Genomic DNA, 115,343 nt, shown 5'->3' on the forward strand with positions numbered 1-115,343 from the left:
GAGGATCCACCTGTTCCCATCTCGAACACAGTAGTTAAGCTCATAAACGCCGAAAGTACTTGGCTGGAGACGGCCTGGGAGGATAGGAAGCTGCTGATTGACTAAAAGAAAAAGGTCTACCTAAAGGTAGGCCTTTTTCTTTTAGCTAGTCTTCGACTAGCTTATCATGCTAGAGCCGTCTCCAGCCAAGGTTGGACAAGTATTATCTATGGATAGTAATCTGTAGGACGGCGTGGGAAGGGTAGGGTGTGAGGCCACAGAGGAGTAAAACGACGCATGGGGCCCACACATCACCTTCGACGAAGCCCTATAGTTTATTCTGTACATTTGCATAATGTATTATATACTGCCATGGGCGAGTGTGATAGGAAGCTGCGTCTAATGATAGGAGGCAAACTAAATCTACACGGTAACGCGACACAACGTGCCAATGTTACCGAACCGTAAACTAGTTGAGTAACTTTAAATTGTAGAGGTACTATATATCTAGGTGTCCGTGTCAGACGGAGTTGGGAAAAGTAGGGCAGTAGAAGATGGAGGAGTGAAACGACGACAGATTCACTGCATCACTTTCTTCCGAACGTAAGATTTACCGAGCTGCGAAGCAGAGAAGGGAAATCCACAGTGAGGAGTGATAGGAAGCCGCATCTAATGGTAGGAGGTCAACTACCTCTAAACCGATACCGCGGTGCGTAGCATCTATGGTATCGAATCGTACAGCAGCTGAGAAATTTAGGTTTATGTAATTTATTTAATTCTGCTCCCTATAACTATCATAATTATGACGTCTTATATTTATTCTTATTAATTATTTATATTGTCTTTTCTTGATAATACAGTCACAAATATGGTATTCTCATTGTGTATGTGAGTAGATTGGAGTGATTAGTTTATATGTATAAATATGGCAAGAGCTGTATTAAAAAAATATTATGTTTTCTCGCAATATGTATTGCAATTTTAGCTATCTCATTTGGCGTTATGTGGGGGCTGTCTACTGATTATAAGATTTATGGTGTCCCTGTACTAAACTATCATCAAGTGAATGATGAAAAGCATTCTGCATTGACTCTTCATGTAGATCAGTTTAGAGAACAGATGGCATATCTACATAATCAGGGGTATAATACGATTACTTTAGATCAATTGTATGATTACCTACAAAATGGTACTGAATTACCTAATAAGCCAATTGTTATAACCTTTGATGATGGCTACGTCGATAATTACAACAATGTATTGCCTATACTAAAGGAATATAATATGAAAGCTACTTTGTTTATGATTAGTGATGCAGCTAATACGCCTGGTTTTGTCACTACAGAACAAATGCACCAAATGGAAGCGAGCGGATTTGATATTCAAGGCCATACAAATCATCATAAAATCTTAACAAAAATTGACCCGACCGAATTACCGGATGCTCTTCTTGGTGGGAAGACTTCTTTGGAGGGGATTTTGGGTGAGCCTATTGATTATCTAGCATATCCTGGTGGGTTTAACGATATGCTCGTTCAATATGTAACTAAACAATCTGGTTATAAAATGGCTTTTACCGTTCAACCAGGTACAGTTAAGCCTGGTGATAATCTCTATGCCTTAGATCGATTAGCTATATTCCAAGGTGATACACCGTATCTATCTTTCTGGTTGCGCCTACATTGCGCACCATTTATCAAGTATTCTTGGGCATTGCGTGATATATTACGCGATAATGGATGGACAACATTGGCATCTATTATGCCTTTATTCTAGGAGGAATTATGTCTTACGAAGTATTAGCAAGACCATTACGTGTTGCGGTGTTAACTGTTTCTGATACGCGTACTTTTGAAACTGATAAAGGGGGCAACAAGGTTCAAGAGTTTTTAGAGCAAGCTGAACATATCGTAGCTGATCGTAAAATTGTCATTGATGATTACGATGAAATTAGAAATGCTATGATTCCTTGGTGTAATGATGAATCTATTGATGTTATCATCTCTACAGGGGGAACGGGAATTGCTAAGCGCGATGTAACAATTGAAGCGGCAAATAGTCTCTATGAGAAACATATCCCTGGTTTTGGGGAAATCTTTAGATATTTGTCCTATATGGAAGATATTGGGACTAAGGCGATGGCTTCTCGTGCAGAAGCTGGGGTGAACAATAACACGTTAATATTCTCTGTTCCTGGCTCTGTAGGGGCTGTTACTTTGGCAATGAGTAAACTCATCATTCCTGAAATGGCACATCTCGTTCGAGAAATTACAAAATAATATATTAAGACTGTCCATTTGTGGGCAGTCTTTTTTGATAATAGAATTCAAAAACTGTTTTTACAAGCATGAAAGTATTCAGGTTGTATCTAATTTGTGAGATTAAAAACTATATATGTTAATTCTCAATATATAAAACAATACCATTGCAGTATTGTTTTATTTCGATTATACTAGATTTAGTAATACGTTTGTCCGAGTGCACGAGAAAGGAGACCTTATGAAGTTAAATCAGGCCACGGATTATGCATTTCGCATGGTCTTACATATGGCGTTGTTACCTTCGGGAACGAAGCTAACGGGTGCTGTATTGGCTGAGCAAGAATTGATTCCAGAACGATTTTTGCTCAAGATTATGCGTAGTCTCATTGCAGCCGGGATTATGAAATCCTTTCGTGGTGTAGATGGTGGGTTTGCCCTCAATCGAGACCCTCAAGAGATTTCATTGCTCGATGTAATTAGAGCGGTAGAAGGGGATGCGTATTTACAACGGTGTTTATATGATGTAGGTTCTTGCTCTAAATCTTGTATGGGGCATTGTGCTATCAATGAAGCTATGGGGACGATTCAGGACCAATTAATCAATCAGTTGGAGAAGGTTAACTTTAAAACCCTTGCCCAACGTGAACAGTTGATTGAGTCTGAAGCATTGCCGTATTTACAAGCTCAATGATACAAGATTTTGGTAAAAGCCCATCAAGTGATGTAGGTATTTATTCTAAGGAGGAAAACACATGTTTGAAGCTGTAGATTTAGCTCGAATACAATTTGCGCTAACATCTATCTATCACTGGTTGTTTGTGCCGTTCACACTAGGCATGACAGTGACTGTAGCTATCTTGGAGTGGACATATGTGTCTACTGGTAAAGAAGTATACAAAAAAATGGCAAAATTCTGGGGCAAATTGTTCCTAATTAACTTTGCTATGGGTGTGGTAACTGGTATTGTTCAGGAATTCCATTTCGGTATGAACTGGGCAGAATATTCTCGTTTTATGGGTGACATTTTCGGCGCTCCATTGGCCCTTGAAGCATTAATGGCATTTTTCTTGGAATCTACATTTATGGGTGTATGGATCTTCGGTTGGGACCGCTTGAATAAAACTGTTCACGCTCTTGTAGCTACGTTGGTGGCATTAGGTACAAACCTATCTGCATTCTGGATTCTCGTAGCAAACTCCTTCATGCAACATCCTGTAGGTTATGTAATCCGTAATGGCCGTGCAGAAATGGACAATTTCTTAACAATTGTTCAAAATGGTTATGTACCAGGCCAATTCTTCCATATCGTGTTAAATGGTTTATTAACAGCAGGCGTAATTATCATGGCCATCAGTGCTTGGCACTTATTGCGCAACAATGCGACAGATTTCTATCGTCGCTCCGCTAAATGGGGCATGGTTATTGCTCTTGTATTCGGTACTTTAGGCGCTTTGGCAGGCCATCATCAAGGTCAATACATTACAAAAGTACAACCTATGAAAATGGCTGCTATGGAAGCATTGTGGGAAACACAAGATCCTGCTCCATTCTCTTTGGTAGCTAACATTGATACTAAAGCTCAAAAGAATACGGGTGCAATTGAAATCCCTGGTGGTTTGTCCTTCTTAACTCAAAATTCCTTTACTTCTGGTAAAGTAGAAGGTATCAAAGATCTTCAAGCTAAATCCGAGGCTCAATATGGTCCTGGTAACTATATTCCAGATGTTCCAGCAATCTTCTGGACATTCCGTGTCATGGTTGCAGCTGGTTCCATTATGTTGCTTGTTGCATTCGTAGGTCTTATCCTTAATGCAAAAGACAAATTGGTTGGTAATCGCACATTCTTAAAAATTATGTTCTGGACATTGCCATTGCCATTCATTGCTCATTCCACAGGTTGGTTTGTAGCAGAAGCAGGTCGTCAACCATGGCTTGTAAATGGCTTGCAATTAACTGCAGACGGTGCTTCTAAAGCCGTTACAGCTCCAGAAATTATGACTACTATCATCGGCTTTACAGTTGTGTATATCGTAGCAGCTATTGCGGCTCTCTACCTTGCTGTAGAACACATCAAAAAAGGTCCAGATGGCAATCCATCTCACGATGTAGTTGAAAAAGAGGAGGCGAGATTATGGAATTAATTTTTAATAACCTTGAAGTGGTATGGTTTATTTTAATTACTATACTATTCGCTGGCTTCTTCTTATTAGAAGGTTTTGACTATGGTACCGGTATTTTATTACCATTCATCGGTAAAACTGACGTTGAACGTCGTCAAATGATCAATGCCTTGGGTCCTGTTTGGGATGGTAACGAGGTATGGATGATCACTGCTGGTGGTGCATTATTTGCATCCTTCCCTCATGTATATGCTACATTGTTTAGTGGTTTCTATTTAGCGTTATTCTTAATGCTTGCGGCTCTTATTATCCGTGGCGTATCTTTTGAATTCCGCTCCAAGAGCCCTAACTTGTTATGGCGTAAAACTTTCGACTACTGCATCTTCTTTGGTTCCTTGATTCCTGCATTATTGTGGGGTGTTACGGTTGGTAACTTGATCCAAGGTACACCAATCGATGCAAGCATGACGTATGTAGGCACATTCTTTGATTTGTTAAGCCCATACACAGTGCTTTGTGGCATCGCGTTTATCTTGGTGTTCACATACCATGGTGGCTTGTTCACTTCTATCAAAACAGCTGGTGCTGTTTCTGAACGCGCTCGTGCAGCTTCTTTGGTAGTTGGTGTTCCTACAGCTATCGGTGCTTTAGCATTGGTAGGTGCAACTTATGTATTTACAGATTTGTTCAACTCTGTATTAGCAATCGTTTGCTTTGCGTTGGCAATCGTGTTCTTCCTCATTTCTTGGGGCGCAGCACGTACTCGTAATACAAAATGGGGCTTTGTATTTAGCTCCTTATCCGTTATCTCTGTAACGGCTGCTTACTTTGCTGGTTTGTTCCCTCGCATCATGGTTTCTTCTTTGAATCCTGAGTGGAGCTTAACTATTGCAAATGCAAGTAACTCTACTTACACATTGACATTGATGACTTGTGTAGCCTTTGTATTTGTGCCAATTATCTTGGCTTACCAAATCTGGGTATACTGGACATTCCGTCATCGTGTATCTGAAAAAGACTTACACTATTAATAGAATAGAATTATAATTCTAGTGAATTGTAAAATTTAGGTCTCAATGTGAGGCGTGTCGTAGCGGCACGCCTCTTTTTTGTGGTAAGATGGATATAATATTGATAAATTTAGATTCACTTGGGCTAACTTAGATTATATTTAAACAAAATTTAATTTAGACTTAGTTAGGGGTAGTCTAATCGATTTAATTTTATATTTTTAATACTTTTACCGTAGAGGATACTATGATACAGCGTACCGCTTTTAAAGCGCTGCTAGAACATAAAGGTCAGCTATTACTACTAGGATTAACCTGTTTAGTAGAGAGTTTGGCTATTGTTGGGCAAGCTTGGTTCTTTGGAACCTTAATTAATAATTTTATATTTTCAGAGAATACCTTACATGATGAAAGGTATACTATTATCTATTTAGGAATTGCTATTATTGTAAGATTGCTTGCACATTATATACAAGAATCCGTAGCAAATCGATTAGGTAGTGCGGTAAAAGCAACCTTTAGAAAACGGGCCTTAGAGCATATGTTTAAACTTGGTGTGCAACATAAGGAACGCCATGGCGATGTGATACATATGCTTACTGATGGATTAGAGCAAGTAGATGCTTATGTAGCTCGTTATATTCCTCAAATTCTATATGCTATTATGATTCCTCTTATTATGGGGATTGCTATTGTAGATACATTACCTATTATTGGTATCATTCTAATTATCACAGTACCATTAATTCCATTCTTTATGATCTTAATTGGTAAGCAAGCGGATCGTCTTAATAAAGAACAGTGGGAGCGTATGAGCTTCTTATCTGGTCATTTTCTTGATGTATTGCAAGGTATTACAACATTAAAACTTTTTGGTCGTGCAAAGGATCAAATTAAGGTTATTGGTCGTTTATCTGAGGAGTTTAAAGACTCTACATTACGAGTATTGCGTGTGGCGTTTTTATCTGCTCTAGTTCTTGAGCTCGTAAGTACTATTAGTACAGCATTGATTGCGGTATACCTGGGCTTAACATTATTGGATGGTGAAATCTCATTCTTTTCAGCTTTCTTTATTTTGCTATTAGCGCCAGAGTTCTATACGCCATTTAGACAATTGGGGGCTGCCTTCCATACGGGTATGGCAGGTAAGACATCGATATTAAAATACGAAGAGTTTATGAATCGCCAGCCATCGTTGCCTATAGGTGGTCAATCTCAACTTAAAGGTAAGGTACAAGCAATTGAAATTAAGGACTTAACTTTTACCTATGCAGATAGTGAAAATGGTGTACAACATATTTCATTAGAGGCTAAACGTAATTCTCCGATCATGCTTGTTGGTGAAAGTGGAGCAGGGAAATCTACAATTGCCCATATTATTGGGGGATTTTTAACTGCTCCTAAAGGCAGTGTTACTATAGATGGTCTTGATCTATGTGACATCGATATTGAGTGGTGGCGCCAACAAATTACCTATGTATCTCAACACCCTCATATTATGAAAGGGACCTTGCGTGACGTATTATCCTTTGGAATGAATGTAAGTGATGAAGAAATCATAGAGGCTTGTAAAGAAGTACAGCTACTAGATGTAATTAGTAGACAACAAGAGGGCCTTGATGCGGTTATCGGAGAGGGTGGCTTAGGTCTGAGTGGTGGCGAACGTCAACGGGTTGCCTTAGTACGTGCATTTTTACGAAAGGGCCAAGTGTTAATTCTCGATGAGGTGACGGCACATCTTGATGTAAAAACAGAAGCTATTATAAGTAGTGCTATCAAACGTTTGATGGATAATAAAATCGTCATTATCATTGGTCATCGTCTACAAACGATGCATTGGGCATCTACACTATACGTTTTGAAACATGGACGTATTATTCAACAAGGTTCTTATGCGAAGCTTCTCGCAGTAGATGGTTATTTTAAGGACCTTGTTACCTCTGGTTTAGGTGAATTTTCTTCAACTATTGAAGAACAATTAAAAACAGAAAAGTCATTTAGCTTAGAACATAGAGAAGAAATTGATAATTTAATTCGGGTAGATAATCAAGATGCTTACGTATTGGGGAAAGATACAATACAGACTCCTGAGGTTTCAACTTCTAAGCTGGGCATACAAGGATGGAAATTATTATTTACTGTGCTGAGCCCTGCAAAGTGGTCGTTAGTATTAGCTTTGATTTTTACATTCTTAACGGTATTCATGAATGTAGGGCTTTTGACTGTATCTGCGTGGCTATTGGCCTCAGCAGCATTGCAACCAGGTCTTACCTATTTGAGCTTAGCCATCGTTGGAGTTAGATTCTTTGGTGTAAGTCGTGCTGTATGTCGTTATTTTGAGCGCTATACCTCTCATCGGATGGCATTCCAAGGACTATATGGTTTGCGTGTATGGTTCTATGCTCATCTGGAACCATTGGCACCGGCTATTCTTAAACGCTTTGGTGCAGGTGATATGTTAGGCCGTATAATGGGGGATATAGAGGTATTACAATTCTTCTACTTACGTACACTAATTCCTCCTGTAGCAGCCATTGCTCTAACTGTTTTAGTTGCTTATGGTGTATCTACGATTGATAGTAGTATAGTTACACCTATAGTTTTGTCAGCCTTAATATTAGGTTTGATATTGCCTTTTGTTATATATGCGCATAATAAACAATCACTGACGGCGATTGGACCTCAACAAGGGGCGTATAAATCACTATTAAGTGATACCATGGATAGCCTAGAAGATGTCATTAGCTATGGCAATGAAAATCTAGTATATCATCGTATTCAACATATGATGCATACTGTGGATGCTAATAAGAGGATTATTGAGCGTGGTATGAACTTAGGAAATACCCTATTCTTAGGTGGTGTACAAATTACAGTTGTTATCGTTGCCATATTGGCGGCTAATGCTTTGACAGGCGCTTGGGCTAGCGTTATGGTAGCTGTTGCTGCCATTGGTACACAAGCATGGTTTGAGGCACTACAACCTATGATTGCGGCTGTTCATCATGGTGCTGAAAGTAAGGTGGCTACAAGTCGTCTCATGGCACTCGCCAATGAGACGATGCCTGTGGTAGAACCAACATTACCAAAACCATTCAATGCTAATCGAGAAATCACATTTACCGATGTATCCTTTGGTTATACTAAAGAGCGTCGTATTTATGAACACCTAAGATTAGAAATTAAAAAAGGTCAATCGGTTGCCATTGTTGGCGCTAGTGGCTCTGGTAAGACTACATTATTTAATATGCTTGAGCGTTTATATGATTATGGTGGTTCTATCCATGTAGGTGACGTAGAATTAAAGGATATTTCTATCGATACATGGCGTAATACATTAGGCACTATTACGCAAGATACGTATATCTTCCATGCATCCTTTGAGGATAATATTCGACTAGCAAGACCGGATGCTTCCGCAGCTGATCTAGAGCGTGCTATCGATCGAGCTTCATTGCGCTCTGTAGTGGATAGATTGCCAGCTGGTCTTAATACGATAGTTGGTAGTGGTGGTCATGGTTTAAGTGGTGGTGAACGTCAAAGGGTTGCGTTAGCTCGATTATTCTTGCGGAATCCACAAATTGTTTTATTGGATGAACCATTAGAAGGTTTAGACCAAGTAACAAGAAAAGCTCTACATCGTGATTTGATGGAATATGTAAAGGATAAAACATGCTTATACATTACACATCAGTTGGAAGGATTAGAGCAAATGGACCGTATCTTATTTATGGATAAAGGTCAAATTATAGAAGATGGAACTTATGAAGAGCTAATTGCACTTCGTGGTCATTTCTACGAATATTGTTACCTATCTATGGCAAGTATTCAATAAAAACAAATATGAGCTAAATTATCTATTATAACTATTAACTTTTATAATAGATTAAATACTAAACTACAGTAATAAAGCCCCTTTTGCTATGTAAAAAGGGGCTTTATGTATACCTATATTTAATAGTATAGGTAGTATCTTTTATCGATAAATCATGCAATATATGGTATAATTTGTATATCAAAAGCTTTTTTTGTTGCCCTTGGAGGGGTTATGACTAAGATCTTCACCAAATTACGAGCTTTGGTGGATGAAGCATTATCTGATCGTGATACGGCGGTGGATAAGGTGCCTACTATAGAAAAAGCACCTGTAGAACAAGATTTGTTTGACCATCGTTTACTATATATAGAAGAGGATACAGTCAATCGTATGTTGCGGGCTGCTCTTCGTAATCATTGGTTCTTTTACGCTGTAACCTTTGAATTTGAACCAAACAACCAAATATTCCTATCCATTATTACTAAATGGGGGAATGTGATCAATGTGGAATTCACCTTAGAGGATTTATGGTTTGATGATTATTCATCATCCTTTGCGATTCGTCTCGATACAAATAATATAGATACAGGTGGGTTTATTTTAAACTCTATCCTACACTTACTAGGTAACTGGTGCCTCAGTCTCTTTGGTATATTCTTCAATCCTATTGCGCTAGGTGAGAAGGGGTCTACTATGCGTTTTGAGAAAAAGGGGATTATCCAGTTTGATTTATTACCAAATACGCAAGTAAAGAAATTCATACCTTTACCAGAGCGACATATCGGCAGTAATGGCCCTGTGTTGTTGGGGAACCCTCGTACTAGTCAATCCGTTTTACAGTTAGATTACTATGCGTTTCACGATCCAGTAGACACATTTACTGTACCAGATGTACCAACCCGTACTAGCTGGCTTCGCTCTATTGATATTGCGGCAGTTCTCTTGTTGCCAATTGGTGTATGGATAACCTTTATTATCTTGCATCACTATTTGCCTACAGAAACGTTAGAGTTCTCATTTTCTACATATTTCTTGATTTCTTTAGGGATTTTTATCATTTCCTTCTTGGTTATGAATATTCCTAGATATCTGTATATGTACTTTGATTCTCGGAAACAGTGGCAAAGTGCATTTGTACATAATAATATTAAGATTCAAATGCGCAAATTGCACCGTCGTATTTTCATGCAGCAAGCTACACTCACATCTGATTGTGACGAATGTACTGCTAATGAAAGCCAAGAACGTATTAAACATTTATTATTACAAATTCGGGATAAACGGTTCCTTGCAAATCGACTTAAAATTGCTGACGATGATAGGATGCGAAAACAAAAGGTTAAGTTCATTATTGCCTATATCGGTTGTACATTGATTGAGTTAATGTTGCTCATGAACTACTAGGCCTTGATTATTAAATAACTGCATAGTTTATAGTAAAAAAAACGTATCTCTTTCTAGAGATACGTTTTTGGTTTATGAAGTAGGATATGTTATGAGTTAACGCTTTTTACGACGTTTTCGAACGGTTTTTCTAATTTCACGTTCGGTTTCTGATCTAGGATGCTGCATGGACTCATAGGTTGGTCTCTTGATAGGCATAAATGGAGGGTTTCCGTATTGGTTTGGTTCCGGTTGTCCCGGTAAAACCCAAAAGAGGAAGCCGATGAGCCATACAAAAAGTTCAAGCAAGTAATTAAATGGTGATACAGCAGAGTAGGTATTGATAAAAATGATGATTACTGACCAGAGAATCCCCGCCCAAGCATTGAAACCAATATCGTGAATACGACGGCCAAATAAGATGCAGGATAATGGGAATAAGGCTGCCAATAAGATCCATATAACAACTCGTGTAAACCAATATGCCGGTAAAGATACAACAAAGTCTAAGAATAGATCATCAATGTAGTGGACGATGTGAAACAAAATCATTAAAACAATAAAGCATATGATAAATTGTAGTCGATTTAATCGCCCCGTTAGATTAAAAATCGATAGGCCCATTCGGCGACCTTGGAATGCGATAAGCAAACCGACAGTACAAATGAGCAGTGTTCGTAATACAACATAGAGTAAATCCATAAGTTCCCCTTTTTTATAGCTTATAGTTGAGTTAATTCTGGCAAGACTAGCTCAAACGCTACCCCTTGTTTCATAGATTTTACAGTATCTACTGTAGCTTGAATGGCTTTAGTGGTAAAATTCATTGCCAACTCTGCCGCATCATAAGGTGAGTATCCCCTCATTACTGCACCGGATAATACAGCAGTAAAGATATCCCCTGTTCCTGTAGCTTTCACAGGGATAAGAGGAATATCATAAGTTTTTAAATAATCAGTTGGTCCATCATAGACAGCGATAACCGCATGTGTTTCAGATGGTACGCTGGTCATGATAACCATGTCAGGGCCCATTTGATGCAATCTTTTGCAACGATCACGCAATTCATCATCGCTAATAGGATCTGTAGAGAATGGAATATCTAATAAGAAACAAGCTTCCGTGTAATTAGGCTTTACGATGTGAGCTTTGGAAACAAGTTGGCGCATAGCTACTACCATATCAGGTGTATAAATCGAGTAGAGGCGGCCATCATCGGCCATAGCAGGATCGACGATAATCATTTGCCCTTTGTTACCGAAGCGATCGATAGCTTCTTCCACGAGATGAATTTGTTCTGGAGATGCTAAAAAACCACTTACAATGGCGTGAAAGTCGATTTCGTTTTTATCCCAACAGTCCATAAAATCTCTCATATGTGCCGATAAATCTACAAACTCGTAGTGTGGATATTCTAAATGATTACTCAATACAGCTGTTGCCAATGGAACCGCTTGGCAACGCATAGCGCTGATGATTGGAATCATAACGGTTAGGGCACAACGGCCGATGGAGCTCATGTCTTGAATTGTTAAGACTCTAGGTACTTCTGTCATAGACACCTCCAAAATACTATATATTTTATTGTACGTTATGTAGGGCGTTCTGTAAATGTAATGATGCTATTCATGAAATTAACTTCATAATGTAGTATAATAAAACAGATAGACTTTTTATGGAGGATAGTGACAATGACAAGGTATGTATTTCGACGCCTAGGTGGCGCAATCATAATCTTATGGGTCATCATTACCGTAACATTTGCATTAATGCATGCAATTCCGGGGGGACCTTTTACAACTGAGAAGAAATTACCACCTCAGGTGAAAGCAAGTATTGAAGCAAAGTATCATCTTGATGATCCAGTGTGGAAGCAGTATGGTGATTATTTAGGTGGTGTTATTACTGGTGATTTGGGACCATCATATAAGTATGAAGGCCGCAGTGTAAATGATATTATCAGCGATGCATTCCCAATTTCTGCACAACTCGGTTTATTATCATTAATGGTGGCTGTAGTAGGTGGTATTGCAGCCGGTGCTATTAGTGCTATGCGTCCTAATGGTATCGTTGATTACGCGGTAACCGTATTATCTACTATTGGTATATCCGTGCCTACCTTTATTATTGGTGCCGTTCTTGTATATGTAGTGGGCTTTGAACTGGGCTGGTTCCCAGTGGCCTTATGGCGTGGCCCATCTTATATGGTACTACCAGTATTAACGTTAGCTGCACAACCGATGGCATTCATTGCACGTTTAACGCGCAGTGGCTTGCTTGATGTGTACCAACAAGAATATATCCGTACAGCTCGCGCCAAAGGCTTGGGCTCTTGGACTATTTTGACACGTCATGCTCTAGGCAATGCTATTTTGCCAGTTATTACGTATTTGGGACCATTGGCTGCCAGCCTTTTGACAGGTAGCTTTATCGTAGAAACGATTTTTGCTATTCCGGGCCTTGGACAGTATTTCGTAACGTCCATTTATAACCGCGACTATACGGTTATCCTTGGCATTACGATTTTCTATAGTGCTCTTGTAGTATTTCTTAATATTTTGGTGGATATGATTTATCCGTTAATTGATCCACGTGTTACGACAGAGGAGGGGACCGATGAATAAGGAAGATTTTTTACCTATTGAACGAACTCCTCAAGAAGAAATTACAAGCTTTATAAAACGTCCTAGTAAATGGGCGAGATTTAAGGTAAATCGCTTGGCCGTAGTAGGGGCAACCATCATTTTGGTTATGATTGTATTAGCTATTTTAGGCCCCCTAATTTCGCCGTATACCTATGCAGACCAATCTTTGATTGATGCGAACCAAAGCCCAAGCTTTAGTCACTGGTTTGGTACCGATACATTAGGTCGCGATATTTATACGCGCGTTATGTACGGTGCTCGTATTTCCTTAACCATCGGTTTTGTAGCGGCGTTTATCAATCTTGTTATCGGCGTTACTTATGGCGGTATTGCAGGTTACCTTGGTGGTAAGGTTGACCGCATCATGATGGGCCTTGTAGATGTTTTGTACGGTATTCCACTTTTACTATATGTAATTTTGCTGATGGTTGTACTAGGCCCTGGCTTAACATCTATTTTCGTAGCATTGGGCATTGCGTACTGGCTGAATATGGCCCGTATCGTACGTAGCCAAATCTTGAAAGTTAAAAACGAAGAATACATCATTGCTGCTGAAGCGATGGGCATTCCGAAATATCGCATTTTATTGCGTCATATTTTGCCAAACTGTGTGGGACCAATCATTATTACATTGACATTGGCCATCCCAGAGGCTATTTTTACAGAAGCATTCCTTAGCTTTATCGGTTTAGGTGTAAATGCACCTATGGCGAGCTGGGGTGTACTTGCTTCTGAAGGGATTAGTAGCATGCGCTCTTATCCATTCCAATTGATTTTCCCTGCTGTTGCTATTAGCGTTACCATGCTTGGTTTCGCATTCCTTGGTGATGGCTTACGTAATGTGTTAGACCCTAAGGAAGGAGATAGATAATGAATAACGCAATTGTTGATGTGCGCAATGTGTCCATTACCATCGATACCTTCCAAGGCCCTTTACGGGTTATTCGCAATCAAGATATTTCCTTACAACCAGGTGAGATTTTAGGTATTGTTGGTGAATCCGGATGTGGTAAATCTGTGCTAGTTAATTCCTTAATGGGATTACTACCATATGGTAAAACAAAAATCAAAGCAGATACATTTATGATTGATGGCAATGATTGCCTTGAATTTACTGAAGATGACTGGAATGAACTCCGCGGTACTACTGTTGCGATGGTATTCCAAGATCCTATGACATCTTTGAATCCAATCCTGACGATTGGTGAGCAAATGTATGAGGTTATCCGTCGTACCAATGCATATGGTGAGGATTATGACGAACGAGCTATCGCCATCGACTTGTTAAAGAAGATGGGTCTTTCAACACCGGAAAGACGATTATCTCAATATCCTCATGAATTGAGTGGCGGTATGCGCCAACGCGTTTGTATCGCCATGGCTGTCGCAGGTCGTCCAAAGATTTTGATTTGTGATGAACCGACAACGGCTCTAGATATTACAACAGAGGCTCAAATCTTGCGCCTTATGCAAACATTAGCTGTAGAAGCTGGCATTGGCATTATCTTTATTTCTCATAACTTACGTGTTATTGCTCAAATTTGCGACCGCGTTATGGTTATGTACGCTGGTAAATGTGTTGAATCTGCTACGGTGGAAGGTATCTTTAATGAACCTCGTCATCCGTATACATTGGGCTTGTTACTTGCTTTACCACAAGGTAAATGGCATGGTGAATTAAAAGCCGTTGAAGGTCAACCCCCAGATCTGTTTGATTTACCACGAGGGTGTGCATTTAATCCACGGTGTAAGTGGGCTATGCGTATCTGTGGTAATCGTATTCCTATGGTTACAAATGTTGGTGAAAATCATCAATTTACATGTTGGTTAGCTAAGTTGGAGGGACTTTAATGAGTTACGTATGGGAAACTGACAACCTCGTTAAAGAGTTCACTCTGTCAGGTGGCTTATTTAAGCCAAAACACACGGTACACGCTGTACAAGGCGTGAGCCTATATCAATCACCAGGGGAAACCCTCGGTATCGTAGGGGAGTCTGGATGTGGTAAATCTACATTTGGCTACACTTTGATGGGTTTACATCAAGCTACATCAGGTTCTATTTATATGAATGGTCGTCAGATTGATCCCTATGTAGATCGCAAAGCCGTTCATCCTGTGATGCAAATGGTATTCCAAAATCCCTATGCATCACTTAATCCACGTCTTACGGTTAATGCGATTTTAGAGGAACCTTTGGAACTCGATCCAAAGTATACACCCCGTGATCGCGTTATTCGGGTAAAAGAAGTGCTTGATCAAGTTGGTTTGAACATGTCCTTTGGTGAGCGTTATGCGCATGAATTATCTGGTGGTCAACGTCAACGTATCGGTATTGCACGGGCTCTTATTATGCAGCCGCAGTGCATCATCTGTGATGAACCGATTTCAGCACTAGATGTATCCATTCAAGTACAAATTATGACATTGCTTGAACGTTTACAAGAACAACATGGTATTTCGTACCTCTTTATTTCTCATGATTTAAACATGGTGCGCTACATTAGTCATCGCATGGTGGTTATGTATTTAGGTGCTGTTATGGAAGAAGGTCCAGCGTTGGATTTATACGAATTCCCACAACATCCTTACACTCGTGCTTTGACCGCCTTAAATGGTCCTGTTATACCACATGCTCCAATTGGAGCACCGCTTAAAGGGGACCCACCAAATCCACTAAATCCACCAAAAGGTTGTTTGTTTAGTGGTCGATGCCCAGAGGCAGAAGGTCGTTGCTTTACTGAACGTCCGCCTCTTCGTGATTGGGCAGATCGCCGCATCGCATGCTGGCACATATAATGGGAGAATAGTATGGAAAAGTTACTTGTTGGCAAGTCCTTAGAACATCAACTCGATACAGTGATAAAAGAATTAGCACCAAAGGGGAATATATCCTATGTAGTACTTCAATTTGACGATGAAGAGGAGCCGACTATTATTGCTTCTAAAGGGGAAGATACGGTACACTCTAGTGCAAGTTTGATTAAGGTACTCGTTATGGAGTATGTATTCCATTTAGCTCGTACAGAGCAGTTGGATCTTAATGATACAGTTCCTCTATCTAGAACACCACGTGTTGAAGGCGGTGGTGCATTACAAGAACTGGTAGCAAAGCATAGCTTTACGTATCTTGAGTTATGTCGTCTTATGATGGTTCTTAGCGATAATATGGCGACAAATTTACTCATTACTGTTCTAGGCATGGAGAATATCAATGCTCGTGCAGAACAGCTTGGTGTAGATGAAATAGAACTCAATCGTATGATGATGGACTTTGACGCTCTAGCAGAAGGCCGTGATAACCATTTGACTGCATTGTCATTGGCTCGTCTGTATAAACACATTTTTGAATGTCGTGATAGAGATGCTTATGGCCGAGAAATGTGGAATATTTTAGGTCGCCAACAATTCCGTGATATCTTGCCATTTTATTGGGGCGAAGATACACGCTTTCACCATAAAACAGGATCCCTTGATCGCGTAGAGCACGATGGAGGCGTATTAGAAACATTTAGAGGTCATTTCTGCTTTATCCTCTTGATGAGCGATATCGATAATGACCGAGGTAAAGAGTTAGGCGCTCAAGTAGGGCGTATCATGAAAGAATTTGTAGAGGAAGCATTGCCATGATGGATAAACGAAATTTGTTAAAACTCATGGTCCTTGCTCTTGGGGTGAGTGTGCTCTTATTTGTATTTGGTTATCCTCGCGGGGAACAACCAATTGATGAGCATACCATTCGATATGTTATTGAGCAGGAACCATCCACATTGGATCCAGCGAAGTCTACTACCTCTCCGGAGGCTACAGTTCAACTTCAATTATTTGACGGTTTAGTTCGTTTAAATGATGAAAGTGAACCAGAGGCAGCACTTGCTAAAAGCTGGGATATTTCTGATGATGGTCGCGAGTATACCTTCCATTTACGACCTGATTTGAAATGGTCTAATGGAGAGCCTTTGACGGCTCATGACTTTGAATACGCGTGGAAACGCGTATTAGACCCTGAAGTCCATGCGGACAATGCATATATGTTATATGTATTAAAAAATGGCGAAGCCTTTAATAATGGTGACGCTACAGCTGATGATGTGGGCGTTAAGGCCACTGATGATAATACATTAGTAGTTACTTTAGAGAATCCAACAGCGTATTTCTTAAAATTACTAGCTTCTCATAGCTATTATCCAGTGAGCCAAAAAGCTGTAGAGGCTCATGAAAACTGGGCTGCTAATGCAGATACATTTGTATCTAATGGTCCATACCGCTTACTATCCTGGAAGCATAATGGAGAAATGGATTTCATTAAGAATCCTGACTATTGGGATGCAGATTCTGTGAAAACAGAGAAAATGAATTGGCCTATTAGTGAATCCCAAAGTACACGCCTTACATTGGTTGAAGGTGGCGAAGCAGATATGACGGTTGAGCCTCCTGTAGCGGACCAAAAACGCTTAGAAGAGGCAGGTCTATTACATATTGGACCTATGCTTGGTAACTATTATTACGTATTCAATGTAAAAGCAGAACCGTTCACAGATCCTGAGGTACGTAAAGCTTTCTCCATGGTTATCAACCGTGCTAACATCGTCAACAATATTGTTCGCGGTGGTAAAGAGGCGGCCTATGCCTTTGTTCCTTACGGCATGCTTGAAAGTAATGGACGTGAAGATTTCCGTGAAGCGGGTAGCTATCTTGTTTATGAAGATGTAGAACAAGCTAAAGAAATCTTGAAAAACGCTGGCTATGATAAAAATCATCCATTGCCTCCAATTACGATTTTGTATAATACAAGTGAATTACATAAAGCGATTGCTGAAGCTGTACAAGATGCTTGGGTCAATGCATTTGGTGCAGATGTGCGCTTACAAAATCAAGAGACAAAGGTATTCTTAGCCGACCGCGAAGCTGGTAAATATCAAGTTGCTCGTGCCTCTTGGGTTGCGGATTACAGTGATCCACAAAACTTCTTAGAAGTATTTTCTGCTGAAGACAATGATAGTCAGTACCATAGTGATGATTATAACGAGTTAATCGCTCGTATTCGTACGACACCAAATGGGGCTGAACGGGATGCGTTGATGCATAAAGCAGAACAGATGATTTTTGATGAAGCTCTAGTAATGCCATTGTATTTCACAACGCAACCATATGTAACAAATGGAAGTATTCAAAATTATTTCTGGACTACATTAGGCCTTGTTGACTTTAAAAAAGCATACAAATAAGATACACTTAAGACGTACACTATGTGTACGTCTTTTGTTGTATTTTATGAGGATATATGAACTGGATTGAACCAAAGCGCTTAGCACCGGGCCTGACTATAGGTATTATGGCACCTGCCAGTGCAAGCGATGAAGATTTACATAGAATAGAAGAAATTTGTAACCTCAGGGGCTATAAAGTACTCTTTGGTGAAAGTGCACATCGCAAAGGCTTGTATGGCGGTACACCAGAGGAGCAAGCCCGAGAGTTTCAATATATGATGACCACCGCACCTTGTGAGGCGGTACTGGCTTTGCGCGGTGGTTACGGAACAATGCGTTATCTAGATTTATTAGATTATACAGCAATCCGTAAGCATGGAAAGGCTTTTATTGGGTATAGTGATTGTACAGCACTTCACATGGCGATCAATCGATATAGCCGACTCATTACCTATCATGGGCCGATGGGCGTAGATTTTAAGCCTGAACGCAAAGCAGATATTGATGTTTTATTTAATACTTTAGAAGGTAAATTACAAGTCATAGAACCCTTACCTGAACCACCTCGTGGTGCTATTGGTACTGAGCTAGGAGAAGGTATTTTACGGGGCGGCAATATGACGATGTTATCAATGTTGTCGGGAACACCGTATTTTTTAGAGGATGCATCTTGGGAGGATACATTACTATTCATTGAAGATGTAGGAGAGGCACCTTATAAGCTAGATCGTATGTTGCAACAATTTCGTCTCAGTGGTTTATTGAGTCGTATTAAAGGTTTAGTGATTGGTACTTTTACAGATTGTGAAGGCGACGATGATGAGCGTGATTACGATTTAGGCTATGAAGCGTTACGCTATATGGAGGAAAATAGAGACCCTGAATTGTTGGAACCTTTTGTATGTTATGTCCCAACAGGTCATGGAACACCGCATCAAACATTACCACTAGGAGCGATGATTAACTTTAGGTATATTTCAAATACCATAATTGTTCATCCCTATACGAAATAGACACATTCTTCTTAGATAGAATAAATAATAAACAGTATAAATGAGAAATTAAAAAGGGAAGTTATGACATTACAAGAACGAGAGGCTCGTGCCTGTGCCATCATAGATAGTATGACAGAGGAATTGCGCGATATCTCCTTATATTTACACGATAACCCAGAATTGGGCTTAAACGAGCATAAAGCAGTTAAGGTAATTAACCAATTCTTAGAAACACATAATTTTACATCTCAAGTGGGGCTAACTGATCTTCCAGAGTTACAAACGGCGTTACGGGGTGACTATAACGGTACTGCACAGCATAAAATAGCCTTTTTAGGTGAATATGATGCACTACCAGAACTCGGTCATGGTTGCGGACATAATCTCATTGCTATGATGAGTTTAGGGGCGGCTATTGCCTTCAGCCAAAGTGCACCTGAAACGTGGGGAACGACCTTCTTTGGCTGTCCTGCGGAGGAAACTATTGGTGGTAAAGTATACATGGCTGAGGCTGGTTTATTTAAGGGCTATGAGGCGGCACTAATCATTCATCCAGGCGGTGAAAATGAGGTAGGGGGCACATCATTAGCGACACATCCACTAGAGATTACCTTCCATGGACGGTCTTGTCATATAGCATCATTAACTGACTCTGGTATTAATGCCTTAGACTGTGCTGTAGATTTATATCAAAAAATAAAAGAGTTAAAGAAAACATTCCCTAAAGGGGCTATTGTAGGGACCATTTTTACCGAAGCTGGTACAGCACCAAATGTAGTAACTCCTAAGGCGACGATTCGCATGACTGTTCGCGGTAGTACGGTGGACGATTTAGAAGGTATTATTTTGCCGGCTATCAAAGAGGCTGCTCAAGAAATTGCAGCATCTTATGGCGCCCGTGTTGAGATGCATCATTATGAGCCTCTCTTTAAGGATATGCGTCAAGATAAACAGCTATTAGATCTCTTTAACGATGTGATGACTGAATTTGGTGAAACGCCCCGTATATTGCCTGATGATGAGGCTGATGGTAGTACAGATGTAGGAAATGTATCTTATGAAGTACCAACAGCACAGCCTACTTTGCAGATTGGGTTAGGTTTAGAGGCTCATACACCAGAGTTCACTTGTGCAGCAGGTTCCGACTATGGATTGGAGCAAGCGATTAAGGGCGCTAAGATTATGGCTGTGGTAGCCTTGCGCTATGCAGAGGGTAAGTGATGTTCAATTTTGACATATAGAGGTCAAAAAGGTACAATAGATATAATATTTAAGTAAGTATGAAATAAGCCGTCTTCAACAAGACGGCTTTTATTCCGGTGGAGATAGATATGAGTGTTTTAACCGTTTCAAATGTAACCCATGGTTTTGGAGCGCGACAAATTTTAGATGATGCATCATTCCGCTTGTTGAAAGGTGAACATGTAGGGTTAATTGGTGCCAATGGTGAAGGCAAGTCTACATTCCTAAATATCATTACAGGTAAAATACCTCCTGATGAAGGTAAAATTGAATGGTCCAACCAAGTAACTGTAGGTTATTTGGATCAACATGCGGTCCTCGAAAAGGGCATGACCATTCGCGACGTATTGCAACGAGCTTTTGATGATTTGTTTGTAATGGAGCAAAACATTAATGATGCGTACAATCGCATGGGGGATGTGTCCGAAGATGAAATGAATAAGCTTCTCGAGCAAGTTGGGGAGTGGCAAGAAATTCTAGAGCAGCGTGGCTTCTATGAAATTGATGCGGTTATTGAGCGTACAGCTGCAGGTTTGGGCCTTATGGATATTGGACTTGACAGAGATGTTACGGAGCTCAGCGGTGGCCAGCGTACAAAGGTTTTACTTACAAAACTTTTACTAGAAAAACCAACGATTTTGCTCTTGGACGAACCGACAAATTATCTTGATGTAGAGCATATCCAATGGTTGCAAAACTATTTACAAAACTACGAAAATGCGTTCATCTTGATTTCTCATGATATGGAGTTTTTAAATTCCGTAGTCAATGTTATTTATCATATTGAGCAAGCAGTTTTAACACGTTATACTGGCGACTATCATCAGTTCCAAGCGGCTTATGAAGTGAAAAAAGCGCAAGCGGCTAAGGCTTATGAGCGTCAACAACAAGAAATTGAGCGCATGGAAGACTTTATCCAACGCAATAAGGCTCGTGTAGCAACGCGTGGTATGGCAAATTCTCGAGCTAAACGGTTAGAGAAAATGGAAATTTTGGAAAAGCCAAAAGAGTACATTAAACCAAGTTTTGGTTTTAAAGAGGGCCGTACGCCAAGTCGTTTTATTGTAGAGGCCTTTGGTTTGGAATTAGGCTATGATGAACCGTTGACTCGACCAGTAGATTTTCAAATTGAAAGAAATAAAAAAATCGCTATTCGTGGCGTTAACGGTCTAGGTAAAACAACATTGTTGAAAACAATTTTAGGTTTATTAAAGCCTGTAAGTGGTGAGTTGGTAAAAGGTGAATTCCTACAAATAGGCTATTTCGCTCAAGAGGATACACCATCCAATTCTGAAACTGCACTAGACTATATTTGGAACGAATATCCGGCAATGACTAATGCAGAGGTGCGTGCAGCGCTTGCTCGTTGTGGCCTTACTAACGAGCATATTACATCGCAAATGCGCGTGTTATCTGGTGGTGAGAATGCAAAGGTTCGTTTATGTAAACTGATGCAAAATAAGTACAATGTACTCGTATTAGACGAACCAACGAATCACTTGGACATTTATGCAAAAGAAGAATTAAGTCGTGCTTTGCGTGAGTTCAAAGGAACTATCGTTTTAGTAAGTCATGAACCTGAATTTTATAAAGATTGGGTTACGGATATTTGGAATATTGAGGATTGGACGACGAAGATCGTTTAGGAGGACCGATGAATCAACGTGCAAAGGACGGGATAAAGCAATTTTTAGCGGCTTTATCTGTTGATACAGAGGCGCCAGAGCTAGAGAAAACACCAAGTCGTGTAACAGAATTATATAGTGAATTATTCAGTGGCGTAGGATTAGATACAAAGTCAGCCTGGGGTGAAACATTTAGTACTGATTATAAGGGTCTTGTAGCAGTTACAGGAATTCCTTTTTATTCTATGTGTGAGCACCACTTGTTGCCATTCTTTGGAACCGTAGATATTGTGTACCAGCCTAAGGATGGCTATGTAGCAGGGCTTAGCAAGTTCCAAGATGTTGTTAATATCCTTAGCCGGAGGCCGCAACTACAAGAGCGGTTAGCATCAGAATTAGCAGATGCAATTATGAATGATTTATCTGCTCATGGTGTATTCGTACGCATTACATCGACTCAGTTGTGTATGCTTATCAAAGGGACCATGCAGCAAGATTCAAAGGTTATTACATTAGAAAGTCGTGGTGTGCTAGCAGAGACTGGCACATTACGAGACGAAGCGTTGGCAATGTTAGGTGGAGGACAGGCAAATGTTTAAACGTAGAAATTATACATGGAATGATGGCAAAAGTTTATCTTTGTGCGATCGTACCCTTATTATGGGGATACTAAATGGTACGCCTGACTCTTTCTCTGATGGTGGTAAATTCAATACTCCAGAAGCAGCAGCAGCCCATGTAACGCAAATGATTAATGATGGTGCTGATATTATCGATTTAGGCGTAGAATCTACGGGTCCAGGCTGTACACCATTAACAGCAGATGAAGAAATTGAACGTTTATCTCTATTGATAGAACCTGTATTAAATGCATCTACAGTGCCTGTATCTATCGATACCTATCATGCTAAAACTGCTGATTATGCACTTTCAAAGGGCGCTCATATTTTAAATGATATTTGGGGCTTACATTATGATCCTGATATGGCCGCAATAGCCGCAAAATACAAGGTGCCTGTAATCATTATGCATAATAGCAATGATACAAACTACGGTGATATCATTGAAGATATGAAAGCATACTTCTTCTATGCCGTGGATAAAGCATTGAAGGTGGGGATTACACCTCAACAAATTTGGCTTGATCCAGGTATTGGATTTTTTGGTAAAACAGAAGAGCAAAGTATTGAAGTTATGCAACGTTTAGGCGAATTAACGGCTTATGAATACCCTATTTTACTTGCCCCTAGCCGTAAGGGTTTTATCGGTTCTATGTTGGGCGGTTTGCCTCCAGAAGAACGCGATGAAGGCACGGTAGCGGCTTGTATTACGGGTGTATTCCAAGGTGTTGATATGGTGCGTGTTCATAATGTGAAAATGCACAAACGCGCCTTGGCCGTAGCAGATGGCCTATTACGAGGTGAATAATGGATAAAATCGTTTTAAAAAATATGGCATTTTATGGATACCATGGCAATTTGACATCTGAACAAGAGCAAGGACAGCGCTTTTTTGTAGATGTTGAAATTACTACGGATCTTACAAAGGCCGGTCAAAGTGACCAGTTAGAGGATTCTATCAATTATGTAGAAGTATATGAGCTTGTAGAATCTGTTATGACTGGAGAAAAACATAATTTATTAGAGCGTTTAGGTGCACTTATTGCCGACTCTTTATACCAACATTATCAAGGTATCGTTGGCTTATCTGTAACGGTGCGCAAACCATCTGTACCTATTGCTGGTATCCTAGATTATGTTGAGGTTGTCACTACAAGAGGTCAAATTTGATGTATACCTATTACATCAGTGTAGGTTCAAATATAGGTGATAAAAGAGGCTATATTAATTCCGCTTTTCACCTATTGCAAGGGCATGAGACCGTTTCAGAGGTTATTAGTTCTTCTTTGATAGAAACGGAACCTTGGGGATATACAGATCAGGCGTCATTTATTAATGGCATGTGGTCTTGTAAAAGTGCTTTGAATCCTCATGAAATGTTAAGTGTACTTCAGTCCTTAGAACAAGAGGCTGGTCGTGAACGACTCATTCACTGGGGACCACGTACATTAGATTTAGATATTATTTTGGCTTTTGATGAGGCCGGTTCTATGATTTCCATTTGTGATGAAACTCTAACTATACCGCATCCTTATTTTTGGGATAGAACCTTTGTCTTAGAACCTTTACATGAGTTGTTACCAACTTTTACCTATAAGGGTATGTCAATTAGCGAGCGATTAGCTACATTAAGTTTGGCATAGAAATCTACAAAGATATTAAAAATAAAATTTACAGTTATACCTAGAATTGGGATTATATTAATAGGGACTTACTGTAATGGCAATATATTATTACGTTTTATGCTTGGGGATTCATAGGGAGTATAAATGAATATAAAACGTATCGGTTTATGCATACTAGCATTAATTGTAGTGGGGCTGTCCTATTGGCTTGCAGTAGGTGGCAATTACGACAGTAAAACAGTACGCATAGACCCAGAAGAGCATACATTAGTAAATTCTAGTGATGCCATCATTTCAAAACGAATATTAGCGATGAAGTCTATTGACTCACAAGTGTACTTTCTAGGTTATGAAGGGTATGGTATTTATAATTTAGCTGATAATACACTTCGGTTGATGCCTATTACCTTTCGTGGCCAACATATTGAGCCACCGAAGACCGAGAATTACCAACGTGGTTTACGAGAGATTACTATGGTAAAAACTTTCTCTGATTTTAGTGGGCCAGAACAATCCGTACTCAAGGATTTGTTGGAATCTACAGATAGAGGAGCTCATTATTATGGGGACTTTTACCATTCAGGTTATGAGTCATCCCTCATTGACATGAAGGATCAATATTTTATAACGAATACGGTACGAGCTTTAAAGCGTATAAATCATACATTGTATGTATATGATGCGTCAGGGTTTATTATCATTGATTTAGATAGTCGTCGTATTCAAGGGTTCTTTAATAATCGTCTAGGTGGAGAAGGACCCAAAGGAGTACCTGATAGCTTGCGTGGCCATTATGGTTCAGATTTCACGATGATATATGCATTGTCCAAGTTAGATCCAAAGGATTTAGAGATTTTATGGTCAATGCGAAAACAATATTTAGAAAAGTCACCACAAGTGATGGAGAATAAGGATTTATTCCCGCTTAATCTTGATGAGATGACTTTATAGGAGGTATATTATGCTTTGGTCAATTATTGTAGGCGGATTCATTGGTTTTGTAGCTGGTCGTATTACTAAAAAGGCGCAAAGCATGGGGATTATTCTTCGTGTTATTGCTGGTTTGGTAGGGGCTTCTGTAGGTCAAGCTTTGCTTGGTACTTGGGGCCCAAGTCTTGCAGGCATGGCATTAATTCCGTCCATCGTTGGTGCAGTTATAGTGATTGCTGTAGTAAGCTTCTTTACTGGACGAGACTAACTATATAATAGAAGGACTATTATAGGATTTCCTATAATAGTCTTTTTTTATCACTATAAATCTATTTTCTTATATACCTATGAGAAAATAGGTATATAATAGTTTATGTATTTTACAAGCAATATGCTTTAATATAACTTAAAATTGTCGATTCATATACTGGTAATCGCTGGTTTAAGTGGAATTGAATTAGAAGATGTATATCTTTTAGTACGAATCGTAGGAGGCCCTTATGAAGTTACGTAAAGTAGGTATTATTGGCACTGGACATGTAGGTTCTCATGTAGCATTTTCTCTTGCTCTACAAGGTGAAGTAGATGAACTATATATGATGGATATTGACGAGAAAAAAGCTAAAGCACAGGCAATGGATATAAATGATGCTGTTAGCTATATTCCTCATAAAGTAACAGCTACTGCAGGTCCTATTGAAGATTGTGGGGATTGTGATATTCTCGTATTTAGCGCTGGTCCTTTACCAAATTTATATCAAGATCGTTTAGAAAGTCTTGGTGATACAGTAGAGGTTTTAAAGGATGTTATTCCGCGAATTAAAAAGTCCGGCTTTGATGGTTTTATTATCTCTATTTCTAATCCTGCTGATGTTGTTGCTACTTATTTATGTAAACATTTAAATTGGAACCCAAAACGTATTATTTCCAGTGGGACAGCTTTAGATTCAGCGCGATTACAAAAAGAATTGGCGCGCATTTTTAATATTAGTAACCGTACAATTACAGCGTATTGTTTAGGTGAACATGGCGGTAGTGCTATGGTGCCATGGTCTCATGTTTATGTACAAGGAAAACCGTTAGTACAATTACAACAAGAATTGCCTCATAGATTCCCTACACTTGATCATACTCAAGTGCTAGATGATGTAAAAATTGGTGGTTACCATGTATTGGCTGGTAAAGGCTCCACAGAGTTTGGCATTGCTAGTGCAACAACAGAATTAATTCGTGCTGTATTTCATGACGAAAAGAAAGTGTTGCCATGTTCTTGTTATCTAGATGGCCAATATGGTGAAGAAGGAATCTTTGCATCGACTCCAGCAGTTATTGGCAAAGATGGTATCGAAGATGTATTTGAATTGAAGCTTGCTGAAGATGAATTAGCTTTATTTAAAAAGTCTTGTGCAGTAATTCGTGAATATGCTCATAAAGCAGAGTCTTTATAAGGCCATAGTGGCTGTTACTAATAAATCTATCTCTGATAAGACCTTTTTAACTATATGATAGATATAAGATAAACTATAGATAAATTTATTTAGTCCCTAACGAGGTTCTGTGATATAATTAAAAAATGACAGTATACAGATGATGAATATTTTTGGGGGATATTATGACTCAAGACACTATGGAAGTACAACGTCCAAAAAAGCCGCGCAAACGGGTTAGACCTAATCGCAAAGCGCAGGATCAACGTATTATCCTCATGTGGATCAAGCGAATTGGTATAGGGATTATGGTGCTGCTATTATTAGGGCAAGCCTATCGCTTGGTGGCTGTATATCAAGAAAAACAACATATTGAGCAACAATTGCAAGAATTAAAACAGCGAAATGAAGAATTAGAACAGGAAAAGGCTAAGTTGCAAGATCCAAAGACCATTGAGGGGGTGGCTCGTGAGGAGCTCGGCCTTGTAAAACCTGGTGAAGTGCCTTATGTAAAATAGGTTTGACTGTAGTAATTTAGATTCGCATTAGTTTGTAGTTTGAGGTTTCCGCATTAATTAGGAGGTTGCATGGCAATCGAAGTTGGTAACATTATTGATGGTACCGTATCTGGTATTACAAAATTCGGCGTATTTGTTGATTTAGGAGAGAAGCAAACAGGTCTAGTTCATATTTCTGAAGTAGCTCATGGGTATGTCGAAGATATTAATACCGTATTAAAGGTTGAAGATCCAGTAAAGGTTAAGGTTTTATCTATTGAAGGTAATAAAATCGGCCTTTCTATTCGTCAAACACAACCTAAAGAGACATCAAGTGAAGAGCGACGTCCTCGTCGTGTTCAATCTAAACAAAGCACAGAGGCTTTTGAAGCAAAGATGAAATCATTTTTGCGCGATAGCAATGAACGCTTACACGATTTAAAACGCAATACAGAAGGTAAACGCGGAGGCCGAGGCGGTCGTCGAGATTAATAGTGAGAGATGGCATTGAGCCATCTCTTTACTTATGTATAGGCCTTAACAGTATAATAGTGTTAGAGGCATACTAATTATGTAAGGAGCAATTATGAAGTTAGCTATTATTGATATTGGATCAAATTCAGTACGCTTATTATTGGCTACTTATGAAAATAATATATGGCACTATGAGCCGAAACAGTTGTGGACTACTCGTTTAGGCCAACGTAATTCAGATGGTACATTGCGCACTGAATCGATGGAAGCGTCCTATCAAGCTTTTACAGAAATAAAAAAACTAGCAGACCAATATGGGGTGGAATGCTGCTTTGGTTTTGCAACGAGCGCTGTTCGTGAAGCATCTAATGGCCTTGAATTTATGGACCGCATTAGCGAACATTGTCCGATGGAATGGCGTATTCTCACGGGCGATGAAGAGGCTATTTATGGCTTTAATGGTGCCTTAGGAGATCAGTTGAATGATGGTCGTCACTATACAACTATCGATATCGGTGGTGGTAGTACAGAATTAGCATTAGGCAATAAGGACGGCGTTTACTGGAGCCGATCTTATCCTGTAGGGGCTGTACGCCTTCAATCTATGTCTGATGAAGGTCCTCAACGAGTATGGGAAGAAACTCGATTCCTTTGGGATCCCATGATGATTCAAGGTGAATTTGGTGAATTCATTGGTATCGGTGGTACGCTAACGACGCTAGCGGCCATTGATTTAGGCCTTGAAAACTATGATGGTACGAAGGTACAAGGTCATAAATTAAGTCGTGAAACAGTAGAGGGCATTATTCTAAACTTACGTTACATGAGTCGCGATGAGCGATTACAAGTAAAAGGTTTACCTGCAGGACGTGCCGATATCATCGTAGCTGGTGCAGAAATTTTAACGTCCTTTATGGATGCTTATGAGGTTCCTCATGTATTTGTGAGCGACCAAGATGGTATGGAGGCGATGGCTCGTGAATGTGAAAGAACTTATTCGAACCATTAATCACACCTTAAAATCACATAATCTATTTCCTGAAAATAGTCGAATTCTAGTAGCTTGCTCTGGTGGCCCTGATTCAATGGCTCTATTGTATTTATTACAAGATATTGCTACGCATCGTCATACAACGTACAAAATAGGTGTAGCCATTGTAGATCACTGTATTCGTCCTGAAAGTAAGGATGAGGTCTTGTGGCTCCAACATCAAGTGGAAGAGTTAGGTCTGCCATTTTATTCCGCTACCTTTGATGTACCGCGCCTAAGTAAGGAACATAAAAAGTCTGAAGAAACTATAGGCCGCCACGTACGTTATCAATGGTTAAATGAAATTGCCCAGTCTGAAGGGTATGATTATATTTCAGTAGCTCACCACAAAGACGATCAAGCTGAGTCGATTTTAGCGCATCTCATTAGAGGTACAGGATTAAACGGGCTAACAGGTATGGCTGTAGTCAGCAATGACTATGATATCCCTGTGATTAGACCTTTATTAGATGTTACAAAAGAGGAATTATTAGCTTATTTAGCCGATAGAAAGCTCACGTATTGTATTGATTCTACAAATGATGATATCCGATATCAGCGAAATAGAATTCGTCATCGCATTATACCTGAATTGGAAGCTGTTAACCCTGCTGTGGTAGATGCCATAGTTCGACTAGGAAGTTCTGTAAATGAAGATGTAATGGTTATCTCTGATTTAACATCCAGAACCTTTGATAAATTAGTGTCGATTGGTAAGGATGAGGTGAGAATCTCTCGCCGTGCCTTGAGACAGGAGCCACTGGCAATACAGCGGAGATTATGGCAGCGTTTAGTAAGTACCATTGACTCTGATCTAACGCTTACATCAGCTCATCAAGAGCAATTACTGGACATTGTTAACACAGGGGAAAAGAAAACTTTCACTATAAAAAGTATAAAAGTAATTGCTCAATGTGATACAATAAAGGTATATTGCAAACATTAATATGAATCGTGGAGGTCATATAGATGCATCAAGACGCAAAAGAGATTTTATATACAGCGGAACAATTACAGGCTCGTGTAGCCGAGTTAGGTAAAGTAATTAGCGAAGACTATAAAAATGAATCTGTAGTGCTTGTAGGGGTGTTAAAGGGAGCCATCGTTTTCTTTACAGACTTAGCTCGCGCTATTGATGATAGTGTAGATGTAAGTTTTGATTTTATTTCATGCTCTAGCTATGGTAGTGGTACAACTAGTACAGGTGTAGTACGAATTCTAAAAGATTTGGATCGCTCTGTAGAGGGTAAACATGTACTCGTTGTAGAGGATATCGTTGATACTGGTACGACATTGCATTACTTGCTAGAAAATTTACATGCTCGTGGCGCTAAAAGCGTACGTCTTGCAGCGTTATTAAATAAACCTGAGCGCCGTAAAATGGACGTAGAAGTTGACTATGTAGGTTTTATCATTCCTGATTACTTCGTTATCGGTTATGGTTTAGACTACGCGGAAAAATATCGTCACTTACCATATATCGGTATTTTAAAGGAAGAAATGTATCAAAATTAAAAATATGATATAATATATGAGTGCATCTCTTAATGAGATGTACTCAATTCGTTTATACAAGTAAATTATTATTGAAAGGGGTAATCTTTTGGGTCGATTTACAAAAAATATCGTCCTTTACTTACTTATCATTGCCGCTTTCGTTATCGCCATTGACGCTTTCTCTGGTCAAAGTGCGAATAAATCTGAACTAAGTTACACAGGATTTATTCAACAAGTACAACAGAAAAAGGTTGAGTCCGTAACGATTACCAATGATCATGGTATTAAAGGTAAACTAAAAAATGGAACAGAGTTCAATTCTTATGCGCCAAGTGATGAAACATTAATTAAAACATTACAAGATAATGGCGTAGAAATTACAGCAGCTCCACCTGAGCAACCAGCTTGGTGGATGAGCCTGTTAGGTTCTGCTATTCCTATCATCATCTTGGTGGTGTTGTTCTTCTTTATTATGCAACAAACTCAAGGTGGCGGTGGCCGAGTGATGAACTTTGGTAAAAGCCGTGCTAAATTGATGGGTGAAGGTAACGTAAAGGTTAGCTTTAAAGATGTAGCAGGTGCTGAAGAAGCAAAACAAGAATTAGAAGAAGTAGTAGAATTCTTGAAGGATCCAGGTAAATTTACAACAATCGGTGCTAAAATTCCGAAAGGTGTATTGCTCGCAGGACCTCCAGGTACAGGTAAAACTTTGCTTGCTAAAGCCGTTGCTGGTGAAGCAGGGGTACCATTCTTTACGATTTCTGGTTCTGACTTCGTAGAAATGTTCGTAGGTGTTGGTGCTTCTCGTGTGCGTGATCTTTTCACACAAGCGAAAAAGAATGCGCCATGTATCATCTTTATCGATGAAATTGATGCGGTTGGTCGCCAACGTGGCGCAGGTCTTGGTGGTGGTCACGATGAACGTGAACAAACATTGAACCAATTGCTCGTTGAAATGGATGGTTTCGGTGCCAACGAAGGTATTATTACCATCGCCGCTACAAACCGACCAGATATTCTTGACCCGGCGCTTTTGCGTCCAGGTCGTTTTGACCGTCAAGTTATCGTAGGTCGTCCAGACTTACGTGGTCGTGAAGCAATCTTAAAAGTACATGCTCGTAACAAGCCATTAGCTGACGATGTAGACTTGAAAACAATTGCTAAGAAAACTCCAGGCTTTACTGGTGCTGACTTGAACAACTTGTTAAATGAAGCGGCTTTATTGGCGGCTCGCCTTAACAAAAAAGTTATCACTATGGCTGAAGTTGAAGAAGCTAGTGAAAAGGTTAGCATGGGTCCTGAACGTCGCAGTCATATTGTGAGCGAGAAAGACCGTAAGTTAACAGCGTACCATGAATCTGGTCATGCCATCGTGGCACATTTGTTGCCTCATGCAGATCCTGTTCATAAGGTAACAATCATTCCTCGTGGCGCAGCAGGTGGTTACACTATGATGCTTCCTACAGAGGAACAAAACTACAAAACAAAATCTCAATTATTAGCGGATATTCGCGTAGCCCTTGGTGGTCGAATTGCAGAGGCTTTGATATTAGATGAAATCAGTACAGGTGCTTCTGGTGACCTTCAAAGCGTAACGAATACAGCACGCGCCATGGTAACGCGTTGGGGCATGAGCGATGAGCTTGGTCCTATCGTATTTGGTGAACAACAAGAACAAGTATTCTTGGGTAAAAACCTTGGCCATGAACGCAACTATAGTGAAGAAATTGCTGCAAAAATCGATGCTGAAATTCATCGTATTGTTGAAGAAGCTTATAAAGATGTAACAAAACTTCTTAGCGATAACGAGAAATTCTTACATGATATGGCAAATGCTCTATTAGAGGAAGAAACCATCGATGCAAAAGCGGTAGATAATCTTTACAAATATGGTACAACGAAAGCCCCTGAAGTTGAGGAGTCTAAAGAAGCTCTAGAAGCGGCAGGTATTGTAGTACCAGAGGTGGTTGAAGCTAAAGAAAACACTGCTACAGTGGATGCTCCTAGTGAAACACCTTCTAATGAAATCAAATAATGAGATATCTAAATAAAAGAGCTGGCCTCGTTGAGGGCCAGCTCTTTTTATATATGCTCTTTTGATTATAATTACCTATTACTAGCTATAGTACTTAGTATTCTATCTATATTGTGAAGCTCGTAATGTAGTTGGTGAGGATTAGCTATTGGCCATCGTTAATATGACGTGTTGCCAAGTACTGTTGAATTCTACGCTCTTTTCGGGCTTTCAAATATTTTTGAGCCAGTACATTTGGAATTGCTACACCAACCGCAATACTTACAATAGTGAGGATGCCTGTTACACCGTTCTGGACCATATGAAGTAAACCAGACTCTGATAGTGCGTTGATATGAAGCATATCAAAGAGGAATCTGTAATATAAAATACCAGGCATTAAGGCTATGGCAGATGGGACGATGATAATTGTGCTAGATGTTCTCAGCCAAGTAGAAACTTTTACATAGATAACGCTCATTACAGCAGCGCCTACAAAGGTAGCACCTGGAATGGAGAAGCCAAATTCAACAGCTAATAAATTGCGGATAAATACGCATAATACACCGCCAATGCCAATGGATACTAGTAATCGGACAGGAGCGTTAAATAGTACTGCAAAGGATGCGGCTGCTGTAAAAGACCCTATAATTTGCTCAATCGATAATACATGAGGCTTAATATCTACAAAGCTAAAGGCCGGCATAGGGCTAAAGTATAATGCCATGGCCATGCCTAAGGTCATGCTACCAACGATAAGGATCGTTCTAATAGCTCTTGTAATTCCCGATAAAATATGGTTGTTGATGGTATCGATAACGGAGTTTATAAGCGGTACACCAGGTATCATAAATAAGGTACAACAAACAAGAACGTAAACTAACGAATCTTGTTCAATATGTGAATAGAAACCATAGGCAGAAACCATGGCGGCAAAGCCGCCAATTGCAATGCCTACATATTCATTGCAACCAAAGCGTACCGATAAGGTACGACCAAAATAACCGATTAGAGAACAAATAACAGTTACAATAAAAGCTATCATATCGCCACTATACAAAAAGGCAAGGCCTGCTGAACCGAGGGCACAAGCAATACCCTTTATCCAATCAGGATATACTGGAATAGTGCAATCTAATTTTGAAATTAACTGTTCATAAGTTGTAAGTGAATAATGTCGTTCAAAGGCGCGCCATGTGAGTTTAGATACGGCATTGATCATGGCCATATTGGGAACATGGACAGGTGTTTTTCTAAAAACTGTTATGGAACGCTCTTTATGCAATAGATTCACCATGATAGTGGTATATGAAATATGAATATTTAAGTAATTATGAGGTATCCCCATAAATGTGGCTGATTTTAACATCTCTTCAATAATTCGATTTGTATCTGCACCACATTCCATGAGTAGTTTGCCTATGTTTAATAGGACATCAAGTTTTCTATGAATATGGATAAAGGGATTCTCTAGAACCTCATTTTTTTCTTCTAATGTAAATTGTTTCATATATCTCCCTAGATAATGATAGACCATACTATTGTTATCTTTTGCATAAGGTATAACTTAATACTACATGTATTATACCATTAATTCTTTTAAATAACCCTTGCATTTTACAGGGTACACTTGTACAATCGAATTGTAAACCTAGGTTGACAAAGAAAGGGGCTCTAAACTATGCGTGATGAAGTATTAGAATTCTTGAGACAAAACCAAGGTGGTTTCGTATCGGGACAGGATATGTCGGAAGCGTGTCATGTTTCGCGTACAGCTATTTGGAAGCATATCAAGGCATTACGTCAAAAAGGCTACAAAATAGAATCTTATACCAAGAGGGGGTATCGATTATTGGAGGAACCTGATTTGTTGAGTCCATTAGCAATGAAGCAAATCTTAAAAACAGATGTATTTGGAAAACGGTATGTCTATATGGACACTACCGAATCTACTAACCTAGAAGCTCGTCGCTTAGCACAACAAGGTGCAGAAGAAGGTACTGTTGTTGTAACAGAGGAACAGGCTGCTGGCCGAGGTCGTTTATCGCGGGGCTGGTATTCTCCATTTGGGAAAGGTCTATGGTTTAGTCTCATTTTGCGCCCTGACTTTGCACCTGTAGAAGCACCAAAATGTACATTGATGGCAGCCGTAGCCTTAACAAAAGCGTTCCATAAAATGGGACTCACCGATGCAGGCATTAAATGGCCCAATGATATTCTTGTGAATGGTCGTAAACTAGTTGGCATCTTGACCGAAATGTCTGGCTCTATGGAGGAAATTTCCTATATTGTTATGGGCATAGGTGTCAATGTAAAGACTAAACAAGAAGAGCTCCCGGAAGAATTGAAGTTGATCGCTACATCCTTAACTATGGAAGGCATTGATATTGAACGGACGGAAGCTTTTAAAATTATATTAGAATCTTTAGAACATCAATATTATGAAGTCCTCGATAGTGGTTTTGAGGAAACTCTCAATGAATGGCGTCAATTATCGGTAACACTTGGTGAGGAAATTGAAGTAAGAGCACCAGGAAATACCTATGAAGGGGTAGCTACAGATATTGATGAAGATGGTAACTTATTAGTAAGAATCCCTGATGGGACAGTTAAACGTATTGTGGCAGGGGACGTATCAATTCGTCCGCGCAAATAGGAGGCATTCATGTTATTAGTAATTGATGTGGGGAACACCAATATTGTTCTCGGTGTATACGACAAGACGGAGCTTGTAGGTCACTGGCGTATTTCCACGGATCGTGTGCGGACCACCGATGAATATGGCATGTTGATGATGAACCTATTCTTCCATGACCGTAAGGTTGATGTGAAGGATATTAAAGATATCATCATTTCCTCAGTTGTGCCACCATTGATGCCTACATTAGAGCGCGTATGTTTACGTTATTTCAATGTAAATCCTCTTATTGTTGGGCCTGGCACTAAGACTGGTATCGCCATTAAGTATGATAATCCTCGTGAAGTAGGTGCTGACCGTATCGTAAATGCTGTAGCAGCACATGAGCGTTATAAAGGTGATTTAATCATTATTGACTTTGGTACAGCTACTACCTATTGTGCGGTTAAAGGCAATGGCGATTATATGGGCGGTGTTATCTCACCAGGTGTTACCATTTCTGCAGAGGCTCTATTCCAACGGGCTGCTAAATTACCACGTATTGATGTAAGAGACCCAGGTCAAGTCATTTGCCGGAATACCGTATCCTCTATGCAGGCGGGTATGTTCTATGGTTATGTAGGTCAAGTGGAAGGCCTTGTATCTCGTATGAAAGCTGAAATGGGTGATCATGTAACTGTCGTAGCTACAGGCGGTTTAGCACAACTCATTAGCAGTGCTACGGACTGCATTGATCATGTAGAACCTATGCTTACATTAGAAGGTTTACGCCTTATTTACGAAAGAAATAAATAATGCTACTATAATATAGTTACGAATATGTAACAAAGTAGTGTACATTCGGGTACAGCTTATGCTGTACCCTTTTTATTAGGGGATATATATGAATAATAAACAATGGCAAATTGGAGCTGTCAAAATTGACGGACAAGCCATATTAGCGCCAATGGCAGGGGTCAGCGATATTGCTTATCGCTTACTTGCTAAAGAGCATGGGGCCGCCTTGGTTTGTACCGAAATGGTCAGCGCCATGGGCATTAAATATAAAAATGAACGCACCCATGAATTGTTGCGTATTGAAGCGGTAGAACGACCTGTTTCTATGCAAATTTTCGGGTCTAATCCAGAGGCTATTGCCATCGGTGCAAAGGTTGTAGCTGATGCGGGGGCCGATATTGTAGATATCAATATGGGCTGTCCTGTTAAAAAAGTCGTTTCCTCCGGTGATGGTTCTGCGCTTATGAAAAATCCCGATTTAGCAGCTCGTGTAGCAGAGGCTGCGGTTAAGGCCGTTGATGTGCCTGTAACCGTAAAAATGCGAATCGGTTGGGATAGTGATTCCATCAATGTTGTGGACTTTGCTAAGCGCATCGAATCTACAGGTGTGGCGGCTATTGCAGTACATGGCCGTACTAAGGAGCAAATGTACAGTGGACATGCTGATTGGTCTTATATTAAGGCTGTAAAAGAGGCCGTGTCTATACCAGTTATGGGTAATGGAGATATAGTGGAACCAGAGGATGCAAAGTGCATGCTCGATGAAACAGGATGTGATGCGGTGATGGTAGGCCGTGGTGCACAGGGAAATCCATGGATCTTTAATCGTATTCATCACTATTTAGCGACTGGTGAAGTATTGGCGGCGCCGAGCGATATTGAACGTCTCGACATGTTGTTAAAGCATTTTGATCTCTTATGTCAATATAAGGGTGAAAGTATGGCCGTTAAGGAAATACGAACTCATGCAGGCTGGTATATGAAGGGCCTTCCTGAATCTGCATATTGGCGCAATCGTGTGAATACAATTCATACTGTAACAAGCTTTCACAATGAGCTAGAATCATACCGTAAAATATTGTCTGAAATGTAGTCAGATTGACAAATGAATAGTATTTTTATATAATGGTTGAGATAATTTAGAAATAAAAGATAAGGTGTCATCTTACTATGGCACTTTTTTCTTATTTAATTTATATGTAGAAAGAGTGGGGTACCCATGGCAGACGTAAAAGAAACATTACTTACCGCCGAAGGTTTAAAGAAATTAGAAGAAGAATTAATGTATTATAAATCTGTACGTCGTATTGAAGTGTCTGAACGTATTAAGACTGCTATTGAATATGGCGATATCAGTGAAAACTCTGAATATGATGATGCAAAAAATGAACAAGCTTTCATCGAAGGTCATATTGTAGAGCTTGAAAATAAAATTAACACTGCGAAAATCATCGACGAATCCGTAAAAGGTGATGTTGTATCCGTAGGTAGCAAAGTAACGGTACTAGATACAATGTACAATGATGAATTAGAATATGTTATCGTTGGTTCCTCTGAAGCGGATCCATTCAACAATCGTATCTCTAACGAATCTCCTGTAGGTAAAGCTATTTTGGGCAAACGTAAAGGTGATGAAGTAGAAGTTTCCACACCAGATGGTCCTGTTACATTCAAAGTGTTAGCAATCCAATAATTTACATTTACTGACGAAGAGGCGATAACATGAGTGAAGAAATTAAAAATGTACAAGAAGAGCTGAATGAGCAAATGCAAATTCGCCGCGACAAATTGGCTGAATACGAAGCGGATGGCATCTATCCATTTGGTCAACGTTTTATTGTAAAAGATAATGCAAAAGAAATTAAAGATGACTTCTTCTTGAAATATGATGGTCAACCTGTAGTTATTGCAGGGCGCTTGATGACAATCCGTTCCCATGGTAAAACAGCATTTGCCAATGTTCGTGATAAATCTGGGGATATTCAAGTATATTTCCGTAAAGATGTATTGGGCGAAGAGGCTTATAAATACGTAAAAATGCTTGATATCGGTGATATCATCGGTGTAGAAGGTCATGTATTTAAAACTCATACAGGTGAAGTTACAATTAAAGTTAACAAATTAACTTTGTTATCTAAATCTTTACGTCCGTTGCCAGAAAAATGGCATGGTTTAAAGGATACAGAACTTCGTTACCGTCAACGTTATGTTGATTTGATTGTAAATCCTGAAGTGCGTGATACATTTGTAAAACGTTCCCAAATCGTTGCTAAAATTCGCGAATACATGATGCGTGATGGTTTCATGGAAGTAGAAACACCAATGATGCATGCTATCCCTGGTGGTGCTGCAGCTCGTCCATTCATCACTCACCACAATGCGCTTGATATCGATATTTACATGCGTATTGCACCAGAATTATACCTTAAACGCTTGATCGTTGGTGGTATGGACCGCGTATTCGAAATGAACCGTTGCTTCCGTAACGAAGGTATCGACAACCGTCATAATCCAGAATTCACTACTATCGAATCTTACCAAGCTTATGGCGATGTTGAGGATGCTATTCGCTTAACAGAAAATCTTGTGTCCTACTGTGCACAAGAGGTTCTAGGTACACAAGAAATCACATACCAAGGTACAGAAATCAATTTGACTCCACCTTGGAATCGTATCACAATGGCTGAAGGTGTAAAAAAATACACTGGTGAAGACTTTGATGCAGTTACTACTGTAGAAGAAGCTCGTGCTATTGCAGATCGTTTAAATGTAGAATATACAGAAAATGATGGTATTGGTAAAATCTTAAATCTTTGCTTCGAAGATTATGTAGAAGAAAACTTGATTCAACCAACTATCGTATATGGTCATCCAAAAGAAATTTCTCCACTTGCGAAAGCAAGTCGTGAAAATCCATTGGCTACAGAACGTTTTGAAGCGTTCATTTATGGTCGTGAATTGGCAAATGGCTTCTCCGAGTTAAATGACCCAATCGACCAAAAACAACGTTTCTTGGATCAATTGAAAGAACGCGAAGCTGGCGATGATGAAGCTCACCGTATGGATGAAGACTTCGTTACAGCTCTTGAATACGGTTTACCTCCAACAGCAGGTTTAGGTGTTGGTATTGACCGTCTCGTTATGTTCTTAACAGACTCTGCATCCATCCGCGATGTATTGTTGTTCCCATTGATGAAACCAGAAGCTCCTAAGCATATTGAAGCTGAAGAAGAAGCAGCTGAATAATCTAAAACCAAAAGGCTCTCTATTCTTTGAGTAGAGAGCCTTTTTATTCGTTATATGATACGAATATTATGTTTTATGATTATTGTATTCTATGAATATTATATTTATTCTATATGTGGTGTTGTAGTATATGTTGACTATGATATTTAGTTACGAAAGGAGAAGACTGTGAAACATTTAAAGGTTGCTTTATCTGATTCCGTGCAATCCAAAATTAAATCCATAGCAGGACGCACATGTGTTGACATTTTTGAAACAGATTTTACAGATGTAGGTGCTGTTGTTATCGACGATGGTGAGCTAGATCTTGTGAATAATAATCAAATTAGCTCCTTTGGTATACCTATTATTGTCTTAAGACTTGATGCATCTAGAGATATATCTCTTTATGAAAATCGTATTACGTCCATTATAGAGCTCTTATCTATGAGTATCGACGACTGTACATCAGAGATAGAGAAAGTTGTAGCAAACTATGAAGCATCTATTTTACCACCATTTTTCAGGGCTTTGTCTGATTATGTAGGGGATGAAAATTCACAGTTTGATTGTCCAGGTCATCAAGGGGGACAATTTTTCTATAAACATCCTACGGGGCGTGCCTTTTACAATTTCTTTGGGGAAAATATATTTAGAGCAGACCTTTGTAATGCAGATGTAAAATTAGGGGATCTTTTAATTCACGAAGGCTATGCTTATGATGCGCAAGCGCATGCAGCTAAAGTCTATAATGCTGATAAAACTTATTTTGTGTTAAATGGTACATCTTCAGCGAATAAGGTAGTTCTTAATGCCCTTTTAACACCAGGGGATATTATTTTATATGATCGTAATAATCATAAATCTATCTGCCATGGTGGCCTCGTTATGTCTGGTGCTACGCCTATATATCTTGAGACAGCACGTAATCCCTTTGGCTCCATTGGCGGTATTTTAGATCATTGTTTTGATGAAAGTTATATACGTCAATTAGTGGCAGAAAAATCACCTGAAAAAGCAAATGCAAAACGTCCTATTCGATTAGCAGTTATTCAACTAGGAACCTATGATGGTACAATTTATAATGCGCGCCAAGTAGTAGATAAAATAGGCCATCTTTGCGACTATATTTTCTTTGATTCTGCTTGGGTTGGGTATGAACAGTTTATTCCTATGATGAAAGACTGTAGTCCATTGTTGTTAGAATTGGGCCCAAATGATCCTGGCATTTTAGTTACTCAATCAGTACATAAGCAACAAGCTGGCTTTTCACAAACATCCCAAATTCATAAAAAAGACAGTCATATAAAGGGACAAGAACGCTATGTGGATCATAAACGTTTTAATAACTCTTTTATGATGCATGCATCTACATCTCCATTTTATCCATTATTTGCATCGCTTGATGTTAATGCGAAAATTCATGAAGGCGAGTTAGGACAAACATTATGGCGTGAATGTGTTGAGGTAGCTATTGATGCGCGTAAAGCCGTATTGAAACAATGTAAATATTTACGCCCCTTAGTACCTCCAATTGTTCATGGTAAACCATGGAAAGAGGGAAATACCCATGAGATGGCTTGTGATGTAAAATATTTTGCTTTTGAGCCAGAAGCCAAGTGGCACTCGTTTAAAGGCTATGGTAAGGGGCAATATTTTATCGATCCTTGTAAATTTCAACTGATTACACCAGGAATCGATGTGGAAACTGGAGAATATGAAGAGTTTGGCACCCCTGCGAATATTCTTGCTAATTATTTACGAGAAAATCGAATTATTCCTGAAAAATGTGATTTAAATACGATCTTATTCCTCATGACACCAGCAGAATCTAAGCATAAGATGGATGCGCTAGTGGCGGAACTCGTTCGGTTTGAAGAACTCATAGATCGCGATGTCCCGATGGAAGAGGTATTGCCATCGATTTACTATAGTCATATAGATAAATATAAAGGCTATCACATTCGTCAGTTATGCCAAGAAATGCATGACTTTTATAAGTCTAGAAATGTAAGCCTTCTGCAACAGCGATTATTCTCACGTGAATACTTCCCTGACTATGTAATGAATCCACAAGAAGCTAACTTTGAGTTCCAACGAAATAAAGGCGAATTAGTACCGCTAAGCGAAGCAGAAGGACGTATTGCCCTTGAAGGGGCTCTTCCGTATCCGCCAGGTGTAATATGTGTGCAGCCAGGGGAGCGTTGGTCCAAAACTGCGTGTGACTATTTCTTAGCCTTAGAAGAAGGTATTAATCAACTGCCTGGTTTTGCGCCGGAAATACAAGGTGTATACATTACTGAACAATCAAATGGATATAAACAAGCCTATGGCTATGTATTGAAGAGAGAATATTAAAGAAAATCTAGCGTGTTATTCGAGCATAGTGCTTTAGGGCTCTCATCACGCGAGGAGGTTATATGAATTCGACACTTATTTTAAAAGGAAATATCTTATATACACCGCGGCCTTCAGAATTTATATCTATTCCACATGGCTATATCATTGCCGTAGATGGTGTGGTCGTATATTGTGGGGAAAGTATTCCACCAGCTTATGCATCGTGCGAGGTTACTGATTATAGTGATAATCTCATCATTCCAGGCTTTGTAGATACGCATGCTCACGCTCCGCAGTATTGTAATCGTGGCCTTGGTATGGACAAAGAATTACTGCCTTGGTTAGAAACCTATACATTTCCTGAAGAGGCAAAGTTTAGTGATCCAGATTATGCACGGTTAGTATATGGCGCCTTTGTACAGGATTTATGGCACAATGGGACTACTAGAAGTATACTATTTGGTACCATCCATAAAGAAAGTACATTAGTATTGATGGAGCTTTTACAAAAAGCAGGACTATCAGCCTATGTAGGTAAGGTAAATATGGACCGTAATAGTCCAGAATTCTTGATTGAGGAAACACAACAGTCCTTGATTGATACAAAAGAATGGCTGGATGCATCATTGCAGTTTGGTCCATTGGTTAAACCCATTATTACACCTAGATTTGTACCATCTTGTACAAGTGAATTAATGAGTGGACTAGGGAAATTAGCAGAAGAATATAATGTACCAATTCAATCTCACTTGTCCGAAAATCACGGTGAAATTGATTGGGTTGCATCATTACATCCAGAGTCACCAAATTATACAGATGTGTACTATGAACACCGCTTAATGGGACAGGTACCTACAGTGATGGCTCACTGCATTCATTTAAGCGATGTAGAAATAGATCGTATGGCAGAAACTCAAACTATGGTATCTCACTGTCCATATTCTAATGTAAACCTATCAAGTGGTATTGCACCGATTCGTAAGCTAATGAAACGGAATATACCGATTGGTTTGGGCTCCGATATCTCTGGTGGTCATATTGTATCGATGGCGAAGGTTCTTACGGAAGCTATTGGATTGTCAAAAATGAAATGGGTAGAAGTTGATCAAACATATGCGCCTCTCACATTAAGTGAAGCTTTCTATATGGCTACAAAGGGCGGCGGCAAGTTCTTTGGTAAGGTTGGTAGCTTTGAAAAAGGTTGTGACTTAGATGCCCTTATCATTGACGATACATCAATATTTGACCCTAATGAACGCACCTTAGAGGAACGGCTTGAACGTTGGTTATATGTTGGTGATGATCGACATATTGTTGAGCGCTATGTAGCTGGCCATATAGTACCTAATCCTCAAGGTTAATATGTGATATGTAATAGCATGGGAATATAAAATAAAATTAAATACTATTTATAACAGGTAGTTTGTATATAAGGCAAACTACCTGTTTTGATTTGGCCTCATATTGCGCATCAATACCCTTGGTGTATAATAAAAAGACATACAAATTAAGAAAGTGGGGGACTTAATGGATATATTAGGGGCAAGACGCTCTATAGAACAGAAGTTACTTATGCAATCCGTTGGCCTGATGGCTCTAGTAGCGGTAAGCGGTACTATAATGGGGATTGTCACGGGTTCTAGTGCGGTCTTATTAGATGGTGTATTTTCCTTTGTCGATGTTGTTATTAAAATCATGATGTTAATGACCGCCAAATTAATAGCGCGTGAAACGAGTAAGCGCTTTCAGTTTGGATATTGGCAGTTTGAACCTTTGGTATTGGCCGTAGAAGGATTTTTTATATTACTAATTGTAATCTATGCCTTATCTAGTGGTATTACAGATCTTATATCGGGTGGTCGTCATGTAGATTTTGGACCTGCTATTTATTATGCTATTTTCTTTACAGTGGCGGACACAATATATTACTTATATGTGCGTCGCATTAATAAGAGTCTGCAGTCCAACTTAATTAAATTTGATAATGTAAGTTGGTATGTTGATGCTTTGTTAGAAGCAGCTATCTTAATCAGTTTCGTCGTAGCTATCATGTTAGAAGGAACTGAATATGCTGATTGGGCAGCTTATATTGACCCCATTGTTCTCGTTGTATTAGCGGTGCAAATGATACCGTCTGCGTTCCGCATTATCATCCCATCTGTAAAACAAGTGTTGGGGTGGGCACCAACTTCATTACATAATGAAGTGCAGGAAATTATGGATCGCTTTATGGAAAAGTACAATTTCAAGGATTATGTTTCTAGCGTACAAGTATATGGCAACACTCGAATTATTGAAATTGATATTTTAGTTCGCAAGAATTTTCCGTATCAAACGATTGCTGAAATCGATGCAATTCGCAATGAAATTGACCAAGAAATCGGAGGGAATCCAACGGAAAAATGGGTTACCATTTCTTTCACAGGCACTCGAAAATGGATGGCAAAAGATTATTTACTAGAAGAAGATGATGATGAATAGCATAAAAATTAAAGACAAAACTAGTAGATATCTTATAATTTAATGATAAATACACCAATATATGGTATACTTAAACGTATTGAATATATTGTTCGTAGCATAGTTGGAAGATGAGGTTTATAGTATGTTAGACTTGAAATTTGTCCGTGAAAATATTGATTTAGTACAACAAAACTTAGATAATCGTCACACGAAAGGCGATTTAGAAACCTTTGTATCCGCTTATGATGAACGTCGTCAGTTGATTGGTAAAGTAGAGGAGTTAAAAGCTCTTCGTAACTCCGTAACTGAAGAAATTAGTCAATTAAAACGCAATAAAGAAAATGCGGATGATAAAATCGCAGAAATGAAAAAAGTAGGCGATGATATTGCTGAGCTTGATAATCGTATTCGCGATGTAGAAGCAAAATTACGTGATGCGGCATTGATGTTGCCAAACATGTGTGATGCATCTGTTCCTGTTGGTGCTGATGAAGATGAAAATGTAGAACAACGCAAATGGGGCGAACCACGTCAATTCGACTTTGATATACAAGCTCATTGGGATTTAGGTGAAAATCTTGACATCCTTGATTTCAATCGCGCTGGTAAAATGAGCGGTGCTCGTTTCACTGTATATAAAGGCTTGGGTGCTCGTTTAGAACGTGCTCTCATTAACTTCATGGTTGATCTTCATGTAGATAAACAAGGCTACACTGAAATGATGACTCCATACATGGTAACGCGTGAAACTTTGACAGGTACTGGTCAATTACCTAAATTTGCTGAAGATATGTACCATGTAGAAGATACTGAATATTTCTTGATTCCTACCGCAGAGGTTACATTGACTAACTATCACAGTGGCGAAATCTTGAGCGAAGAGGAATTGCCAAAATATTATACTGCATTTACTGCATGCTTCCGTGCTGAAGCAGGGTCTGCAGGTCGTGATACTCGTGGTCTTATCCGTCAACATCAATTCAACAAAGTTGAAATGGTTAAATTAGCTAAACCTGAAGATTCTTACAAAGAATTAGAAACATTGACTGATAATGCAGAAGAAGTATTGCGCTTATTGGAGTTGCCATTCCGTGTAATTACACTTTGTACAGGGGATATTGGCTTTGGTTCTGCTAAAACATATGATGTAGAGGTATGGATGCCAGCTCAAGGCAAGTATAGAGAGATTTCTTCTTGTTCTAATATGACTGATTTCCAAGCTCGTCGTGCAAACATTAAATTCCGTCGTGGTCCTAAAGGTAAACCAGAATTCGTTCATACATTAAATGGCTCTGGTCTTGCTGTAGGTCGTACAGTAGCAGCTATCTTGGAAAACTATCAACAAGCTGATGGCTCTGTTGTGATTCCTAAAGTACTTGTACCTTACATGGGCGGCGTAGAAGTAATTAAGGCTGGAAAATAAGAGGGGGCATTCTATGAAGTTCTTTATTGATACAGCAGAATTTGATGAGATTAAAGAGGTGTATGCTTTTGGTTTTATCGATGGTGTTACTACTAATCCATCCCTTATCGTGAAAGCTAAACGCGATTTAAAACAAGTTATTTCTGAAATCGCTAATTTGGTAGAGGGTCCTGTGAGTGCAGAGGTTATTGCTTCTGATGCAGAAGGTATGATCGGGGAAGCTCATGAGCTTGTAAAATTAGGCTCTAATGTAGTTATTAAAGTGCCTATGACTCCAGAAGGTCTTAAAGCTGTTGCAGTTCTAAGCAAAGAAGGCATTAAAACTAATGTAACCTTAATCTTCTCTGCCAACCAAGCCTTATTAGCAGCTCGTGCAGGTGCTACCTATGTGAGCCCATTTGTTGGCCGTATTGATGATATCAGTATGGATGGTCTTACATTGATTCAAGATATTGCAGATATATTTGCTATTCATGGCATTGAAACTGAAATTATTGCGGCTAGTGTGAGAACACCATTGCATATCATTCAATGTGCAAAAGCTGGTGCTCATATTGCAACTGTGCCATTTAAAGTGCTTATGCAAGCTATGAAACATCCACTAACAGATGCAGGGCTTGAAAAATTTATGGCAGATTGGAAACAAGCTAATCAATAAGTTAAGTATTCGGCTCGATGTAAGGGTCATATTACAATACACACAGGACTTATAAGGAGGCCTATTATGGATCGTACATTATCTTTGGAATTTGCTCGTGTCGTTGAAGCGGCTGCTTTGCGCAGTGGTCGTTTACTTGGTCGCGGTCAAAAGGATGCAGCGGATGGTCTTGCTGTAGACGCAATGCGTCAAGCATTTGACTCTGTTCGTATTTCTGGTACAGTTGTTATTGGCGAAGGCGAAATCGATGAAGCACCTATGCTTTACATTGGTGAACATGTAGGTGCGGGTGGCCCAGAAGTAGACATCGCAGTTGACCCTATTGAAGGCACAAACTTGATTGCAAAAGGCCAAAATGGTGCGATTGCAGTTATGGCTATTGCTGAAAAAGGTGGCTTGTTACATGCGCCAGATATGTACATGGAAAAACTTTGTGTTGGTCCTCGTGGTGCAGGTGCTATCGATATTACAAAATCTTTAACTGAAAATATTAAAAATGTAGCTGCAAAAATGAATCGCAATGTTGATGAAATTACACTTGTAATGCTTGATCGTGAGCGTCATCATGGTTTGATGAAAGAAGCGCGTGATCTTGGCGCACGTATTATGTTAATTTCTGATGGCGATGTTAACCCAGCTATGGAATGTTGTATCGAAGGTTCTGGTGTGCACATGGTTGTTGGTACTGGTGGTGCACCAGAAGGCGTATTGGCTGCAGCAGCTTTAAAATGCGTAGGTGGCGATATGCAAGCGCGCTTGAAACCAGAAACAGAAGAAGAAATTCGTCGTTGTCATGAAATGGGTATTACCGATGTAAATCAAGTACTTACATTGGATGATTTAGTTCGTACAGATGATGTTATCTTTGCGGCTACTGCTATTACTCGCGGTAACTTATTGAATGCTATTCAATACTTCCCAGGTGGTGCGCGTACACATACTATCGTAATGCGTTCTAAAACAGGTACTGTTCGTTTCTTAGATACAGTGCATATGGATGAGAAACTAAAATCCTTAAAAGCAAAATAATAATTAGGCCCCTCAAAATGAGGGGCTTTTTTTCTCAGTATTTTCTCACAGTCTCTTGATGAGATATATCGAAAAATAGTATAATAACATTTAGTATATGACGTTATAAATACAACGTCTTGTAGTTCATACAAGATGATCGATATAAAGTGTAGGAGGAATTCTGTTGGAAAAGCTAATCATTCAAGGTGGCAACCGGTTGGAAGGCCGTGTACGTGTTAGTAGTGCTAAAAATGCGGTACTCCCTATTATTGCCGGTACTTTGCTAGCATCAACACCTAGTAAATTACTTGAAATTCCAAATTTGGAAGATGTAGGTACAATTTGCCAAGTTATCGAGTCTTTGGGGGTTAAAATTACTCGTAATAAAGCAGATGATGAAATTATCTTCGATGCGTCTACATTGACTGCTACGGAAGCTCCTTATGAGCTTGTACGCAAAATGCGTGCATCTTTCCTCGTAATGGGGCCACTTTTAGCGCGCAAAGGGGAGGCTAAAATCTCCATGCCAGGTGGTTGTGCGATTGGTGCACGTCCTATCGATCTTCACCTAAAAGCATTCGAAGCACTAGGTGCTAAAATTGAAATTACTGAAGATTATGTATATGCTCATGCTCCAGAAGGCCTTAAAGGCACTCAAATTTACTTGGATTTCCCAAGTGTAGGGGCTACAGAAAATGTAATTATGGCAGCTTCCATGGCGGAAGGTAAAACTGTTATCGAAAATGCTGCGGAAGAACCTGAGATCGTTGATTTAGCAACATTCTTGAATGCAATGGGCGCTAATATTCGCGGTGCTGGTACAAATGTAATCCGCATTGAAGGTGTGCCTCAATTACATGGTGCAATTCATACGGTTATTCCTGACCGTATCGAAGCTGGTACATATTTGATTGCCGCTGCTATGGCTGGTGGTGACGTATTTGTAGAAAATGCATTGCCAGAACATTTGAAACCAGTAGTAGCTAAGTTAAAAGAAGCTGGCGTTACTGTAGAGGAAGAAATTGATGGTATTCGCGTTATCAGTACTGGCAAAGGCATTAAAGCTGTTGATATTAAAACATTACCATACCCAGGCTTCCCAACAGATATGCAAGCTCAATTTATGGCGCTTACTACAATCGCTGAAGGTACAAGTACTGTAACAGAAACTGTATTTGAAAATCGCTTCATGCACGTTGCGGAGCTTCGCAAAATGGGTGCCCATATCGATATCGACAATCGTCAGGCGATTGTCGAAGGTATGCCACGCTTACATGGTGCTGTAGTTAATGCTACAGACTTGCGTGCCGGTGCGGCTCTTGTTTGTGCTGCGTTGACTGCAGAAGGTAGAACTGAAGTAGGTCGTCTACATCATATCGATCGTGGTTATGATGATTTCGTAGGTAAATTGCAAAGGTTAGGTGCTGATATTGTTCGGGTTGACGAATAAAAGTACAGAGCCAAAACAGAATAAAAAGAAACGAAGCCGGCGCTCAAAAAGGCCGGCTTTATACAACGAGCAACAAAACTTAGGTGCTGCTAAGGTTGAAAATGCTAAAACTAGCACTAATCGAAAGCCATTGCGTAGGACGAAACGCAAGTCCACAAAACTTTCTGAGGGCGTAGCAAAGCAAGCTAGCCATTTAGCTTCCAATATGCGTGAAGCCATGGTTAGAGTCACGAAGATGCGCCGTGTGGAACGTCGTAATCGTGAGACTGTAGCTATTGCAAAAACTACACCAGCTATGACCTTGAAGCGCCTAGTTCGTCCTGAGCAGGTGGGCGATTTAATGGGACGATTAAATCGTTCATTAAACTTTGACTTGGGCATCGACTTAGGAACTGCGAATATTCTTATTTTCGCTAAAGGTAAGGGCTTAGTCTTAGATGAGCCAGCTTATATTGCGAAAGATGATAAAACAGGGGATATTCTTGCCTTAGGCGAAGCTGCACGTACTATGATAGGACGTACACCTAAAGGCATATCTGTTATTCGTCCTGTTCAAGCGGGCGTTATCGCAGATTACGATATGACCGAATTTATGTTAAAATACTTTATTCGTTCTGTTGTGCCTGCTTCTAGATTGATGAAAACGCGTATTATCGTATGTGTGCCATCTGGAATTACGCCTGTTGAAAAACGTGCTATTTTAGAGGCTTTACTTAGAACAGGCGCTAAAAAGACTGTTCTTATAGAGGAACCATTAGCAGCAGCTATGGGGACAGGTCTCAATGATGCAGACCAAGTTGGGGCCATGGTTGTCGATGTTGGTGGCGGTACTACGGATATTGCAGTTCTTTGTGATACGGGTGTTGTTGTAAGTGAATCCCTTCGCATTGGGGGAGATTCCTTCAATGAATCTATTATTCGTTACATCCGTCGTAAGAAGCGACTTGTTATTGGACCTTTAACAGCAGAAAAGATTAAGATTTCTGTCGGTACTGTAGATCGTCGTGCTAAGGAGCGAACTATAGAGGTTAGAGGGCGTGATGCAAGCTCTGGACTACCTAAGATGGTTGCTGTTAATTCCTTAGAAATTCAACGTGCCTTAGAGGCGCAAGTGATGAATATTCTAGAAGGAATTAAATCTATTTTAGAAAAAACGCCACCAGAACTTGTAGCGGCTATTAATGATCACGGCATCATTCTTACCGGTGGCGGTGCTCTCATCGATGGGTTAGATCGTGTTATTACACGTTCTGTAGGTATTGCATCGTATTTGGTAGAGTCTCCACGATATGCTGTTATCAAAGGGGTTGCAAAAGCTCTTGATGAAATGTCACAATTGCGTGATACATTGGATGAATTACAATAAAATATTTCATTGAAATAATGTAAAATTTGAGGAAGTTACTATTTATAGATAGACCATTGAAAAATGGAACGACGGTAGATAGTAACTTCTTTTTTGTGCATCCTTTTTGTAATTTTCATCTATATGATGTATACTATAGTAAAAGTATATTGTATAAAATTGATGTATGAATATAAATCTATTAATATGGGTTGTCGCTATAGAGGAATTGTAAATGAAACGATATTTATATATGACTTTTGCTGTGTTAGGCTTTCTAGGCAGTACAATACCTTATGCGGAAGCTGGAAATTTAACCGGCGTACGTGTATCTAATCACGAAGGTACAAGTCGAATTGTATTAGATGTGTCTGAAATGCCTGTATCTTGGACTAAATCTTATAATGAGTCCACACATGCTCTTACCCTTAACCTAGGTGGTACGACAAATGGATTGACTGGACCTGTAGCTCAAAATAACACGAAAACAGGTGTTTTAAAAGGTATTGGCTTGCAACCTGTTAATGGATCTTTGCAAGTAACATTGACGGCTAATAAGGATGTACAACACCATGAGTTTACATTGGAAAAACCATCGCGTATTGTAGTGGATTTATTTTCTGGCTATGCTCAACAAACAACAAAAGATGTAAATAAATCCGTTACGTATAGCAAGATTAATAACACTGTAGCAGAAGGTAAGATTCAATCCTTTGCATTATCTGTGGACAATGATTCACCTATGGTGGTCGCTCATGTTTCGGAAGGTAAACTCTTATCATCTGTAGTTCAATCGCATACTGCCATAATTGGCGCAAAGGTAAAAGGTAGTAGTTTTGATCGTCCTTATTCAGTAGCTAGTGATGGAACGATTGATTTAGAGCGTATTTCTAATCGTGGCACCTTGCGATATACACCAAATCGGGGATATTTTATTGAGGAAAAGAGACCCTTATTACTAGCTAAAACACAAAAAGATACCTTCTTAATTACATCTGTTAATACAGGACGTAAAGAAAATGCCTTGACCCTATATACATCAGCGTATGGGGCATCTACAAAGACTAATGACTTTGGATACGAAGTGACTGTAGCTAATGGCAAGGTGGTTAGTGGTCAAAAAGGGAATTCTAAAATTGGAGAAAACCAATACGTATTATCTGGTCATGGAGAATCTAGGGATGCGTTACGTAAATTAAAGGTGGGCACACCGATTACGATTCAAAATAGACCGGAGTTGGCACAAGTGAATACCACTGGTGGAGCAGCTTTACAAGCAGGTACTATGGTTTTGAAAAATGGTAACTATGTTGGTGCTGATGGGACCAATAATAAAGCTCGTAGTTTTATAGGAACTACTAAAGATCATAATTTGGTGGTGCTCACTGTTGATAAAGCTGGGCTTCAATCTGTAGGGGTTACACAACAAGAAGGGGCTCAACTATTATCCAAACTAGGCGTCGTGGATGGTGCTGAATTATCGAATCAAGGTAGTGTTGATTTAGTAGTCAATGATACATACGTTCATAAAGCGACTTCAAATCCTACGACCTATGAGGATATTGTAATTATAAAATGAATTCGTTGCATACAATTTTGTTTGAAATATTAGTAATAATTTAGTATACTATAAATACATAACTAATTTTGTAAAAGGAGGGATCGTTATGAAAAGAGTAGTGTTGGCCTTAGCTGCTTTAGGCATTTTAAGTGTTAGCTCTGTAATGGCGGCCCCTGTATCATACCAAAGTGTATTAACAGGTAAAGTTGCTTCTACAGTTTCTGTTGGCTCTGCTGTAACAGAAGGGCAAACATTGGTAACTGTAGAGACATTGGCTGGCCCTATGGCTGCTGCTAAATCTACTGTAACTGGTACTGTAACGGCGGTTAATGTTACAGTGGGTTCAGACGTTTCTCGTGATCAAATCGTTGTCACAGTAGAAAGTAAATAAAGGAGAGCAGGAATGAAGTTTTCTCATTCTTGGCGTCGGTATAGAAAAGCGATACTGGCGCTTTTCTTCTGTACTTCACTTACAGCTGCACAGGCTGTTGATTTCATGCCTGTCAATGATGTAACTACAGGTATGGAAGGTATTGCAAAAACTGTAATTGTAGGAGATACCATTTCAACCTTTGATGTAAAGGTACTGGGTGTCATGAAGGATAAGGGGCCATCTGGTCATCTTATTTTGGCAAAGTTCTCTGGCCCTGTTATGGAAAAAACTGGAGGCATTGCTCATGGCATGAGTGGTAGTCCTGTATATATAAATGGCAAGCTCGTTGGTGCTGTTGCCTATGGTTGGGGTTTCGCAGATGGTACGATTGGTATGATTACCCCTATTGAAGATATGGTGAAATTATGGAATATTCCATATGAGAAGAACCTATCTAGACCATGGGATGATAAACAATTGATTCCTCTTGGCACACCACTTATGGCATATGGCTTTGATGCAGCGTCCATGGATTACTTCAAATCCAAGCTGCCACAATATAAATATGAAACATATGATACAGCTAGTGCTAGTGGTGATGAAATTACAAAACCTTTGGAGGCTGGTGGCTCTGTAGCCGCATTATTAGTTGATGGCGACTTAAAACTTGGTGCTATTGGTACTGTTACCTATGTAGATGGTGAAAAGATTGTTGCCTTTGGTCACCCATTCTTGAAACATGGCTCTTCAAACTACTTTATGCACAATGCAAGTATCTTTACGGTAGTTAAAAGTTATGATGCTGCTTTCAAATTAGGCTCTATGGGCAAGGAAGTAGGCTCAGTAACTGAAGATAGAGGTGCTGGTATTGCTGGCGTATCTGGAGTGATCTCTCCAGGTATTCCTATGCGCTTCCATTTGAAAGACCTTGATATGGGGCGTGATAAAACTAGCTCTGTTAAGGTCATTGAAGATAGTGAAATAACACCGACTTTAGCGGCTACATCTCTATATAATATGTTGAATAAAACATTAGATCGTAGTGGCGCTGGTACAGCTACAATTTCTTATACTATTACTCCAAGAGGTAAAGAACATAAACCGTTGACACGAACTAATATGTTCTATAGTTCTGACTCTATCTCAGAGAAGGCTGTTGATGAGTTCTACAATGTTATCGATGTTCTTATGAATAACCGATTCATTAATTATGAAATCTCTGATATCTCTGTAGAAACTGAAGTAACACAAGATAAGAAAACAGCAAAGCTTATTGATGCGTCTGCATCTTCTACCATTGTTTCTCCTGGTGATACAATTGTTGTAGATGTAACGTTGGAGCCGTTCCGCGGTGAGAAGGTCGTTAAACAAATCTTCTTTAAGGTTCCTGAGGATCAAGCTGTTGGTAAGTATACCTTAGAGGTGCGTGGGGGCGGTGAAATCCCATTACCTTATGTATTAGAAAAACAAAAATACAATTTAACTGACGAAATCTTACGTCGATTAAAAGTTCATAAAGATTTTGATGAGCTTTATGATGAAATTCAAAAGACCGATACGAATAATCAAATCGTTGTAGAGTTTTTAGAAGATGGCATTAGCCTTGTTGATGAAGATGGGTCCAAATCTGTTAAAAAAGCGAAACTTAAAGATGTGGAATCAAAACCTATGCCAGGGGATGTAAAGAAAAAAACTGGTCAAGAAGATTTGAGTTCTAATAAGGATGATGACAATCAAATTGAAAAAACTGCTATTGATACAGAGTACATCGTTCAAGGTGATGGTCAATTTACAATTCATGTTATGAAGCCAGCTGATCGTGATAAAGCACTAGCTAAACGCGTAAAAGAAGTTAAAAATCAAGTCAAGATGGAACATAAATTAGAATTGGAAGATCAATCTAAGAAGGATAAATCCAGTAAAAAAGATGTGAAAAAGTCTGATAAACAAGACACAAAAGCACCTGATAAAAAGGATGAATCTAAAGTAAATGATACTAATTCAGCTGAATAAGCTGAAAATGTAAGGGGAAAGGGCTAGACTGTTGAATTGGCTAGAATCGATAGGTCGTGCTGTAATGCACGGCCTATCACAGATGGGTAGTGCTACATTATTAGTGTGGCAAACAATAAAACAACTGAAAATGATTAATCTGTGGCATGTATTCCAGCAGATGGCTCACCTAGGTGTAGATTCATTGCCGATTATTAGCTTAACGCTACTATTTGCAGGGGCGGTTATGACCTTACAGATTACAGATGTATTAATTACATATGGAGCTCAAAGCACTGTGGGTGGTCTTATGGCTGTTGCTATGGGTCGTGAGTTAGGACCTATTTTGGTAGGGGTTGTACTGGCTGGCCGTGTTGGCGCTGCTATTACGGCTGAAATTGGTACAATGAAGGTAACTGAACAAATTGATGCGCTGCGTGTTATGGCTGTCGATCCTGTTGGTTATCTCGTGGTACCTCGTGTAGTAGCATGTATGATTATGGTGCCTATTTTGGCATTTTATGGTGTAGTCATTGGTATTGCAGGTGGTTACTTTGTAGCTACTGCTATCAAAGGTCTGGCGCCAAGTACTTATTTAGATTCTATTCAAATGTTTTCTACCATTTCAGACTTTACACTAGGTCTTTTGAAATCTAGCGTATTTGGTGCTGTCATCGCATTGGTAGGTGCTTATAAGGGGATGGAAACTAAAATGGGCGCTGAAGCGGTTGGCTTCTCCACAACTAGTTCTGTAGTAACTAGTATCATTTTAGTATTTGTATTAAATTACTTTTTATCTACCTTGTTATATTAGTAGATACATTAGAGGGATTTATGATAGAACTACGCAATGTTGTAGTTGCCTATGAGTCGCGTGTGATTTTAGACTCTATTAATCTCACCATTGATGATGGGGAGACGTTAGTCATATTAGGCGGTAGTGGTAGTGGTAAAAGTACACTACTTCGCTTACTGATTGGCTTGCAGCGTCCTACATCGGGACAGATTATAGTAGATGGCACAGATATTACAACATTATCTGAAGATGAATTTAATACAGTACGGAGAAAAATGGGGATGGTATTCCAATACTCTGCATTATTTGACTCTATGTCGGTAGGTGAAAATGTAGCCTTTGGCTTACGTCAGCATACGGACTTAGGAGATGATGAAATAAAACGCATTGTAGCAGAGCGACTCGATTGGGTCGGTTTAAAAGGGTATGAATCCTATATGCCTAACGAATTATCTGGGGGCATGAAGAAACGTGTTAGCTTAGCTCGTGCCATAGCGTTAGATCCGAGTTTAATTCTCTATGATGAACCTTCATCCGGGTTAGATCCTATTACATCAGGTACGATTAGTATGCTGATTAAGGGAATGCAGCAACGGCTCGGTTGTACATCTATCGTTGTAACGCATGATATGCAATCTGCTTTTTATATAGCAGACCGCATAGCTTTACTTGATAAGGGGAAATTTGTGGAAATTTCTGATACAATAGACTTTAAGAATTCTACAAATAAAAAGGTACAACAGTTTATTCATGGCGAAGCAGAACCAATTAACGTATCTGCGATGGGAGAGGTATAATGAAGTGGACGACGGAGGCCAAGGTAGGGGCTTTCACAATAATAGGTATAGCATTATTTATTGCGGGCATACTGTTTGTAGGACGTATTGATATATGGGCTAAGCCGCAAATGACAATTACTGGTGATTTTGCTCAAGTTAATGGCCTAAAAAATGGCAATCAAGTTAAATACTCTGGTGTAGCTATCGGTAATGTCTCTGATATTGAGATTACACCGCATGGTGTGGTAGTAAAAATGAAGCTTGATGAAAAAACACAAATACCAAGTGATTCTACATTTACTTTAGGATCAGATGGTTTCTTAGGCGATAAATTTATCCAAATTTCTCCTGGTCAATCTAAAGTATATTTACAAGATGGTGATTCTGTTAAGGGCGAAGGTGCAGATGCTATGGATAAAGCTATGCAAAGCGCTCAAAAATTAATGGATGGCACTGAAAAGATGTTGCAGTCCATCAATAATATTATTGGTGATCCAGCAACTCAAAATGCTCTCAAGCATTCCTTGCAATCTACTGCGGTAATGGCTGATAATGCAGTGGCGGTTACACAAAATATGGCAAACGTAACTGCTCAGTTAAATCAAGCTGCTCAGCAATTTAATGCAGATGGTAATGCCGGTAATGATATGCGTGCTATTTTAACTAACTTAAAACAAACTACGGATCGCGTAGATAATATGGCTCGTTCTATGGAATCTACGGTAACGGATCCTAAAGCACAAGAAAATATTAAGGAAACATTACATAATACGGCACAAATTTCTGCTCGTATTAACAAATTGATGGGTGGTAAGGCGTATCAATCTGATGCAAATGGAAATGTTGTAGAGGTTGGTACAACTGAAAAAAAGTCCTCCCCTAAGGTTGAACCGTCTGTAGAAATGTTGTATAACACAACAGATAATGAATTCCGCATCAATGGTCGACTTCGTGCTTTTAATGATAAAGGTATGGCAGAAATTGGACTATCCAATATTGGGGATGATACAAAATTCGATTTAAATGCAGGAAAATTTGTTAGTCCGAAATGGTTAGTACGTGGTGGTATTTTTGAAAGTGAATTGGGTGTGGGCGTAGATTATAATTTACGTGGTCCTGTATCCTTGTCTGCTGCTATGTATGATCTTAATCATCGTAAATATCGTATTCGTAGTGATATACGTTTACATAAAGATACTTATGGGGTTATTCAAATGACCAGACCGTTCGGTTCCACGAATGGCGGTACCTACTTTGGTATCAAACAAGTATTTTAAAGACTAATACATTCACTTTAGGTGAGTATGGAGGTACATATTATGAATAAAAAGGTTTTATCCTTGGGTGTAATGCTCTCCTTAGCTACTACAGGTGCAATGGCTGCTGATGTAGTTACAACTTCCGTTAATAATGGAGACCAATTAAGCAAATATCAAAAAGAAGCTATTCAATTAACACAAAAGCAATTAGCTGAAAAATCTGTTCAAGATAGCAAAACATATGAGAGCAAATTGGACCTCGATGAGTCTCGTACTATAGATTTGGCATTAGCTAATAACCGTACTGCAAAACAAACTAAATGGGGTTATGAAGCTGCTAAATCTGCAGTTAGCCAAGTAGCAGCAGGTAAAAACCCTAGCGTTAGCTATGGTTGGTCTGCTCAAAAAACCGGTGGTGATACTGGACGCGGTAAATCTGGTAGTCATAACTTCTCCATTAGTGCTCCTGTATTTAATCCTCAACTTGATGCAAGTATTGACTCTGCACGTTATACACGTGAAGGTACTGGCGCTAGCTATGAAGAAGCATTGCAACAAGCAAAATACGATGCTATTAGTGGCTATTACACATTGATCATGAACCGTAATCTTGTTGATGTGGCTCAACAAGCTGTTAAAGATTACCAAGGTCATGTAACAAATGTGCAAGCTCAATATAATGTTGGCTTGGTAGCTAGTTCTGATGTGTTGGCTGCTAAAACAAATCTTGCTGACTCTGAAACGAGCCTTGTTAAAGCTCAAAATGCTGCAAATTTAGCAGAAGCAAGTTTAAATCAAGTCATTGCATATCCTGTACAAACAGCTATTAATACGGCAGAACATGATTTACAATATAAACCTTATAATATTACATTGGAACAAGCTAAAGCATATGCTTTACTTCATCGTTCTGCTCTTGTAAAATCTGCCCTTGATGTAAAATCTGCAGAAGAAGCTGTAAAATCTGCTAAATCTGGTTATTTACCAACTGTAGCAGTAAAAGCAGGTCGTGGCTATGCTGATCTAGATGGTTACTTTGGAACAAGTACAAAATCTTGGAGTGTAGGTGCTACTGCATCCTGGAGTTTATGGGACGGCGGTGCTACACAAAATGCTATTAAAAAAGCCAATGCACAACTTGAACAAGCTAAAGAAGCTAATTTAGCTACTGTTGATGCTGTATTATTAGCCGTACAAAAAGCATACTTGAACTTGCGTTCTGCAGAGCAAACAATCCAAAGCACTCAAACTGCAGTGGCTCAAGGTCAAGAAAGCTTCCGTATTGCTACCCTTCGCTATCGTGCTGGGGTTGGTACAAACCTTGATGTACTCGATGCGGAAACTAAATTAACAGATGCTCGTAATAACTATGTACAAGCTCTTTATAATTACAACATTAGCATTGCAGCTCTTGAACAATTGACAGGTGTTCCATTGAATACTCCAGTTGGACAAGGCGCAGAAATTATTGCAAACAGTGGTGCAGCTGAACAATTAGCACAACTTGGAGGCAATCAATAATAGAATACAAAAAAAGACGACTTCGGTCGTCTTTTTTTGTAAAAATTTATCATATAAATTCATTATATATTCTCATTAATTTGTTATGGTAGTGTTCATAATGATTCTATATGTGGTTATTATAGAAACCGACTAGTAAAAAATATATTAGTTTTATAAAAGTTATCTTGAAAATGCTATAGTTATTACTTTGTGTGTGGTAATATTAGTATATATATTTATATTATTCATAATGTGTATGGGAGATCATTATGACCCGTAAAAAGTGGTGTCTCATAGGGGCTGCAATTTTAGGATTATGTGGTGTTGGTGCTAGCATCAATCCTATAGCTCGGACCTATGTGGCTCCTATGGTTAAAGAACAAGTAAATAATGCCATAAACGGATCTGTGGACTATGATTCTCTTCGTATCAATTGGAATGGCGATGTAGTTCTATCCGATGTGGTGATTAAAGATCGAGATGGACACTTAGTAGGAACTGCACAAGATGTAGCAGTGGGGGTTAAACTATCTGCATTGCCAAGCATAATTGGTGGTAATACATCAGGGGCAACAGCTATTTCGAGTGTTACAGTAGAGGCTCCTAATCTCCATATATGGCAATTGGTCGATGGATCTTGGAGTGTAGAAAAGTTAGTAAAATCATCTGATCCAAATAAGTCCGGCAGTTTTGATGGTGACATTACCATAAATAATGGTCGTGTAGCGTTACGTACTAAAGATGGAATAAAACGAAATGTTGAAAAGCTTGATGGTACTGTTGCACTCAATATGAGTGGTATGTCTAAAGGGGCTTTTACGGCTGATATAGATGGTTCCTCTGTTCTTATAAATGGCAATATAGACATGGATGATGTGTCTAATTTTGATGTGTTTGTACAAGCTGATGAAATTGATACGGCTGGCATTATGAGCTTTGTTCCGTTACGTAAGGATCTAGTTGTATCGAAGGGGAAATTACAAGATTTACATCTCAATATTAAAAGTGAAGATGGCCAATATGTTATGGGTGGTAATGTAGGGTTCAAAGGATTAAGCGGTACTTATAAACGCGGAAATACGACCTATACTATTACTGATGGGGAAGGTCGTATTATGTTAAATCACGACCAAATTGTCATTAGCCATAGTTCTTGGCGTATTAATGATCAAGCAGCAAAACTTAATGGTCTCATTACGTTAGGAAAAGAGGAAGAATATCTCAATCTTAATGTTGTGGCGGATAAAGTAGCACTAGAAGCTATTACTGATGCGGGGATTACAGGTGTTGTTGGCGGTCGTGCACATATTGGCGGCACCACTGTAGCGCCTCGCGTAGATGCGACAATCGGTGGTGATGGTATTTCTTACAAAGGGTACCATGTGGACCGAGTACAAGGAAATGTAGTATACGATAATGGATTGGTTCGTATCGATGATGCCCAATTATCTATTGGCACTGGTAATGCTAAAGTTAAAGGTCAATATGTCGTAGACACAGGTGACTTTGATGCAGTTGCAAATGTTCATTCCTTATCGTTGGATACTTTTACAGAAAATCTAACCATGCCTGTTACAGGGATAGTTGATGGAGAAATCCACGCTTTAGGGAAGAATAATCAACTTACCGATCTGGTTGGTGCTATCCAAGGGCGTCAGATTGGTGTGCGTGGTGTCGTCCTTGACTCTGTAAAAGCAGATCTAACCCATAGTGACAATCTTACCAATATAACTATGGTTGGAAATATGGGAACTGGATCCTTTAGTGGATATGGTTCTATTCAAAATGGTCAAGTGGATGCCACAATTTCTGGTAATGCCTTGCCGTTGACATCACTTAGTCCAATCATAGGTGAAGATGTAGCTGGCACACTTAGCACTTCTATTAATGTAAAAGGAGCCTTAGATAACCCTAATGTAACTGGTACTGTATGGGGACAAGAGGTTCTTTATAAGGGTGCCCATTTTAATGATATTCATAGCGATATTACTTTAGACAATCATGTTCTAACAATTACCAATGGTCATATTGGTGACGGTAGTGGCGGTTATGATATTGCTGGTTGGTATAATATCAATACTGATGAATTAGATTTAAATGCTAAAGCTCGTGCTGTACGTATTGAAAATTTAATTCATCCTGTAACAGATATTCCTATTACAGGTTGGTTTGAAACTGACAACCATATAACAGGGACTGTTGCTAGTCCAATTGTAGAAGGGCGAGCTCATTTATGGGATGGGTCTGCCTATGGCAAGCTTATTACTAATGCTTTTGCCAAATACAACTATAAAAATGAAACATTAGAATTATATCGCTTTGATATCGAAGGTTATGGTGCAACTATTACTGGTGGCGGTACTGTATCAAAAGATGCTATTAATATTGACTTCGAAGGTAAAAAAATTGATATGGGCAGACTGCTCATCAATACTGACTATAAGATAGATGGTTTATTAGATGGCCGTGGTATTATAACAGGGTCTATGGATAATCCTCAGTTTAATGGATATGTTTTATCTGATGCTTTATCCATCAATGGCCAATTGTTGACAGATCTACATGGTCATGTCTATGCAGATAAATCCGTTGTAAATGTACAAGACTTTTCTTTTGCTGAATCAAATGGTGGGCGTTATGTTGCTAAAGGCGGCATGAAGCTCGACGATAGTAAACAGCTATTTGGTGTTTTAGATGTTACTAATGGTAGTGTCAAGAATCTATTAGCACTGTTAGATCGTAAAAATGAGCATCTTGATGGTAAATTAAACGGTTCTGTTGAAATTGGTGGCACAAAGTATAATCCAAGTGTTACTGTTGACGGTAAAATTAATGAAGTTAGTATTGATAACAAGGTTGTTGGTGATGCAACGATTGATGCTAGCTTAGCTAATCGAAAGTTTAAAATTACAACCTTAAAACTACCTGTTGATGAAGGGCTCATTGCCATGGGAGGTACATTGGATCTAGATGGCGAAGCTGACTTACAAGTTGCTATAAAAGATGTTGACATAGTACCATTCTTACCACTTGTGGGTAAGGATATTCAAGCTACAGGTTGGGTAACTGGTGTTGTGAATGTTACGGGAAAAACTAAAAACCCTAAGGTTGAACTTTCTGGTGCGGTAGAATCTGGCTCTTTCAATGGAATTGGCATTGATGAAGGGTTTGTATTAGCTACTATGCAAGATCATGTTATTCAAATTCAACGGATCCAAGGTGCAAAAGGGGGCTATAAACTTAGTATTTATGGTAAAATTCCATTGGCTGCACTTTATACCTCTGGTTACATAGAAGCTAGTAATGCTAAATCTATGGACGTAACTATCGATTTTAACGAAGCTGATATGGCTGTTATTCCTCTTGTTACTACTAGTGTTAAGGATGCAACCGGTCCGTTAAAAGGGGTAATTAGACTTACTGGTACTGTGGAACAACCAGAAGCATATGGTACGGTTTCTGTACGTAATGGCACTATGAAGCTAGCTAATGTAGATAATGAAATTACAGGGATTGATGGGGATTTAATCTTCTCAGGACAGCAAGGTGATTTCCAATCCCGCATTAATATGGGGAAAGGTTCTGCTGGTTTAGCTGCTAAGGTAAATTGGTCTGGTCATGAGCTTACAAATTATAAGGCTGCTGTTCAACTTGATGGACTCGATGTTCGTAGTGAATATATTAGGGGCCCATTGAATGGGGAGCTTTATATTGCTGAACGCGATGGGTTACCTACATTGATAGGTAATTTGGACTTGGAAAATATCCAATTCAAGATTCCACTTTCCTTACAATCTAGTGAAAGTAGTACCAATATGGGGGTAGACGTTACCATCCATGCTGGCAAGGGTGTACGCCTATATGATCGTACTTTGTATAATATGTTCATTGGTGGTGATGTTCACTTTGGTGGAACGTTACAAAATCCAACCGCTAGTGGCCAGTTTGATGTTAAATCTGGTACATTTAAATACTTAAGTCATGTATTTAATATTACGAAGGGGAATGCACACTTCGTGGGTGGCTCCTATTTGCCAAACTTACAATTAGAGGCTGAAACAAATGTAAGTAGTTATAATATTCTGCTCGGCGTAAAAGGCACGGTAGATCACATGGATTTGACTTTATCGTCTAATCCTAGTTTGTCTAGAAAACAAATTATTTCTATGTTGACCTTTGGCCGTGGGGCAGATTCAAATAGCAGTACATTGACAAATGAAGATGTAAATGCTGTTGCTACTGCAGGGCTACAAATGTTTGCCTTTGGTTATGTACAAGATGCATTACAAAATACATTAGGGCTCGATAGAATCAATATTACGACTGGCTCTATTGATCCTGATGAACCGACTAATCGACAAACTGCTGGCAATTACAATATCGAAATTGGCAAGTATATTGTGCCGAAAGTTATGCTTACCTATTCTCAAGGTATTAATAATAAACAAAATAAATATGGTATAGAATATTCTGTCAAACGTAATCTTAAGTTTACTGCATGGCACACATCGCAAGGAAACAATTATATAGGTGGTCGTTGGACAAGGAGCTTCTAAGTTTATGACTAGAGTGTGTAAATCCCATGGATATGCACATTCTAGTCATATTAATTTCATAAAATTTGTTTAATATAGTACTCATTCCCAGTATTTTATGCTATAATAATAAAGATTTATTAGTCTTTATAAAACAAGATGTAAACTTTTTATGGGGATGAGTTCTAGGAGGAATTTATGTTTAAACCAAAAGCCTATAAAAGTATGCTTGCAGCATCTGTGTTGACTGCTGTCATGGGGACAGGCAGTGTATTTGCTGCAGAGGTACAAGCTGGCTATACTCCAGATTTAAATAACACAACAACAACTAGTGCAGCTACAACTAATGATGCTACTACTACACAAGCAGTTTACAATGCTGATGCAGCTACACCTGCAACAACACAAGATGAAACTGATGCAGCTATCTTAGCGGCTCGTGGTGATACAACTGTATCTAGCGATGGTACTGTAGTTAAAGGTTCTGACGGAACTGTTACAGTTAATAATGCTGCTTTAAAAACAGATGACAAACAAGTAAAAATGGTATCTAAAACTACTGGTGGTACTGATCTTGATAAGGCTGCTGAAAATGGTCAAACTCAAGCTGTTACAACTGTAGAGGCTCAATATGTTACATCTGCTAATGCTGAGTCTATTAATCCATATGTAGGTAAATTGATTACTGGTTTATCTATTTCTGGTGTAACAGCTGAACAACAAGCACAACTATTGCCTATTTTGTCAGAAAAAATCGGCGATGCTGTATCCGTTGATGGTGTATTCAAAGACGTAACTAACCTTGGTAATACTGGCTACTTCTCTGAAGTAAATCCTGTATTCACAACTGTACCTGAAGGTGTTAAATTGGACTTTGCTGTTACAGTAAATCCAATTACTACTGGTGTATCCTTCGAAGGTAATACAGTTTATACTTCTGAAGTATTGACCAAATTTATGGACTTACAACCAGGTCAAGTCCTTAACTCCGTATATGTTGGACAGAAAGTTCAAGGTATTAATGCAGCATATGCTCGTGATGGATACATGTTGGCACACGTTGATGGTATTCGCGTAGATGACCAAGGTGTGCTTCACGTTCATATCGTAGAAGGTATTGTAGAAGATATCGTTCCTGCTGGTAACAAGAAAACTCGCGATAAAGTTATTACTCGTGAATTCGTTCAAAAGAAAGGTAAACCTTTCAATAAATTCTTGGTACGCCGTTCTGTAGAACGCGTATACAACCTAGGCTTCTTTGATGATGTAAATGTTCGTATGTTGCCTGGTGATCAAGATCCTAACAATGTAATCATTGAAATTGATGTTTTAGAACATAAAACAGGTACTATTACACTAGGTGCTGGTTACTCCAAATCTGATGGTTTGATGGGTATCATTGAATTTGGTGAAGATAACTTCCGCGGTACTGGTGACAAATTCAAAGTTCACTGGGAAATCGGTGGTAAGAAAAAATACAAAAACTACCAAATTTCTTACTTAAAACCTTGGATTGATAGCAAAGGTACATCCCTTGGCTTCTCCTTCTTCAACCGTGAAGATGAATACACAGATTACAACGAAGATGGTAATGAAGTAGCTGAATATAACAAGAAATCTCGTGGTTTCAACATTTCCTTCGGTCGTCAAACTGGGGAATATACACGTGACTACTTGACATTGGAATCTCGTAAAGACACTTATAAGTGGGATAGCGATGATAGCTCTGGTTATCGCTATGATACTGATGCTATTTCCAATACAACTGGTAGTGGCAATGATTGGAATAATACTAATCCAAGTACTGGTGGTAGTTGGAATTTTGCGTCTAATAATTATGTGAAAAATAACTTTGGTCGCATCAACTCCATTACATGGCAAAAAGTATACGATTCCCGTGACAATATTTATGATCCAACACGTGGTCGTCGTATTTCCTATACAGCACAATGGGCTGGTCATGGTTTAGGTGGTGACTTTGACTTCTATAAATTCACAGCTGAAGCACGTATGTATAAAAAACTAGGTGCTAAGAATGTATTGGCATTCCGTGCACGTGGTGGTTTTATCCAAGGTGATGCACCTTATAGCCAATTATTCACATTGGGTGGTGCTGACTCCTTACGTGGTTATGAAGATGATCAATTCCGCGGTAAGTATATGTACAATGCTACATTGGAATTCCGTTTCCCAATCGTTAAAAAGGTTAGTGGCGTATTGTTCACTGATATCGGTGATGCATGGGATGCACCAAATGTTACATGGTACAACAGCAAGAAAACATTCAACTATGGCGTTGGTGCTGGTGTTCGTATTACTACACCTATTGGTCCAGTTAAACTTGATTATGGCGTGGGTAAACATAAAAATAAATTCCACTTCAGCTTCGGCACACAATTCTAATATAGTAAATGTATATGGTGGAGGCCTCTTTTCTAAAGAGGCTTTCACCAATATCTCTATATGGCATCCTTTGATGTAGTAATTTAAAGAAATGAGGGCACTCTATTATGATGCGAATGATGAACAACAAGGCGAATGTGAAAATTTTCTCCATCGTCATTGCTGCTATTTTTATTATCGGTATTGGTGCATTGGCATATACTCAAATGGCTACGCCAACTGGTAGTAGCGGTAACAGCACAATTGGTGTTATCGATACATCTCGTATGATGTCTCAAGATAATCCAATTTATATCTCTGCAGCTCAAGAATATATGAGCTATCAAAGCCAATTACAACAAGAAACACAAGCAAAAATTGATGCAGCACAAGATGATGCGACTAAACAAAAATTAGCTGAAGAAGCACGTCAAAACTTGGCAAAAAAAGATCAAGAAATTGCTAAATCCGTTCAAGATAAAGCGATGGAAGCAGCAAAAGCTGTAGGTGATGCAAAAGGCCTTAGCGTTGTAATGACTAAAGACACTGTATTATATGGTGGTGTAGATATTACAGATCAAGTATTGAAAAAATTAGCTAATGATGCGAAAAAATAAACTGTAGTTCTGTGTAAGGGAGAACGACAATGAACGGGAATAAACGATATATCGGATTTGCCATATTTCTCGTTGTTGCATTATGTGCTATGGTTTGGGCCTATGGATTTGTGACGAATCGTCAGCAGAGTCCTGATGGGGTATCAATAGGTGTTGTACGTATTGATGATGTATTAGAGTTTAATCCTTCTTATGAGGATTATAAACAAGCTAAAAATGAATTGGACCTTTTACAACGTCAGTATGAACTTGAACAACAAGCTCTAAATGCCAAGTCAGAGACACAAGAGGAACAGTTGAAATCTCTTGCATTAGATTCAACCTTGTCAGATGCTCTTACGGTGGAATTGCAAACTCGTATTGCAACAAAAGAAAATGAATTGAATCAGCAATTAAATGCAAAGCGAAACGAACTTATGCAAAAATATTTGGCTGAGTTAAAAGTTAGCTCTAATGAATATGATTTAGAAATCGTTAATCTACAGTTAGATCTTTATGCTTATGATGCTCGTGTATACATTAATGATGCACAAAAAGAAGCAGCTATGGCAGAGAAGGCTAAGAAAGAGGAACGATTGAAGGAGTTATTAGCTAAGAGAAAACCATCTAATCTAGATGTGGACTCTATTAAGGCTAAAGTACAAGCAGAACTTGCTCCTATGCAACAAAAAGGGCAAGAAGAGCTTAACCAATATGCAGCATCTTTACAAAAGGAATTGGCTGCAAAACGGGATACTATGGTACAACAACAAGCACAATCTATTATTGCTAATAATAATTTACCTGTTGCACAGGACTGGAATGATTCTTGGGCTAAAAAGCTTTCAGATAAAGAAGCTGAAGTGAGTGCACTTCATGAGGCCATTTTAGAAGATGTTCGTATGCGTGTAGCAATTATTGCAGAGGAACAACATTTAGATTTAGTCATCATCGATGATGGTGGTAATATTAAGGGGCTTGATATTACTGATGCTGTAAAAGCGTCCTATCGAGTTCAATAAGGAGTTATATTATGAATAAACGTATTAAATCTTTAGTATTAGGTGCATCTTTAGTGGCCTCTATGGCTGTTTTAGGTGGTTGCGGTTCTAATAATATTGGTTATGTTGATAGCGTGAAAGTAGCAAACAGCACTGAAAAAGGTATTGAAATCACTAAAGAAATCAATGCTAAGAAAGCTGAGTTGGATGCTAAAATTGCAGCCGCTGATGAAGCATCTAAACAAAATGTATTTAATCAAGCTAATCAAGAGTTAAACGCCTTTGCCAATGCAAAAGCACAAGAATATCGTCAATATCAAGAACAAAAAGTTGGTGAACTTGTAAAAGAGAAAAAACTTGATGTTGTTATCGAAAAAGGTGCTGTTGTTGGTGGTGGCTCTGATGTGACTGATGATTTGATTGCGAAGATGGGCAAAGCTTCTGATGACCAAATTAAAGAAGCTGAAAATGCAGCTAAAGCGCAAGAACAACAAGATGCACAACAAAATGCTCAACAAGCAGGTCAAACTACAGCAGTTAATACTGAGGAAAGTGCACAATAATTAAGGATTATTACAGGGGGAGGAGTTTACCTTGGAAAAAACTTTACAGGAACTCGCAACATTAGTAGGTGGTCGTGTTATAGGCGATGCATCTATTGTTATTACTGAGACACGTAGCTTTGAACAAGCCGTAAAACAATCCATAACTTTTGCAGTAGGTGAATATGTTGAACATATTGCATTATGCCAAGCGGGTGCTGTGATCGTTGAATCTGAAGTGAAAGATGCACCGATGGCTCAAATTGTAGTTGATAATGCAAAAGCAGCATTTGCACAAGTGTTAGAACTCTTCCATCCACCTGTTGTTGTTCCTAGAGAAGTGCATAGCACTGCTATTATTGGCAAAAATGTAACGATTGGAAAAAATGTTGCTATTGGTGCCTATTGTGTTATTAATGATAATGCAGTCATTGAAGATAATGTAACAATTCGCCCATATGTTTATATTGGACATAATGTGCGTATTGGCGAAGGTTCTGATATTTATGCAGGCGCTATTGTTCATGAAAACTGTATTTTAGGTAAACGTGTTGTATTGCGTGCTAAAGCAGTAATTGGTGGCGAAGGCTTTGGTTTTGCTACAGAGAATGGCGTACATACACATATTCCACAAGTTGGTAATGTTATTCTTGAAGATGATGTTGAGATTGGATCTTGTACAACAATTGATAATGCTACAATGGGATCTACCTTAGTTCGTCGTGGTACAAAAATTGATAACCTTGTACACCTTGGTCACAATGTGGAAATTGGTGAAGATTGCTTCTTGATCGCTCAAGTTGGTATTGCAGGTAGTACTAAATGTGGTAATCATGTAATCTTTGCAGGTCAAACTGGTTGTACTGGACATATCACAATTGGAGATAATGTACAATTTGCTGGAAAGACTGGTATTACAGGTAATGTACCATCTAATTCTATTATGGCAGGCTATCCTATGAGACCTCACAAAGAATGGTTAAAATTGGCTGCTTATGAAAATCGTTTGCCAGATATGGTAAAAACTGTAAAACAACTACAAAAAGAAATTGACGCTTTGAAAGCACAGCTGAAGGAGAGCTAATAATCCATGTATAGGTTTATGAAAATCTTTAGTGCCTTTATTTGCTTATTACCTAAAGGTTTGCAATATGCTATTGGTACATTGCTTGGTGAAATTGCGTGGCTAGCAGTGCCTCCGAAACGCAAGCGCTTAGCGATAGGCCAAATTCTATTCTGTAATATTACCGATGATCCCAAGGAAGCTCGACGCATTGCAAAAGCTAGTACTACACGCTTTGGTCGCATGATTATTGATGTATTACGCTATCCTGAAATTAAGGATGGTGCATACAAAGATATGGTAGAGTTTATTAACAAAGAGTACTTAGATGATGCTTTAGAAAATGGTCGAGGCGCAATCTTGGCGGCTGTTCATAGTGGCAACTGGGAACTCCTTGGGGGGGTTCTTGCTTCGGAAGGGTATCCGTTAATTTCTGTGGCCATGAAACAGAATGGTGATGCCGATAAGTTTATCAATGAATATCGTCAGATTATGCACCAACATGTGACTTATAAAACTGGTGTGCGGGAAATGATCAATGAACTAAAAAAAGGTGCTTTTTTAGGCCTTATTATGGATCAGGATCCTGGTGATGATGGTGTTCTTGTACCATTCTTTGGTTATGAAACATTGACGGCTGCTGGACCAGCTGTACTGGCTCGTATGCAAGATGTACCTATCATTTTTGTGACAATACATTATAGTCCATTTTCTGAGAAGCATGAGATTGAAGTACATCCACCAATTTATGTGGAGCGTACAGATGATAAAAAACGTGATATAGCAGTAACAACAACGCTTTTAAATGAGTTTATTGAAGATTATATTAGAAGGTATCCTGAAGATTGGTTCTGGCTTCATAACCGTTGGAAGTGGACACGTCGTTTCTATGGCGAGCATATTGAAACTCCGCCAGATGTATATCGCTAATTATTAAATATAAAGAGATTTTACATGTGTATTTGTACAGTGTCGATTTAGATGCCGCATGAATAAAGCATAGTAAAGTCTCTTTTCTTTTATAGTCTATAAAGTAGCATTTATAATTAAATTTATATAAATTTAATTATGTGAAAAATGCTTTCAAAATCATTGAATATATGGTAAATTCCTTGTATCACCTATGCAAATAGGGTATAATACATATTGGTGTATAGTAAACGTGAATTCAGATTATGAAAGGACTTTCTTATGAGTAAGCCACAACAAACAATTAAACAGGCTATTTCATATCAAGGGATTGGCCTTCATAGCGGTGAACCAGTGAATATGGTTTTTAAACCTGCACCTGAAAATACAGGAATTGTGTTTATCCGCACGGACATTGAAGGGCATCCTTCTGTGCGAGCACACATTGATAATGTGACGAACACTATGCGCGCTACTACATTGGAAAATGGTGAAGCGAAGGTTTTCACTGTAGAACATGTTATGGCTGCGTTCAGTGCTATGAATATTGATAACTGTTATATCGAGATGGATTCTCCTGAACCTGCTGTAGGTGATGGTAGTAGTGCTATTTTTGTAGGCCTTATAGAAGAGGCTGGCATTCAAGAACAAACAGCACCGCGTCATGTATATAAAATAACTCGCTCTCATGCTATTTATGATGGTGATCGTTTTGTAGTTATTTTGCCATACGATGGCTATCGCATTACATTTACATCGGTTAACAGTCATCCGTTACTTGGTACGCAAAATTGCGATTTTGAGGTTTCACCAGAATCCTTTAAAGAGCATATTAGTGCTGCTAGAACTATCGGATTTATGAAAGAATTAGAACAATTACAGGCTATGGGCCTTGCAAAAGGTGGTACCTTAGATAATGCGTTAGTTTATGATGATGAGAAGTGTTTGTCTGTACCTCGCTTTGATGACGAATTAGTTCGTCATAAGGCATTAGACGTAGTAGGCGACTTATTCTTATTAGGACGAATCGAAGGTCATGTAATTGCTATGAAATCGAGTCATGAATTAAACTCAAAATTGGCTCGTAGTATAATGGAAGAAATAAGGGAGACACAGCCATGATTCTTAATCACGAAGACATTTTAGAAATTTTACCTCATCGTTATCCTATGCTTTTGGTAGATCGCATCGTTGAGTTAGAACCTATGAAACGCGCTGTGGGCATTAAAAATGCTACATTCAACGAATTGTTCTTCCAAGGTCACTTCCCAGGTAATCCAGTAATGCCAGGCGTGTTATTGACTGAGGCTATTGCACAAGTTGGTGGTATTGCTTTGCTATACCCTGAAGAAAACCGAGGTCTTACACCTATGTTTACAGGTATTGATAAAGTTCGTTTCCGTCATCCTGTAAAACCTGGTGATCAAGTACGTATGGAAGTTGATATTGTAAAAATCAAAGGTAAAATGGGTAAGGTTGAAGGCCGTGCCTATGTTGGCGACAAATTGTGCGCTAGCGGTGAATACATGTTTGCCCTTGTATAATGATTGAGGAGTGATTGTAGTGATAGTTGTAGGCATGGAAAATGCAGAATCCAACATCCATAGTACAGCCATAGTCCATCCAAATGCTAAATTGGGCAAAGATGTAATCGTAGGTCCTGGCGCTGTAATCGGCGAACATGTCGAAATCGGCGATGGTACACAAATCGGTGCACATGTTGTAATTGGTGGTTGGACAACCATTGGTAAGCGTTGTGAGATTTATCCTAACGCATCTATTGGGTTGGAACCGCAAGATTTAAAATTCAAAGGCGAAAAAAGCTATTGTAATATTGGCGATGAAACGGTTATCCGTGAATTTGTCACTATTAGCCGCGCTACTGGAGAAGGTGAAGAAACACGTGTAGGCAATAACTGCTTGCTTCAAGCATGTACACATGTGGCTCATAACTGTATTGTTGGCAATAATGTAATTATGAGTAATTGTGCAGGCTTAGCTGGTCACGCTATCGTTGAAGATCGCGTAGTTATTGGTGGCCTTGCAGGTATTCATCAATTTGTTAAGATCGGTCGAAATGCTATGGTTGGTGGCATGGCTAAGGTGGTCCAAGATATTCCACCGTACGTTATTGCTGATGGTCAACCAGCGCGTGTTATCGGCCTTAACTCTGTTGGTTTATCTCGTGCAGGTATTTCAGAAGAAGTACGCCGAGATTTGAAACAAGCATTCCGTATTATTTATCGTTCTGGTTTTAGCTTATCTAAGGCTATTGAAGAAATGGAAATGCAGCTTGATTCTTCTGTAGAAATCGAAAATTTATTACGCTTCTTACGCAATGCCGATCGTGGTATTATGCGTACACGTCGCGACTAATTCAAAAGACCTCGTACAATGTACGAGGTCTTTTTGTGTAATCTATAAATATTAATATTTTTATATGATCTATAAAATTTAGGCTTTTAATTGGATAAGAATTTTATGATAGTAGTTCATTAATATTAAATATTTTGATAAAAATATCTGAATATATTTTACGTTCTTAAGTTGTAAAATTGGGATTAAAATAATTCTGTTAAAATGATGAAGAAATAGGCATAAAACATAGTGTTTTAATGGTAAAAAGTATCCATTTATAGTACAATATATTGTATATGATTATGTCTTTTTTGAGGCATTATTTATTGTAAATTTGTAATTACTAATTGATATATAGGCCGTAGGTCATCTAGGAGGTATAGTCTTGGCAAAGGTAGGATTGATTGCAGGCATTGGAGTTTTACCTGTAGAATTCATGCGAGCCGCTCATGTATTAGGTCACGAGGTAGTTGTTATCGGCGTGGTTCCAGATGTAGACCCGGCTTTGAAGGCTGAGGCCGATGCTTTCTATGATATTAGTGTTGCTAAACTAGGTAAAATCTTCAAAACCTTGAAAAATGAAGGTGTTGTAGAGTTAACCATGTTAGGCAAAGTTACTAAAGAAATTCTTTTTAAGGGTCTTGCTTTCCCAGACTTGAAAACATTAGGCGTGCTTAAACGTTTGAAAAATCGCAAGGATGACACGATTATGCTTGCCATCGTTGATGAAATCGAAAGAGAAGGATTTAAAGTTTTAGATCAAACCGTATATCTAAAACCATTTATGCCAAAGGTGGGGGTACTTTCAAAAGCACAACCAACTGATGAGCAATGGGCGGATATTTGCTTTGGCTTTGAATTAGCAAAACAAATGGGTGGTCTTGATATTGGACAAACTGTTGTTGTTAAGCACAAAGCGGCAATGGCTATCGAGGCTATTGAAGGTACTGATAAGTGCATTTTGCGTGGCGGTGAGTTAGGTCGTGGTGAGGCTGTTGTAGTTAAAACAGAAAAGCCAAATCAAGACGTGCGTTTTGATGTACCTGCTGTGGGGATTAAAACATTAATGTCTATGATTGACAGTGGATGTAAAGTGTTAGCTGTTGAAGCAGAAAAGACTATTTTTGTTCAGCAAGAAGACGTACTTGATATGGCTAATCGCCATGGTATTGTCATCTGTGCTGTAGACCAAGAATTTGTGAATTCCAGAAAGGATGCATAATGAAAGTCATGTTTTCCGCCGGAGAAGCATCCGGTGATACTCATGCGGCCAGCGTTGCTAATGCACTAAAAGAAATAGATCCTTCGGTCGATATGTTTGGTATGGGTGGCACCTTGATGGAACGCGCTGGTGTTCGCATCGTATATGATATTAAAAATTTAGGTGTTATAGGGATTGTAGAGATTGTCAAATCCTTACCCAAATTTTTTAAACTTCGCACCTATTTAAAACGCATCATGATGAAGGAAAAACCAGATATTCTCCTATGTGTAGACTATCCTGGATTTAATATGAAGCTGGCAGCCGTAGCCCATGAATTAGGGATTCCTGTTCTATATTACATTGCTCCTACAATTTGGGCATGGCATAGTAGTCGTGGCAATACGATTCGCAAGTATGTCACTAAGGTGGCATCTATATTTCCTTTTGAAGCAGAAGCGTATCGCAAATATAAATGCGATGTAGAATTTGTAGGGCATCCTTTATTGGATATTGTACATCCTACAATGACTAAAGATGAGGCTGAGGTATATTTTGGAGCCCGTAAAGAAGCTAAAAAGGTTTTACTCATGCCTGGCAGTCGTAAACAAGAGGTTTTATCATTGCTTGATACGATGTTAAAAAGTGGTGAGCAATTGATGGCAAACCATGAAGATATTCAATTTTTCTTACCTCGAGCACATACCATCGATCGCAGTGAGTTAGAAACTTTCATCGATGCTCATAAGGTGCCTGTTACGATTACAGAAGACCATACGTATGACTTGATGCAGATTTGTGATGTGTGCCTTGCCGCATCAGGAACTGCTACGTTGGAAACAGCAATGATGGAATTACCGACAGTGTTACTGTATCGTGTATCCCCAATTACTTATGGTATTGGGAAAATGGTAGTAAATGTATCACATGTAGGATTGCCTAATATTGTGGCCGGTAAAGAGGTAATTCCTGAATTATTACAAGATTCTGTTACACCACAGGCTATTGTATCTTTAGTGGAACCTCTTCTAACTGATGTTGAGAAAAATAAAGCTATGCGTAGTGAATTGCGTGAAGTACATCATAAATTAGGTGAACCAGGCGCCGTAAAGCGTGTAGCGGAATTAGTATATAATCTCGGTAAGGAGAAATGTAATGAATAGTTACTCTAGGCTCTTATATTTTGTAAAGCCTTATTATAAACGCATGATCTTTGCAGTATTTTGCATGATTGTTGCGGCTGCGGCCTACTTGGTAGTTCCTTGGCTAATTAAAAATGTAGTAGACCAAGTATTAGATGAAAAGAATATGTTTATGTTGAACCTCATTGTAGGAGCTATCATTCTTATATTCTTAATTCGTGGCTTTGCTACTTATGGTCAAACCTATAATATGTCCTACATTGGACAACGTGTCATTATCGATGTCCGCGAGGCCATTTTTAATCATTTGCAAAAACTAAGTTTATCTTATTTTGATCGCCGTAAAACAGGCGTTATCATGAGTAATCTTACAAATGACGTTGCTGCGCTTCAGTCTGCTGTAGTGGATAACTTAATTTCCTTTATTACGGAATCTGTAACACTGATAGGTTCTCTCGTGTCTATGCTTCTCATTGATTGGAAATTGACACTTGTTACCTTCATTACGGTTCCTGTAGTGCTTGTGATTATCAATGTATTTGGTAAAAAGCTTCGCGTAGCGGGGCATGATGTACAAGGTCGTGTAGCAGACATTACGGCACTTTTACAAGAGGTTATCAGCGCTGTTCGAGTAGTAAAATCCTTCGCTCGTGAAGATTTTGAGCGCAAGCGTTTTGAAGATGAAAATAATCGCAACTTTAAAGCTGTTATTAAAGCTACTAAGTTGACTAGCTTATTAAGTCCAATGGTTGAGTTTTCTGCGGCGATTGCTGTAGCAGTAATTCTTTGGTATGGTGGATATTCTGTGGTAACAGGAACCATTACAGCAGGCTCTTTGATTGCTTTCTTGATTTATGCCATTAACTTGTCTAACCCGGTAAAACGTTTAAGTCAAGTGTATGGTAACATTCAAAAAGCCTTAGCAGCAGCTGATCGTGTATTTGAAATCTTAGATACTAAAACTGATGTTGTAGAAAAAGCCGATGCTATTACGTTGCCAGCTATTAAAGGCGATGTAGAGTTTAAAGATGTTTCCTTCTCTTATGATGGTGATAAAACGGCGCTTGAAAACTTCACGTTGTCCGTTAAGGCTGGTGAAAGCGTAGCCCTTGTTGGCCCATCTGGAGCTGGTAAAACGACTCTTGCGAATTTATTACCTCGCTTTTACGATGTAACAGGTGGTGCTATCACGATAGATGGTTATGATGTAAAAGACGTTACATTTAAATCGTTACGTGAACAAATTGGTCTTGTACCACAAGAAACAGTATTATTTAATGCCACAATTAAAGAGAACATCTTGTATGGTCGATTAGACGCTACTGATGAAGAGGTGTATGAAGCTGCTAAGGCTGCTAATGTTCTCGAGTTCGTAGAAAAAATGCCTGATGGTCTCGACACAGTTGTAGGGGAGCGAGGCAGCTCCTTATCAGGCGGTCAACGTCAACGGGTAGCCATTGCACGTGCTATTTTGAAAGACCCTCGAATTCTAATCTTGGATGAAGCTACATCTGCATTAGATACAGAGAGTGAAAAACTTGTACAAGAGGCACTTGATCGCCTCATGAAAGGGCGTACTGCATTTGTTATTGCCCATCGATTGAGCACAGTTCAAAATGCTCATCAAATCGTTGTACTTAATCAAGGCCACTTGGTAGAGCAGGGGACTCACCAAGAGCTATTAGCTGTTGATGGCGGATTGTACAATCATCTCTATTCCGTTCAATTCTCCAACAAAGGATAACCATGTACTGGATATATAACGTATTGCTCATATTTTATTGGATTGGCTTAATTCCGGTTATTTTATACCGTCTCGCCTTTGAAGATGGATTTTATGAGCGTATTAAACAGAGTGCAGGCTATATGCCAGCCTCATTACTAAAGAAAATTGAAGGACGTCGTGCTATTTGGATTCATGCTGCTTCTGTAGGAGAAATTGTAGCTACTAGTCCATTAGTAAAAGAGGTAAAAAAGGAATTTCCTGAAGCCGTTGTGGTCGTATCTGTTGTAACTGCTACAGGTCATGCAATGGCACATCGTATTATTCCTGAGGCAGAAGGTATTATTTTCTTCCCTCTTGATTTACCGTATTTAACACGTAAGATTTTGCATATTATTAAACCTATTGCGATCTTACTTGTAGAAACAGAAATTTGGCCAAATTTCTTGCGTATTGCGCAATCAGAAGATATTCCTGTTATGATGGTTAATGGGCGAATTTCTGATCGTAGTATGAAACGCTATAAATATATTAGTGCATTCACAAAAGAAATGTTGCGTTCTATTGAACGTTTTTGTATGCAATCTAAGTTTGATGCAGCACATATTGAAGTGTTAGGAGCTCATACACCAGATATTACCGTAACAGGGAATATGAAGTACGACCAAACGTACGCTACTGTATCAAACGAAGAAAAACAATCTCTTCTTGAAGAGTTTGGCTTTGGTAATAATCATCCTATAATTATTGCTGGTAGTACACATAAGGGTGAGGAAGAAACAATATTTGAGACCTTTAAACAAGTATTACAAGAATACCCTCAAGCTCGTTTACTAATTGCGCCTCGTGAGATATATCGCGGTCATGATGTTCAAAATCTAGCGAAGCGTTATGAATTAAATGCTATTTGTCGTAGTGATATGACAGAGCCAGTTCATGAAGGAATACCTGTAGTTGTTTTGGATACTATTGGCGAACTTGGTCGTTTATATAGCTTAGGGGATATTATTTTTGTTGGTGGTTCTCTTGTGAAAACTGGGGGCCATAATATTCTCGAACCGGCAGCACATGGTAAACCAATTCTTGTAGGGCCATATATGTTCAATTTCAAAGAGATTTTCGCTTTATTACATTCTCGTCATGCTTGTGAGCAGGTGAAGAATGGTAAAGAATTAACTGATATGGTATTGCGATTATGTAAGGATAAGGATTTATCAACGGAAATGGGTCAAAACTGTCTTGATATTATTCGTGAAAATCGCGGTGCTACACAACGTAATACACAAGAGTTACGTCAGTTATTTGAAAAACACCATATTATTCCATAAGCTAGATATAATTTATTAGATTCATCTATGATGTTACATAATAGGAGGAGTCACCTATGAGTGGGGAAGCATTATTTAAATCCATCGTTAGTGGTGAGAATCAATCCATATTAGGTGATATAGCTCGTTCCAGCTTGGGCTTTCTAAGTAAAGGTTACGAAAAGGCTGTATCAATACGAAACGCTCGATTTGATGCGGGAAAAGGGGTTACTAAAGTTACCGTTCCGGTTATCAGTGTCGGTAATATTACTGCCGGTGGTACAGGTAAAACCCCAATGGTGAGATTTATATGTGATGTGCTCGCACGAAAAGGACTCCATCCTACTGTGCTTAGTCGTGGCTATCGAGCTGAGGATAATAAGAAAAATATAATTATTTCTAAAGATGGTGCCATGTTGGTAGAGCCATTTATTAGTGGTGATGAAGCTTGGTTGTTAGCCAAAGTATTGCAAAAGTCTAATGTGATCATTGGCCGTGAACGGGCTAAATCTGCAGAAATTGCTATAAATGAGCTTGGTGCAGATTGTTTAGTTATGGATGACGGCTTTCAACATCGCGCATTAGCTCGAGATATTGATATCGTTCTTATTGATGCTTCTAATCCATTTGGTTATGACCATGTATTACCTCGTGGTTTATTACGAGAACCGCTTAGTGGCTTACAGAGAGCTAGTATTATTGTTCTTACCAAGGTGGATCAAGTGGCACCAGGTGTTGTTTCAGGTATCCGTAAGCGTTTAGCTCATATGCTTCCCAATACACCTGTATATGAAACAATCCACAAGCCTCAATGTATGTATACATTAGATGAATGGGCTAACGGAGAAAATGGTTCTCCCGTCGATACATATCAAACGCATCGAATCATGGCGGTTAGTGGTATTGGGAACCCTCAATCCTTTACACAAACATTGACCGATATCGGATATAATGTGGTCCATACAATGCCATTTGGTGATCATCATAATTTTGAAAATGATGATGTTGTAGATATTTGGAAAGAGGCATTTGCTCATCAAGCAGATGCTATTTGTATCACGGAGAAGGATGCGGTGAAGTTGAGTCAATTGCATGCAATTGAAGACTTAAAAATGCCGATTCTAGTGCTATCTATTGGAATTGAGTTCATCTCTGAAAAACAAGAATTCATAGAAAATTTAGAGATTTAGTGTATAATAATTAGATACACGAATAACAGAAATGGGGGATTATTGTGAAGTTTGGATGCGTTATTCCTGCTCGTTATGGTTCTACAAGATTACCAGGAAAACCATTAGCGGATATAGCTGGTAAACCAATGATTGAACGTGTTTATGCAAGAGTGTCACAAGCGACAAAAACTGAGTGTACTATTGTTGCTACAGATGATGAACGTGTATATTCTGCAGTTCAAAACTTTGGAGGTTCTGTTATGATGACAGACCCTAATCACCCTACAGGAACTGATCGATTAGCCGAGGTTGCTAATCATTATACAGACTTAGATGTCATTATTAATGTTCAAGGTGATGAACCTATGATTGAGCCAAAACTTATTGATGAATTGGCCCAACTTTTTGAAGAAGATCCAAACTTACAAATGGCAACTGTAGCCACTCCTTTATTAGAGGATGAATACGATGAACCATCAGCTGTAAAGGTTATTTTAAATAATCGCAATGATGCGATGTATTTTTCTAGATCATTAATTCCGTATCCACGTCATGATTTTGTACGTGCGCCGTTAAAACATATTGGCATCTATGCATATCGTAGAGATTTCTTATTAAACTATGCAAAGATGGAACCAACACCAGCGGAGCAAACCGAATCGTTAGAGCAATTGCGCGCTCTTGAAAATGGCTATACTATTCGTGTTATTCTTACAGATAAACGATTTATCGGTGTTGATACACCGGAAGACTTAGCTCGTGTAAATGCAATTTACGAGCAAGAGGAGAAATAAATGAAAACAGTTCAAATTAAAGATATTACAGTCGGTGGCGGTAAAGGTCTTTTTGTCCTTGCTGGACCTTGTGTTATTGAAGATTATGACCGTACATTGGCTATTGGCAAACGAGCAAAAGAAATTTGTGAACGCTTAGGAGTTCCATATATCTTTAAAGCTTCTTTCGATAAGGCCAACCGTTCTAGCTACGGTTCTTTCCGTGGACCAGGTCTTGAGGAAGGTCTAAAAATCCTTGCTTCTATAAAAAAAGAACTGAATGTACCAGTTGTAAGTGATATTCACTCCATTGAACAAATCGAACCGGCTGCAGAAGTATTGGATGTTTTACAAATTCCAGCTTTCTTATGTCGTCAAACAGACCTTGTATATGGTGCAGCTAAAACTGGCAAATGCGTAAATGTGAAAAAAGGTCAATTTATGGCACCTAAAGATATGGAAAATGTCTTAAATAAAATGAAAGAAACAGGCAATGAAAATCTTATGCTTACAGAGCGTGGATTTAGCTTTGGCTATAACAATCTCGTTGTAGATATGAGATCTTTCCCAATTATGCGCTCTTTTGATTATCCAGTAGTATTCGATGCTACACATAGCGTTCAATTACCTGGTGGCGCAGGTACTAAATCTAGTGGTAATCGCGAATTTGTACCAAACTTGGCTCGTGCCGCTGTTGCAAGTGGTGTAGATGGTCTATTCTTTGAAGTACATGATAATCCAGAGGAAGCCTTATCCGATGGTCCAAACATGTTATACTTAGATAATTTTGAAGCTTTGCTACGAGATTTAGTAGCTATTGATAAAATCGTAAAAGGTTAGGGGCGGTATTTGTGACTATTTTAGAACAAGCAGCACAGGTACTTCATGAGGAAGCACGTGCTATTGAGGAATTAAGTTCTCGTTTGGATCACAATTTTGTAAATGCTGTAAATATGATTTTGGCTTGTAAGGGCCGTGTAGTATGTACTGGTATGGGAAAATCTGGTCATATTGGTCGCAAAATTGCGGCTACCTTGGCTAGTACTGGTACACCGGCACTTTTCATGCATCCTGGTGAAGGTGTGCATGGCGATCTTGGTATGATTACAGAAGATGATGTAGTATTAGCTTTTTCCAATAGTGGCGAAACAGGCGAAATCATCAGTATCTTACCATCCTTACGTCGCATAGGTGCAAAATTAATTTGTGTTGTAGGTAAACCAGAATCTACATTAGCTAAGAATTCTGATATTGTATTGCTAGCTGAAGTAGAACGTGAAGCTTGTCCATTGGGGTTAGCGCCAACTACAAGTACTACTGTTGCTTTAGCATTAGGTGATGCCTTAGCAGTATGCTTATTAGAACGACATCACTTTACACCTGAAAACTTTGCTGTATTCCATCCAGGTGGTTCTCTTGGTCGCAAATTATTGTTGACCGTAGAAAATATTATGCATGGTGGTGAAGATAATCCTACGGTATTTAAAGGTGCAACAGTGCGAGATGCACTCTTTGTAATGACCGAAAAAGGTTTAGGTGCTACTAATGTTATTGATGAAGAAGGTCACTTATTAGGCCTTGTTACCGATGGTGATGTGCGCCGCGGATTAGATTCTGGTAGTAATTTCCTAGAATGGCCTGTAGAGGATATGATGACCTCTATGCCTCGTACGATTACAAAGGACAAATTAGCGGCTGAAGCTCTTCATTTAATGGAGAAAAATCAACCACGCCCTATTACGGTGTTACCAGTTGTAGATACAGATAATAAATGTCTAGGCATTGTTCATATTACGGATTTATTGCGTAGAGGCATTGTATAATGAATATTCAATGGATTGTTCTTGATGTTGATGGCGTGCTATCTGATGGTACTCTAATCTATACATCAAGTGGAGAAGAGCTCAAGTCTTTCTCTGTAAAAGATGGCCTAGGATTAACGGCAGCTCGAAAAGTAGGACTTAAGCTTGCCATCATCACAGCACGGATATCTCCTATGGTTGAGCGACGTGCTAAGGAGCTTCATTTTGATGCATTGCTTATGGGGCATGCCAATAAGACAGAAGCATTAAGAACCCTTTGTAAAGAGCATCAAATCAATTTAGAAGAGATTGCTTACATGGGGGATGACCTAAATGATTTAGGGGCACTCCAAATCGTAGGTTTACCAATGGCACCAAACAATGCGGTACCAGAGGTCAAAGAATTAGCTAAATTTATATCTACTGTCAATGGAGGCCATGGTGCCGTTAGAGAGGCTGTAGAATATATCTTGAAAAATCAAGGTCTATGGGAAACTGTTGTAGCAGACTATGCACGAGAGGCCCATGCTCATGGACAATAAAGGAGGTGGGCAGAATGAATAACGAATGGCAATACCATTTAGTTAAAGGCATTAGCTGGCTCGTTTGCCGACTGCCGTATAAGCTCATTTTGCTCATAGGCGCTAGTTTAGGACCAGTATATGGTCTTATAGCGAAGAAGCAAAAACTTAGAGGTATAAAAAACATAAAGATTGGCATGAACATGAATGATCAAGAGGCAGAACAATTAATTGAAAAGTTGTTTAAAAATCTTGGCCGTAGTGTTATGGAAGTCTTGTATATGCCAAACCTTACAAAATCCTTTATCAATAAACATATTGAAATGCGTGGTGTTGAACATTTAGAAGAAGCCATTGCTGAAGATAAAGGCGTAATTGTTCTTACTGGACATGTTGGAAACTGGGAATGGATGGGCGCTGCTATGGCGGCTCATGGTTATCCATCCACTACTATTGTTAAGAAACAACCTAATGCTCAATTTACACGTCTCATGAATGAATATCGTGAGATGGTGGGCCTTGATGTGTTTGCTAGTGGTGGCAATGAAATTGTTTCTGCTGCTAAAGCATTAAAAAAGAAAAAATTACTTGGTTTTTTAGCTGATCAAGATGGCTATATACATGGTTTACCTGTTCCATTTTTAGGTCAAGATTCCTCGGCCGTTATTGGTCCCGCTACGTTTGCAAGAAAATTTGGATCTCCAGTAGTTCCAATTTTTGCATCTCGAAAACCAGAAGGTGGTCATATTGTTCACATTCTACCAGCCTTACATTATATTGATACAGGTGATGAAGATGCAGATATGTATCGTCTAACTGAGGAATGTGTACGCGTTACAGAAGACTTTATTCGTCAGCATCCAGATGAGTGGCTATGGTTCCAACATCGCTGGATGACTAAGATGGATCAAATTATTGATTATGATAAGAAGGTAGCTGCACGGGAGAGGGCACATGAAAAACAATAAAAAATTAATTGCCATAGTGGCCGCTATAGTGTTGGCTCTGATTGGTCTTATCGTATATATTATGAAAGACTCTGGTGATGTTGGTACCACTCAAAATCAGAATGGACAACTTGTTAACTTCCAAGGAGCCGATTTACAAGAGGAAAAAGATGGCAAGCTAGTGTGGGCATTATCAGCTGAAAAGATAGAATATGATCCACGTACAAAAGCTATCGTGCTGACTAATTTAAAAGGTCTTTTCTATCAAGATGATGTAACTACGACGATCACAGCACCTCATGCTGTATTAACTGGTGATCGCAACTCCCTTGATATTGATCAAGGTGTTACAGCCACAAATACTGATGGAGCTGAGTTTAAAACTGATGCACTTCACTTTGATAATAAGACGAAAACGTTGACATCTAAATCTGCCTTTACCTATAACGGTAAAGATGTAACATTAACTGGTGATAAACTTGAAGGCAATATGTCCTTGAAGCAAATTAAAGCTATTGGTAATGCAAAGTTAACGAAGAAGTAATGCGAGGAAATATAATGAATAAGAAAAAACAGATTGGTATGGCTATTTTGGCTATGCTTATGACAGCATCTGTTACAGCTTGGGCTGCAAATGATCCTTTGACTATTAGCGCAGATACATTATCTTATGATGGCAATACGGGAATTGCTGATGCAAACGGTAATGTGGTAATTACTCAAGCTGATAAAACGATGACTGGTGCCAATGGATGGTATAATACAAAAACTCAGGAAGCAAATCTAGATGGCGGCGTATCTATGATTGGTTCTGATATGGCTATGTCTGCAGAATCAGTGCACAGTTACAATAATAATAAATTCACTGCTAATGGCGGAGTTCATTTACAACGTAGCGATCGTCAAATTTTCGGTGATAAAGTTGAATATAATACAGATACAGAGTATGGTCTTGTATCTGGCAATGCTCGTTTGATTGCAGAAGGTACTACTTTGACAGGTAATCAAGTTGAAGGTTGGCTAAAAGAAATTCGTGCAGTAGCACAAGGGGATGTGACATTCTCTAATCCAGAACGAAACGTATCTGGTTCTGCAGAGCGTGCTACCTATACGCAAACACCTAATCAAAATGATGGGGTTGTACTTTTATCTGGATCTGCTCATGCTGTTCAAAATGGTAATGTACTCAATGCGCCAGAGCTTAAAATTCGTTTAGCTGATGATTCTGCTGAAACATTGGGTGGTCGTAGTACACTTATCATTGTTCCAAATCAATAAGGATTAAATATGTATATAGAAACCAAAAACTTAGTCAAAACCTTTAGCGGTCGCAATGTTGTAGACGGGGTTAGTTTACGCGTTGATAAGGGGCAAGTCGTTGGGCTCCTAGGCCCTAATGGGGCAGGGAAAACTACATCATTCTATATGATTGTTGGCATTGAACGACCTAGTTCTGGTATCATTACCGTTGATGGCAAGGATATTACGAATATTCCAATGTATAAACGAGCTGCAGAAGGTATTGGGTATCTTCCACAAGAAGCATCAATTTTTCGCTCCATGACTGTTGAGGATAATATTCGTGCTATGTTACAAACAACATCAAAGAAATCTGATGAAATTGAAGCTATAGTGGAATCCCTCATTGAAGAATTTCATATTGGTCATGTTCGGGATCGTATGGGGATGCAGCTATCTGGTGGTGAACGCCGTCGTGTAGAAATCGCTCGTTGCCTTGCGTTAGAACCGAATTTTATTCTTCTCGATGAACCTTTTGCTGGCGTCGACCCTATCGCAGTTGCTGACATTCAACAAATTATTTTGCATGTAAAAAATCGCGGTATTGGTATCTTGATTACAGATCACAATGTGCGTGAAACATTGGGGATTGTAGATAAGGCTTATATTTTAAGTAGTGGTAAGATCCTCCTAGAAGGCACCCCTGAAGAAATTGCAAACGACCCAATCGCTCGTGAGCATTACTTAGGGGATAACTTTAGATTATAGGAGGGGACTATGAGATTATTAGATAAATATATATTAAAAGCCTTTGTAGGTCCGTTCCTATTTGGGGTATTTGCTTTTACCAGTATTTTTATTGGCACAGGCACATTGTTTAGAATTGCTCAATATATTACTGAATATGGGGCACCGCTAGTTCTCGTTATGAAAGCTTTTGTGTTGGCATTACCAAGCATTGTTATCTTAACATTCCCAATGTCAGTACTATTGGCTTCACTTATGACCTTTAGTCGCTTGAGCAGTACTAGTGAGATTGTTGTTATGCGTGCCGGTGGTCTTAGCTTTTTACGCTTAGCGATGCCTGTATACATTATTGCCCTTATCATCTCAATTGGGGCTGTCGCATTTAATGAATTTGTTGTACCACGTACAAATAATATGTATCAAACAATTGTGCGTGAACAGATTATGAAAAATGCATCACCTCAAACACAAAATCATATCGTTTTAAAAACAATGAATGGTAATGATTTAGGTACATTGATGTATGCTAAAAGCTACAATGCAGAGACTAAAAAGTTGAGCATGATTACGGTGCAACAATTTGGTGAAGGTGGTAAGCTACAACAGGTTGAGAATGCAGATACTGCCGTTTGGAATGGTCAATATTGGGTAATGCAAAACGGCATCATTTATGATATTTCCGCCGGTGATGGTGTAGAACGTACAATGAAGTTCAAGGAGCAATCCTTACCAATTAAGTCTGCACCAAAGGATATCCAACAAGATCAACGTAAACCTGAAGAACTAACAATCAAAGAATTACGTCATCAAATCAAAGCGTATAAGGCGGCGTATACGAATGCCAATAAACTAGAAATGGAAATGTACCAACGTTTTACAATTCCATTAGCTAGCTTTGTATTTGCTCTTGTAGGTGCTCCATTAGGTCTTCAAAAGCAACGTTCTAGTTCATCTATTGGCTTTGGTATCAGTATTTTAATCATCTTTATCTATTATGGTGTGATGACATTTGCAGGTGCATTAGGTAAAGGTGGGGCATTGCCAACTGTATTTGCCGCATTAATTCCAGATACATTAGGTATCATTGCTGGCCTATATTTGAATTGGCGTGTATCTAAGTAACCTAGTATATAAAGAAATAAATTTGATTTACGAAATAGCATATTTTCGAATCCAATAATTGTGCAATCTTATGAAAGGAGGGACTCGATGTTAGTAGGTGTTAAAATATTAGTTATTATCGCCCTTATGGGTGGACTTATTGCCTACATGGGGGATAAGTTAGGCACCAAAGTTGGTAAGCGTCGCATGTCCCTCTTTGGATTAAGGCCTAAGCATACATCGATTATTGTTACTATCGTAACGGGATTGTTAGTTGCAGCTGCTACAGTAGGTGTATTAACTATTACATCTCAAAGTGTACGAACAGCACTCTTTGGGATGGATCAGTTGCGAGCAGATATGAAGCAACTTAATGATGAGGTAGCTGCTAAGACGCAAGAGCTTATTCGAGGACAAGCATTGCTTGAGCAAAATAAGCAAGAATTAGCAGAACGAATGGCTGAAATAGAGCAAATTCGTAAAGAGGTTGATGCAACTAAGGCTGAGTTGGCTAGTGCACAAGCGGCTAAAGATGCGACTGAAGCTGAGTTAGCTACACTTCAAGCTTCATATGATGAAGTATCTAAAAAATTAGCTGATTTAGAGGCTACAAGAGCCAAGATGGAAGCTCATATTAAGGATTTACAGACAACGCAGGAACAGTTGCAAAATGGCATTATTCATTTGCGTGAAGGTACAATTCTTTTCCAAGTTGATCAATTATTGGCGCAAGCTGTTGTTCGACCTGGTTTGAGTGAAGAAGATAGCAATGCAGCCATCAAAAATATTATTGATGATACCAATAAATTGGTTCTACGCCGTCTTGGCATAGAAGATCAAGGTCAGGCTGTTGTATATGTAGATCGTCAGAATATTGAGGTAGCTACACAAAAGCTTAATAGTGCAAAGACTCCAATGGTGGTTCAAGTGGTTGCTGCTGGAAATATTATTGCTGGTGAACCAGCGGTAGCAGTTATCCAAGTTTACCCACAACAATTTATTTATAAAAATGGGGAAGTAATTCATTCTGCTGTAATGGATGGTGGACCTAACGCTCAATCTGCTATGCTTCAATTCTTAAAGCAAGTAAATGAAAAGGCAAGAGAGAAAGGTATTATTCCAGACTCCTTATCTGGTGATATCGGAACGATACCAGGGGATGATTTGTTTACGGCTATTCGTCGTATTGCTACAATACATGGCAAGGTTCATGTAGAAGCGTATGTTGATGGTGATACATATTCATCTGGTCCTGTACATCTTAAGTTACGTATTACTCAAATGCCTGTTTTTAATGATAAGGCTAAAATGCCAGCTTATTAAATTGAATAGTATTTTGGTTTATATACTTTAAACGAAGGTCTTATGTAAATTTTTACATAAGACCTTCGTTTTGTGTTAAAATATAAATGCTGTATTAGAAATGAGGATAGTAATATGACTGATACTACGTACATTTTGGCTGTAGATCCAGGCAATGAAAAAACAGGTGTAGCAATTGTGACACCTTCTGGTACTATGGTATGTCGTAAAATTATTATGACAAAACATTTCAATGGTGAAATTGAACGTATATTAACTGAATATTATGGTATTGTTCATATGGTATGTGGAAATGGTACAAATCATAAATATTTGTATCCATCGCTTCAACAAATTGGACGAAATCATAAAATTACGACTAGCTTAATTGATGAATCGCATAGTACGGAAGAGGCTCGAAAATTATATTGGAAGTATAATCCTCCTACAGGATGGCGTAAAATTATCCCTACGTCTATGCAATTTCCACCTGAACCTGTAGATGATTTGACAGCTTTTGTTATTGGTTTACGATATACAAAACAACTAAGCCAAGCTGTTAATGACATACAAGGTGATACGATGGATGCTAGTGAGTTAGAAGAAAAAAGATTACATGCTATGGAGCAGTTGTACGGTAAAGGAGAAGTGCATGAAAAATGAAGCTTCAACGCATAAGTGGTCAAATTTTATTATGCGTTGCTTAATGATGATCTTAGGGGCTCTAATTTATACTATAGGCTTAGATTTATTTTTAGTACCGAATAGTATCATCGATGGTGGTGTAGTTGGTATTTCCTTGATGGCTGCAGAGCTTTCCGGAATTTCTTTTAGTATTTTCGTCGTACTTTTTAACTTGCCTTTCTTATATCTTGGCTATAGAGCTAACGGCAAAAACTTTACTTTCTCTACACTATTTTCTATCGTATGGATGGCAATTTTCTCTACCTTTGCTCATGATTTTACACCTATCACAACAGATCCATTCTTAGGTTCTATCTTTGGTGGTATTATTTTAGGTATTGGGGTAGGCCTCATTATACGCAATGGTGGTTCTTTAGATGGCTCTGAAATTGTGGCAATCATCTTTGATAGACGTTCTACCTTCTCCGTTGGTGAAATCGTAATGGCCATGAATCTCATTATTCTTGGTGCCGCAGGTTTTGTATATAGTTGGAATAGTGCTATGTATTCCTTAATCGCTTATTTTATTGCTTATAAGATGATCGATATTACAATTACAGGCCTTGATGAATCTAAAGGGGTAATGATTATTACAGATGCAGAGAATTCTAAGAATATTGCAGATGCATTAAATGCGAACCTCAATCGTGGTGTTACCATTATGTATGGTGAAGGGGGCTATTTAAAGCAACCTAAGCATGTTTTATATTCTGTAGTAACAAGACTTGAAATTATGCGGTTAAAAAATACTGTTTATGAAGTAGATCCATCGGCATTTATTACGATTCAAGATGTACATGATGTATTCGGTGGTAGATTTACAAAGAATGGTCATTAAGGGGTTAATATGAGTAATAAAATAGTAAAAGAAATATTAGATTGGATTTATGCCATTGTATTGGCATTAATTATTGCCATGGTAATTCATATTTTCTTGATTCAACCAACACGTGTATCTGGTGAATCAATGGAGGATACACTACACAATGGTCAATATTTAATTGTAACGAAATGGCATCATATTATGAATGAAATGCCAAATTATGGTCAAATTGTAATTATTGATAGTCGTGTTAATCGTGCACGTACTTGGGTAGATGATGTAGAAGAACCATTGATGAACTATGCATCAGTCTTTAATAAAGCTGCTCAAACAAATGATGTTTGGGTAAAGCGCGTTATTGGTCGCCCTGGTGATGTATTGGAATTTAAAGATGGTCATGTATGGCGTAATGGTGAGCAATTACAAGAACCATATACGAAAGATACAATAATGAATTATACACGCTCCACACCTGTTACAGTTCCTGAAGGTCATGTATTTGTGATGGGGGATAACCGAAATCATTCTAGTGATAGTCGTTTCATTGGTCCTGTTCCAGTTGATCACGTCCTAGGTTTTGTATCCTATGCAATTTAATGCTTCTAAAAGCCTCTCTATAGTAGTAATTACTATAGAGAGGCTTTTTGTATTTAAATAATGGGTTATTTATAGCTTAATAGTTTTAATGACATATTTTAAGCGAAAATATATGATGAATGGCATTGATAAGGTTATTACTAATAAAAATTAGAGAGAGAAAATAAAGATATTAATAATAGAAAAGGGGAATATAATTATATTTTAGTCTGATATATTAGTTTTACATATTAAATAATATAAAGTTTATTATTTTTAATAATTAAAAAGTGTGGCTTTATCATCTAATACACATGAATTTTAGATAAATAAAATGAAATTGTACAAAATTAAATTTTGAGAAATACAGGAGAAATCTATGTTTATAGGTTTATTTTTATTCATGAAAGAAATTTCATCAAATTTAGTTGTATAAAATGCTTTACAAATAATTTGGACGGTGATATATTCTAATCACAGCAAGGCACCACTAATAAAGAGGTGAGGCTGTGATAGATAATATAGTCGAGGAAACGTGGACACTCCTAATATATCTTTCATAGTTATACCACTTATACAGTGAATGTCTTCTGATAATATAAATTCTTATTTATAAGAAAGAAGGAATTCATTATGAAAAAACAATTCGCAACAATTTTTGCAGCAACAGCAGTATTAGGTGTAACAACAGCATTCGCTGCTAACCCATTCTCCGATGTAACTCCAGATAGCTGGGCATACCAAGCAGTATCTCAATTAGCACAATCTGGTATCGTTAATGGTTACCCAGATGGCACTTTCAAAGGTCAAAACAATATCACTCGTTATGAAATGGCTCAAATGGTAGCTAAAGCAATGGCTAACCAAGATCGTGCTAATGCAGAACAACAAGCAATGATTAACCGCTTGGCAGATGAGTTCTCCAATGAGTTGAATAGCTTGGGCGTACGCGTATCTCGTTTGGAAGATCGCGTAGGTAATGTAAAAGTAACTGGTGATGCTCGTATCCGTTACCAAGGCTCTGAAGATAAAGGCGTTTACAAAGCTAACAGCAAATCCTTAACAGATGGCCGTGCACGTGTTCAATTCAACGGTAAAGTTAATGATAAAACAGAAGCTGTTGTTCGTGTAAAAGGTAATTACGAATTCGGTGATTCTACAAAAGGTGCTGATGCAACAATCGATCGTGCTTATGTAGATCACAAATTTGGTAATCATGTATCCGCAAAAGGTGGTCGTTTCCAACAAACAATTGGTGGCGGTTTAATGTACGATGATACATTCGACGGTGCTCAATTGAATGTAGGCAATGATAAAGTTCAAGTACAAGGTGCTTATGGTTACATGATGGCAGGTGCTGCTGATGGTAACTCTAAATCCGATAACCCTTCCGTAGCTTATGTAGGCGTTAAAGGTAAAGTTGGTCAAGAATCTACAGTTGGTGGCTTCTACTCTAAATTATCTAGCGGTAACTTGAACCATAACGGTTCCACAGTAAACTCTGATAGCCAAGACGTATACGGCTTCAATGCAGACTTCCGTAAAGACAAAGTTTGGGTTGGTGGTGAATGGTTGAAAGCTTCCAACGTAAATGATTCCCAAGCTTGGACAGCAGGTGTTGGTTATGGTAATTACGACATCGCTAAAAAAGGTACATGGGATGTAAAAGGTCAATACTTCAACCAAAAAGCAAACGCTCCAATCGTAAGCTCCACTTGGGATCAAGCATATGACTTAACAAATACATCTAATGGTTACAAAGGTTATATGGCTAGCGTAAACTACGCAGTACAAGATAACGTAGGCTTATCTGCAGGTTATGGTTTCAACTCTAAAGACCAAAAAGGTAATGATCTTTCCGATTTCTACCGTGCAGAATTAAACTACAAATTCTAATTCCCTCACAACAAAAAAAGACTTCTTCGGAAGTCTTTTTTTGTTGTATATAAAGAGATAATATTTTCTTTTGTATATAATAGTATATATATAGTAAAATAAATCTATATATAGTAAAAGGTAAAAATTTATTTGATTAGTATGTATATTGATCTATTCCACAATATATTGTATGAGGTGTTTATGAACTATTTATGCATAAAATAGGCCTTAACTAATTAATAGATGTATCGTTAATTAGTAAAACTTAATAATGTATATGATAATAAATCTCATTTAATACAAAAAAAGATAAATTTCATATTTTTAGTAAAAAAATATATATCGCATAAATGTAGATAATACGTGAATTTTGGGGCATTTTAAATTATAAAATTTTTATAATGAGAATTATATTGAGAAAAAAGGGTTTACACGAAAATTTGGTTATGCTAATATCACCCTACAAGAAGTAACAAACACATGAAACGAAGAACTTCGATGTAGAATGTGGCGAGGAAACGTGGACACTCCCAAAAATTCTTAATCTGAAGAACAGAGTAGAATGTGAATGTTATGACTTGTAACATTTTATATTTCTATTTTTCAGAAAGAAGGAATTCAACTATGAAAAAACAATTCGCAGCAATCTTTGCAGCAACAGCAGTTTTGGGTGTAACTACTGCATTCGCAGCTAACCCATTCTCCGATGTAACTCCAGATTCTTGGGCATACCAAGCAGTTTCCCAATTGGCAAACGCTGGTATCGTTAATGGTTACCCAGATGGCACTTTCAAAGGCCAAAACAACATCACTCGTTACGAAATGGCTCAAATGGTAGCTAAAGCTATGGCTAACCAAGACCGCGCTAACGCTGAACAACAAGCTATGATCAACCGTTTGGCTGATGAATTCTCCAACGAATTGAACAACTTGGGCGTTCGTGTAGCTCGCTTGGAAGACCGCGTTGGTAACGTAAAAGTTACTGGTGATGCTCGTCTTCGTTACCGTGATGCTGAACATGCTAACTCCAAATTCGACGCTCGTGCACGTGTACAATTCAACGCAAAAGTAAACGATCGCACTGACGCTGTAGTTCGTTTGACTTCTGGCAACTTCGAATTAGGTAACTCTGAAAATGGTGGTAATGCAAACGCTACAATCGACCGCGCTTATGTAAACCACAAATTCGGTGAACGCGTATCTGCAAAAGCAGGTCGTTTCAACCAAGTTCTTGGTGGCGGTCTTGCATTCGATGGCACATTCGACGGTGCTCAATTGAACGCTGGTAACGATAAAGTTAACTTCCAAGCAGCTTACGGTTACATGGTATCCGGTGACAATGGTATTATCGCTGGTGCAACTACTAACAAATTAACTAAAGAAGCTAACGTAACTAACACTTACCTTGGCTTGAACGGTAAAGTAGGTAAACACACTATGGTTGGTGGTTTCTACGATCGTGTAAACCAAGATAGCTCTAATGGTTACAAAAACATCTACGGCTTCAACGCTAATGCTAACTTCGACAAAGTTTGGGTTGGTGGTGAATGGTTGAAAGACTCCCATGTAGACGACTCTCAAGCTTGGACTGCAGGTCTTGGCTATGGTAACTACAACATCGCTAAAAAAGGTTCTTGGGATGTTAAAGGCCAATACTTCAACCAAAAAGCTAACGCTCCTATCGTTGATACTACTTACAACCACCTTTACACTACAGATGCTAAAGGTTGGATGGCTTCCGTTAACTATGCATTGCAAAACAACGTTGGCTTGTCTGCTAACTACGGCTTCGACTGGAAAGATCAAGCTGGTAACGATCTTTCTGACTTCTACCGTGCAGACCTTAACTACAAATTCTAATTTGATAGTTAACCATATAAAAGGGACTCCTTCGGGAGTCTCTTTTTTTATGAATAATCTATAGATTCCTATAACAAATTGATATAGAATGCCTTTTATTATGCAATTTTGATAATTAAAGATCAACTTATATACAAATAATACTTATCTTTTATTTTGTGATTTATTAGCTCTGTTACTGGGAGAAGTAAAATATTTTTGATAGAGTATTACTGTATATTTCTATCTATATAAGTATTATAAATGGTATAATAAAGAGTATTAGATTTTCTTGTGAAGGAGGTAAGAATGAATCCTTCTTTTTCTCATATAAAAATGGTAGCTATCGATTGTGATGAGACGTTAGTTCGAAGTGATAATACAGTTTCTTCGTATACGGTTGATGTATTGCATCGCTTGCAGCAAAAGGGAATTGGTATAACAATTGCTACTGGACGCATGTATCAAACGGCAAAACCAATTGGATTAGCATTACAACTTGGCAATGTTCCTATGATATTGTTCTCTGGTGGTTTAATCCAGGAGTTAGAAACGGGATATAAGCTATTTGAACAAACTGTTCCTATAGATGTAGTACATCGTGTTTTTCAACTCGGCCAACAATATAGTTGGCATATACAATCGTATGTAGATGATCATTTACTATGTCATCATAAAAATTGGCAATCCGATCATTATGAACAGCAAACAGGGGCTGTAGCTGAGTTTTTAGGTGATACAATTTATACACTTTCTTCAGAACCCAATAAGCTCATTGCTATCGATACAGAGGAAGGAATCGATAGAATTATTGATATCTTGACCCCATTAGTTGGTAATCAAGTTACATTAGTGCGTAGTCAACGAGATTTCCTCGAAATCACTGCACCGAATGTATCAAAAGGGCGTGCATTAGCTCAATTAGCTCTAGATAATAATCTTAGTCTTGAAAATATAGTTTCCTTTGGAAATGCAGAGAACGATATTTCTATGCTTAGTGAAACAGGGTATTCAGTAGCTGTTTCAAATGCAACAGAACATGTAAAATCTGTGGCTAATGAAGTATGTGGTCATCATAATGAAGATGGTGTAGCTCACTGGATTGAGAAGAATCTTTTATAATGGAGTAAAACTATGGAAGCATTTCGTTTATTAATTGTTACAGGCATGTCTGGTGCCGGCAAAACTCAGGTTCTACAAGCATTAGAGGATATGGGCTATCTATGTATTGATAATATTCCTCCTGTACTTATTCCTAAGCTAAGTGAAATTTGTCGACAAGGTGGAGAACGTACAAACCGCGTAGCTTTAGTTGTAGATATTCGCGGTGGTGAATTCTTTGAAGCCCTTTCATCATCTCTTGAAACATTAAGAGAAATGAAGGTAGATTATGAAATTGTCTTTATGGATGCTACAGATGAGACGTTAATTAGAAGATATAAAGAAACTCGTCGCAGCCATCCACTAGCTCCAGATGGGATGATCACTACAGGTCTAAAAGAAGAACGTCAGATATTAAATTCTGTACGACATAAAGCAGACTTCATTATTGATACAACGAATATGAAAACTGCGAGCCTCAAAGAGTATTTAAAAACTCGATTCACTCAAGTTGATGAAGGGCATGGCATGTCTATTACAGTTGTAAGCTTTGGCTTTAAATATGGATTACCATTGGATGCGGATATGGTTTGGGATGTTCGATTCTTACCAAACCCATTCTACATTCCAGATTTCCGTCATAAAACAGGTCGTGTGAAAGCTGTAAATGAATATATTCATTCCTTTGAAGTTACAGAGGAATTTAAAAAGCGTTATTTTGATACTATTGATTTTCTTGTGCCTAATTATGAACAAGAAGGGAAGTCTCAATTTATCGTTGCTGTAGGCTGTACAGGTGGTATGCATCGATCTGTGGCTATGGCAGAAGCATTATATTCGCATCTATTAGAAAACGGCTATCGCGTTTCTGTAGAACATCGAGATATGATGAAAAATAATGTAGAAGAAGATTATAATCCTCATGAAATTAAAACATTTGGTAACTAGATAGGGGTTCATATGTTGCGAAAAAGATGGTTTCGGTGGCTTATTCCGGGCCTAAATATAAAACGTTGGCTTGCCCTATTTAGTTGTGGTGTAGGTCTTTTAATCATAGGCATTTCATTGATATTTAATTATCAATGGCTTGCCGTTCTTGAAGATATTGTATTAGCCTTTTCTTATAATATGACGGGCTTTTACAATTATAATGTGCTCATTGCTGTAGGCGCTGTTGTACTATCGATTGGCGCTGTGTTAATGTTAATCGGTACGAGTAAGGTTATTAAAACGATTATTCGTGCTGTATTACCTAATCCTGATAGTAAGGTGTCAGATATTATTTTCCAAAATATACGCCTCGATAAAGGTCCTAAGATCGTTGTTATCGGCGGTGGTACAGGGCTATCAAATTTATTACGTGGATTAAAAATACACACCTCTAATTTGTCTGCTATTGTAACCGTAGCTGACGATGGTGGTTCATCGGGGCGCTTGCGTGAAGATTTTAAAATGATTGCTCCTGGCGATTTGAGAAACTGCTTGATTGCATTAGCTGAACAAGAAGGGGTTATGGAAAATCTTTTCCGTTATCGCTTTGAAGGAGAAAATGAGCTATCTGGACATAGTTTTGGTAATCTCTTTATCACAGCACTTGCTCAAGTATATGATGGCGATGTGGAGGAAGCGCTTGAAGCGGCTAGTAAATTGTTGCGTGTACGAGGCCGTGTAATTCCGTCGTCTACTGAGTTCATTAAATTAGTAGCGGAGATGACCGATGGTACTATCGTAGAAGGTGAAAGTAATATTCCTAATTCTGGTAAACGCATTCGCCATATGTATAGTGAGCCAGCACAACCAAAACCAGAAGGTGCTGCGTTACGTGCTATCGATGAAGCAGATGTTATCATCTTTGGACCAGGTAGCTTATATACAAGTATCATTCCGAATTTGTTAACTGATAAAATTGCATCTCATGTACGCGCTAGCAAGGCAAATAAAATTTACATTGCTAATGTTATGACTCAACCTGGTGAAACTACAGGTTATACCTTAAGTGATCATGTGGAGGCTCTCATTGCACATGGTGGTGAAGGCATTGTAGATACTGTACTTGCTAACGATGGACCACTACCAATTCAAATGGTAGAACAATATAGTGCTGTAGGTTCAGAGCCTGTAGTATTAGATACTAAGAAGCTACAAGCTAAAGGAATACGTACGATTCGGGCTACATTGATAAGTCCTAAAAAGCCCGCTGTTCATGATCCTGAACGGTTAGGTAAAGTAATTATGGATATTGTGCATGCTATGCAATCAAATACTGAACCACATATCCTAGAGTATTATCTCCAACGAGATGATCATTAATGAGAAGGGATACCTATGTCATTTGCTGAAGATGTAAAAAATGAATTATGCCAATATGAATCCTCTAGTGATGCAGATTTGGCCATGAAAATTGAAGCGTCTTGCTTATTGCGCATGGGTGGATCTATCATTCTGGGGATGAAGGGTGCTGTTGGTATTAGATTGGCTACTGCAAATAATGCAGTAGCTCGTCGCTTGTTAGGCATATTAAAAAAACAATATGAATTACCTACCAATGTATTAGTACGACAAGGGCTAAACTTGCGCAAGAAAAATATGTATACTTTATCTGTAGAGCCATCTATAGAAGGGCGACAGGCGTTAGAAGATCTTGCTTTATGGCCTGTAACTGAACAAATTCCTCGTAGTTGGCTTAAATCTATGGAGGCACGACGTGCTTTTTTACGGGGTGCCTTTTTAGGCGGTGGCTCTGTTAATAAGCCACAAAGTGACTATCATCTCGAGTTTATGACGGGGAATGAGAATTTTGCAAAGGAAATTATACATGTATTGCGGTTATTTCATATTCATGCAGGTTTGACTGAGCGTAAGGAAGAGTATGTAGTATATCTTAAAGAAGGGGACGCTGTAACGAATTGCTTGCAAATTATGGGTGCTCAATCAGCACTGATGGAATTTGAAAATGTGCGCATAATGAAAACTGTACGAAATCAAATTAATCGACAAGTAAACTGTGAGACTGCAAATTTGCAAAAGGTTGTAGATGCTGCAGTACGCCAGGTAAAGGCTATTCGAATTATCGATAGAGAAATTGGTATTGATGAGTTGCCTGAAAAGTTGCGGATTGTAGCAAGATTGAGATGGGACAATCCAGAAGCGAGTCTGAAAGAACTTGAAGAATTGATGGATGGCAAATTATCTAAGTCGGGTATTGGACATCGTTTAAAGAAAATCGAAGCATTAGCACTTACGTATGACCCTATGGGGCTTGAAGAAATATAGAGGTATTAATATATGTTTTCTTATAAATCAAAATATTGTGTAGCCGCAGCGATGGCCGCCATGGCTGCTCTTACAGGCCATGTAGAGGCTCGTGATATAGATTTACAATCAATTGGATATTTTCAGTTTTCTCCGTTGCCACCAAGTTTGGTGTCTCAAACGGATACATTGCTACTATCAGATAGCCCTGAATATGTAGGACCAGTAGGTGGTACGCTTAGTGCAGGTACAATTAATGGAAATGGTCGTATCTATTTTTACCATGTAAATGAAATGGATCAGCCTCATAAGATTGCTATCGTATTGGAGAATCAATCGGCGTATCCCAATACTGTTCATGTGATGAGACAGTTGAAATCTGTGGCTACACCAGATTATTTCGCTGCTGGTCGTGATTTATCCCGGAAGGACTTAGAGCATCCTTTAGATGAAAGTCCCAATGCGAGACCTTTATATTCGCTAAGTATTCCGCCACAAGGGCGCCAATTAATCTTTAGTGATTTGGAAAATACACCAGTATATCAAGATGCATTATTTACCGGTATCGTAGATATTAAAACAGAGGCACCAATCTTTGCTCGTGTTATGATGTTGCCTATGGGGATGGATGCCATTGATGCATCTCATTGGGCTAAAAATTTACCTATTGATGAAATTCAATTGCGCGGTACATATACGGGGGCTAAACGTAATATGGAGGTTACCACACCTTTTGATACTACATTAGGTGGTGCTTTTGTAGAAATCGGTAATGACCGTGAAGATATGTTTATCAACGGTGTAGACGAAATGCAAAATAAAGCATTTGTTCGTGACCGTGGTAACTATGGTGTTTCATATACTTTAAAAATTCCTACAAAAGGTAATGAACCATTTAGATTGTATTTTAACCCTCTTGGTGGACCATATTCCGGTTCCTTTACGGTGAAAGCATTACACCAACAAGGTGCTCGTCGCGGTCAAACAGATACACGAACCTATCATATTGGCGGTGCTGATGGTATCTCTGCACTTGGGGATGGAACTATTTTAGATAGTCGCATCATGGGTAACTATAACGCAGGTGATTTATTAACCTTGAATTTTATGCCTGCAGGGGCATCTAATTTGCCGATACGGTTCTTGTTAATTCCTGAATCTCTTGCGAATCCACAAAAACATCAAACTATTGCTGTTAATGTTCCTAAGGATGTAAAAGATAGTTTAGGTCACCCAACTCAAAGTGGCACACAAATCCCTGTAGGTCCTATAAACGGTAAAGATACAAATAAGGGCACTGTAGATAGTTCCAAATCGACTATGACTCCTGCTAAACAGGCAGAAACAATTGCTCATGAAGAAACAAAAAAATTGAGTGATAAAGCTGCAGCAGATGCTAAAAAAGAGGCACAACTCAAAAAAGCAAAAGAGGCAGAAGAAGCATTAGCGCGTAAGAAGGCTGAAGAAGCTCGTATAGCAGCAGAAAAGGCCGAATTGGCGCGTAAAGCAGCAGAAGCAAAACATGCTGAAGTGGAGCGCAAACTAGCAGAGAAAGCTGAGGCGGATCGCAAAGCTGCTGAATTGAAGGCGGCTCAAGAAGCACAAGCTGCAAAAGAAAAAGCTGCATTAGAAGCTAAAAAAGCTGAAGAAATGCGTCAAGCAGAAGAAGCTAAACGACTAGAAGCTGAAAGAAAAGCTGAGCTTGATCGAAAAGTAGCTGAAGCACGTAAGGCTGAAGAAGAACGTAAAGCAGAAATGGTGCGTATTGAAGCTGCAAGAAAGGCTGAAGCGGATCGTTTAGAAGCGGCCCGTAAAGCAGAGGAAGCTCGTGTAGCGGCAGAAGCGAAACGTCTTGAAGAAGAACGTAGAATAGAAGCGGCTCGTATTGAAGCCGCTCGTAAAGCTGAAGAAGCTAGACAAGCCGCAGAAGCCAAGGCTCGATTTGAAGCACAACGGGCGGCAGAAAAGGCAGCATTAGAGGCAAAAAAAGCTGAAGAAGAACGCTTAGCAGCTGAAGCGAAAGCGCGTTTAGCAGCACAGCGAAAAGCAGAACAAGAAGCATTAGAAGCACGCCGCGCAGAAGAAGCACGGAAAGCTGCAGAGGCGAAAGCGGCATTAGAAGCACAACGTGCAGCTGAACAGGCTGCGTTAGAAGCGAAACGTCAAGAAGATGCTCGTAAAGCGGCAGAAGCAAAAGCAGCCTTAGAAGCACAACGTATTGAAGCGGCAAGAAAAGCTGAAGAAGCACGTCGTGCAGAAGAAGCGAGAAAGGCTGAGGAGGCAAGAATCGAAGCGGCCCGTAAAGCAGAGGAAGCTCGTGTTGCAGCAGAGGCTAAACGTGCAGAAGAAGCGCGTAAGGCTGAAGAGGCAAGAATTGAAGCGGCCCGTAAAGCTGAAGAAGCGCGTAAGGCTGAAGAAGCACGCCGCGCAGAAGAAGCACGTCGCTTAGAAGTAGCTAGACTTGAGGCACAACGCAAGGCCGAGCAAGAACGACTTGAAGCGGCTCGTAAAGCTGAAGAAGCTCGCGTTGCTGCTGAAGCAAAACGTCAGGAAGAATTGCGTAAAGCCGAGGAAGCTCGAATTGCAGCAGAAGCAAAACGAGCAGAAGAACTTCGTAAGGCAGAAGAAGCTCGAATTGCAGCGGAAGCAAAACGGGCAGAAGAGGTTCATAGAGCAGAGGAAGCACGCCGCATAGAAGAGGCTAGACGAGCAGATGAAGCACGAAAAGCCGAAGAAGCTCGTATAGCTGCTGAGGCACGTAAAGCAGAGCAAGCTAGATTGGCTGCAGAACGTGCAGAGGCTGAACGCCAAGCAGCAGAGGCAAAACGCATTGCTGAAGAACGTTACCAAGCTCACTTAGAAGCGGAACGTAAGGCGGAAGAAGCTCGGCAGCAAGCTCTTGCACAAGCCGAAGTTGAACGTAAAGCAAAAGAGCGAGCTGAAGCGATTCAACGTGTCAAAGAACAACAAGAAAATGCTCGTCGTCGTGCAGAACTTGCACGTCAACAAATTGAGGCAGAACGTAAGGCAGCACAAGCGGCTAAAACAGGACCTTCCTTCAGTGAACTTGATGATGTACATGAGGATACACCAAGTGTAACTATTCCAAATGCTGTATCTATTGATGAGTTGACTAAACCTAGACCGACTGCATCTCAAAATACACGTCGTCGTGACCAACGGCAACCACAACAAAATCAACAATATGCACAGCAAAATCCAATGACTGATGGTCAACAAGATCAAGCTTCTTATAGTTCACAGCAAGATCAACAAAATGATGATCAAAATCCACCAAAATTATATCCTATGGGGCACTAATATTAGCTTATAATAATGGAAATTATTTGTATCTAATTATAGATTGATTATAAGGAAACAATTGGTGAAGTATAGAGAGGACAAGCCACTTTTGAGGGTTTGTCCTCTTTTTAAAATACTTATGAACTTTTGCTTTCACATTGACTTTCAAGAGGAGATTCAGTACAATAAATAAAGAAAATGCATCCATGGTACGAGAGACCATTGCATAGTACAAAACCTTTTAATTTAGTCCAGAGAGGCTGAGAAAGGAATATAGTTGAAGCGCCCCATAAGGGCTTCTTTGTGCAAACTATTTGACCTTTTGCCCTGGGCAAAAGGTCTTTTTTGTTACGTGAGTTAGGAGGAAATCATGGGACAAGTTAGCCTAAAAGGCAAACATTTATTGGGTTTGCAAAATGTGTCACCTGAAGAAATCAAATTGATTTTAAATGTGGCAAAGAAAATGAAAAAAATCGTTCTTTCTGATGATAAGAAGGTTCCACTTTTAAAGGGGAAATCCATTATTAACCTCTTTATGGAGCCAAGTACTCGTACCCGTAGTTCCTTTGAATTGGCCGGCAAATATTTAGGGGCTGACGTTATCAATCTTTCTCCTAGCGGTTCTTCCATGGGTAAAGGTGAAAGCTTCCGTGATACTTTGCTAACATTATCCTATATGGGCACAGATGCTATCGTAATGCGTCATAGTGCAGAAGGGGCTCCTTTATATGCCACAAAAGCAGTAGATCCTATTATTATCAATGCTGGTGACGGCGCTCATGAACATCCAACACAAGCGTTATTAGATATGTACTCCATTTTGGAGAAAAAAGAATCTATTGAAGGTCTAAAAGTTGTTATCTTAGGCGATATTATGCATAGCCGTGTAGCAAGATCTAACATTTATGGCCTTACAAAAATGGGTGCTAAAGTACATTTGGCTGGTCCTCGTACTATGGTATATCCAGAGCTCGAAAAATTAGGTGTTACCGTACACCACGATATTCGTGAAGCAGTGGCTGATGCAGATGTGGTTAACGTACTTCGCATTCAATTAGAACGTATTCATTCTGCGTTGTATCCTACAAATAGAGAATATGCACGTATCTTCGGTATTAACAATGATGTATTGAAATTGGCTAAAGATGATGTAATGGTAATGCATCCAGGTCCTATGAACCGGGGCCTTGAAATTGCACCAGATGTAGCATATTCTGATCAATCCGTAATTCAAGAACAGGTACGTAATGGCGTAGCTGTACGTATGGCTGTATTGTACTTAACTATTATCGGAGGTGACGGTAGTGAGCTTGCTTATTAAAAATGGTACGGTAGTTAATCCGGCAAAAAAACAAAATGAAGTGGCAGATGTTCTTGTAAAAGATGGTAAAATTGCAGCCATCGGACAAAACTTAAGTGCTGAAGGCGCTGAAGTATATGATGCAACAGGTCTTATCGTAGCACCTGGCCTTATCGATATTCACACACATTTGCGTGAACCAGGCCAAGAAGCTAAAGAAGATTTCCACTCCGGTACACAAGCGGCTGCAGCTGGTGGTTTCACACGTGTAGTCACTATGGCTAATACAAACCCAGTTGTAGATAATGCTGCACTCGTAAGAGGTTTACAAAAACAGGCTGAGCTTACAGGTGTTGTAAAAGTAGAATTTGTTGGTGCTGTATCAAAAGGCCTTGAAGGTAAAGAACTTGCTGAAATGGGCGATATGGCGGAAGCTGGTGTAGTAGCCTTCTCCGATGATGGCCACTATGTAGAAAATGCTGCATTTATGCGTCGTGCCTTAGAGTACTCCTCCATGTTTAATAAAATGGTTATCGACCATGCTGAAGACATTACATTGACTAAAAATGGTCATATGCATGAAGGCATCGTTTCCTATGAACTAGGTGTTATTGGTCGTCCTGCAGTAGCTGAAGATTTGGCTGTTGCTCGTGACATCTTGTTGTCTGAAATGACAGGTGGTCACATTCATATTGCTCACGTAAGTAGTAAAAATACTGTAGATATGGTCCGTCGTGCAAAAGCAAAAGGTCTTAATGTAACATGTGAAGTTACAAGCCAACATTTATCTTTCACAGATGAATATTTACGCGAATATAACCCAGCGTTCAAAATGGCTCCTCCAATTCGATCCGAAGATCATCGTCAAGCATTATTAGAAGGTTTGAAAGATGGCACAATCGATGCGATTATTACAGACCATGCACCACATGCGTATGAAGAAAAAGACCACGAGTTCTGCTGTGCTCCTAATGGTTTCAGTGGTCTCGAAACATCTTTAGCAGCGGTTATTACTAATGCATACGGTCCAGATAAACTTAGCATTGACCAAGTTGTGTACTATATGAGTACACGTCCAGCTGAATTAATGCGCCTTGATGCAGGTGTTCTTGAGGTTGGTAAACCAGCAGATATTACTGTATTCTCAACAACTGAAGAGTGGACAGTAGATCGCAATAAATTCTATACAAAAGGCAAAGTCAGCCCATTTGATGGTATGACTGTTACAGGTAAGGCCAAACTCACAGTAGTTGATGGCAAAGTAGTTATGAAGGAGGGCGTAGTCTTATAATGAAAGGCAAGTTAGTTCTTGAAGATGGTTCCGTGTTTGAAGGTTCCTTATTAGGTGGCGCTCCTACATTAGGGGAAGTTGTATTTAACACAGGTATGACAGGGTATCAAGAAATCTTGACTGACCCGTCCTATGCGGATCAAATTATTACATTAACATATCCTTTGATTGGTAATTATGGTACATTGAATGCTATTACTCAAGGTCCTAAACCATATTGTAAAGGATTTATCGTAGGCGAACTGTGTGATTTCCCATCTAACTGGCAAAATGAAGGTCTATTTAGTGAGTATCTTCGTTTACACGGCATCCCTTGCCTTTATGATGTAGACACACGTGCTATTACACGTGTTCTTCGTAACCATGGTGTAATGAAAGGCGTACTTGTACGTTCTGATTACCCTATGGAAGATATTCAAAAATTATTTAAACAAGACTTGCCAACAGATCAAGTTATGCGTGTAACTACAAAATGGCAAGGTATGCGTGGCGATAAAAATGCTGAGTTCCATGTAGCTGTAATGGACTATGGTGTAAAGGAAAATATCCTTCGCTCTTTAGAAGCAGCTGGTTGCCGTCTTACAGTATTCCCTGCAGATGCTAAAGCTGAAGATGTGTTAGCAGCAAATCCAGATGGTGTATTCTTATCCAATGGCCCTGGAGACCCTCAAGATCTTGGCTATGCCGTAGAAGAGGTAAAGAAATTGTTCGGCAAAAAACCAATCTTCGGCATTTGCATGGGTCATCAAGTATTGGCGCAAGCTTATGGTGGTACAACATTTAAATTGAAGTTTGGTCACCGTGGCTCTAACCATCCAGTACAAGATTTACGTACAGGCCGTGTATATATTACCTCTCAAAACCATGGCTATGCAGTAGATGATACTTCCTTGCCAGACTTTGTAGAAATTACACATCGCAGTGTAAATGATGGTACTGTGGAAGGTATGCGCCATAAAGAATTGCCTATTTTCTCTGTACAATATCATCCAGAAGCGTCCCCAGGACCTACTGATAATCTATATTTATTTGACGAATTTGAAGACTTAATGAGAAAGGGAAAATAATATGACCACAGAAGCAAAAAAAGTACTTGTAATTGGTTCTGGTCCAATTATTATCGGCCAAGCTGCAGAGTTTGACTATGCTGGTACACAAGCATGCCGTTCCCTTCGTGAAGAAGGTTATAAAGTAGTATTGGTTAACTCTAATCCTGCTACCATTATGACTGATACAGATATTGCTGATCGCGTATATGTAGAACCGATTAGTCTTGAATTCGTAACAGAAGTAATTAAAAAAGAACGCCCTTGGGGCTTGTTGGCTACATTAGGTGGTCAAGTAGGTCTTAACATGGCCGTACAATTGTCTGAAGCTGGCGTGTTAGAAGAATATGGTGTAAAACTTCTAGGTACAACTCTTGAAGCTATTAAACAAGCCGAAGACCGTGAGCTATTTAAAGAAGCGATGAAGGAAATCAATCAACCAGTTCCTGAATCCGATATCTTTAACGATCTTGAAGAAGCTGTAGCGTTTGCTAATCGCATTGGTTATCCTATCATCATTCGTCCTGCCTATACATTGGGCGGTACTGGTGGCGGTATTGCGCATAACGAAGATGAAATGTATGAAATCACACGCCGTGGTTTGAAACTTTCACCAATTCACCAAATCCTAGCAGAACGTTCTGTAGCAGGTTGGAAAGAAATCGAATACGAAGTAATGCGCGATAGTGCAGACAACTGTATCATCGTATGTAACATGGAAAATATCGACCCTGTAGGCGTACATACTGGTGACTCCATCGTTGTGGCACCTAGCCAAACATTGAACGATATTCAATACCAAATGCTTCGTACTGCATCTGTAGAAATCATTCGTTATTTGAAAATCGAAGGTGGTTGTAACGTACAATACGCCTTGAATCCAAATAGCAACGAATATATCGTTATCGAAGTAAACCCTCGTGTATCCCGTTCCTCTGCATTAGCATCTAAAGCAACTGGCTATCCAATTGCGAAGGTAGCTGCAAAAATTGCAGTAGGCATGACATTGGATCAAATTACAAATGCTGTAACAGGCGAAACAAAAGCATGCTTCGAACCTACACTTGACTATGTAGTAACTAAGTTCCCACGTTGGCCATTTGAAAAATTCAATTTGGCAGATCGCACATTGGGTACTCAAATGAAGGCTACTGGCGAAGTTATGGCTATCGACCGCTCCTTGGAAGGCTCCTTACTTAAAGCAATTCGTTCCTTGGAAATTGGTTTAGACCATATTGAGCTTAAGAAAATCTCTCATGAGTCCATGGAACAATTGATTGAACGTTTACATTTAGTAGATGATGAACGTATCTATGTTGTAGCAGAAGCACTTCGCAAGGGCATTAGTGTAGAGAAAATTCATTACATTACAAAAATTGATACATTCTTTATTGAGAAAATCAAAAACATTGTTAATGTAGAAAAAGCTTTAGTTGAACATGGTTTAACAGAAGAAGTACTGCGTAAAGCAAAACGTTATTCCTTCACTGATTCTGTTATCGCTCGTTATGCTAATACAACTGTAGAAGATGTTCGTGCAAAACGTAAAGAATGGAACATTCTTCCAACATATAAATATGTAGATACATGTGCTGCTGAATTCGAATCTAAAACACCGTACTACTACAGTGCTTATGCACAAGAAGACGAAGTTAAACCACTAGGTGAAAAATCCGTTGTAGTATTGGGTTCCGGTCCAATTCGTATCGGTCAAGGCGTAGAGTTCGACTACTGCTCTGTACATTCCTCTTGGGCACTTCGTAAAGTGGGTTACCAATCTATTATGATCAATAATAACCCAGAAACAGTGTCTACTGACTTTGATATTTCTGATTCCTTGTACTTCGAACCATTAACAGTGGACGATGTAATGGAAATCATTGATAAAGAAAAACCAGCTGGCGTTATTGCTCAATTTGGTGGTCAAACAGCTATCAACTTGGCGGGTCCATTAGCTAAGCGTGGTGTCAAAATCCTAGGTACATCCGTAGATAGCATCGATATGGCAGAAGACCGCGAACGCTTTGATGAATTGTTGGCAAAACTTGGTATTCCACGTCCAGTAGGTGCTCTTGTAACTTCTGATGAAGAAGCACAAGCAGCAGCTAAAAACTTGAAATATCCATTAATCGTTCGTCCTTCTTATGTATTGGGCGGTCGTGCTATGGAAATCGTATACAACGATAAAGAACTCGATGTATACATGAAGGAAGCTGTAGTTGCATCTAAGGAACATCCTGTTCTTATCGACCGTTACATGGTTGGTATGGAGGTAGAGGTTGACGCTATTTCCGATGGTACTGACGTATGTATTCCTGGTATTATGGAACAAATCGAACGCGCCGGTGTTCACTCTGGTGACTCCATGGCTGTTTATCCTGCTCAACATTTGAGCCAAGAATTGATTGATCAAATTGTAGACTATACACGCCGTATTGCGGTAGGCCTTAATGTTAAAGGTGTACTTAACATCCAATATATCGTGGCTGATGGTGAACTTAACGTAATTGAAGTTAACCCTCGTTCTAGCCGTACTGTACCATTCATTTCTAAGGTTACAGGCATTAATATGGTAGAATGTGCAACACGCATTGCTCTTGGTGAAAGCTTAAAAGATTTGGGCTTGCCACTTGGTCTTGTACCTAACAAACCATATGTAGCTGTAAAAGCACCTGTATTCTCCTTCTCCAAAATGGGCCTTGTAGAAATTGCTCTTGGACCTGAAATGAAATCTACTGGTGAAGTTATGGGTATTGGTCGCACATATTCTGAAGCTTTGTTTAAAGCAATCAATGGCGCTAACATGCGTATCCCAGAAGATGGTACAATTCTTATGACTGTTGCAGATCGCGATAAAGAGGAAGCGAGTCAATTAGCAAAAGGCTTTATTGAATTGGGCTATCACATTGAAGCAACTGGTGGTACTGGTAAATACTTCAAAGAACATGGCGTTGACTGCAAGGTAGTTAACAAAATTTCTGAAGGTGATGACAACTGTGCTGACCATATTCGTCAAGATAAAATCGATCTTGTACTAAATACATTGACTGCAGGTAAACGCCCTGAACGTGAAGGCTTCCAATTGCGTCGTCTCGCTGTAGAAATGGGTACACCATGCTTAACAAGTCTTGATACAGCTCGCGAAGTATTGCGCGTTGTAGCTAATCGTAAAGATGATGCTAACTACAATGTAGAAGCATTACAAGATTTTGAATTGGAGTAAAACCATGAGTGGCTATGTAGAACAGGGCGAAGTCGTTCGCAATGAGCAAATAGGCTCTGATGTGTGGATTATGGATATTCACGCACCAAAACAAGCAGCAGAAGTAAAGGTAGGACAGTTTTGTAATGTTCGCGTAACGGACTCTACGGCGCCATTATTGCGTCGCCCTATTAGCTATGCTGGATTCGATGCACAAAAGGGTATAATTACCCTTTTGTATCGCGTCGTAGGTAAGGGGACTGAAATTATGACACGTCTCGTACCTGGCGATACACTAGATTGTTTAGGACCTTTAGGTGAACCATTTGTAACATCTAAGAATATGCTTCTCGTTGGCGGTGGCGTTGGTATTGCACCAATGCTATGTATCGCATCCCATTTGAAAGAAGGGGAAGAGGCACAAGTTATTCTTGGTTTTAGAAATGAAAGCGAAACCTTCTGGGCAGATCTATTCAAAAATACGCCTGTTAAAGTACACATCACGACTGATGATGGTAGCGTAGGTACAAAAGGTTTCCCTACAGCAATCATGCCTGAGTTGATTAATGGCAATACTTTCACATCTGTTATGACTTGCGGTCCTACACCGATGATGAAAGGTGTGGCACAAGTAGCTAAAGATCTCAACGTTCCTTGCCAAGTATCTCTTGAAGAACGTATGGGCTGTGGCACTGGTGGTTGTTTAGGTTGTGCTTGTGATGGTGCAGGTGGCAAACGTTACAAAGTTTGTAAAGATGGTCCTGTATTCCCAGCTGAGGAGGTGTTCTTTTAATGAGTGAACGCGATTTAAATAACACCGTTACGCCTAATCCAAAGCTTGCTGTTGATTACTGCGGTATTAAGATGAAAAATCCTATTATCGCTGCATCTGGTACCTTTGGTAATGGTCCTGAGTATGCTGGTTATTTAGACCTTAGCAATGAGGTAGGTGCTATTTCCGTAAAAGGTTTAACACCTAAAGGTCGTCACGGCAATCCTGGAACTCGTATTGCAGAAACACCGTCTGGTGTTTTAAACTGTATTGGCCTTGAAAATCCTGGGGCAGAACATTTTGTTACAGATATTTTGCCAGACCTCAAGAAATATGATGTACCATTGCTAGCAAATATGTCTGCTGGTACGGTAGAGGAATTTGCGTGGATGGCAGAAACACTATCTGTAGATGGTATTGCAGGCCTTGAAGTTAATGTATCTTGCCCAAATGTAGAATGTGAAGGCATGGCTTTTGGTATAGATCCAAAGGTAGTAGAACAGGTAACAAAAGCGGTTCGTAAAGTAACAGATAAGCCCGTTATTGTAAAACTTTCACCAAATGTTACGGATATTGTGGAAATCGCAAAGGCTGTAGAAGCTGGTGGCGGTGACGGGGTCAGTCTCATTAATACCATTCTTGGCATGGCTATCGATATCCATCGTCGTAAACCTGTATTGGGTAATATTTATGGTGGTTTATCTGGGCCAGCTGTTAAACCGGTTGCACTTCGCATGGTGCACCAAGTGTATAAAGGTGTCAATATTCCTATTATGGGCCTTGGTGGCATTATGACAGGCACTGATGCTATTGAATTTATGATGGCTGGTGCACAAGCAGTCCAAGTTGGGGTTGCTACAATGGTAGATCCAACGGCGATTTCTCGTATTGCTCGTGAAATGGGCGATTATGTGGAACAATATAATCTAAACAGTATTACTGATATAGTAGGTGCTGTGCATCAAGGGTAGTAATAGTTTGTATCTAGTAAATGTAACGACTAAAAGTTTACTTGTACGGATTAGATGGCTTACCATACATATTAAGATGACAAAGAAAAGACCTAGTACATAATGTACTAGGTCTTTTCTTATGTATTGTATTGGTATCTAATATAGGGTAGGTACCAATCGTAAAAACTGTTGATATCATAATAGTAATCATATGTAGAACTTTCATTATACATAAGCTTTATAGAAATCAATAAATTGCTGTGCTACCGGAGATAAAGCATGTCCTTTGAGGGTAATAAATGCTTTTTTGAAATCTCCAGAGAATTCTGGTAATTTAATGCGGGCCATTTTACGATGGTTAACAAGCTCTTTACCATCCATAGGAACTAAAGAGACAGTTCTACCAGAAGATGCCCATTCGATGGCAGAGCTCTTAGTTGTAGTGATGGCAACAGCATTCAGTTGATCCATGTCAGTTAAGCTAGACTGCATAATCATTCGCACAGATCCACCAGAGAGGGATAAAGGACACTTTTTTATATCATCCCACGTGATAGTATCATGTTCACGATCTATCCAGAATACATCACGGCGGAAAATAGCGTATAAATGTTCCTCTTGAGTAAGAAGGATATCAAATTTATCAGTGTCTACCATTTGAATGTTTGCAATTCCAAGCTCTGCATTACCATTAATAAGTTGATTGACCACATTCGTCATCAGTCCTTCGTAGATTTCGAAGTGAACTGATGGGTATTTCATGGAAAAGGCTGGTAAATATTGTTGTACGATTGGTGTGGAGCGCGATGCAGACGTAGCGATTCGCAATGTACCTTCAATACGTGAGTTCAACTGTTGTACTGCATTGTATGTTGATTCTTCAATGGAGCATAATTGTTGGGCTTTTTGATAAAAAATTTTGCCCGCATCAGTCAGTTGTAAGTTTGATCCTCGTTGGCCGCGCTTGATATTTATGAGTTGAGCTCCAAATTCAGCTTCTAAATACTTTAATTGTTTACTTAAAGCTGGTTGTGTAATATGAAGAATCTCTGCGGCCTGAGTCATATTGCCCGTTTGAACGAGGGTAATAAAATTGTGGTAGTAAGATGTATCCATAGAATCTCCCTATTATACACAAAATAAGATAAATAAAAATTATAACGAACTAAGTAACAGTAATTTCACATTTGATAAAATAGCGTATATACTATATTCATCAAGGAAAGAGAAAGAATAATGTGTTTGAAATAAACTTTCTATCCTTATCACAATTTTTAATATAATAATAGTGATTAAGAAAGTAGGTACTATCATGGGCGTAGTAAAAAGAACATTAAGTAAAGCAATTCGTAACTGGGAAGCACGTAGATTAATGACTGCACATAATACAGGTCTTAGTCGTAAAAAACAACTAGAACGCGTATGGCCTCATCCATTGACTAATGAAAAACGTCACGAACTAAGTCAAGGCATAAGTGGATTAGTCCATAGTGATAACTAATTAATGTGCTTGACAGTAAGATTATTGTTCTAGCGGTAGCACCACTTCAATAGAATCTAATATAGTACAAGTAGCAGCTCCATGACTCATGTCTTGGAGCTCTTTTTGTATGCGCTCTACATCAGTAGGAGGTACTAAGATAATAATATCTACATGTTCGCCAAAACTTGCTTCATAATGTAGTTTTTGATCTTGCACATATCTTTCTATAGCTCCATACATGGAATAGTCGATGGTAGCTTGCAACTGAGTTCGTGTTGTGTGTAGTTCTTTAGGGGAAAGACGTAAGGTTTCTGCAACGGAGTGTGAATATGCACGAATCAAACCACCTGCGCCTAGCTTAATACCTCCAAAATAGCGCGTTACTACGACAGCTACATTGGTAATACCTGTTTTTTTGAGTACTTCTAACATAGGTTTACCAGCGGTACCAGATGGTTCACCATTGTCAGAAGAGCGTTGTTGTTCTTGTTTTGGTCCTAATGCAAAGGCTGTACAATTATGGCGTGCATCCCAAAATTCTTTGTTGATACGGCCAATAAAAGCCTGCGCTTCCTCTTCTGTAGAACAAGGGCATATAGTTGTGATAAAACGTGACTTCTCAACAACATATTCATGGCGAAATTCCTTCGCTACTGTAGTAAATTCTACTATAGGGCTTATTGATTCACACATATATTCACCTCCTTTGGAATCAACGTTTATGTTTATTCATCATCACTTTATTATAATCTATTTATGAATGTTGTGTATAGGTGGGGAGATGTTAAATCCCCTATAAAAAAGGAATAGTCCTCTAGATTTAGTAGGATATTGACGTAATGAGAATTTATGTTATTATGGAATAAACACGTGTGAATGCATACTCATGTAAATGTGTTTATATAATAAACTATACGTGTTTATAAAATAATCTATTACCGATGTATGATATGTCTACTATGAGTTTCTGACTTATATAGATATATAGAAGCATATATTTTTGAAAATTCTAGTAGAAAGAAGTGATATGATGAGTAAGAAGAAACAAGAGTTTGATATTACAGGCATGCATTGTGCTGCCTGTGTAAAGCGTGTTGAAAACGTTGTTTCGAAGATTGATGGTGTAGAGTCTGTAAAGGTTAATCTACTCACTCGTAAAGGCAGCGTTGAATACAAAGACGATTCTAATGTAGAATCACAACAAGTTATTGATGCCATTACAAATATTGGTTTCGGTGCTACAGAGGCAGATGAAACGAAGCAAGAAATAGAAAAGGTTAATTTAAAACCTCATATTACGCGTCTTATCATTGCTGCTTGTATGGCCGTACCGATGATGATTAACATGACATTACATCGTTTTGGCAGTCAAGCCTTGCCAGTATGGGTAGAGTTCATTCTTGCTACCATTGCTCAGTTCGGCCCTGGCCTTATGTTCTATAAGAGTGCGTGGAGTGCGGTGAAGAATGGTGCCCTTACCATGGATGTTCTCGTTGTAATGGGTACGACTGTTGCTTATCTATTCAGTATTTATAATTGGCAGTTCCATCCAGAACTTGGGCCTCATGGCATTTACTTTGAAACCTCAGCTTGGCTCATTACATTCATTCTTCTTGGCAAACTTTTAGAAGAAATTGCGAAGGGTCGTACCTCTGAAGCACTTCAAAAATTGATTGCCTTGCAACCAGCAACGGCTCATGTATTGCGTGACGGTGAGTTCGTAGATATTCCTACATCTAAGGTTGTAGCAGGTGATATCTTACAAGTTCGTGCAGGCGAAAAAATTCCAGTAGATGGTACTATTACTGAAGGCTATTCTACTGTAGACGAAGCTATGCTTACTGGTGAAAGTTTGCCTGTAGAAAAACAAGTAGGCTCCGAGGTAATTGGGGCGACTATTAACTTGAGTGGTGCTTTCACAATGGAAGCAAAGCGTATTGGTTCCGAAACAATGCTGTCCCAAATCATCAAGGTTGTAGAAGAGGCACAAACCTCTAAAGCGAGCATTCAACGTATTGCTGATATCGTAGCACAATACTTTGTGCCTGCCGTTATTGGCCTCGCTGTATTGACTGGCCTTGTATGGTATTTTATTGTAGGCGATTCTGTTAATGTAGCTCTCATTAATGCTACAGCAGTGCTTGTTATCGCTTGTCCTTGTGCACTTGGTCTTGCTACACCAACATCTATCATGGTAGGCTCTGGCTTAGGTGCGGAGCATGGTGTTCTCATCAAGAGTGCAGAATATCTTGAAAAAGCTGGTAAACTCGATGCCATCGTTATGGATAAAACTGGCACTCTTACACAAGGTATTCTCGATGTAACGGCTTTCAAAAACTATAATGGTGATGAAAGTAGAAATATGTCCCTTATGATGGCCCTTGAAAGTGGTACATCGCATCCGATTGCAAAGGCCATGGTTTATTATGGCGAAGATCATGGTTATAAAGGTAAAGCTATAGAACTAGAAAGCTTTGGTGATGTGCCTGGTAAAGGTTTACAAGGTGCTTATCAAGGTGTATCTGTACAACTTGGTCATAGCCGTTGGATGACTGAATTAGGTTACGATTTAAGTGCCGTTCAAGACGATATTCTTCGTTTTGAAGAACAAGGTGCTTCCGTTTCTGTATTAGCTGTAGATGGTATAATCAGTGCTTTGTGGGCTGTAGAGGATGAATTGCGTCCAGAAACTATTGAGGTGGTAAAAGAATTACAGTCTCAAGGTATTGACGTATGGATGCTTACTGGTGATAATCGTCGTACTGCCCAATATATTGCTAAACAAGCAGGTATCACTCATGTAATTGCAGAAGTATTACCTCAAGATAAGGCTAGCAAGGTAAAAGAGTTGCAAGATAAAGGCCTTGTAGTGGGGATGGTTGGTGATGGTATCAACGATGCACCAGCTCTTGTAACTGCAGATATTGGTTTTGCTATCGGCAGTGGTACCGATATTGCTGTAGAAGCAGCAGATATTGTTCTTGTAAGAAATGATTTACACACACTAGTACAAGCAGTACGCCTCAGTCGTAAGACAATGACAAATATTAAACAAAATCTATTCTGGGCATTGATCTTTAACTGTATTGGTATTCCATTGGCTGCTATCGGTGCATTAAATCCTATGATCGCTGGTACAGCCATGGCCTTCAGCTCTGTAACCGTTGTGGGTAACTCTCTTCGTTTGAAACGAGCTAAGATTTAATTTAATTTGTATCTTATAACATATAATATTTGATAGAGTTGATTAAAGTTTATAAAGCACCTATACTATGGTATAGGTGCTTTATTTTAAATCTGGCTATATATTTAAATCCTATGAAATTAGTGTTTTTAGACAGAGTGAGATTTGTTATACTAAATATAGTTATTCAGCTAAAAGAGAGGAGCTAGATTATGAAATTAAAGACGCGCGATATTGTATATATCGGATTTATTGCTGCCTTATGTGCAGTAGCAACAACGATTCGCATCGAAATACCGGGTGGGGCCATGGTTCACTTAGGATCTGCCGCATTATTTACATCATCCATTCTTTTTGGCGGTTTATATGGTGGTTTAGGTGCGGCTATTGGTTCCGCATTATTTGACCTCTTTGGTGGACATACGCAATACATTGTATTCTCTTTCTTTATTAAAGGTATTGCAGGCCTTATTGTAGGTGGTATGACAGCAGGTTACTTGCCACCATCCATTACAAAGCCGACAGCATCCTTTACACGTATTTTGATTGCTCTTATTATTGGTACAATTTGGACTGCATTTGGCTATTTCTTAGCATGGTGGTTTGTTCTTGAAAGTGCCGCTGTTGCAGCTAGCAAAATTCAATACTCCTTGATTACCAGTGCTGCAGGTATTGTGGTGGCTATCGTATTGACACCTAAATTGCAATCTGTAGTTCGTAGATTATTTACAAAGAACTAAATATATTAACTAATAATCCAAAATTGATCATTAGGCATAAATAAAAGAGTCTCCCGTAACTTATCTATTCCAGTTATGGGAGACTCTTTTATTTATTATATTAGATTATGTAGTTACTATTCTTACCTAGAAATTACAGAGATCATTTAAATTTTCTGCCATTGTAGGATGTGTGAAGATTTGATTTTTGAAATATGTATATGGAATGTTGTTATCCATAGCCATTTTAATGAGGTTAATCAACTCTTCAGCACCTTGAGAATAAAGTGTAGCACCGAGAATTAAATTGTTTTCTGCATCTACAACGATTTTAAAAGCACCTTTTAAATAGTCATTTACATGAGCTCTTGGCATGGTAGCTACGAGCATTTCTTTAGTTTTAACTGTATATCCTTTGTTGATAGCATCTTCTTCTGTAAGACCTACACGAGCGAGTGGAGGTGTTAAGAATGTTGTATAAGGAATATTTTTGCGATCTTTTAATGTGTATTGACTATTTCCTGTAAGTGCACCAAATACAATGCGGAAGTCATCGAGAGAAATGTAGGTAAATTGAGGACCACCGTTTACATCGCCTACTGCATATACGCCAGGAACGGAGCTTTCACACGTATCATTCACTACGATAGCGCCGCGTTCGTTAGTGGTAATATCAGTATTTTCTAAACCGATGTTAGCTGTATTTGGTTTGCGACCTGTAGCATATAAAACAGCATCAAACGTATAGTTTTGTCCATTTGCAGTAATAACAGGTTTGTTGCCATCATTAGATACAGAGTTTAATGTTACATCGTTAAGAATAGTAATACCTTGCTCAGTCAAGTATTCGTTAGCTAATTCTTGTACGATCGGCTCCTCCCGTTTTAAAATACCAGATTCAATATTAAATACTGTTACCTTTGTACCTAGTTTAGCGTATAAGCTAGCAAATTCAAGGCCGATAGGACCAGCACCGATAACGCCTAGTGTACTTGGTTGAGGCGATAATTGTTGAATTTCTGTGCTATTATAGAAGCTTGTTGCTGTGTCGATGCCATCAATGTTAGGCTTAATCGCTACAGCACCAGTGTTAATAATAATTGTTTCACCACATAAGATGATTTTATCTTCCCCAGCTGTAACGGCGATTTCTTTATTACTAATGAATTCACCATGTCCAGTATATACATCGACATGTTCATTGGTATCTAACATACCGAAGTTTTTGTTGCGTAAACGAGAGGTAACTACTTCGCGTTGGTTTAATACTTGATCGTAAGATAAGCCTTTTGATGCGGCTACAATCATCGTTTTAGTTGGGATACATGCAATATTAATACATGTGCCACCATACATAAGTGGGTTTTCTTCAATCATAGCTACAGATTTACCCATAGAGCCAAATTTAGCAGCTAATGTTTTACCGGCTTTGCCGAAACCTAGGACGATAAGGTCATATTGTTTGGTATTCATAAAATACCTCCTGTCTTTATATTGAAAATATTAGATATCTATATTATAGCACTTTATTATAGATATAAAAGTAAAAAATAAAATTTATTATCATTAAAGTAATTATCT

99 protein-coding genes and 1 rRNA gene are annotated in these 115,343 nt (G+C 39.0%); 94 read left to right on the forward strand and 6 right to left on the reverse strand.

Going from position 1 to position 115,343, the window contains the following annotated elements; genetic code table 11:
• The 8 genes from rrf to KH109_RS04855 form a co-directional block, all read left to right on the forward strand.
• Positions 1–99, forward strand: a 5S ribosomal RNA gene (gene rrf, locus KH109_RS04820); the annotation flags it as partial.
• A gap of 795 nt (positions 100–894) precedes the next feature.
• A complete protein-coding gene (locus KH109_RS04825; protein ID WP_295216348.1) occupies positions 895–1,755 on the forward strand; it encodes a polysaccharide deacetylase family protein in 861 nt (286 codons plus the stop codon).
• A gap of 8 nt (positions 1,756–1,763) precedes the next feature.
• Positions 1,764–2,258, forward strand: coding sequence for a MogA/MoaB family molybdenum cofactor biosynthesis protein (locus KH109_RS04830; RefSeq protein ID WP_295216351.1), 495 nt, complete (start codon positions 1,764–1,766; stop codon positions 2,256–2,258).
• A gap of 220 nt (positions 2,259–2,478) precedes the next feature.
• A complete protein-coding gene (locus KH109_RS04835; RefSeq protein WP_295216354.1) occupies positions 2,479–2,931 on the forward strand; it encodes an Rrf2 family transcriptional regulator in 453 nt (150 codons plus the stop codon).
• Between the two features lie 61 nt (positions 2,932–2,992).
• Positions 2,993–4,381, forward strand: a complete 1,389-nt coding sequence (locus tag KH109_RS04840; protein WP_295216357.1) for a cytochrome ubiquinol oxidase subunit I — start codon at positions 2,993–2,995, stop codon at positions 4,379–4,381.
• The gene (cydB, locus tag KH109_RS04845) at positions 4,372–5,391 is read left to right on the forward strand and encodes a cytochrome d ubiquinol oxidase subunit II (RefSeq protein ID WP_295216359.1); all 1,020 of its coding nucleotides are present in this window, start codon (positions 4,372–4,374) and stop codon (positions 5,389–5,391) included. The genes KH109_RS04840 and cydB overlap by 10 nt, the downstream gene beginning before the upstream one ends.
• 226 nt (positions 5,392–5,617) lie before the next feature.
• Complete coding sequence (cydD, locus tag KH109_RS04850; protein ID WP_295216361.1) at positions 5,618–9,205, forward strand: thiol reductant ABC exporter subunit CydD; 3,588 nt, start codon at positions 5,618–5,620, stop codon at positions 9,203–9,205.
• A 213-nt stretch (positions 9,206–9,418) separates the two neighbouring features.
• Positions 9,419–10,591 carry a hypothetical protein gene (locus KH109_RS04855; protein WP_295216364.1) on the forward strand — a complete coding sequence of 391 codons (1,173 nt, stop codon included), beginning with the start codon at positions 9,419–9,421 and terminating at the stop codon, positions 10,589–10,591.
• Positions 10,592–10,687: 96 nt separating this feature from the next.
• Here the strand turns inward: KH109_RS04855 and KH109_RS04860 are convergent, their stop codons facing one another.
• Positions 10,688–11,272, reverse strand: coding sequence for a DUF805 domain-containing protein (locus tag KH109_RS04860; protein ID WP_295216366.1), 585 nt, complete (start codon positions 11,270–11,272; stop codon positions 10,688–10,690).
• A 20-nt stretch (positions 11,273–11,292) separates the two neighbouring features.
• The gene (locus KH109_RS04865; RefSeq protein ID WP_156719810.1) at positions 11,293–12,126 is read right to left on the reverse strand and encodes a pyridoxamine kinase; all 834 of its coding nucleotides are present in this window, start codon (positions 12,124–12,126) and stop codon (positions 11,293–11,295) included.
• 135 nt (positions 12,127–12,261) lie between these two features.
• Here KH109_RS04865 and KH109_RS04870 point away from each other — a divergent pair, with 135 nt between their 5' ends.
• The 22 genes from KH109_RS04870 to ftsH all read left to right on the forward strand — a co-directional run bounded on the left by KH109_RS04870 (position 12,262) and on the right by ftsH (position 32,421).
• Positions 12,262–13,194, forward strand: coding sequence for an ABC transporter permease (locus tag KH109_RS04870; protein ID WP_105094737.1), 933 nt, complete (start codon positions 12,262–12,264; stop codon positions 13,192–13,194).
• Positions 13,187–14,086, forward strand: coding sequence for an ABC transporter permease (locus tag KH109_RS04875; protein WP_024066371.1), 900 nt, complete (start codon positions 13,187–13,189; stop codon positions 14,084–14,086). The genes KH109_RS04870 and KH109_RS04875 overlap by 8 nt, the downstream gene beginning before the upstream one ends.
• Positions 14,086–15,066, forward strand: coding sequence for an ABC transporter ATP-binding protein (locus KH109_RS04880; RefSeq protein ID WP_295216374.1), 981 nt, complete (start codon positions 14,086–14,088; stop codon positions 15,064–15,066). Before KH109_RS04875 ends, KH109_RS04880 begins: the two co-directional genes overlap by 1 nt.
• Positions 15,066–16,013: an oligopeptide/dipeptide ABC transporter ATP-binding protein gene (locus KH109_RS04885; protein ID WP_105086142.1), complete on the forward strand. Its 948-nt coding sequence runs from the start codon at positions 15,066–15,068 to the stop codon at positions 16,011–16,013. Before KH109_RS04880 ends, KH109_RS04885 begins: the two co-directional genes overlap by 1 nt.
• 12 nt (positions 16,014–16,025) lie before the next feature.
• Positions 16,026–16,844 carry a serine hydrolase gene (locus tag KH109_RS04890; protein ID WP_295216377.1) on the forward strand — a complete coding sequence of 273 codons (819 nt, stop codon included), beginning with the start codon at positions 16,026–16,028 and terminating at the stop codon, positions 16,842–16,844.
• The gene (locus KH109_RS04895; protein ID WP_295216379.1) at positions 16,841–18,442 is read left to right on the forward strand and encodes a peptide ABC transporter substrate-binding protein; all 1,602 of its coding nucleotides are present in this window, start codon (positions 16,841–16,843) and stop codon (positions 18,440–18,442) included. The genes KH109_RS04890 and KH109_RS04895 overlap by 4 nt, the downstream gene beginning before the upstream one ends.
• Positions 18,443–18,498: 56 nt before the next feature.
• Positions 18,499–19,437, forward strand: coding sequence for an LD-carboxypeptidase (locus tag KH109_RS04900; RefSeq protein WP_295216381.1), 939 nt, complete (start codon positions 18,499–18,501; stop codon positions 19,435–19,437).
• Positions 19,438–19,500: 63 nt separating this feature from the next.
• The gene (locus tag KH109_RS04905; RefSeq protein ID WP_295216382.1) at positions 19,501–20,640 is read left to right on the forward strand and encodes an amidohydrolase; all 1,140 of its coding nucleotides are present in this window, start codon (positions 19,501–19,503) and stop codon (positions 20,638–20,640) included.
• Between the two features lie 110 nt (positions 20,641–20,750).
• A complete protein-coding gene (locus KH109_RS04910) occupies positions 20,751–22,307 on the forward strand; it encodes an ABC-F family ATP-binding cassette domain-containing protein (protein ID WP_119206318.1) in 1,557 nt (518 codons plus the stop codon).
• 8 nt (positions 22,308–22,315) lie between these two features.
• On the forward strand, positions 22,316–22,885 hold the full coding sequence (folE, locus tag KH109_RS04915) for a GTP cyclohydrolase I FolE (RefSeq protein ID WP_295216383.1): 570 nt from the start codon (positions 22,316–22,318) through the stop codon (positions 22,883–22,885).
• Positions 22,878–23,714 (forward strand): dihydropteroate synthase, encoded by an 837-nt coding sequence (gene folP / locus KH109_RS04920; RefSeq protein WP_295216386.1) that lies wholly within the window; start codon positions 22,878–22,880, stop codon positions 23,712–23,714. Before folE ends, folP begins: the two co-directional genes overlap by 8 nt.
• Positions 23,714–24,076 (forward strand): dihydroneopterin aldolase, encoded by a 363-nt coding sequence (gene folB / locus KH109_RS04925; RefSeq protein WP_005387223.1) that lies wholly within the window; start codon positions 23,714–23,716, stop codon positions 24,074–24,076. Before folP ends, folB begins: the two co-directional genes overlap by 1 nt.
• Positions 24,076–24,549: a 2-amino-4-hydroxy-6-hydroxymethyldihydropteridine diphosphokinase gene (gene folK / locus KH109_RS04930; RefSeq protein ID WP_178885365.1), complete on the forward strand. Its 474-nt coding sequence runs from the start codon at positions 24,076–24,078 to the stop codon at positions 24,547–24,549. The genes folB and folK overlap by 1 nt, the downstream gene beginning before the upstream one ends.
• A 126-nt stretch (positions 24,550–24,675) precedes the next feature.
• Positions 24,676–25,482 carry a hypothetical protein gene (locus KH109_RS04935; RefSeq protein WP_005387227.1) on the forward strand — a complete coding sequence of 269 codons (807 nt, stop codon included), beginning with the start codon at positions 24,676–24,678 and terminating at the stop codon, positions 25,480–25,482.
• A 10-nt stretch (positions 25,483–25,492) separates the two neighbouring features.
• Positions 25,493–25,729, forward strand: a complete 237-nt coding sequence (locus KH109_RS04940; RefSeq protein ID WP_005387228.1) for a GlsB/YeaQ/YmgE family stress response membrane protein — start codon at positions 25,493–25,495, stop codon at positions 25,727–25,729.
• 232 nt (positions 25,730–25,961) lie between these two features.
• A complete protein-coding gene (locus tag KH109_RS04945) occupies positions 25,962–26,909 on the forward strand; it encodes an L-lactate dehydrogenase (protein ID WP_105086151.1) in 948 nt (315 codons plus the stop codon).
• Positions 26,910–27,073: 164 nt separating this feature from the next.
• A complete protein-coding gene (locus tag KH109_RS04950) occupies positions 27,074–27,406 on the forward strand; it encodes a septum formation initiator family protein (protein ID WP_005387230.1) in 333 nt (110 codons plus the stop codon).
• A 69-nt stretch (positions 27,407–27,475) separates the two neighbouring features.
• Positions 27,476–27,877 carry a S1 RNA-binding domain-containing protein gene (locus KH109_RS04955; RefSeq protein WP_295216391.1) on the forward strand — a complete coding sequence of 134 codons (402 nt, stop codon included), beginning with the start codon at positions 27,476–27,478 and terminating at the stop codon, positions 27,875–27,877.
• A gap of 94 nt (positions 27,878–27,971) precedes the next feature.
• On the forward strand, positions 27,972–28,868 hold the full coding sequence (locus KH109_RS04960; RefSeq protein ID WP_295216394.1) for a phosphatase: 897 nt from the start codon (positions 27,972–27,974) through the stop codon (positions 28,866–28,868).
• The gene (gene tilS, locus KH109_RS04965) at positions 28,837–29,835 is read left to right on the forward strand and encodes a tRNA lysidine(34) synthetase TilS (protein ID WP_295216397.1); all 999 of its coding nucleotides are present in this window, start codon (positions 28,837–28,839) and stop codon (positions 29,833–29,835) included. The genes KH109_RS04960 and tilS overlap by 32 nt, the downstream gene beginning before the upstream one ends.
• 23 nt (positions 29,836–29,858) lie before the next feature.
• Positions 29,859–30,404, forward strand: a complete 546-nt coding sequence (gene hpt / locus KH109_RS04970) for a hypoxanthine phosphoribosyltransferase (protein WP_295216400.1) — start codon at positions 29,859–29,861, stop codon at positions 30,402–30,404.
• 88 nt (positions 30,405–30,492) lie between these two features.
• Positions 30,493–32,421 (forward strand): ATP-dependent zinc metalloprotease FtsH, encoded by a 1,929-nt coding sequence (ftsH, locus tag KH109_RS04975; protein ID WP_005387235.1) that lies wholly within the window; start codon positions 30,493–30,495, stop codon positions 32,419–32,421.
• Between the two features lie 145 nt (positions 32,422–32,566).
• Here ftsH and KH109_RS04980 read toward each other — a convergent pair whose 3' ends face one another.
• Entirely contained in the window at positions 32,567–33,910 is a 1,344-nt protein-coding gene (locus tag KH109_RS04980; protein WP_295216403.1) for a threonine/serine exporter family protein, read from the reverse strand.
• 171 nt (positions 33,911–34,081) lie between these two features.
• Here KH109_RS04980 and KH109_RS04985 point away from each other — a divergent pair, with 171 nt between their 5' ends.
• The 61 genes from KH109_RS04985 (at position 34,082) to KH109_RS05285 (ending at position 108,394) form a co-directional block, all read left to right on the forward strand.
• Positions 34,082–35,056, forward strand: a complete 975-nt coding sequence (locus tag KH109_RS04985) for a biotin--[acetyl-CoA-carboxylase] ligase (protein WP_105090286.1) — start codon at positions 34,082–34,084, stop codon at positions 35,054–35,056.
• A gap of 9 nt (positions 35,057–35,065) precedes the next feature.
• On the forward strand, positions 35,066–35,833 hold the full coding sequence (locus KH109_RS04990; protein WP_119206313.1) for a type III pantothenate kinase: 768 nt from the start codon (positions 35,066–35,068) through the stop codon (positions 35,831–35,833).
• An 88-nt stretch (positions 35,834–35,921) separates the two neighbouring features.
• Positions 35,922–36,908, forward strand: a complete 987-nt coding sequence (dusB, locus tag KH109_RS04995; protein WP_295216409.1) for a tRNA dihydrouridine synthase DusB — start codon at positions 35,922–35,924, stop codon at positions 36,906–36,908.
• 126 nt (positions 36,909–37,034) lie between these two features.
• A complete protein-coding gene (greA, locus tag KH109_RS05000) occupies positions 37,035–37,508 on the forward strand; it encodes a transcription elongation factor GreA (RefSeq protein WP_005387241.1) in 474 nt (157 codons plus the stop codon).
• Between the two features lie 29 nt (positions 37,509–37,537).
• On the forward strand, positions 37,538–39,061 hold the full coding sequence (gene lysS, locus KH109_RS05005; RefSeq protein WP_178885356.1) for a lysine--tRNA ligase: 1,524 nt from the start codon (positions 37,538–37,540) through the stop codon (positions 39,059–39,061).
• A gap of 168 nt (positions 39,062–39,229) precedes the next feature.
• Positions 39,230–41,398 carry an ornithine decarboxylase gene (gene speC, locus KH109_RS05010; RefSeq protein ID WP_295216412.1) on the forward strand — a complete coding sequence of 723 codons (2,169 nt, stop codon included), beginning with the start codon at positions 39,230–39,232 and terminating at the stop codon, positions 41,396–41,398.
• Between the two features lie 62 nt (positions 41,399–41,460).
• Positions 41,461–42,741: a guanine deaminase gene (gene guaD / locus KH109_RS05015; RefSeq protein WP_295216415.1), complete on the forward strand. Its 1,281-nt coding sequence runs from the start codon at positions 41,461–41,463 to the stop codon at positions 42,739–42,741.
• A gap of 166 nt (positions 42,742–42,907) precedes the next feature.
• Positions 42,908–43,861, forward strand: coding sequence for a cation diffusion facilitator family transporter (locus KH109_RS05020; protein WP_195186366.1), 954 nt, complete (start codon positions 42,908–42,910; stop codon positions 43,859–43,861).
• Between the two features lie 124 nt (positions 43,862–43,985).
• Complete coding sequence (gene serS, locus KH109_RS05025) at positions 43,986–45,266, forward strand: serine--tRNA ligase (protein WP_005387247.1); 1,281 nt, start codon at positions 43,986–43,988, stop codon at positions 45,264–45,266.
• Between the two features lie 13 nt (positions 45,267–45,279).
• Positions 45,280–45,924 carry a fructose-6-phosphate aldolase gene (gene fsa / locus KH109_RS05030; protein WP_295216420.1) on the forward strand — a complete coding sequence of 215 codons (645 nt, stop codon included), beginning with the start codon at positions 45,280–45,282 and terminating at the stop codon, positions 45,922–45,924.
• Positions 45,925–45,990: 66 nt separating this feature from the next.
• Positions 45,991–46,953, forward strand: a complete 963-nt coding sequence (gene glpX, locus KH109_RS05035) for a class II fructose-bisphosphatase (RefSeq protein WP_005387249.1) — start codon at positions 45,991–45,993, stop codon at positions 46,951–46,953.
• A gap of 166 nt (positions 46,954–47,119) precedes the next feature.
• Entirely contained in the window at positions 47,120–48,385 is a 1,266-nt protein-coding gene (gene murA / locus KH109_RS05040) for a UDP-N-acetylglucosamine 1-carboxyvinyltransferase (protein WP_105086170.1), read from the forward strand.
• Complete coding sequence (locus KH109_RS05045; protein ID WP_295216423.1) at positions 48,366–49,751, forward strand: rod shape-determining protein; 1,386 nt, start codon at positions 48,366–48,368, stop codon at positions 49,749–49,751. The genes murA and KH109_RS05045 overlap by 20 nt, the downstream gene beginning before the upstream one ends.
• 214 nt (positions 49,752–49,965) lie before the next feature.
• Positions 49,966–51,309, forward strand: a complete 1,344-nt coding sequence (locus KH109_RS05050; protein WP_295216426.1) for a phosphodiester glycosidase family protein — start codon at positions 49,966–49,968, stop codon at positions 51,307–51,309.
• Positions 51,310–51,397: 88 nt separating this feature from the next.
• Complete coding sequence (locus KH109_RS05055; protein WP_005387253.1) at positions 51,398–51,682, forward strand: biotin/lipoyl-containing protein; 285 nt, start codon at positions 51,398–51,400, stop codon at positions 51,680–51,682.
• A 12-nt stretch (positions 51,683–51,694) separates the two neighbouring features.
• Complete coding sequence (locus tag KH109_RS05060; RefSeq protein ID WP_295216431.1) at positions 51,695–53,677, forward strand: SpoIVB peptidase S55 domain-containing protein; 1,983 nt, start codon at positions 51,695–51,697, stop codon at positions 53,675–53,677.
• 31 nt (positions 53,678–53,708) lie between these two features.
• A complete protein-coding gene (locus KH109_RS05065; protein ID WP_295216434.1) occupies positions 53,709–54,470 on the forward strand; it encodes an ABC transporter permease in 762 nt (253 codons plus the stop codon).
• Positions 54,471–54,490: 20 nt separating this feature from the next.
• Entirely contained in the window at positions 54,491–55,249 is a 759-nt protein-coding gene (locus KH109_RS05070) for an ABC transporter ATP-binding protein (RefSeq protein ID WP_295216437.1), read from the forward strand.
• Positions 55,249–56,508 carry an MlaD family protein gene (locus tag KH109_RS05075; RefSeq protein WP_295216442.1) on the forward strand — a complete coding sequence of 420 codons (1,260 nt, stop codon included), beginning with the start codon at positions 55,249–55,251 and terminating at the stop codon, positions 56,506–56,508. The genes KH109_RS05070 and KH109_RS05075 overlap by 1 nt, the downstream gene beginning before the upstream one ends.
• Positions 56,509–56,550: 42 nt before the next feature.
• Positions 56,551–58,011 (forward strand): TolC family protein, encoded by a 1,461-nt coding sequence (locus tag KH109_RS05080; protein ID WP_295216445.1) that lies wholly within the window; start codon positions 56,551–56,553, stop codon positions 58,009–58,011.
• A 251-nt stretch (positions 58,012–58,262) separates the two neighbouring features.
• Positions 58,263–62,549 carry a translocation/assembly module TamB domain-containing protein gene (locus tag KH109_RS05085; RefSeq protein ID WP_295216448.1) on the forward strand — a complete coding sequence of 1,429 codons (4,287 nt, stop codon included), beginning with the start codon at positions 58,263–58,265 and terminating at the stop codon, positions 62,547–62,549.
• 177 nt (positions 62,550–62,726) lie between these two features.
• A complete protein-coding gene (locus KH109_RS05090; protein WP_295216451.1) occupies positions 62,727–64,931 on the forward strand; it encodes a BamA/TamA family outer membrane protein in 2,205 nt (734 codons plus the stop codon).
• Between the two features lie 107 nt (positions 64,932–65,038).
• Positions 65,039–65,527, forward strand: coding sequence for an OmpH family outer membrane protein (locus KH109_RS05095; protein ID WP_060924949.1), 489 nt, complete (start codon positions 65,039–65,041; stop codon positions 65,525–65,527).
• 29 nt (positions 65,528–65,556) lie between these two features.
• Positions 65,557–66,528 (forward strand): hypothetical protein, encoded by a 972-nt coding sequence (locus KH109_RS05100; protein ID WP_005387262.1) that lies wholly within the window; start codon positions 65,557–65,559, stop codon positions 66,526–66,528.
• An 11-nt stretch (positions 66,529–66,539) separates the two neighbouring features.
• On the forward strand, positions 66,540–67,070 hold the full coding sequence (locus tag KH109_RS05105; RefSeq protein ID WP_060924947.1) for an OmpH family outer membrane protein: 531 nt from the start codon (positions 66,540–66,542) through the stop codon (positions 67,068–67,070).
• A 31-nt stretch (positions 67,071–67,101) separates the two neighbouring features.
• On the forward strand, positions 67,102–68,133 hold the full coding sequence (gene lpxD / locus KH109_RS05110) for a UDP-3-O-(3-hydroxymyristoyl)glucosamine N-acyltransferase (protein WP_295216456.1): 1,032 nt from the start codon (positions 67,102–67,104) through the stop codon (positions 68,131–68,133).
• 6 nt (positions 68,134–68,139) lie between these two features.
• Complete coding sequence (locus KH109_RS05115; RefSeq protein ID WP_213467095.1) at positions 68,140–69,042, forward strand: lysophospholipid acyltransferase family protein; 903 nt, start codon at positions 68,140–68,142, stop codon at positions 69,040–69,042.
• Positions 69,043–69,303: 261 nt separating this feature from the next.
• Positions 69,304–70,143: a UDP-3-O-acyl-N-acetylglucosamine deacetylase gene (lpxC, locus tag KH109_RS05120; protein ID WP_119206296.1), complete on the forward strand. Its 840-nt coding sequence runs from the start codon at positions 69,304–69,306 to the stop codon at positions 70,141–70,143.
• Positions 70,140–70,565: a 3-hydroxyacyl-ACP dehydratase FabZ gene (fabZ, locus tag KH109_RS05125; protein ID WP_004695477.1), complete on the forward strand. Its 426-nt coding sequence runs from the start codon at positions 70,140–70,142 to the stop codon at positions 70,563–70,565. The genes lpxC and fabZ overlap by 4 nt, the downstream gene beginning before the upstream one ends.
• A gap of 19 nt (positions 70,566–70,584) precedes the next feature.
• Positions 70,585–71,397 (forward strand): acyl-ACP--UDP-N-acetylglucosamine O-acyltransferase, encoded by an 813-nt coding sequence (gene lpxA, locus KH109_RS05130; protein ID WP_174683260.1) that lies wholly within the window; start codon positions 70,585–70,587, stop codon positions 71,395–71,397.
• Between the two features lie 367 nt (positions 71,398–71,764).
• Entirely contained in the window at positions 71,765–72,601 is an 837-nt protein-coding gene (gene lpxI / locus KH109_RS05135) for a UDP-2,3-diacylglucosamine diphosphatase LpxI (RefSeq protein WP_257847312.1), read from the forward strand.
• On the forward strand, positions 72,601–73,743 hold the full coding sequence (gene lpxB / locus KH109_RS05140; protein WP_295216460.1) for a lipid-A-disaccharide synthase: 1,143 nt from the start codon (positions 72,601–72,603) through the stop codon (positions 73,741–73,743). Before lpxI ends, lpxB begins: the two co-directional genes overlap by 1 nt.
• On the forward strand, positions 73,736–75,466 hold the full coding sequence (gene msbA, locus KH109_RS05145; RefSeq protein WP_295216463.1) for a lipid A export permease/ATP-binding protein MsbA: 1,731 nt from the start codon (positions 73,736–73,738) through the stop codon (positions 75,464–75,466). The genes lpxB and msbA overlap by 8 nt, the downstream gene beginning before the upstream one ends.
• A 2-nt stretch (positions 75,467–75,468) precedes the next feature.
• Positions 75,469–76,773, forward strand: coding sequence for a 3-deoxy-D-manno-octulosonic acid transferase (locus tag KH109_RS05150; protein ID WP_156719784.1), 1,305 nt, complete (start codon positions 75,469–75,471; stop codon positions 76,771–76,773).
• A 56-nt stretch (positions 76,774–76,829) separates the two neighbouring features.
• Positions 76,830–77,942 carry a tetraacyldisaccharide 4'-kinase gene (gene lpxK, locus KH109_RS05155; protein ID WP_295216466.1) on the forward strand — a complete coding sequence of 371 codons (1,113 nt, stop codon included), beginning with the start codon at positions 76,830–76,832 and terminating at the stop codon, positions 77,940–77,942.
• A gap of 44 nt (positions 77,943–77,986) precedes the next feature.
• Complete coding sequence (gene kdsB, locus KH109_RS05160) at positions 77,987–78,718, forward strand: 3-deoxy-manno-octulosonate cytidylyltransferase (protein ID WP_105094766.1); 732 nt, start codon at positions 77,987–77,989, stop codon at positions 78,716–78,718.
• Positions 78,719–79,537 carry a 3-deoxy-8-phosphooctulonate synthase gene (kdsA, locus tag KH109_RS05165; protein WP_024065882.1) on the forward strand — a complete coding sequence of 273 codons (819 nt, stop codon included), beginning with the start codon at positions 78,719–78,721 and terminating at the stop codon, positions 79,535–79,537.
• Positions 79,538–79,548: 11 nt separating this feature from the next.
• The gene (locus tag KH109_RS05170) at positions 79,549–80,520 is read left to right on the forward strand and encodes a KpsF/GutQ family sugar-phosphate isomerase (protein WP_060924938.1); all 972 of its coding nucleotides are present in this window, start codon (positions 79,549–79,551) and stop codon (positions 80,518–80,520) included.
• Positions 80,520–81,041 carry an HAD-IIIA family hydrolase gene (locus KH109_RS05175; RefSeq protein ID WP_105086193.1) on the forward strand — a complete coding sequence of 174 codons (522 nt, stop codon included), beginning with the start codon at positions 80,520–80,522 and terminating at the stop codon, positions 81,039–81,041. The genes KH109_RS05170 and KH109_RS05175 overlap by 1 nt, the downstream gene beginning before the upstream one ends.
• Before the next feature lie 14 nt (positions 81,042–81,055).
• Positions 81,056–81,988 (forward strand): lysophospholipid acyltransferase family protein, encoded by a 933-nt coding sequence (locus tag KH109_RS05180; protein WP_295216469.1) that lies wholly within the window; start codon positions 81,056–81,058, stop codon positions 81,986–81,988.
• Positions 81,975–82,511 (forward strand): LPS export ABC transporter periplasmic protein LptC, encoded by a 537-nt coding sequence (gene lptC / locus KH109_RS05185; RefSeq protein WP_295216470.1) that lies wholly within the window; start codon positions 81,975–81,977, stop codon positions 82,509–82,511. The genes KH109_RS05180 and lptC overlap by 14 nt, the downstream gene beginning before the upstream one ends.
• 14 nt (positions 82,512–82,525) lie before the next feature.
• Positions 82,526–83,245, forward strand: a complete 720-nt coding sequence (locus KH109_RS05190; protein ID WP_156719780.1) for an LptA/OstA family protein — start codon at positions 82,526–82,528, stop codon at positions 83,243–83,245.
• A gap of 9 nt (positions 83,246–83,254) precedes the next feature.
• A complete protein-coding gene (gene lptB, locus KH109_RS05195; RefSeq protein WP_008715778.1) occupies positions 83,255–83,974 on the forward strand; it encodes an LPS export ABC transporter ATP-binding protein in 720 nt (239 codons plus the stop codon).
• Positions 83,975–83,983: 9 nt separating this feature from the next.
• Positions 83,984–85,075 (forward strand): LptF/LptG family permease, encoded by a 1,092-nt coding sequence (locus tag KH109_RS05200; RefSeq protein WP_119209191.1) that lies wholly within the window; start codon positions 83,984–83,986, stop codon positions 85,073–85,075.
• An 87-nt stretch (positions 85,076–85,162) separates the two neighbouring features.
• A complete protein-coding gene (locus tag KH109_RS05205; protein WP_257847317.1) occupies positions 85,163–86,377 on the forward strand; it encodes a DUF3084 domain-containing protein in 1,215 nt (404 codons plus the stop codon).
• Between the two features lie 114 nt (positions 86,378–86,491).
• On the forward strand, positions 86,492–87,019 hold the full coding sequence (locus KH109_RS05210) for a hypothetical protein (protein WP_295216474.1): 528 nt from the start codon (positions 86,492–86,494) through the stop codon (positions 87,017–87,019).
• The gene (locus KH109_RS05215) at positions 87,009–87,878 is read left to right on the forward strand and encodes a YitT family protein (protein WP_295216477.1); all 870 of its coding nucleotides are present in this window, start codon (positions 87,009–87,011) and stop codon (positions 87,876–87,878) included. Before KH109_RS05210 ends, KH109_RS05215 begins: the two co-directional genes overlap by 11 nt.
• A gap of 9 nt (positions 87,879–87,887) precedes the next feature.
• Positions 87,888–88,460 carry a signal peptidase I gene (gene lepB, locus KH109_RS05220; RefSeq protein ID WP_008715769.1) on the forward strand — a complete coding sequence of 191 codons (573 nt, stop codon included), beginning with the start codon at positions 87,888–87,890 and terminating at the stop codon, positions 88,458–88,460.
• 612 nt (positions 88,461–89,072) lie between these two features.
• Entirely contained in the window at positions 89,073–90,335 is a 1,263-nt protein-coding gene (locus tag KH109_RS05225) for an S-layer homology domain-containing protein (protein ID WP_295216480.1), read from the forward strand.
• A 606-nt stretch (positions 90,336–90,941) separates the two neighbouring features.
• Positions 90,942–92,177 carry a putative porin gene (locus tag KH109_RS05230; RefSeq protein WP_295216482.1) on the forward strand — a complete coding sequence of 412 codons (1,236 nt, stop codon included), beginning with the start codon at positions 90,942–90,944 and terminating at the stop codon, positions 92,175–92,177.
• 288 nt (positions 92,178–92,465) lie between these two features.
• A complete protein-coding gene (locus tag KH109_RS05235; RefSeq protein ID WP_295216485.1) occupies positions 92,466–93,278 on the forward strand; it encodes a Cof-type HAD-IIB family hydrolase in 813 nt (270 codons plus the stop codon).
• A 12-nt stretch (positions 93,279–93,290) separates the two neighbouring features.
• Positions 93,291–94,205, forward strand: coding sequence for an RNase adapter RapZ (rapZ, locus tag KH109_RS05240; RefSeq protein ID WP_295216488.1), 915 nt, complete (start codon positions 93,291–93,293; stop codon positions 94,203–94,205).
• Positions 94,206–94,217: 12 nt separating this feature from the next.
• Positions 94,218–95,567: a uridine diphosphate-N-acetylglucosamine-binding protein YvcK gene (yvcK, locus tag KH109_RS05245; RefSeq protein WP_295216490.1), complete on the forward strand. Its 1,350-nt coding sequence runs from the start codon at positions 94,218–94,220 to the stop codon at positions 95,565–95,567.
• Positions 95,568–95,582: 15 nt separating this feature from the next.
• Positions 95,583–96,530 (forward strand): DNA-binding protein WhiA, encoded by a 948-nt coding sequence (whiA, locus tag KH109_RS05250; RefSeq protein WP_295216495.1) that lies wholly within the window; start codon positions 95,583–95,585, stop codon positions 96,528–96,530.
• Positions 96,531–96,542: 12 nt separating this feature from the next.
• Positions 96,543–99,830: an ATPase gene (locus tag KH109_RS05255; RefSeq protein WP_295216498.1), complete on the forward strand. Its 3,288-nt coding sequence runs from the start codon at positions 96,543–96,545 to the stop codon at positions 99,828–99,830.
• A gap of 352 nt (positions 99,831–100,182) precedes the next feature.
• Positions 100,183–101,133, forward strand: a complete 951-nt coding sequence (locus KH109_RS05260) for an aspartate carbamoyltransferase catalytic subunit (protein WP_105086209.1) — start codon at positions 100,183–100,185, stop codon at positions 101,131–101,133.
• On the forward strand, positions 101,117–102,403 hold the full coding sequence (locus KH109_RS05265; RefSeq protein WP_295216501.1) for a dihydroorotase: 1,287 nt from the start codon (positions 101,117–101,119) through the stop codon (positions 102,401–102,403). Before KH109_RS05260 ends, KH109_RS05265 begins: the two co-directional genes overlap by 17 nt.
• Positions 102,403–103,470, forward strand: coding sequence for a glutamine-hydrolyzing carbamoyl-phosphate synthase small subunit (gene carA / locus KH109_RS05270; protein WP_060924922.1), 1,068 nt, complete (start codon positions 102,403–102,405; stop codon positions 103,468–103,470). The genes KH109_RS05265 and carA overlap by 1 nt, the downstream gene beginning before the upstream one ends.
• Before the next feature lies 1 nt (position 103,471).
• Positions 103,472–106,672 (forward strand): carbamoyl-phosphate synthase large subunit, encoded by a 3,201-nt coding sequence (gene carB, locus KH109_RS05275; RefSeq protein WP_295216504.1) that lies wholly within the window; start codon positions 103,472–103,474, stop codon positions 106,670–106,672.
• A 4-nt stretch (positions 106,673–106,676) separates the two neighbouring features.
• Entirely contained in the window at positions 106,677–107,444 is a 768-nt protein-coding gene (locus tag KH109_RS05280; protein ID WP_295216506.1) for a dihydroorotate dehydrogenase electron transfer subunit, read from the forward strand.
• Positions 107,444–108,394 carry a dihydroorotate dehydrogenase gene (locus KH109_RS05285; RefSeq protein ID WP_295216508.1) on the forward strand — a complete coding sequence of 317 codons (951 nt, stop codon included), beginning with the start codon at positions 107,444–107,446 and terminating at the stop codon, positions 108,392–108,394. The genes KH109_RS05280 and KH109_RS05285 overlap by 1 nt, the downstream gene beginning before the upstream one ends.
• A gap of 207 nt (positions 108,395–108,601) precedes the next feature.
• On the opposite strand, the gene KH109_RS05290 is transcribed toward KH109_RS05285, so the two are convergent.
• On the reverse strand, positions 108,602–109,492 hold the full coding sequence (locus KH109_RS05290) for a LysR family transcriptional regulator (protein WP_295216509.1): 891 nt from the start codon (positions 109,490–109,492) through the stop codon (positions 108,602–108,604).
• A 196-nt stretch (positions 109,493–109,688) separates the two neighbouring features.
• On the opposite strand from KH109_RS05290, the gene KH109_RS05295 reads away from it, so the two are divergent.
• Complete coding sequence (locus KH109_RS05295) at positions 109,689–109,877, forward strand: hypothetical protein (protein ID WP_105094777.1); 189 nt, start codon at positions 109,689–109,691, stop codon at positions 109,875–109,877.
• A 21-nt stretch (positions 109,878–109,898) separates the two neighbouring features.
• Here KH109_RS05295 and KH109_RS05300 read toward each other — a convergent pair whose 3' ends face one another.
• The gene (locus KH109_RS05300; RefSeq protein ID WP_295216511.1) at positions 109,899–110,552 is read right to left on the reverse strand and encodes a YigZ family protein; all 654 of its coding nucleotides are present in this window, start codon (positions 110,550–110,552) and stop codon (positions 109,899–109,901) included.
• Between the two features lie 337 nt (positions 110,553–110,889).
• Between KH109_RS05300 and KH109_RS05305 the strand changes: the two genes are divergently transcribed.
• Together KH109_RS05305 and KH109_RS05310 are read left to right on the forward strand one after the other, a co-directional pair.
• Positions 110,890–113,064, forward strand: a complete 2,175-nt coding sequence (locus tag KH109_RS05305; protein WP_295216546.1) for a heavy metal translocating P-type ATPase — start codon at positions 110,890–110,892, stop codon at positions 113,062–113,064.
• Between the two features lie 191 nt (positions 113,065–113,255).
• A complete protein-coding gene (locus tag KH109_RS05310; RefSeq protein ID WP_213467066.1) occupies positions 113,256–113,783 on the forward strand; it encodes an ECF transporter S component in 528 nt (175 codons plus the stop codon).
• A gap of 126 nt (positions 113,784–113,909) precedes the next feature.
• Here the strand turns inward: KH109_RS05310 and KH109_RS05315 are convergent, their stop codons facing one another.
• On the reverse strand, positions 113,910–115,235 hold the full coding sequence (locus KH109_RS05315) for an FAD-containing oxidoreductase (protein WP_295216514.1): 1,326 nt from the start codon (positions 115,233–115,235) through the stop codon (positions 113,910–113,912).
• Positions 115,236–115,343: the final 108 nt, after the last annotated feature.

It is taken from the genome of Veillonella sp. (genome assembly GCF_018381775.1).
In the GTDB taxonomy this organism is placed as follows: Bacteria; Bacillota; Negativicutes; order Veillonellales; family Veillonellaceae; genus Veillonella.

Bases quoted from the DNA above. Each gene is read 5' to 3' on its own strand.
- KH109_RS04825 (WP_295216348.1), top strand. From the start codon at position 895: ATGTATAAATATGGCAAGAGCTGTATTAAAAAAATATTATGTTTTCTC.
- KH109_RS04830 (WP_295216351.1), top strand. From the start codon at position 1,764: ATGTCTTACGAAGTATTAGCAAGACCATTACGTGTTGCGGTGTTAACT.
- KH109_RS04835 (WP_295216354.1), top strand. From the start codon at position 2,479: ATGAAGTTAAATCAGGCCACGGATTATGCATTTCGCATGGTCTTACAT.
- KH109_RS04840 (WP_295216357.1), top strand. From the start codon at position 2,993: ATGTTTGAAGCTGTAGATTTAGCTCGAATACAATTTGCGCTAACATCT.
- cydB (WP_295216359.1), top strand. From the start codon at position 4,372: ATGGAATTAATTTTTAATAACCTTGAAGTGGTATGGTTTATTTTAATT.
- cydD (WP_295216361.1), top strand. From the start codon at position 5,618: ATGATACAGCGTACCGCTTTTAAAGCGCTGCTAGAACATAAAGGTCAG.
- KH109_RS04855 (WP_295216364.1), top strand. From the start codon at position 9,419: ATGACTAAGATCTTCACCAAATTACGAGCTTTGGTGGATGAAGCATTA.
- KH109_RS04860 (WP_295216366.1), bottom strand. From the start codon at position 11,272: ATGGATTTACTCTATGTTGTATTACGAACACTGCTCATTTGTACTGTC.
- KH109_RS04865 (WP_156719810.1), bottom strand. From the start codon at position 12,126: ATGACAGAAGTACCTAGAGTCTTAACAATTCAAGACATGAGCTCCATC.
- KH109_RS04870 (WP_105094737.1), top strand. From the start codon at position 12,262: ATGACAAGGTATGTATTTCGACGCCTAGGTGGCGCAATCATAATCTTA.
- KH109_RS04875 (WP_024066371.1), top strand. From the start codon at position 13,187: ATGAATAAGGAAGATTTTTTACCTATTGAACGAACTCCTCAAGAAGAA.
- KH109_RS04880 (WP_295216374.1), top strand. From the start codon at position 14,086: ATGAATAACGCAATTGTTGATGTGCGCAATGTGTCCATTACCATCGAT.
- KH109_RS04885 (WP_105086142.1), top strand. From the start codon at position 15,066: ATGAGTTACGTATGGGAAACTGACAACCTCGTTAAAGAGTTCACTCTG.
- KH109_RS04890 (WP_295216377.1), top strand. From the start codon at position 16,026: ATGGAAAAGTTACTTGTTGGCAAGTCCTTAGAACATCAACTCGATACA.
- KH109_RS04895 (WP_295216379.1), top strand. From the start codon at position 16,841: ATGATGGATAAACGAAATTTGTTAAAACTCATGGTCCTTGCTCTTGGG.
- KH109_RS04900 (WP_295216381.1), top strand. From the start codon at position 18,499: ATGAACTGGATTGAACCAAAGCGCTTAGCACCGGGCCTGACTATAGGT.
- KH109_RS04905 (WP_295216382.1), top strand. From the start codon at position 19,501: ATGACATTACAAGAACGAGAGGCTCGTGCCTGTGCCATCATAGATAGT.
- KH109_RS04910 (WP_119206318.1), top strand. From the start codon at position 20,751: ATGAGTGTTTTAACCGTTTCAAATGTAACCCATGGTTTTGGAGCGCGA.
- folE (WP_295216383.1), top strand. From the start codon at position 22,316: ATGAATCAACGTGCAAAGGACGGGATAAAGCAATTTTTAGCGGCTTTA.
- folP (WP_295216386.1), top strand. From the start codon at position 22,878: ATGTTTAAACGTAGAAATTATACATGGAATGATGGCAAAAGTTTATCT.
- folB (WP_005387223.1), top strand. From the start codon at position 23,714: ATGGATAAAATCGTTTTAAAAAATATGGCATTTTATGGATACCATGGC.
- folK (WP_178885365.1), top strand. From the start codon at position 24,076: ATGTATACCTATTACATCAGTGTAGGTTCAAATATAGGTGATAAAAGA.
- KH109_RS04935 (WP_005387227.1), top strand. From the start codon at position 24,676: ATGAATATAAAACGTATCGGTTTATGCATACTAGCATTAATTGTAGTG.
- KH109_RS04940 (WP_005387228.1), top strand. From the start codon at position 25,493: ATGCTTTGGTCAATTATTGTAGGCGGATTCATTGGTTTTGTAGCTGGT.
- KH109_RS04945 (WP_105086151.1), top strand. From the start codon at position 25,962: ATGAAGTTACGTAAAGTAGGTATTATTGGCACTGGACATGTAGGTTCT.
- KH109_RS04950 (WP_005387230.1), top strand. From the start codon at position 27,074: ATGACTCAAGACACTATGGAAGTACAACGTCCAAAAAAGCCGCGCAAA.
- KH109_RS04955 (WP_295216391.1), top strand. From the start codon at position 27,476: ATGGCAATCGAAGTTGGTAACATTATTGATGGTACCGTATCTGGTATT.
- KH109_RS04960 (WP_295216394.1), top strand. From the start codon at position 27,972: ATGAAGTTAGCTATTATTGATATTGGATCAAATTCAGTACGCTTATTA.
- hpt (WP_295216400.1), top strand. From the start codon at position 29,859: ATGCATCAAGACGCAAAAGAGATTTTATATACAGCGGAACAATTACAG.
- KH109_RS04980 (WP_295216403.1), bottom strand. From the start codon at position 33,910: ATGAAACAATTTACATTAGAAGAAAAAAATGAGGTTCTAGAGAATCCC.
- KH109_RS04985 (WP_105090286.1), top strand. From the start codon at position 34,082: ATGCGTGATGAAGTATTAGAATTCTTGAGACAAAACCAAGGTGGTTTC.
- KH109_RS04990 (WP_119206313.1), top strand. From the start codon at position 35,066: ATGTTATTAGTAATTGATGTGGGGAACACCAATATTGTTCTCGGTGTA.
- dusB (WP_295216409.1), top strand. From the start codon at position 35,922: ATGAATAATAAACAATGGCAAATTGGAGCTGTCAAAATTGACGGACAA.
- greA (WP_005387241.1), top strand. From the start codon at position 37,035: ATGGCAGACGTAAAAGAAACATTACTTACCGCCGAAGGTTTAAAGAAA.
- lysS (WP_178885356.1), top strand. From the start codon at position 37,538: ATGAGTGAAGAAATTAAAAATGTACAAGAAGAGCTGAATGAGCAAATG.
- guaD (WP_295216415.1), top strand. From the start codon at position 41,461: ATGAATTCGACACTTATTTTAAAAGGAAATATCTTATATACACCGCGG.
- KH109_RS05020 (WP_195186366.1), top strand. From the start codon at position 42,908: ATGGATATATTAGGGGCAAGACGCTCTATAGAACAGAAGTTACTTATG.
- serS (WP_005387247.1), top strand. From the start codon at position 43,986: ATGTTAGACTTGAAATTTGTCCGTGAAAATATTGATTTAGTACAACAA.
- fsa (WP_295216420.1), top strand. From the start codon at position 45,280: ATGAAGTTCTTTATTGATACAGCAGAATTTGATGAGATTAAAGAGGTG.
- glpX (WP_005387249.1), top strand. From the start codon at position 45,991: ATGGATCGTACATTATCTTTGGAATTTGCTCGTGTCGTTGAAGCGGCT.
- KH109_RS05050 (WP_295216426.1), top strand. From the start codon at position 49,966: ATGAAACGATATTTATATATGACTTTTGCTGTGTTAGGCTTTCTAGGC.
- KH109_RS05055 (WP_005387253.1), top strand. From the start codon at position 51,398: ATGAAAAGAGTAGTGTTGGCCTTAGCTGCTTTAGGCATTTTAAGTGTT.
- KH109_RS05060 (WP_295216431.1), top strand. From the start codon at position 51,695: ATGAAGTTTTCTCATTCTTGGCGTCGGTATAGAAAAGCGATACTGGCG.
- KH109_RS05070 (WP_295216437.1), top strand. From the start codon at position 54,491: ATGATAGAACTACGCAATGTTGTAGTTGCCTATGAGTCGCGTGTGATT.
- KH109_RS05075 (WP_295216442.1), top strand. From the start codon at position 55,249: ATGAAGTGGACGACGGAGGCCAAGGTAGGGGCTTTCACAATAATAGGT.
- KH109_RS05080 (WP_295216445.1), top strand. From the start codon at position 56,551: ATGAATAAAAAGGTTTTATCCTTGGGTGTAATGCTCTCCTTAGCTACT.
- KH109_RS05085 (WP_295216448.1), top strand. From the start codon at position 58,263: ATGACCCGTAAAAAGTGGTGTCTCATAGGGGCTGCAATTTTAGGATTA.
- KH109_RS05090 (WP_295216451.1), top strand. From the start codon at position 62,727: ATGTTTAAACCAAAAGCCTATAAAAGTATGCTTGCAGCATCTGTGTTG.
- KH109_RS05095 (WP_060924949.1), top strand. From the start codon at position 65,039: ATGATGCGAATGATGAACAACAAGGCGAATGTGAAAATTTTCTCCATC.
- KH109_RS05100 (WP_005387262.1), top strand. From the start codon at position 65,557: ATGAACGGGAATAAACGATATATCGGATTTGCCATATTTCTCGTTGTT.
- KH109_RS05105 (WP_060924947.1), top strand. From the start codon at position 66,540: ATGAATAAACGTATTAAATCTTTAGTATTAGGTGCATCTTTAGTGGCC.
- KH109_RS05115 (WP_213467095.1), top strand. From the start codon at position 68,140: ATGTATAGGTTTATGAAAATCTTTAGTGCCTTTATTTGCTTATTACCT.
- lpxC (WP_119206296.1), top strand. From the start codon at position 69,304: ATGAGTAAGCCACAACAAACAATTAAACAGGCTATTTCATATCAAGGG.
- fabZ (WP_004695477.1), top strand. From the start codon at position 70,140: ATGATTCTTAATCACGAAGACATTTTAGAAATTTTACCTCATCGTTAT.
- lpxB (WP_295216460.1), top strand. From the start codon at position 72,601: ATGAAAGTCATGTTTTCCGCCGGAGAAGCATCCGGTGATACTCATGCG.
- msbA (WP_295216463.1), top strand. From the start codon at position 73,736: ATGAATAGTTACTCTAGGCTCTTATATTTTGTAAAGCCTTATTATAAA.
- KH109_RS05150 (WP_156719784.1), top strand. From the start codon at position 75,469: ATGTACTGGATATATAACGTATTGCTCATATTTTATTGGATTGGCTTA.
- lpxK (WP_295216466.1), top strand. From the start codon at position 76,830: ATGAGTGGGGAAGCATTATTTAAATCCATCGTTAGTGGTGAGAATCAA.
- kdsA (WP_024065882.1), top strand. From the start codon at position 78,719: ATGAAAACAGTTCAAATTAAAGATATTACAGTCGGTGGCGGTAAAGGT.
- KH109_RS05175 (WP_105086193.1), top strand. From the start codon at position 80,520: ATGAATATTCAATGGATTGTTCTTGATGTTGATGGCGTGCTATCTGAT.
- KH109_RS05180 (WP_295216469.1), top strand. From the start codon at position 81,056: ATGAATAACGAATGGCAATACCATTTAGTTAAAGGCATTAGCTGGCTC.
- lptC (WP_295216470.1), top strand. From the start codon at position 81,975: ATGAAAAACAATAAAAAATTAATTGCCATAGTGGCCGCTATAGTGTTG.
- KH109_RS05190 (WP_156719780.1), top strand. From the start codon at position 82,526: ATGAATAAGAAAAAACAGATTGGTATGGCTATTTTGGCTATGCTTATG.
- lptB (WP_008715778.1), top strand. From the start codon at position 83,255: ATGTATATAGAAACCAAAAACTTAGTCAAAACCTTTAGCGGTCGCAAT.
- KH109_RS05200 (WP_119209191.1), top strand. From the start codon at position 83,984: ATGAGATTATTAGATAAATATATATTAAAAGCCTTTGTAGGTCCGTTC.
- KH109_RS05205 (WP_257847317.1), top strand. From the start codon at position 85,163: ATGTTAGTAGGTGTTAAAATATTAGTTATTATCGCCCTTATGGGTGGA.
- KH109_RS05210 (WP_295216474.1), top strand. From the start codon at position 86,492: ATGACTGATACTACGTACATTTTGGCTGTAGATCCAGGCAATGAAAAA.
- KH109_RS05215 (WP_295216477.1), top strand. From the start codon at position 87,009: ATGAAAAATGAAGCTTCAACGCATAAGTGGTCAAATTTTATTATGCGT.
- lepB (WP_008715769.1), top strand. From the start codon at position 87,888: ATGAGTAATAAAATAGTAAAAGAAATATTAGATTGGATTTATGCCATT.
- KH109_RS05225 (WP_295216480.1), top strand. From the start codon at position 89,073: ATGAAAAAACAATTCGCAACAATTTTTGCAGCAACAGCAGTATTAGGT.
- KH109_RS05230 (WP_295216482.1), top strand. From the start codon at position 90,942: ATGAAAAAACAATTCGCAGCAATCTTTGCAGCAACAGCAGTTTTGGGT.
- KH109_RS05235 (WP_295216485.1), top strand. From the start codon at position 92,466: ATGAATCCTTCTTTTTCTCATATAAAAATGGTAGCTATCGATTGTGAT.
- rapZ (WP_295216488.1), top strand. From the start codon at position 93,291: ATGGAAGCATTTCGTTTATTAATTGTTACAGGCATGTCTGGTGCCGGC.
- yvcK (WP_295216490.1), top strand. From the start codon at position 94,218: ATGTTGCGAAAAAGATGGTTTCGGTGGCTTATTCCGGGCCTAAATATA.
- whiA (WP_295216495.1), top strand. From the start codon at position 95,583: ATGTCATTTGCTGAAGATGTAAAAAATGAATTATGCCAATATGAATCC.
- KH109_RS05255 (WP_295216498.1), top strand. From the start codon at position 96,543: ATGTTTTCTTATAAATCAAAATATTGTGTAGCCGCAGCGATGGCCGCC.
- KH109_RS05260 (WP_105086209.1), top strand. From the start codon at position 100,183: ATGGGACAAGTTAGCCTAAAAGGCAAACATTTATTGGGTTTGCAAAAT.
- carA (WP_060924922.1), top strand. From the start codon at position 102,403: ATGAAAGGCAAGTTAGTTCTTGAAGATGGTTCCGTGTTTGAAGGTTCC.
- carB (WP_295216504.1), top strand. From the start codon at position 103,472: ATGACCACAGAAGCAAAAAAAGTACTTGTAATTGGTTCTGGTCCAATT.
- KH109_RS05280 (WP_295216506.1), top strand. From the start codon at position 106,677: ATGAGTGGCTATGTAGAACAGGGCGAAGTCGTTCGCAATGAGCAAATA.
- KH109_RS05285 (WP_295216508.1), top strand. From the start codon at position 107,444: ATGAGTGAACGCGATTTAAATAACACCGTTACGCCTAATCCAAAGCTT.
- KH109_RS05290 (WP_295216509.1), bottom strand. From the start codon at position 109,492: ATGGATACATCTTACTACCACAATTTTATTACCCTCGTTCAAACGGGC.
- KH109_RS05295 (WP_105094777.1), top strand. From the start codon at position 109,689: ATGGGCGTAGTAAAAAGAACATTAAGTAAAGCAATTCGTAACTGGGAA.
- KH109_RS05300 (WP_295216511.1), bottom strand. From the start codon at position 110,552: ATGTGTGAATCAATAAGCCCTATAGTAGAATTTACTACAGTAGCGAAG.
- KH109_RS05305 (WP_295216546.1), top strand. From the start codon at position 110,890: ATGAGTAAGAAGAAACAAGAGTTTGATATTACAGGCATGCATTGTGCT.
- KH109_RS05310 (WP_213467066.1), top strand. From the start codon at position 113,256: ATGAAATTAAAGACGCGCGATATTGTATATATCGGATTTATTGCTGCC.
- KH109_RS05315 (WP_295216514.1), bottom strand. From the start codon at position 115,235: ATGAATACCAAACAATATGACCTTATCGTCCTAGGTTTCGGCAAAGCC.